The organism is Chitinophaga sp. CC14 (assembly GCF_048957795.1).
In the GTDB taxonomy this organism is placed as follows: Bacteria; Bacteroidota; Bacteroidia; order Chitinophagales; family Chitinophagaceae; genus Chitinophaga; species Chitinophaga ginsengisegetis.
The window spans coordinates 1,441,784-1,557,126 of sequence record NZ_JARBFY010000003.1 but is presented as its reverse complement, the minus strand read 5'-3'; the positions used below and the strand labels follow the sequence as shown (position 1 = coordinate 1,557,126).

General features: G+C 47.2%; 104 protein-coding genes and 1 pseudogene (2 of these 105 running past the window's edge). 23 read left to right on the top strand and 82 right to left on the bottom strand.

The window, feature by feature from the left end:
* The 7 genes from PV783_RS16390 to PV783_RS16360 all read right to left on the bottom strand — a co-directional run.
* Positions 1-437: the 5' portion of a FecR family protein gene (locus tag PV783_RS16390; RefSeq protein ID WP_420988783.1), read on the bottom strand. Its footprint begins 679 nt before the window's first position; the window shows 437 of its 1,116 coding nt (coding positions 1-437); it begins with the start codon at positions 435-437; its stop codon lies beyond the left edge, outside the window.
* A gap of 55 nt (positions 438-492) precedes the next feature.
* Complete coding sequence (locus PV783_RS16385; RefSeq protein WP_420988782.1) at positions 493-2,769, bottom strand: Gldg family protein; 2,277 nt, start codon at positions 2,767-2,769, stop codon at positions 493-495.
* A 7-nt stretch (positions 2,770-2,776) separates the two neighbouring features.
* Positions 2,777-3,703, bottom strand: coding sequence for an ABC transporter ATP-binding protein (locus tag PV783_RS16380; protein WP_420988781.1), 927 nt, complete (start codon positions 3,701-3,703; stop codon positions 2,777-2,779).
* A gap of 107 nt (positions 3,704-3,810) precedes the next feature.
* The gene (locus PV783_RS16375) at positions 3,811-4,395 is read right to left on the bottom strand and encodes an RNA polymerase sigma factor (RefSeq protein WP_111578602.1); all 585 of its coding nucleotides are present in this window, start codon (positions 4,393-4,395) and stop codon (positions 3,811-3,813) included.
* A gap of 137 nt (positions 4,396-4,532) precedes the next feature.
* Complete coding sequence (locus PV783_RS16370) at positions 4,533-5,432, bottom strand: alpha/beta fold hydrolase (protein WP_420988780.1); 900 nt, start codon at positions 5,430-5,432, stop codon at positions 4,533-4,535.
* A 38-nt stretch (positions 5,433-5,470) separates the two neighbouring features.
* The gene (locus tag PV783_RS16365) at positions 5,471-6,163 is read right to left on the bottom strand and encodes an alpha/beta hydrolase (RefSeq protein ID WP_420988779.1); all 693 of its coding nucleotides are present in this window, start codon (positions 6,161-6,163) and stop codon (positions 5,471-5,473) included.
* 44 nt (positions 6,164-6,207) lie between these two features.
* Positions 6,208-7,206: an alpha/beta hydrolase gene (locus PV783_RS16360; RefSeq protein WP_420988778.1), complete on the bottom strand. Its 999-nt coding sequence runs from the start codon at positions 7,204-7,206 to the stop codon at positions 6,208-6,210.
* Positions 7,207-7,369: 163 nt separating this feature from the next.
* Between PV783_RS16360 and PV783_RS16355 the strand changes: the two genes are divergently transcribed.
* Positions 7,370-9,049, top strand: a complete 1,680-nt coding sequence (locus tag PV783_RS16355; protein WP_420988777.1) for a sigma-54-dependent Fis family transcriptional regulator — start codon at positions 7,370-7,372, stop codon at positions 9,047-9,049.
* Between the two features lie 2 nt (positions 9,050-9,051).
* Here PV783_RS16355 and PV783_RS16350 read toward each other — a convergent pair whose 3' ends face one another.
* The 13 genes from PV783_RS16350 to PV783_RS16290 form a co-directional block, all read right to left on the bottom strand.
* Entirely contained in the window at positions 9,052-9,669 is a 618-nt protein-coding gene (locus tag PV783_RS16350; protein ID WP_111578606.1) for a TMEM175 family protein, read from the bottom strand.
* A gap of 23 nt (positions 9,670-9,692) precedes the next feature.
* Positions 9,693-11,057, bottom strand: coding sequence for a sigma-54-dependent transcriptional regulator (locus PV783_RS16345; protein WP_420988776.1), 1,365 nt, complete (start codon positions 11,055-11,057; stop codon positions 9,693-9,695).
* Positions 11,054-13,333, bottom strand: a complete 2,280-nt coding sequence (locus PV783_RS16340) for a histidine kinase dimerization/phosphoacceptor domain -containing protein (RefSeq protein ID WP_420988775.1) — start codon at positions 13,331-13,333, stop codon at positions 11,054-11,056. The genes PV783_RS16345 and PV783_RS16340 overlap by 4 nt, the downstream gene beginning before the upstream one ends.
* Positions 13,330-14,025: a YoaK family protein gene (locus PV783_RS16335; protein ID WP_420988774.1), complete on the bottom strand. Its 696-nt coding sequence runs from the start codon at positions 14,023-14,025 to the stop codon at positions 13,330-13,332. The genes PV783_RS16340 and PV783_RS16335 overlap by 4 nt, the downstream gene beginning before the upstream one ends.
* A 44-nt stretch (positions 14,026-14,069) precedes the next feature.
* Complete coding sequence (locus PV783_RS16330) at positions 14,070-14,543, bottom strand: Dps family protein (protein ID WP_079467883.1); 474 nt, start codon at positions 14,541-14,543, stop codon at positions 14,070-14,072.
* A 5-nt stretch (positions 14,544-14,548) separates the two neighbouring features.
* Entirely contained in the window at positions 14,549-14,983 is a 435-nt protein-coding gene (locus PV783_RS16325) for a DoxX family protein (protein WP_420988773.1), read from the bottom strand.
* 10 nt (positions 14,984-14,993) lie between these two features.
* Positions 14,994-16,874 (bottom strand): amidohydrolase, encoded by a 1,881-nt coding sequence (locus PV783_RS16320; RefSeq protein ID WP_420988772.1) that lies wholly within the window; start codon positions 16,872-16,874, stop codon positions 14,994-14,996.
* A gap of 11 nt (positions 16,875-16,885) precedes the next feature.
* Positions 16,886-17,650: a M17 family peptidase N-terminal domain-containing protein gene (locus tag PV783_RS16315; protein ID WP_420988771.1), complete on the bottom strand. Its 765-nt coding sequence runs from the start codon at positions 17,648-17,650 to the stop codon at positions 16,886-16,888.
* A 20-nt stretch (positions 17,651-17,670) separates the two neighbouring features.
* The gene (locus PV783_RS16310; RefSeq protein WP_420988770.1) at positions 17,671-19,020 is read right to left on the bottom strand and encodes an alginate export family protein; all 1,350 of its coding nucleotides are present in this window, start codon (positions 19,018-19,020) and stop codon (positions 17,671-17,673) included.
* 67 nt (positions 19,021-19,087) lie between these two features.
* Positions 19,088-19,720 (bottom strand): hydrolase, encoded by a 633-nt coding sequence (locus PV783_RS16305; RefSeq protein ID WP_079467887.1) that lies wholly within the window; start codon positions 19,718-19,720, stop codon positions 19,088-19,090.
* A gap of 136 nt (positions 19,721-19,856) precedes the next feature.
* Positions 19,857-20,501 (bottom strand): hypothetical protein, encoded by a 645-nt coding sequence (locus PV783_RS16300; RefSeq protein WP_420988769.1) that lies wholly within the window; start codon positions 20,499-20,501, stop codon positions 19,857-19,859.
* A 76-nt stretch (positions 20,502-20,577) separates the two neighbouring features.
* A complete protein-coding gene (locus tag PV783_RS16295; protein WP_420988768.1) occupies positions 20,578-21,291 on the bottom strand; it encodes a LytR/AlgR family response regulator transcription factor in 714 nt (237 codons plus the stop codon).
* Between the two features lie 9 nt (positions 21,292-21,300).
* A complete protein-coding gene (locus PV783_RS16290; protein WP_420988767.1) occupies positions 21,301-22,368 on the bottom strand; it encodes a sensor histidine kinase in 1,068 nt (355 codons plus the stop codon).
* A gap of 225 nt (positions 22,369-22,593) precedes the next feature.
* Between PV783_RS16290 and PV783_RS16285 the strand changes: the two genes are divergently transcribed.
* Positions 22,594-23,040, top strand: coding sequence for a hypothetical protein (locus tag PV783_RS16285; protein WP_420988766.1), 447 nt, complete (start codon positions 22,594-22,596; stop codon positions 23,038-23,040).
* Between the two features lie 56 nt (positions 23,041-23,096).
* Here the strand turns inward: PV783_RS16285 and PV783_RS16280 are convergent, their stop codons facing one another.
* The 8 genes from PV783_RS16280 to PV783_RS16245 all read right to left on the bottom strand — a co-directional run bounded on the left by PV783_RS16280 (position 23,097) and on the right by PV783_RS16245 (position 36,114).
* On the bottom strand, positions 23,097-24,428 hold the full coding sequence (locus PV783_RS16280) for a MutS-related protein (RefSeq protein ID WP_420988765.1): 1,332 nt from the start codon (positions 24,426-24,428) through the stop codon (positions 23,097-23,099).
* Complete coding sequence (locus PV783_RS16275; protein ID WP_420988764.1) at positions 24,425-25,774, bottom strand: MutS-related protein; 1,350 nt, start codon at positions 25,772-25,774, stop codon at positions 24,425-24,427. Before PV783_RS16275 ends, PV783_RS16280 begins: the two co-directional genes overlap by 4 nt.
* A 26-nt stretch (positions 25,775-25,800) precedes the next feature.
* Positions 25,801-28,101, bottom strand: a complete 2,301-nt coding sequence (locus tag PV783_RS16270) for a Gldg family protein (protein ID WP_420988763.1) — start codon at positions 28,099-28,101, stop codon at positions 25,801-25,803.
* Between the two features lie 7 nt (positions 28,102-28,108).
* Positions 28,109-29,041, bottom strand: a complete 933-nt coding sequence (locus PV783_RS16265; protein ID WP_079467894.1) for an ABC transporter ATP-binding protein — start codon at positions 29,039-29,041, stop codon at positions 28,109-28,111.
* Positions 29,042-29,075: 34 nt separating this feature from the next.
* Entirely contained in the window at positions 29,076-30,458 is a 1,383-nt protein-coding gene (locus tag PV783_RS16260; protein WP_420988761.1) for a RagB/SusD family nutrient uptake outer membrane protein, read from the bottom strand.
* Between the two features lie 18 nt (positions 30,459-30,476).
* Complete coding sequence (locus tag PV783_RS16255) at positions 30,477-34,013, bottom strand: SusC/RagA family TonB-linked outer membrane protein (protein WP_420988760.1); 3,537 nt, start codon at positions 34,011-34,013, stop codon at positions 30,477-30,479.
* Between the two features lie 211 nt (positions 34,014-34,224).
* A complete protein-coding gene (locus PV783_RS16250; RefSeq protein ID WP_420988759.1) occupies positions 34,225-35,442 on the bottom strand; it encodes a FecR domain-containing protein in 1,218 nt (405 codons plus the stop codon).
* Positions 35,443-35,508: 66 nt separating this feature from the next.
* Positions 35,509-36,114, bottom strand: coding sequence for an RNA polymerase sigma factor (locus PV783_RS16245; RefSeq protein ID WP_420988758.1), 606 nt, complete (start codon positions 36,112-36,114; stop codon positions 35,509-35,511).
* A gap of 721 nt (positions 36,115-36,835) precedes the next feature.
* On the opposite strand from PV783_RS16245, the gene PV783_RS16240 reads away from it, so the two are divergent.
* Complete coding sequence (locus PV783_RS16240; protein WP_420988757.1) at positions 36,836-37,786, top strand: hypothetical protein; 951 nt, start codon at positions 36,836-36,838, stop codon at positions 37,784-37,786.
* Between the two features lie 125 nt (positions 37,787-37,911).
* On the opposite strand, the gene PV783_RS16235 is transcribed toward PV783_RS16240, so the two are convergent.
* From PV783_RS16235 to agaR, 9 genes are all read right to left on the bottom strand, one after another.
* A complete protein-coding gene (locus PV783_RS16235) occupies positions 37,912-39,009 on the bottom strand; it encodes an amidohydrolase family protein (protein WP_420988756.1) in 1,098 nt (365 codons plus the stop codon).
* Positions 39,010-39,028: 19 nt separating this feature from the next.
* Positions 39,029-39,844, bottom strand: a complete 816-nt coding sequence (locus tag PV783_RS16230; protein ID WP_420988755.1) for a glycoside hydrolase family 16 protein — start codon at positions 39,842-39,844, stop codon at positions 39,029-39,031.
* Positions 39,845-39,876: 32 nt separating this feature from the next.
* Complete coding sequence (locus tag PV783_RS16225) at positions 39,877-40,593, bottom strand: carbohydrate-binding family 9-like protein (protein ID WP_420988754.1); 717 nt, start codon at positions 40,591-40,593, stop codon at positions 39,877-39,879.
* Between the two features lie 2 nt (positions 40,594-40,595).
* Positions 40,596-42,053 (bottom strand): RagB/SusD family nutrient uptake outer membrane protein, encoded by a 1,458-nt coding sequence (locus PV783_RS16220; RefSeq protein WP_420988753.1) that lies wholly within the window; start codon positions 42,051-42,053, stop codon positions 40,596-40,598.
* A gap of 10 nt (positions 42,054-42,063) precedes the next feature.
* Positions 42,064-45,132: a SusC/RagA family TonB-linked outer membrane protein gene (locus PV783_RS16215; protein WP_420988752.1), complete on the bottom strand. Its 3,069-nt coding sequence runs from the start codon at positions 45,130-45,132 to the stop codon at positions 42,064-42,066.
* A 50-nt stretch (positions 45,133-45,182) separates the two neighbouring features.
* Positions 45,183-46,271, bottom strand: a complete 1,089-nt coding sequence (locus tag PV783_RS16210) for an amidohydrolase family protein (protein ID WP_420988751.1) — start codon at positions 46,269-46,271, stop codon at positions 45,183-45,185.
* A 152-nt stretch (positions 46,272-46,423) separates the two neighbouring features.
* Positions 46,424-47,812, bottom strand: coding sequence for a hypothetical protein (locus PV783_RS16205; RefSeq protein ID WP_420988750.1), 1,389 nt, complete (start codon positions 47,810-47,812; stop codon positions 46,424-46,426).
* 126 nt (positions 47,813-47,938) lie between these two features.
* Positions 47,939-48,802, bottom strand: a complete 864-nt coding sequence (locus PV783_RS16200; protein WP_420988749.1) for an EamA family transporter — start codon at positions 48,800-48,802, stop codon at positions 47,939-47,941.
* A gap of 234 nt (positions 48,803-49,036) precedes the next feature.
* Entirely contained in the window at positions 49,037-49,819 is a 783-nt protein-coding gene (gene agaR / locus PV783_RS16195; protein WP_420988748.1) for a transcriptional repressor AgaR, read from the bottom strand.
* Positions 49,820-49,990: 171 nt separating this feature from the next.
* On the opposite strand from agaR, the gene PV783_RS16190 reads away from it, so the two are divergent.
* Genes PV783_RS16190 through PV783_RS16180 form a run of 3 tightly spaced genes read left to right on the top strand, consistent with a single transcriptional unit; the run spans position 49,991 to position 52,930 of the window.
* Entirely contained in the window at positions 49,991-51,157 is a 1,167-nt protein-coding gene (locus PV783_RS16190) for an SIS domain-containing protein (RefSeq protein ID WP_420988747.1), read from the top strand.
* Positions 51,158-51,170: 13 nt separating this feature from the next.
* A complete protein-coding gene (locus PV783_RS16185) occupies positions 51,171-52,124 on the top strand; it encodes a carbohydrate kinase family protein (protein WP_420988746.1) in 954 nt (317 codons plus the stop codon).
* Positions 52,121-52,930 (top strand): class II fructose-bisphosphate aldolase, encoded by an 810-nt coding sequence (locus PV783_RS16180; protein WP_420988745.1) that lies wholly within the window; start codon positions 52,121-52,123, stop codon positions 52,928-52,930. Before PV783_RS16185 ends, PV783_RS16180 begins: the two co-directional genes overlap by 4 nt.
* 46 nt (positions 52,931-52,976) lie before the next feature.
* Here PV783_RS16180 and PV783_RS16175 read toward each other — a convergent pair whose 3' ends face one another.
* Together PV783_RS16175 and PV783_RS16170 are read right to left on the bottom strand one after the other, a co-directional pair.
* Positions 52,977-53,120, bottom strand: a complete 144-nt coding sequence (locus PV783_RS16175; RefSeq protein ID WP_420988744.1) for a hypothetical protein — start codon at positions 53,118-53,120, stop codon at positions 52,977-52,979.
* An 11-nt stretch (positions 53,121-53,131) separates the two neighbouring features.
* Entirely contained in the window at positions 53,132-53,275 is a 144-nt protein-coding gene (locus PV783_RS16170) for a hypothetical protein (RefSeq protein ID WP_420988743.1), read from the bottom strand.
* 196 nt (positions 53,276-53,471) lie between these two features.
* Between PV783_RS16170 and PV783_RS16165 the strand changes: the two genes are divergently transcribed.
* The 4 genes from PV783_RS16165 to PV783_RS16150 all read left to right on the top strand — a co-directional run bounded on the left by PV783_RS16165 (position 53,472) and on the right by PV783_RS16150 (position 59,882).
* Entirely contained in the window at positions 53,472-54,032 is a 561-nt protein-coding gene (locus PV783_RS16165) for an RNA polymerase sigma factor (protein WP_420988742.1), read from the top strand.
* Positions 54,033-54,120: 88 nt separating this feature from the next.
* Positions 54,121-55,167: a FecR family protein gene (locus PV783_RS16160; RefSeq protein WP_420988741.1), complete on the top strand. Its 1,047-nt coding sequence runs from the start codon at positions 54,121-54,123 to the stop codon at positions 55,165-55,167.
* 126 nt (positions 55,168-55,293) lie between these two features.
* Positions 55,294-58,485, top strand: coding sequence for a SusC/RagA family TonB-linked outer membrane protein (locus PV783_RS16155; protein WP_420988740.1), 3,192 nt, complete (start codon positions 55,294-55,296; stop codon positions 58,483-58,485).
* Between the two features lie 11 nt (positions 58,486-58,496).
* Complete coding sequence (locus tag PV783_RS16150; protein WP_420988739.1) at positions 58,497-59,882, top strand: RagB/SusD family nutrient uptake outer membrane protein; 1,386 nt, start codon at positions 58,497-58,499, stop codon at positions 59,880-59,882.
* A 285-nt stretch (positions 59,883-60,167) separates the two neighbouring features.
* On the opposite strand, the gene PV783_RS16145 is transcribed toward PV783_RS16150, so the two are convergent.
* The 3 genes from PV783_RS16145 to PV783_RS16135 all read right to left on the bottom strand — a co-directional run bounded on the left by PV783_RS16145 (position 60,168) and on the right by PV783_RS16135 (position 62,625).
* A complete protein-coding gene (locus PV783_RS16145) occupies positions 60,168-61,133 on the bottom strand; it encodes a pectinesterase family protein (RefSeq protein ID WP_420988738.1) in 966 nt (321 codons plus the stop codon).
* 138 nt (positions 61,134-61,271) lie between these two features.
* Positions 61,272-62,435, bottom strand: a complete 1,164-nt coding sequence (gene uxuA, locus PV783_RS16140) for a mannonate dehydratase (protein ID WP_420988737.1) — start codon at positions 62,433-62,435, stop codon at positions 61,272-61,274.
* Positions 62,422-62,625 carry a hypothetical protein gene (locus PV783_RS16135; RefSeq protein WP_420988736.1) on the bottom strand — a complete coding sequence of 68 codons (204 nt, stop codon included), beginning with the start codon at positions 62,623-62,625 and terminating at the stop codon, positions 62,422-62,424. Before PV783_RS16135 ends, uxuA begins: the two co-directional genes overlap by 14 nt.
* Positions 62,626-62,777: 152 nt before the next feature.
* Between PV783_RS16135 and PV783_RS16130 the strand changes: the two genes are divergently transcribed.
* The 5 genes and pseudogenes from PV783_RS16130 (at position 62,778) to PV783_RS16110 (ending at position 68,996) form a co-directional block, all read left to right on the top strand.
* Positions 62,778-63,818, top strand: a complete 1,041-nt coding sequence (locus tag PV783_RS16130) for a LacI family DNA-binding transcriptional regulator (protein ID WP_420988735.1) — start codon at positions 62,778-62,780, stop codon at positions 63,816-63,818.
* A 168-nt stretch (positions 63,819-63,986) separates the two neighbouring features.
* The gene (locus tag PV783_RS16125; protein ID WP_420988734.1) at positions 63,987-66,137 is read left to right on the top strand and encodes an alpha-glucuronidase family glycosyl hydrolase; all 2,151 of its coding nucleotides are present in this window, start codon (positions 63,987-63,989) and stop codon (positions 66,135-66,137) included.
* A gap of 28 nt (positions 66,138-66,165) precedes the next feature.
* On the top strand, positions 66,166-66,915 hold the full coding sequence (locus PV783_RS16120) for an SDR family NAD(P)-dependent oxidoreductase (RefSeq protein WP_420988733.1): 750 nt from the start codon (positions 66,166-66,168) through the stop codon (positions 66,913-66,915).
* 32 nt (positions 66,916-66,947) lie between these two features.
* Positions 66,948-67,037 (top strand): annotated as a pseudogene (locus tag PV783_RS16115) (hypothetical protein); the annotation flags it as partial.
* Between the two features lie 39 nt (positions 67,038-67,076).
* A complete protein-coding gene (locus tag PV783_RS16110; RefSeq protein ID WP_420988732.1) occupies positions 67,077-68,996 on the top strand; it encodes a sialate O-acetylesterase in 1,920 nt (639 codons plus the stop codon).
* A 9-nt stretch (positions 68,997-69,005) separates the two neighbouring features.
* On the opposite strand, the gene PV783_RS16105 is transcribed toward PV783_RS16110, so the two are convergent.
* The 11 genes from PV783_RS16105 to PV783_RS16055 all read right to left on the bottom strand — a co-directional run bounded on the left by PV783_RS16105 (position 69,006) and on the right by PV783_RS16055 (position 77,532).
* Complete coding sequence (locus PV783_RS16105; RefSeq protein WP_420988731.1) at positions 69,006-69,749, bottom strand: hypothetical protein; 744 nt, start codon at positions 69,747-69,749, stop codon at positions 69,006-69,008.
* A 5-nt stretch (positions 69,750-69,754) separates the two neighbouring features.
* On the bottom strand, positions 69,755-70,771 hold the full coding sequence (locus PV783_RS16100) for a bestrophin family protein (RefSeq protein ID WP_420988730.1): 1,017 nt from the start codon (positions 70,769-70,771) through the stop codon (positions 69,755-69,757).
* Positions 70,749-71,438, bottom strand: coding sequence for a potassium channel family protein (locus tag PV783_RS16095; protein WP_336386006.1), 690 nt, complete (start codon positions 71,436-71,438; stop codon positions 70,749-70,751). Before PV783_RS16095 ends, PV783_RS16100 begins: the two co-directional genes overlap by 23 nt.
* A 120-nt stretch (positions 71,439-71,558) precedes the next feature.
* Positions 71,559-71,972, bottom strand: a complete 414-nt coding sequence (locus PV783_RS16090; protein WP_420988729.1) for an arsenate reductase ArsC — start codon at positions 71,970-71,972, stop codon at positions 71,559-71,561.
* A 16-nt stretch (positions 71,973-71,988) separates the two neighbouring features.
* On the bottom strand, positions 71,989-72,516 hold the full coding sequence (locus tag PV783_RS16085) for a DUF6428 family protein (protein WP_420988728.1): 528 nt from the start codon (positions 72,514-72,516) through the stop codon (positions 71,989-71,991).
* A gap of 11 nt (positions 72,517-72,527) precedes the next feature.
* Positions 72,528-73,622, bottom strand: coding sequence for an ACR3 family arsenite efflux transporter (gene arsB, locus PV783_RS16080; RefSeq protein ID WP_420988727.1), 1,095 nt, complete (start codon positions 73,620-73,622; stop codon positions 72,528-72,530).
* Between the two features lie 24 nt (positions 73,623-73,646).
* The gene (locus tag PV783_RS16075; RefSeq protein ID WP_420988726.1) at positions 73,647-74,180 is read right to left on the bottom strand and encodes a GNAT family N-acetyltransferase; all 534 of its coding nucleotides are present in this window, start codon (positions 74,178-74,180) and stop codon (positions 73,647-73,649) included.
* 45 nt (positions 74,181-74,225) lie between these two features.
* Positions 74,226-74,555, bottom strand: a complete 330-nt coding sequence (locus PV783_RS16070; RefSeq protein WP_079467915.1) for an ArsR/SmtB family transcription factor — start codon at positions 74,553-74,555, stop codon at positions 74,226-74,228.
* A 126-nt stretch (positions 74,556-74,681) separates the two neighbouring features.
* On the bottom strand, positions 74,682-75,707 hold the full coding sequence (locus PV783_RS16065; protein ID WP_420988725.1) for an ABC transporter permease: 1,026 nt from the start codon (positions 75,705-75,707) through the stop codon (positions 74,682-74,684).
* Positions 75,649-76,668 (bottom strand): ABC transporter ATP-binding protein, encoded by a 1,020-nt coding sequence (locus PV783_RS16060; RefSeq protein WP_420988724.1) that lies wholly within the window; start codon positions 76,666-76,668, stop codon positions 75,649-75,651. The genes PV783_RS16065 and PV783_RS16060 overlap by 59 nt, the downstream gene beginning before the upstream one ends.
* Before the next feature lie 6 nt (positions 76,669-76,674).
* On the bottom strand, positions 76,675-77,532 hold the full coding sequence (locus tag PV783_RS16055) for an NEW3 domain-containing protein (protein ID WP_143313476.1): 858 nt from the start codon (positions 77,530-77,532) through the stop codon (positions 76,675-76,677).
* Positions 77,533-77,745: 213 nt separating this feature from the next.
* Between PV783_RS16055 and PV783_RS16050 the strand changes: the two genes are divergently transcribed.
* Entirely contained in the window at positions 77,746-78,414 is a 669-nt protein-coding gene (locus PV783_RS16050) for a 4'-phosphopantetheinyl transferase family protein (RefSeq protein ID WP_420988723.1), read from the top strand.
* 153 nt (positions 78,415-78,567) lie between these two features.
* A complete protein-coding gene (locus PV783_RS16045; protein ID WP_420988722.1) occupies positions 78,568-78,939 on the top strand; it encodes a response regulator in 372 nt (123 codons plus the stop codon).
* Between the two features lie 57 nt (positions 78,940-78,996).
* Here the strand turns inward: PV783_RS16045 and PV783_RS16040 are convergent, their stop codons facing one another.
* From PV783_RS16040 to PV783_RS16010, 7 genes are all read right to left on the bottom strand, one after another.
* Entirely contained in the window at positions 78,997-79,152 is a 156-nt protein-coding gene (locus PV783_RS16040; RefSeq protein ID WP_420988721.1) for a hypothetical protein, read from the bottom strand.
* A 234-nt stretch (positions 79,153-79,386) separates the two neighbouring features.
* The gene (locus PV783_RS16035; protein ID WP_420988720.1) at positions 79,387-80,160 is read right to left on the bottom strand and encodes a hypothetical protein; all 774 of its coding nucleotides are present in this window, start codon (positions 80,158-80,160) and stop codon (positions 79,387-79,389) included.
* Positions 80,161-80,230: 70 nt separating this feature from the next.
* Positions 80,231-80,746 carry a hypothetical protein gene (locus PV783_RS16030; protein ID WP_420988719.1) on the bottom strand — a complete coding sequence of 172 codons (516 nt, stop codon included), beginning with the start codon at positions 80,744-80,746 and terminating at the stop codon, positions 80,231-80,233.
* A 268-nt stretch (positions 80,747-81,014) separates the two neighbouring features.
* Complete coding sequence (locus PV783_RS16025) at positions 81,015-81,542, bottom strand: GNAT family N-acetyltransferase (RefSeq protein WP_420988718.1); 528 nt, start codon at positions 81,540-81,542, stop codon at positions 81,015-81,017.
* On the bottom strand, positions 81,539-82,069 hold the full coding sequence (locus PV783_RS16020; protein ID WP_420988717.1) for a GNAT family N-acetyltransferase: 531 nt from the start codon (positions 82,067-82,069) through the stop codon (positions 81,539-81,541). The genes PV783_RS16025 and PV783_RS16020 overlap by 4 nt, the downstream gene beginning before the upstream one ends.
* Positions 82,070-82,166: 97 nt before the next feature.
* Positions 82,167-83,594: a hypothetical protein gene (locus tag PV783_RS16015; RefSeq protein WP_420988716.1), complete on the bottom strand. Its 1,428-nt coding sequence runs from the start codon at positions 83,592-83,594 to the stop codon at positions 82,167-82,169.
* Between the two features lie 167 nt (positions 83,595-83,761).
* Positions 83,762-86,155 carry a TonB-dependent siderophore receptor gene (locus tag PV783_RS16010; protein WP_420988715.1) on the bottom strand — a complete coding sequence of 798 codons (2,394 nt, stop codon included), beginning with the start codon at positions 86,153-86,155 and terminating at the stop codon, positions 83,762-83,764.
* Positions 86,156-86,444: 289 nt separating this feature from the next.
* Here PV783_RS16010 and PV783_RS16005 point away from each other — a divergent pair, with 289 nt between their 5' ends.
* Together PV783_RS16005 and PV783_RS16000 are read left to right on the top strand one after the other, a co-directional pair.
* Positions 86,445-87,119, top strand: coding sequence for a response regulator transcription factor (locus tag PV783_RS16005; RefSeq protein ID WP_111578649.1), 675 nt, complete (start codon positions 86,445-86,447; stop codon positions 87,117-87,119).
* Between the two features lie 35 nt (positions 87,120-87,154).
* The gene (locus PV783_RS16000) at positions 87,155-88,438 is read left to right on the top strand and encodes a sensor histidine kinase (RefSeq protein WP_420988714.1); all 1,284 of its coding nucleotides are present in this window, start codon (positions 87,155-87,157) and stop codon (positions 88,436-88,438) included.
* Positions 88,439-88,449: 11 nt separating this feature from the next.
* On the opposite strand, the gene PV783_RS15995 is transcribed toward PV783_RS16000, so the two are convergent.
* The 4 genes from PV783_RS15995 to PV783_RS15980 all read right to left on the bottom strand — a co-directional run bounded on the left by PV783_RS15995 (position 88,450) and on the right by PV783_RS15980 (position 91,731).
* Complete coding sequence (locus tag PV783_RS15995) at positions 88,450-89,376, bottom strand: transporter (protein WP_420988713.1); 927 nt, start codon at positions 89,374-89,376, stop codon at positions 88,450-88,452.
* Between the two features lie 12 nt (positions 89,377-89,388).
* Positions 89,389-90,429, bottom strand: coding sequence for a cytochrome-c peroxidase (locus PV783_RS15990; RefSeq protein WP_420988712.1), 1,041 nt, complete (start codon positions 90,427-90,429; stop codon positions 89,389-89,391).
* A gap of 11 nt (positions 90,430-90,440) precedes the next feature.
* Positions 90,441-91,259, bottom strand: a complete 819-nt coding sequence (locus tag PV783_RS15985; protein ID WP_420988711.1) for an MbnP family protein — start codon at positions 91,257-91,259, stop codon at positions 90,441-90,443.
* A gap of 76 nt (positions 91,260-91,335) precedes the next feature.
* Complete coding sequence (locus tag PV783_RS15980) at positions 91,336-91,731, bottom strand: hypothetical protein (protein ID WP_420988710.1); 396 nt, start codon at positions 91,729-91,731, stop codon at positions 91,336-91,338.
* A 165-nt stretch (positions 91,732-91,896) separates the two neighbouring features.
* Between PV783_RS15980 and PV783_RS15975 the strand changes: the two genes are divergently transcribed.
* Positions 91,897-92,370 carry an RDD family protein gene (locus PV783_RS15975; RefSeq protein WP_079467934.1) on the top strand — a complete coding sequence of 158 codons (474 nt, stop codon included), beginning with the start codon at positions 91,897-91,899 and terminating at the stop codon, positions 92,368-92,370.
* A 73-nt stretch (positions 92,371-92,443) separates the two neighbouring features.
* Here the strand turns inward: PV783_RS15975 and PV783_RS15970 are convergent, their stop codons facing one another.
* The 18 genes from PV783_RS15970 to PV783_RS15885 all read right to left on the bottom strand — a co-directional run bounded on the left by PV783_RS15970 (position 92,444) and on the right by PV783_RS15885 (position 112,249).
* Positions 92,444-93,577, bottom strand: coding sequence for a formylglycine-generating enzyme family protein (locus PV783_RS15970; protein WP_420988709.1), 1,134 nt, complete (start codon positions 93,575-93,577; stop codon positions 92,444-92,446).
* Between the two features lie 37 nt (positions 93,578-93,614).
* Complete coding sequence (locus PV783_RS15965; RefSeq protein WP_420988708.1) at positions 93,615-94,592, bottom strand: HAD family hydrolase; 978 nt, start codon at positions 94,590-94,592, stop codon at positions 93,615-93,617.
* Between the two features lie 31 nt (positions 94,593-94,623).
* On the bottom strand, positions 94,624-95,184 hold the full coding sequence (locus tag PV783_RS15960; protein ID WP_420988707.1) for a DUF4136 domain-containing protein: 561 nt from the start codon (positions 95,182-95,184) through the stop codon (positions 94,624-94,626).
* A gap of 31 nt (positions 95,185-95,215) precedes the next feature.
* On the bottom strand, positions 95,216-96,028 hold the full coding sequence (locus PV783_RS15955) for a hypothetical protein (protein ID WP_420988706.1): 813 nt from the start codon (positions 96,026-96,028) through the stop codon (positions 95,216-95,218).
* A 17-nt stretch (positions 96,029-96,045) separates the two neighbouring features.
* Positions 96,046-97,104, bottom strand: coding sequence for a DUF481 domain-containing protein (locus PV783_RS15950; RefSeq protein WP_420988705.1), 1,059 nt, complete (start codon positions 97,102-97,104; stop codon positions 96,046-96,048).
* The gene (locus tag PV783_RS15945) at positions 97,101-98,120 is read right to left on the bottom strand and encodes a hypothetical protein (RefSeq protein ID WP_420988704.1); all 1,020 of its coding nucleotides are present in this window, start codon (positions 98,118-98,120) and stop codon (positions 97,101-97,103) included. The genes PV783_RS15950 and PV783_RS15945 overlap by 4 nt, the downstream gene beginning before the upstream one ends.
* A gap of 336 nt (positions 98,121-98,456) precedes the next feature.
* Positions 98,457-99,797, bottom strand: a complete 1,341-nt coding sequence (locus PV783_RS15940) for a BatD family protein (RefSeq protein WP_420988703.1) — start codon at positions 99,795-99,797, stop codon at positions 98,457-98,459.
* Positions 99,791-101,518, bottom strand: coding sequence for a VWA domain-containing protein (locus tag PV783_RS15935; protein WP_420988702.1), 1,728 nt, complete (start codon positions 101,516-101,518; stop codon positions 99,791-99,793). Before PV783_RS15935 ends, PV783_RS15940 begins: the two co-directional genes overlap by 7 nt.
* The gene (locus PV783_RS15930) at positions 101,511-102,503 is read right to left on the bottom strand and encodes a VWA domain-containing protein (RefSeq protein WP_420988701.1); all 993 of its coding nucleotides are present in this window, start codon (positions 102,501-102,503) and stop codon (positions 101,511-101,513) included. Before PV783_RS15930 ends, PV783_RS15935 begins: the two co-directional genes overlap by 8 nt.
* Positions 102,481-102,981, bottom strand: coding sequence for a DUF4381 domain-containing protein (locus PV783_RS15925; RefSeq protein WP_420988700.1), 501 nt, complete (start codon positions 102,979-102,981; stop codon positions 102,481-102,483). Before PV783_RS15925 ends, PV783_RS15930 begins: the two co-directional genes overlap by 23 nt.
* Before the next feature lie 6 nt (positions 102,982-102,987).
* Complete coding sequence (locus PV783_RS15920; RefSeq protein ID WP_420988699.1) at positions 102,988-103,938, bottom strand: DUF58 domain-containing protein; 951 nt, start codon at positions 103,936-103,938, stop codon at positions 102,988-102,990.
* Complete coding sequence (locus tag PV783_RS15915) at positions 103,938-104,897, bottom strand: AAA family ATPase (protein ID WP_420988698.1); 960 nt, start codon at positions 104,895-104,897, stop codon at positions 103,938-103,940. The genes PV783_RS15920 and PV783_RS15915 overlap by 1 nt, the downstream gene beginning before the upstream one ends.
* A gap of 70 nt (positions 104,898-104,967) precedes the next feature.
* The gene (locus tag PV783_RS15910; protein ID WP_420988697.1) at positions 104,968-106,521 is read right to left on the bottom strand and encodes an arylsulfatase; all 1,554 of its coding nucleotides are present in this window, start codon (positions 106,519-106,521) and stop codon (positions 104,968-104,970) included.
* Positions 106,522-106,705: 184 nt separating this feature from the next.
* Positions 106,706-107,560, bottom strand: coding sequence for a hypothetical protein (locus tag PV783_RS15905; protein WP_420988696.1), 855 nt, complete (start codon positions 107,558-107,560; stop codon positions 106,706-106,708).
* A gap of 5 nt (positions 107,561-107,565) precedes the next feature.
* A complete protein-coding gene (locus tag PV783_RS15900) occupies positions 107,566-108,279 on the bottom strand; it encodes an outer membrane beta-barrel protein (protein ID WP_420988695.1) in 714 nt (237 codons plus the stop codon).
* A gap of 17 nt (positions 108,280-108,296) precedes the next feature.
* On the bottom strand, positions 108,297-109,493 hold the full coding sequence (locus tag PV783_RS15895) for a BamA/TamA family outer membrane protein (protein WP_420988694.1): 1,197 nt from the start codon (positions 109,491-109,493) through the stop codon (positions 108,297-108,299).
* 55 nt (positions 109,494-109,548) lie between these two features.
* Positions 109,549-110,082, bottom strand: coding sequence for a hypothetical protein (locus PV783_RS15890; protein ID WP_420988693.1), 534 nt, complete (start codon positions 110,080-110,082; stop codon positions 109,549-109,551).
* Between the two features lie 16 nt (positions 110,083-110,098).
* On the bottom strand, positions 110,099-112,249 hold the full coding sequence (locus tag PV783_RS15885) for a hypothetical protein (RefSeq protein ID WP_420988692.1): 2,151 nt from the start codon (positions 112,247-112,249) through the stop codon (positions 110,099-110,101).
* Positions 112,250-113,163: 914 nt separating this feature from the next.
* On the opposite strand from PV783_RS15885, the gene PV783_RS15880 reads away from it, so the two are divergent.
* The 3 genes from PV783_RS15880 to PV783_RS15870 form a co-directional block, all read left to right on the top strand.
* On the top strand, positions 113,164-113,790 hold the full coding sequence (locus PV783_RS15880; protein WP_420988691.1) for a DUF4136 domain-containing protein: 627 nt from the start codon (positions 113,164-113,166) through the stop codon (positions 113,788-113,790).
* 21 nt (positions 113,791-113,811) lie between these two features.
* A complete protein-coding gene (locus PV783_RS15875) occupies positions 113,812-114,426 on the top strand; it encodes an outer membrane beta-barrel protein (protein WP_420988690.1) in 615 nt (204 codons plus the stop codon).
* A gap of 805 nt (positions 114,427-115,231) precedes the next feature.
* On the top strand, positions 115,232-115,343 hold the beginning of the coding sequence (locus tag PV783_RS15870; RefSeq protein WP_420988689.1) for a SphA family protein. Its footprint extends 857 nt past the window's final position; 112 of the gene's 969 nt are visible here — the first part of the coding sequence; its start codon is at positions 115,232-115,234; the stop codon falls past the right edge of the window.

The window sequence follows — 115,343 nt, the reverse complement described above, 5'->3', positions numbered from 1 at the left end:
CCGTTCACCGCAATACCCGTTCTGGAAGAATCCAGCACCATCATGCCACTGCCGGCGATAGATAACGTTGCTTTGTTGGTGCCCGGAGGGATGTCTTTTTTACTCTCCGCCAGCTGGCCAACAGAAATTGCCGGCGATTGCGCAGGCCGGTAAAGAAAATAAGCGCCGATACCAATCACTAATGCAGCAACAGCTGCCGCAGCCACCAGGTTGCGCCGCCGGCCTGACAGGCGTTTCACAGGCCGGTATTCATTTTCCAGCCGTTCCCATACCTGGTCAACGGAGGCAAGCCGCGCTATCATATCAGGCGCCGCGGCGCCTTCCTCCTGATAGGTTAAGTACCATGATTCCAACAACGCCAATTCCTCCGGGGTGGCTTTTCCAAGCCTGTAATGCTCCAGCATGGTCCGGATTTGTTGTTCGGTTAGTTCGCTCATAACTTGCGTATATTATGTAAGACAATCAACATCCCCACAGGAGGTATATCTTTTTTTATTTTCTTTTTCTGCTGATCAAAAGCCCCGCAGCACCCGCTATCATCAATGCCGGCACTCCCCATAGCACAGCTGACCGGTAAGCCGACAATTCCTTTCTGCTGGTTAAAATGGCATCATCCTGCGGCGCCGGGCGACTTACCCTTACAGGAAACAGGCCATTGCTGAACCATCTAAAGATGCCACTAATAAATGAGAAATTGTAAGCTTGCGGAATAGCATGATCACTCATAAAATCAGCATCCCCGCTGATGAAGATCTTTTGCTCTTTGCCGGCCACTTTACGTTTGAGCAGAACGATTAACGGTTTGCTCCCTTTCTGATCGCCCTGTTCAGGCTGATAGGACACCGAAGACGAGGAAGGATCAAATCCATTCTTCTTATTCCAGCCCAGGGCGCTGCTTTGCAGCACTGTGTCGGCGGTGAAGTCGCTCCCCGTTAGCTCCAGCATAGCCGCAGAAGGCATTGCCACCGTGGCATTCATGTACATCAGCTGATCCAGGTATTCGTTATTTTCCGCAGCAATGCGGCCCTGGATAAGATCTGCAGGCGCATTTTTATCGGGGTTCACCATCATCCCAGGTGATAGCTGAACACCAAACCGGCTCAAAAAAGGATTGATCACCTCACGATGCGAAGGTTCTGCTGTAATCAGCATATCGCCTCCTGCATCTACATAACCGCGTATCCTGGCCGCAGCCTGGCTGCTGAATGGTTTGGCCGGATCTGCCAGTATCAGCAGGGTTGTGCCGGGAGGCACATCTGCCGCATCCAGGTCCACGCCTACCACATCAAAGCCCTGGTTGATCAGCGACTTCCTCGTTTTCCGGGCGCTGCTGAACAAATCATAACTCCTGTCTCCTTTTACACGGATACTACGTTCATCATCTCCCTCTATAAAAACTATTTTCTGATGTGGCACAACCAGCTTTTTTATAGCGGCGGTAATCTCCGCTTCCTCCGGGAACTGGTTCTGTTCATTATACAGCCGGAGAAAGCTCGTATGGCCCTGGTAGCTGAGCTGGCGGACAAAAGTATTTTCCTCCGGCGCCAGGTCGATGATCTGATGAATCTGATCAGGAGTTAAAAATTTGTCAAGATCCACTTCAAGATTATCCGCTACTTTTTCGGCCACCTGCCTGGTATTCAAACCGGTAATATTTCCCTGGTAAATCATATTGGGATTATTGGCAAGATCAGTAGCATCATAATAATACACATAGTTCATTTTGATACCGGGTATAAACCTGCGGAAATCCTCAAAGCGCGACAGGTCCGTATTTCGTGATACCGGTAGCCCCGCGTATACATGCTGGTCCAGGAGATTTACATAAGTAGTGATCACCAGGGGGCCTTCAATTTGTTTGGCAACAGCCTGACTGGCCGGAGTGAGCGTCTGGGATTTTTGCGCGGTAACATCCCGGTACAGGATAGCGGCGGGTCTTGCACTTAAATATCCTGCCAGCAACACAAATGCTATGAGCGCCACATACCTGCCAGCCTGTATGGCAAAGGGTTTGGACTCGCGGCTGGCTTTAAACCGCAAAATGGTGAGGCCCAGGAAAAGTAAAATAATCAGCAGGTAATAAATGACATCACGAGAGGTGATCAATCCGTTCAACATACTTTCTGTTCGTCCTGATAACGACAGGAAATAGGTAAGATCTCTTACAAAATCAATACTCTGACCAACCGTTCCAATATACTTCAGGGCCGCAAACACAGCAAGGGTACTGATGGCGGCAACCACCTGGTAACCCGTAAGGCTCGACATGAACAGACCGATAGCCGCATAGGTGGCCGTTAACAGGAATAAAGACAATAACCCTGCGCCTATCAAACCGGTATCAGCATCTTTAATCACCCACACACCAATCAGGCAGTAAATGCCCAGGATAGCCATCAGCATCAGCGCGTAATAGATCATGGCCAGGTATTTACCCAAAATGATTTCGCTGATCTTTACCGGGGACGAGAGTAATAACTTGATGGACCCGCTGCTGATTTCACGGCTTATCAGTCCCATCGTAAGCAACGGGATATATAAATAAAGATTTTGCAGCACTTTGTCGAACAGCCCGTTGGTAGCGGGAAAGAGGAGCTGCGTTAAATTATCCGCTTTCTCTCCCATCATAAACAATTCCTGGAAGCTGCCCAGCATTCCAAAAAAGCCCATCCCGGATTGTACCATAAAAATCACCAGCACCAGCCAGGCAACCGGGGAATAAAAAAGTATGCTAAGTTCCAGCTTAGCGATTTTAAATATTTTAATCATAACAGGTTCAGGAAGTTTTATTTGATAACTGTGCAAAAATTTCGTCCAGGCTGCTTTTCTCCAGCATAATTTCGGTAAGCTGCCAGTTATCATCAACGGCCAGTTGAATGATGGTAGAAGACACCAGGGAAGTTGTATCGAAATGCATCCGGAAACCGCCGTCATTTAAGGGCTCCACGGCGGTTATCCCGGGTATGGCAGCCATCCTTTCCATTGGCGGCGGATTGTGCATATAAACGCGCAGGGAGTTAGGTAAAATGTAATTATTAAAAGCCTTCATCGTATCTGCAAATACCATTCTTCCTCCTTCAATCATGCGTACATCATCACACGTGGCCTGCACTTCAGATAAAATATGAGACGAAAAAATAACAGCCCTTTCAGCGGCAATCTCTTTGATCAGCTTGCGTACTTCAAGGATCTGGTTAGGATCCAGCCCGTTTGTGGGCTCATCCAGCACTACTAGTTTGGGCCGGTGTATAATGCTTTGTGCGATCCCTACCCGCTGCCGGTAGCCGCCACTGAGGTTCTTAATAAGCCGGGTGCGGAAATGGGCAACACCGCATTTGTCCATAGCCGAGGCTACGGCGGTCTTTACCTGCCTTCGATCTATGTTGCGGAGGTAAGCGCAATACGTTAAGTATTCACCAACGGTTAAATCAAGGTGCAGCGGGGCGTTCTGAGGAAGGAAGCCTATTCTCATTTTAGCTTCTTCCGGATGTTTCCTGATATCGATGCCGTCTATCTGAACCGTACCTTCAGTTTGACTCAATACCCCGCACAGGATGTTCATAGTAGTGGATTTGCCGGCGCCATTGGAGCCAAGCAGGCCAAGTACGCCCAGCTGGCTGATTTCAAGATTAATATCCCGGATGGCCCAGTCCCGGCTGTATCTGTGAGACAGGTGTGATACTTTTACAATGCTGTTGTCCAATTTCTTACGATTAGCTTTTAAAAAGTGCTTTATATATCATAAGACAGGTTAGCAGACTATAAGTGGTATAGGCAGGTAAAAAATATTTTCAGGGAGGCCGTCAGCCACTAGTGCTTCAGCATCCAGAGCAGGTAAAGGTAAGGGAGGAAACCTATTTTTTTACGGAGATGTTTTAGCGCATTAGACATTTGTTTCTTCACGGTTTGCTCGGTAGTGCCCATGATTTCAGCGATCTGCTTATGGCTCAGGTGCTGTTTCCGGCTTAACTCAAACACTTCCCTTACTCTTGGCGGAAGTGCTGCAATTTCTTTCTCGATCACCTCCACCAGCATAGACTCGCGTACTTTATGATCAGTAATAGCGGTCCCGTTTTGGGAATAATCCCTGATAGAGTCAATATATTTTTGCTGGAGTTGCTTTCTCGCAAACAGGTTAAGGATATGATTCCTTACGCTGCTGTACAGGTAACCGGATAAGTTGCTCTCAATTTGTATGGCTTCTCTTTTTACCCAGAGATTAGAGAAAATCTCCTGGATCACGTCCTGCGCCTCCACATCGTTCCGGGTTTTGTTCCAGGCGTGGTGGTGCAGTATAAGTTTATACCTGTGATAAATTTCGGCAAAGGCATTCCTGTCTCCTTCCTTAAGTAATAAGACCAGATCAGGATCGGAATAATTGCTGTAATTAACCATATGCGTATAGACCAGTCCTGCAATTATAATAAATATATCGTAAACCCGGCCTGGTTTCCCGCAATAAAAGAACGGGTTAATATAACGGGGACCCTGCCAGATGGCCGTCCCCGTTACATTTCCTGAAAATACCCCTGCTATTGTTTGATAAATTTGATCAACTCAGCATTGGTCTTATCTTTTTCTTCCACAAACGCAGCATGGCCACTTTTCTCAAAAGGTACCAGTGTGGAGTTCTTTATACCTGCCTTCATCTGCTCTGCCAATGCGTAAGACACGATGCTGTCCTGCGTGGCATGTAAGATGAGGGTGGGTATCTTTATTTTTGGCAGATCTGACCGCAGATCCTCGTCCCTGAGTGCAATAAGCGCCTGCTCAGTGGCGTATGGAGAAGACTGCGCTTCAATGCCACCCAGCCAGTTGCCCAGGCCCGGTGTCAGCGAAGTTGGCGACAGCGTGAACTTTGCCGCTACCGCATCAAATAAGGCCGGGCGGTTATTGTTGTGTAACTCAATCCAGCTGGAAATCTGGTCTTTCGTAAACAACGGATAAGGATAGTCCGGTTTCTTCGTGTGGCAGGGAGCTGCCGCATCAAACAATACCAGTTTCTTCACATGTGCCGCATTGAATTTGGCCACATAGTGCAGTGATATCGCTCCACCCATTGAGTGCCCGCCGAGAATAGCATCTTTAATGTTTAGCTTATCGAGTACGGTTTTGATATCCGTTGCAAACTGATCATAGTTATACTTGCCATAAGGCTTATCGGACAAACCAAATCCCCGCAAAGTAATGCCAATAACCCGGTAGCCAGCCTTCACCAGGGCGTGATACTGGTATTCCCAGCAGGCGTCGCTTAAAGGATATCCGTGAATAAGCACAACCGGCGTTCCCTCTCCAAGATCGGTAACATGCAATCTTACATTGGGCTCCACTTCAATATATTCAGCCCTGGCCGCAGGCTTATTCTGACCGGAACTAACGGTAACCACCAGCGAAAACGCGAGGGAAATAACTACTGAGAAAATTAATTTCATGATTTTTTTTTGAATTACCAGAGATGATTTCGAGGGATTTAGCGGAGAATAGAAGCCGCTATAATAACGTCAGCCACTTCTTCCGGATGGGTCATGAACAGCGTGTGACCGCCTTTCATTTCCACCACCTTGCTGCCTGCTCTTTCATACATAGTTCTTTCCAGAACCGGGTTGATCGTTCCATCGTCGGTTGGAAGAATAGCATAGGAAGGTTTGCTTTTCCATGCTGCGGCAGTTACTTTATCAACGAAAGCCGTTACGGTTAAAGGAATCTGCGAATCATACATGAAGTCAGATTTTTCCTTGCTTTGCCCAGTAGCAAATGTTTGGTTAAACTTGTCCTTATCCAGGTACACCAGCCCTTTTTCATCGGGAGGAAGAATACCATTCACTTCGAGGATAGGAGCCGACTGAACAAGCGCCAATGTTGATTCATCCACATCAGGAACAAAAGCAGCCACGTACACCAGGCTCACCACTTTGGGATGTACTCCCGCTTCGGTGATCACCGTACCGCCCCAGGAGTGACCTACCAGCACGGTGGGTCCATCCTGCCGGTCCAGGGCTACGTTGGTAGCCTGTACATCGTCTTTCAGGGTAGAGGTAGGATTTTGTACGAGGGTAACATTATATCCTTTTGATTTCAGGATGTTGTAAGCGGCTTCCCAGCCGGAAGCATCTGCAAAGGCGCCATGAACAATAACGATATTTTTTACAGAAGAAGCACTCATGTTATGATGTTATAAAGATGATTGAATGGATAAAAGGCAACCCGTTACTTCAGCCCCAGGTATTTTTTGAGTTCTGCTGCGGCCTGAACAAAAAGTGATTTTGTTTGGGGAGTGTTAGCCAAAGCATTCAATAGTCCGAAATCATGGATCATTCCATTGTATCGAACGGTGGTTACCACTACACCGGCTTCATCAAGTTTGCGGCCATATGCCTCGCCGCCATCGCGGAGCACATCTGCTTCAGCCACCTGTATTAAAGCAGGAGGAAGTCCCTTTAACTGATCGATGGTAGCGTTGAGCGGAGATGCGTACACCTGTTCACGCTCCGCCTGATCGGTAGTGTACTGATTGTACATCCATTTCATTAAAGGCGTGGTGAGGAAGCGGTCCTGTCCAAATCGTTTATAGGTATCATGCTCAAAGCCGGCATCAACAATTGGCCAGAACAGTACCTGTACACGGATTTCGGGTCCTTTGTTTTCTTTGGCTTTGATGGCTGTTACAGCGGCCATATTGCCCCCCACGCTGTTGCCCACAACAGCCAGGCGGCTACCATCCACTCCAATTTCAGCTCCATGCTCCGCCACCCATTTGGTAGCTGCATAAATTTCATTAACGGCCTGGGGATAGCGCGCTTCAGGCGAAGGCGTGTAATTCACAAAAACGCCTGCTGCCCCGGATAATACAACCAGGTCTCTCACCATTCTTTTATGCGTAGGATAATCGCCCAGTACCCAGCCGCCGCCATGAATGAAGATAAAAACAGGGAGTTGCTCTTTGCTTCCCGCCGGTTTTACGATATTTAATTTGATCGAAAAACCACCGGCACTGATGGTTTGCTCGCTTTCTTCAATACCGGAATAGTCAACATCCACAGATGCCTGCGCATTGACTAACACCTGGCGGGCATCTTTTACAGAAAGGGTTTCCAATCCCGGCGCTCCCGGTACATTCAACACACTTAAAAAAGCTTTGGTGTCTTTTGAAATGGCCGGATCATTTTCTACGGCAGGTACCTGCAGTGTAGGTTCTTTTGTATTCATAGTTTCTGATTTGTTTTGCTCAGGCAAGTCAAACCGTGTGCCCACCTCCAACTAACTAAAAATCAAAAACTTATGAAATTATTTAATTTCAGAAAATACGACATGTCGTAATATTATGATACCGCTTCCTTGTCCGGCTCTATGAAATTCAGTAATTTCGGTCATGCAGAAAACCAATCACACTGGTCCAACAGGTATAGACGAAGGCAATCATGCGGACAAAAATGCCATCTTTGAAAATCAACTCATTCAAAAAGAAAATGAACAGGTAAGCTTGCTCTGCGTGGCAGGCAGAATCGCTGCTGTGCGCAGCCGCGCCGACCTCTGGAACATTATCAATAACGAAATACTGGATCTGTTTGGCAGCCAGTATTACACCTTATGCTTATTGTCTGAAGATGCAGACACGCACTATCCTTTTTTACATAGCCGCGATAAAAGACTGGAGAATGATAAGGTGGACAGTCCCATCATTCACCGCCAGCATCCTGTGAATGACGGGGTTTTCGACATCGCGCTATCGGCCGGGCAACCAGTGATCTTTCAACTTGCTGAACTCACCAAACAAAAAGATATCGCTCCCTATGTTCACTATTGGTTCAAACTCGGCATCAAAGAAATGATGCTGGTTAAAATCACAAATGCCAACCAGGACAGGGGCGTGCTATTTCTTTATTCAAACAAAGCAGGTGCATTTTCTCCGGAAAAATTCAACCTGCTTTCCGGTGTGGCAGATCTTTTGGGAACAGGTATGTGCAATGTGCTGGCAAATGAAAAAATAGAACAACAGATCGAAGAAATAAACCGGTACCGGCAACAGCTGGAAGAAGAAAAGGCTTACCTGATAGAAGAACAATCAGGCAACCGCTTTTCAGGTTTCATCGGTCATTCCCAGGAAATTCAGAAAACCTTTCGCCTGATTTCACAGGTAGCTCCTTCAGATGCTACCGTACTTTTACTCGGGGAAACCGGTACCGGCAAGGAACTGGTTGCCCGCGCCATACATGAGGCATCTCCCCGCCGGGGAAAGCTCATGATCAAAGTAAATTGCGCTGCCCTGCCCGCAAACCTGATCGAAAGTGAATTATTCGGACATGAGAAAGGAAGTTTTACCGGCGCAGCCGACCGTCGTATCGGGAAGTTTGAACTGGCCAATAACAGCACCTTGTTTCTTGATGAAATAGGAGAACTGCCGCCGGAACTCCAGGTGAAATTATTAAGGGCGTTGCAGGAAAAAGAAATAGAGCGTGTCGGCGGTGGAAAAACGATTAGTGTGAATGTAAGGATCATCGCAGCAACAAACAGAAACCTGGAAAAGGAAGTGTCGCAAAACCGCTTCCGGAGCGACTTATACTACAGACTAAATGTATTCCCTATTACCTTACCTCCTTTGCGGAAACGTAAAGAAGATATTCCCGCACTCACCTCCTATTTTATAGAACGCTTCGCCAGGAATTCCGGGAAAAAAATTTCGGGCATCTCTCAAAAAGCGATGGCAAAATTAATTTCCTATGCCTGGCCGGGTAATATCCGTGAACTCGAACACCTGATAGAACGTGCGGTACTACTGACTAATAAAAGCATCATTAAAATGATCCAACTGCCGGAACAAATTGGTGTTGATGGCGGCTCAAACGACAAGGCCTTTCAGATCCGGCCACTGGAAGAAATAGAACGGGAGTATATCCTGAAGGTGCTTAAAGTATGCAGGGGAAGGATTTCAGGCCCCAATGGCGCTGCTACAAAATTAAAGATGCCGGCTACCACCCTGATTTCAAAAATGCAGCGATTAGGGATCAAAAAAGAACATTTCGTTACCGGGAAAGATGATGAAGATGCCTGAGGCTATTTACTTTTAAGATCAAGTTTACCGGAAGTATAAGCCCAGTAAATCCATAAGGCAACACATAGAAATAAAGCGGCAGTGGGTGCCACAAAGGAAAGAATAAAAGCCAGCGTATGCACAGGAATGCCGTACAGGTAATTTCTTTTTATGCGCTTAATACCTTCATCGGTTATTTCGGGTCTTAGTAGCTGCCGGTCCTGGCTCGCAATCCACCAAAGCAGGTTAAACGCCAGGTTAATGCATACGAATAAAGCGGTGTAGATGGCCACTGCAACATGAGCCGATGCCGTATGATAATAACTGGAAAGTAATGCTGTAGGATAGGAAACGCAGGTGGCAAGGAATAAGATAAGCCCGTTGGCAAACATCAGCGGGGTATTACGCCGGTAGATCTGTTTGAAGATTTTGTGATGATTGACCCACATAATAAAAATACTGAAAAAAGACAGGCAGAAAGCCAGGAAAGAAGGCCATTGCGCCACCAGCTTTTTCAGAAGCGAATTTCCTCCCCCCGTTTCTTCCATCAATGGTACATGCAGTTCCAATACCAGTAAAGTGATGGCAATGGCGAAAACCCCATCACTGAAAGCTTCTATCCTCGTTGTTTCTTTTTCCATGTTGCAGGATTCAAAAAGTAATGCTATTTGTAACCGGATTCAATTCCATGTTTCTTCATTTTGGAATATACTGTCTGAGCAGGTAAGCCAAGTATTTCAGCAGCACCATTAGCGCCAGAAACCCGGCCCTTGCACAGCTTTAACGCATTCATGATATGGTTTCGCTCCATCTGTTCCATTGTTTCAAAAGAGGTGGAGCCGGTATTTTTTTCGAGATGTACCGGCAGATCAAAATCGGTGATCTCGTTGCTCATGGTCAAAATAACCTGCCGTTCAATGATATGTTCAAGTTCCCTGATGTTGCCCGGCCAGCGGTATTCCATCAGCGATTGCATGGCTTCCTTACTGATTTCAGGTACCGGTTTACCTAACGTTAGCGCAAACTTTTTGAGAAAATAGGCAGCCAGCGGAGGAATGTCTTCCGTCCTTTCACGTAAAGGCGGCAGCTCTATAGGGAAAACATTCAGCCGGTAATAGAGGTCCAGCCGGAATCTTCCTTCGGCCACTTCCTTTTCAAGATTACGGTTTGTTGCCGCAATTACCCGCACATCAACCGGTACGGGCATATCGCCGCCGAGGCGCGGCACTTCCCTTTCCTGTAATACGCGCAGCAGTTTCACCTGTGCATCCAAAGGTAATTCGCCGATTTCATCCAGGAAGATAGTACCTCCGTTTGCCTGTTCAAACTTACCAATCCGTTTCTGATTAGCGCCGGTAAAGGCTCCCCGCTCATGGCCAAATAGCTCCGACTCCAAAAGAGACAATGGCAACGCCGCACAATTCACCGTTACCAGGGGTTTATTTTTCCGGTTGGAAGCCCTGTGAACAGCCTGCGCAAACCTTTCCTTCCCTGTTCCGCTTTCTCCCAGCAGCAATACGGAGCTGTTACTGCGTGCCACAGCCCGGATCTTTTCAAGGGCTTTTTTCAATGCTGGGCCCTTGCCAATAATATCCGGGAAATTATTTTCATTATCGCTTACAACAGCCTGGTTGTTTTGAACAGCACTATGTTCTGCGCTGTAACGGTACCGGGCAATGTCCAGCATCACCAGCAGGTCACGCTCGCGGAATGGCTTCACCAGGAATCCATATGGCTGTGTTGTTTTCGCGGCTTCCAGCGTAGCCTGGTTTGTATTTGCAGAGATAAATAAAAATGGTTTTTTCTGCAGAAACAATTCTTTGGCCAGTTCAATCCCTGACACAGGTGTTTTCAACGTAATATCGAGCAGCACCCAATCGGGATCTTTAAGCGCAATCAGCTCCCGGGCCTGTTCAACCGAAGATGCAATGCCACACATGGTATAACCGGCTTTGGCCAGCATAATACGCAGATCGTTGGCAACGATAAACTCGTCTTCCACGATCAATATTTTTTCCTTTAAACTCATCCTGCGGACGTTTTAACTGTTATGGTACTAAAGGTCCTGCATTGAAAGAATAACCTGATATTTACTCCCCTGCCGGCGGCAGAGGATATGTTGAAGCTACCATCGAGCTGGCCGGAAAGTCCGTGCATCAGGCTCATTCCCAACGACTGTGTATGTTGCGGGTCCTGTTCCTGCGAAAAGCCGATGCCATCATCTGAAATCATCAGCAGGCAACCCGCTTCGCCTGTACTTTTCAGTGAAACACGAATGTTGCCCCGGTGATCTGCCGGAAACGCATATTTGATTGAATTGCTCACGGCCTCATTGATGATCAGCCCAATGGGCACTGCCTGAACGGCATCGAGTAACAATGGGTCTGTTTCTGTGGTGAAGGAAATCCTGTCTGTTTTCTCAAACGATTCTTTCATGTATCCGATCAATTCCCCGATGTACCATTTCATATCAATCTTCCCCAGATTATCAACCTGGTAAAGCCGCTGATGAATCAGCGACATGGCGTACATGCGGTGCTGACTGTTGCGGATGGCGGTTATTGCGTCTACGTTATCAAGGTATTCAGATTGTGTATTGAGCAGGCTGATCACAATCTGCAGATTATTTTTAACGCGGTGATGTACTTCTTTCAACAGCCATTCCTTTTCTTCCACCACTTTTTTCAATACTTCATTCTGATCGTTTATTTCCTTTTGTTTGCCTTCCAGTTCCAGGTTGGATCGTTTCTTCAGCCTGTAGCGGTTATACATTAACGCGGAGAAAAGCACCAGCATGGCAACGCCCGCGGCGAAAGCATTCCGGGATACTTTTTCGTTCTGCAGCAATACTTCCTGCAGCTCACTTTTCTGCGTAAGAAATTCTATATTTTTATCTTTCTGCCTGGTTTCAAACTGCAATTGCAGCATTGCCAGTTGCTTGGCCTGGGCAACACTGGTCAGGGAATCGGAAAGCACCTTATATTGCCTGAAATGGCTGATAGCTGAAGAAAGATTGCCCATCGCAGAATCCGTTCTGTACAACAGGTACTCGCCTTCTACCTGCCGTACCAGCGCCAATGGTACACTGTTGTTATAGTGGGTATAAGTCCTGAGATAGGGAATAGTTTCGGTAAAGCGGCCAACAGCCTGCAGATAATAAACAATTGCCAGGCGCAAAAGCTGGCTGTTCCGGTCGGGTACCTGGTAGTGCTGATAGGCGCTTACCAGTTTTCTGAAGTGATGGTCCGCTTTGTCGAACTCCATGAGTGCCACATAGTCCTTCATGTAGATCATTGGTTCCAGCATCCGTTCCTTTTCATTGGCAAGCAGCCCGTATTGCGCACTGACAAACAATGTGTCAAGGCTTCTTCTGTACATGCCCTTATTGCGGCAGGCATCTGCAATATTGATAAGCATGTTTTTGATAGTCGGCGTATCCCGGTTGCTCCGGGCCAGCACCAGGGCTTTATTGAAATAATCAATTGCCTGATCATAATATTTGATGCTGTAATAATTCAGACCAACACGGTTATATACGGTAGACATCAGTGGCCCTGTATCCTTCAGCTTCTCCCCGGCTTCTACCGCCAGCAAATTATACTGGAGTGATTGGGCGAAATTGTTTAGCTCATGATGAGTTTCCCCTATAAGCGAATAAATTCCCTGTAAGCGCGGAAAACCCGTTTGCCGGTAAACGGCCAAAGCTCCGGTTAACACCTCCAGCGACTGTGTAAACTGTCCGTTCAGCTGTAACAGCTCTCCTACAAATTCATTGAGTTTTGCTGCAGAAAGACTGTCGCCCAGGCTTTGATAAATACCTATGCCCTGCCTGTATAAGCTGATTTTTGTTGGAAGATCTTCTGTTGAATTGGAATAGGTACCTCCTAATTCCAGTATCGCCTGTGCCTTCAACGCGGGCGTTCCGTAAGCGCTTAAAAGACGGACCGCTTCTTCACTTACCTTTCTCCCCTCCGCCGCACGTCCGGATTCCCGGTAGGCTTTTGCCAGTAGTAGTTTACTGAGCCCAAGTCCCACCGGGTATTTTAGTTCATTACTTAATGTTTCCATTTGACCGGCGATATGAAAAGCCATTTTCATATCGGAATCCAGTGATTCCGGTCTGTCCAGGAACGACTCTCCCCTCTTCATCCATGCTGTGATGGTAGATGTATCTCCTTTACTGCCCTGCACCAACCGGCCTATTCTTTCGGGGCCGGCTGATTGTGCACCCGCCATTACCGGTAGTATCACTGCCAGTCCGATGGCTATCCATATCCATATTTTTCCCGGAACACCTTTCCTCATTGCTCAAATTTACGCGCCGTCGCTTCTCCCTGCAAATAACAAACAACAATTGCCACGCCCGGCAGCAGAATGGCACTGAGGCCCAGCCATTTAGCCATGATGGCGCCTATCACACAACCGGCTAAAAATCCACCGATGGTAAACACCTGGCCCTGGAAATCCTTCCATGCCAATGCATCGCCACTCCGGCCTTTCCTGATCAGGCTTCCCAGATCCAGTGATGCCTGGGTAACATTCCCGGTCATCATAGTGGTTGGTCCGTGTGTTTCTTTCGCAAATAATTTTCCAAAAGCGTTTTGCAACCCCATCGCGGCCACGGTAGTCATTACAATTGAATAGGTCATTACTTTTTCTTCCCCTCCCGTTAACATGGGCAGCAAGATAGCGCCAATTCCGCAAATCACCAGTATAATGCCCTCTGCGAGGAGTATTTTGTACTTTCTCTGCGTTTTCTCAACCACCCAGCCACCGGCCATTACAGCGAGTACAAACACGGGGAACGTTACTAATTTGATCCACGAATCCATGTTATCACCCCCTGCAGCAATCTGCGCAGCAAACACAATAAAATTGCCGGTTACGTGTGCGGAAAAAATACTATCCCCCGATACAAAGGTGGCTGTATCACAAAAGCCCGCTACCCATGCGAGTAAAAATGTTACCCAGTTGATATTGTGTGTAGCTTCTGTCATGTTTTAATTTTGTGATGTTTAAATCCTTTTTGATCAGCAGCCGCCTACTCAAGGTGCGCTCTGAGCATCCAGGCCATTTTTTCATGCTTTTCCATTAACCCGGTGATGTAGTCACTGGTTCCTGCATCATGAAATGCGGTTACATACCCGTCTATATTCTCCCGCAGGTGGATCAATATACTTTCATGATCCGCCAGCAGTTCTTTGATATGCCCGGTCGCATCATTTTTTTCTCTCGACTGCTCCGTAAGGTGTGTCAGACTTAAAAATTCCTTCAGGGTGGCCGGTGGGAAATGGCCTAAAGACCGGATCCTTTCTGCCACATCATCCACAATTTCTTCCATCTGCCCGTACTGGGATTCAAAAAACAGGTGCTTACTGTGAAAATCCGGTCCTGTTACACACCAGTGCGCTTTGAGCGTTTTGGTATAGAGAACGAATTCATCTGCCATAATTTTTCCCAGTGAATGGGCTACGCCGGAAAGGTGTTCCGGTTTAATGCCAATGCGTGTGATCATTTTTTTTAATTAAATAGTTGAAGCAATAAAAAGTTATCCAAAGAATAAGTACCGGCGCCCAGCGCCAGTAAAAAAAGTAAAGAGAGTGTGTACATATAGGGTACATCGCGCACTTCCAGGTTATCATGCCGGTGTACCACAAAGTAACCGATGGCGGTAACCCCAATTGTTGGCAGGATCACCAACCGGGTGCCAATGCCGAGCATCAACAGGAAAGGCACCACCGTATCTGAAAATGTGGCCACCAATGCGTTGAGCTTTTCCGGTAAGTGGAGCGGGTTAGGCACATGCTCTTTTTGCCCGTTCACTACGCGAAACTTTTTCATGCCGTGTACCCTGAACAGCTCCAGCGCCAGCAGGCAGCGAAACACCAGTATGGCGGCATTATTCCAGGTGCTGCCCAGGTCGGAGTAAAGAATGGATATGATAATATCGTTCATAGTATGCGCGTTAAAATGCAAAACAGGAGCAACCAAACGCGCCCCAGAATGCGGTGTAATTATTAACCGGGATGTTGCTTTTACGGGCAATATCATGATGATGACCATGAACATCACAACTGCCTTTACAACTGTGTATCCCGGCAGCCGCCACTGTTTCAGCACCTGATGCTTTCGCAACAATGGCTGCATCTTTATAGTAACCCGGGTAGTTTTTTACGGGCGACCAATCAGGCAAAACTGGTATCGTTGGCGGAGCATGCGTGGCGAAATCATCTTTGGCGTATACAATCTTTCCGCCAACAACGGTAAGGATAGACTCAATGGATTTAATCTCTTCATCAGCTACTTCAAAAAAGTCGCTGTCCAATACAGCCAGGTCGGCAAACTGTCCCACCGTGATACTGCCTTTCTTTTGCTGCTCCCCTGAAAACCATGCGCTCCCCTTTGTATACAGTTCCAGCGCGGTTTCCCGGCTCAGTTTATTGGCGTCGCCATACAGTTGCAGTCCGCCCAGGGTTTTACCCGCTGTGAGCCAATACAAGGCTACCCAGGGGTTATAGCTGCTCACCCGCGTGGCATCCGTGCCTGCACCTACCGGTACGCCTGCCTGAAGCATTTGTTTCACAGGTGGGGTATGTGCAGCTGCGGCGGCTCCATAACGATCCGTAAAGTATTCGCCCTGGAAAGCCATCCGGCTCTGAATGGCAATGCCGCCGCCAAGCTCCCTTACCCGTTCGATGTTGCGCTCATCAATGGTTTCAGCATGATCGAAGATCCAGGGGAGCCCATCGAAAGGAATCTCACGGTTGATCTTCTCAAATACATTTAAAAACCGGGTGATGCTTTCGTTATACGTGGCGTGCAAACGGAAAGGCCAGCGTTTTTCAACCAGCAACCTCACTACCCGTTCCAGCTCCTCTTCCATCGTATCAGCCAGCTCCGGCCGCGGCTGAAGAAAATCTTCAAAGTCGGCGGCAGAAAACACCAGCATTTCACCGGCGCCGTTATGACGGTACATGTCGTCACCCTGGTGAAGGGTTACGGAGTTGGTCCAGTTTTCAAAATCTTCGCGTTCCTGTTTGGGCCTTTGTGTGAACAGGTTGTAGGCAATACGAACGGTCAGTTGCTTTTTCTCATTCAGGTCACTGATGACTTTATAGTCGTCGGGGAAATTCTGAAAGCCGCCACCAGCATCTATCACGCTGGTGATACCAAAGCGGTTTAACTCGGTCATGAAGTGCCTTGTGGAATTTACCTGGTGTTCGTACGACAGCCGCGGTCCTTTGGCGAGTGTGGAATACAGGATCAGGGCATTGGGTGTTGCTATCAGCAGCCCGGTGGGGTTGCCTTTCGCATCTTTCTCCAACCTGCTTCCCGGCGGCGCCGGCGTATCTTTTGTAAATCCAACTGCGCGCAGCGCTGCACGGTTTAACAATGCCCTGTCGTACAGGTGCATGATAAACACCGGTGTATCCGGCGCTATGTCATTGATCTCATCCAGGGTGGGCATTCTTTTTTCCGCGAACTGAAATTCAGTCCATCCTCCTACCACTCTTACCCATTGCGGTGACGGCGTTAGCGCAACCTGTACTTTCAGCATCCGCAGCGCATCTGCCAGGGAAGGAACACCATCCCATCTTAATTCAAGATTATAGTTTAGTCCGCCCCGGATTAAATGAATATGTGAATCATTTAATCCCGGGATCACCCTTTTGTTTTCCAGGTTAATCAGCACAGTATCCTGGTCCTGGAACCCGTTCAGCACTGTAGCGTCATCTCCAACAGCTATGAATTTACCTTCTTTAATAGCCACTGCTGTTGCTGCAGGCTGGTGCCGGTCTACGGTATGGACCTTACCGTTATAAAGAATTAAATCGGCTTTTTTCATCGTCGTCTGTTTTAGTTATGAAATGAAGCAATGGCTTCTTTGATTCCTTCGCCGGCTGTGACGAAAAATGCGGGGCCTGCAAGCAGTATTACTTTGGTTATTTTTTTCGGGGCCGCTAAATTATTTTTATGGAGATAAAGCTGCGTTCTGTATGCTTCAATGATGCCTTTAGTAACATTACCGGCAACCAGGGCGGTGGGAGAATCGATGCCGCCATCTTTGATGTCGCTGGCAAAAGCAAAACTGCTTACACCCAGGTTCAGTGCTTCACGCGTGGCTACACTTGCCACCGAGGTCATAAGGTCCGGCGTAAAATTATTGCGGTTGCCCATACCGATCAGTAATAACCGGGGCGCTTTCAGCGCGCCTTTGGCGGGGGTAATCAATATGGTTTCCAGCGCATGCCCGGCAAACTTCCCGGTTTTGCGCAGTTCCGTAATTTGTCCGTGCAGGGCCTCGTCGAGGTGCACCATGCCATTCAGCGCTGCCGGCAATGCAGGCGGATTAAAAATATCTCCTTCCGTATATTCAAATACACAGGCCACCTGCAAAGGAGATTCGGCGGCTGAGGGGCCCTGTACCAGCCCTTCAATGGCGATGCCGTCTACTTTCCCCCAGATCTTTGAAGTGCCCACCGGCGTCGTTTTCACGGTGGCATCTGCGGTTACAGCCTGTTGGGCATACCCGGCAGTTCCCAGCAGCAACATAAACAGTACCGGCAACAGGCTCCTTACTTTTATGGCCCGCAAAACACGATTGTTCTTATAGTTTCTCATGATGAATAGTTTTTTTCCTGTTAAAATTTGAACGCAACCCTGGTGTTAATGAATAAACCGTCCTTATGATCTTTGATCAGATCATCTATAAAAGCGCCTGTCTTAAAATATTGTACACCGGCATTCAGTGAGATAAACCTGTTCAGCGTGTATACTGCACTTGCCAGGTAAGCGGTGCCGATATATCTTTTTTTAGAAGATGAACCTGCGAGGTTAAAATTGCCGCTGGGGCGATATACGCCATCCTGCAGGGAGTAACGCCAGTTGAACACCACATCTGCCTGCAACACCAGCCGGGAGCCCGGATTCACCGTGGCGTAAGGATGGATATCAATGAGATTTACGGGTCCTATCTGCGGACTAAATCCAAAATATCCGCCTTTGGGATACAGCGGGTTAAAGGTTCCCAGTTTGCCATCTCCTTTGTTGTTGTCGCCGGAGATGTAGTCATTGCGCAAATTGATTGTTGGCCTGGCTTTTAGAGATTCAAACATATAACCGATATCTGCGGATGCGGTCCAGGCGTTGATATCGGCAGTGCCAAACTTCCCGAACTGCCAGGCCGCCTCAAAGTTGTAAATGAAGCCGCCGCCGTATTTCCAAAGCCTGGTGCCCAGTGTATGTCTTACTTCCTTTGCAGCTCCTTCTTCAAAAACTGCGAGATCCCGCCGGATGCCCAGGTAATAAATATCGAGGTTACCTGCCCGGGGGAAAATGCGTTTGGCATATAGTCCCCACAGGTTCACCTGTTTGCTGGTCTTGTTGTCGAATGCGCCAGTGTTCACCGTGTCGGCGGCCATTGCGAATGCGTCTGCGGTAAAACCGGCGGCAGCATACATCAGTTTAAGACCATCAAAGTAAAGCCGCAGGTTGGGCCCTTCACGGACAGAGATCAGCCGCCCGCTTCCGTAGTCCAGCTCCTGGCGGCCGGCGCGGACAGTGAGACTTTTGGTATTCTGTTTATACAGCTGCGCATCGATAAAGAGGTTCTGGATATTCAGGTGATCTTCATCAATAGGCCTCGGACCGTTTTTACGACCTCCTTCCCAGGCGCTTCGCAGCTGCGTGAACACCCGGATCTTTTCTCCAAAGTGAACATCGGCATGAAGGTCGTAGCGCTGCAATAAGAAATTGTTATGGCCTGTTCCCAGCCGTCCCCAATCTTCATTATGAAAATCAACATATTCCAATCTCGCTGATCCGCCAAAAGAAACGTACACGTTACGTTTAGCAGAGAGTGAGGTATACTTTATGTTATGATAAAAAGTAGAAGCAGAATCACGCAGGTAAGCATAATTCTCATCAAAACGCATCAGTTTAAACGATTGCGCATAACCTGCATGGCCGATCAGCAAGAGCATGATCAGCATCGCTGACTTTTGCAATAAATAGAAATTGGAAACTCGCAAAGCTGGGAAAGGATTTTACAGAGATGAATTAGTGTTTGAGCATGTGGTGGGCATAATGAATGCCGATGCCGTAGGAGCCACCATACTTTTTCATCAGATCAGTAACTGCTACATAAGTTTCCTGTCTTGCCCAATCCCTTTGTAATTCCAGCAGGTATTGAATGGAGGTAATAGGTTTAACACCAGCATGCACCATGCGTTGTACGGACCGCTCATGCGCTTCGGGGCTAACATCGCCACAGGCATCGGTAATAACATACACCGTGTAACCTTCTTCTATAGCCGACAGTGCAGGACCTACGATACAAACGCCTGTCCAAAGGCCCGCAAGTACCAGTTTCTTTTTCCCGGTGCCGGTAATGGCTTTATACGCGGCTTCATCTTCCCAGGTATTCATAGATGTACGGTCAATATATCCTGAAGTAGCCTGTGGGTAAAATTCTTCTATCTCAGGAAATACCGGGCCTGAAAAACTCTCTTCGGCCACTGTTGTTACAATCGTAGGAATATTAAAGATTTTGGAAGCGCCTGCAACAATAGCGGTGTTGGTTCGCAGTTCGCTGAGCGGAATGCTTTTGGTAGCAAAAGCCATCTGGCCTTCAAAATCAATTAATACTAATGCGTGGTTTTCCGGAGATAATAGATTGGGAGATGGTTTCATAAATTAAATAGTTTTGCGCCCGGTAAGACAACAAAGATGCCACCTCGCAAATAACTCATAATCAATATTATAAGCACAGCTATTTAATAAAAAATATACGACATATCGTAAATTTATGATCGTACATAAATACAGGTTACCGGTTGCCGGAGAGCAGCGCCGGTTTTTTATAATAGCAATAAAACATAAACCCGATGGCCACCAAAGTGCCAAGTACGGAAGGAAGAAACTGGCTGTATGGCTGATATTGGGGAAAGACAGTTCCCGTAAAGGCAGACAGGATGCCACTAAAGGCACTCATCATTTTAAGAATGTGTTCGTACAGCCACAAATTTCCATAGCGATGAGCAGGGATGAGATAGCGGATAAAATCGTAGGATATGACCATCAGCAGGTATCCCACTGTGCTGTAAATAATCACCGGCGACCAGATCATGCCTATTGATCTGAAATAATAAATAAAATAGCCCACCGTCATTAGTGTAACCACTGCAACTCCTGCGTCCAGTATTTTAAACTGATTGGATTTTGCTTTCAGCACCCGGTAACCGGAGAAAGCAACATATGCACTCAACATTGTAATAACGAGTAAAAAAGTATTTCTTCCAAATACTAACACGCCAATCAGGCCGGTGATAATTACAAGGGTCAGTAATACAAGAAACCAGCGCCCACTCCGGGTATGCCATTTACCGCCTTTCTTTGTCAGTATAGCAGTTAACCCCAGCAACAGGGCAGCACTACCTGCAACAATATGTGTGATGATATTTACCTGATGCATAGGGATAAAAGGGATTATGAACTAAATATAAAGAAAAACCCCGCTTCTTTTTAGTCTTATTTTGAAGTATAAGGTATCACCGGGTATTCAATATCTTCTCCAAATCATCCTTAAAGTTTCTCCCGATAGGAACCTGGTGCCCGTTCAGCACAATGCGGTTCCTTTCGAGACGCACGATCTTCTGAACAGATACAATGAAGGATTTATGCACCCGGATAAAACGGCGCTGCGGGAAAATATTGAGCATCGCTTTAATAGAACCTTTCAGCAGGATCTTTCCTGCATGCGTATAAATGATGGCATAATCCTTTAAGCCCTGGATATGCGTAACGTCGTTAAACTCCAGCTTTATACGTTGTACGCCACTTTTAACAAAAATAAAATCAGTGTTACCACCAGTGGGAATATCTTCAATATTTGTACTCTGTGACTTCAACGCCAGGAACTCCCTGATCTTTGTAATGGCCTGATGGAAACGGTTAAAAGACACCGGTTTTAATAAGAAGTCAATGACTCCAAGTTCATATCCTTCAAAAGCATAATTGCGGTAGGCGGTAGTAAAAACAGTGAGCGGTGGATTTGATAAGGCTTTGAGGAATTCAATGCCGGTCATTTCAGGCATCTCAATGTCCAGTAACAATACATCAGCGGAGTGATTTTCCAGGTGACGCAATGCCTCGCCCGCGTTAGTGAACAGGAACACGGAAGCCACGTCGTCCAGCCTTTTCAGGTGGCCGTCCAGTACTTCCAGCGCAAGCGGCTCATCATCTACAATAACAAACTTCAGCATGATGTTCTATTATAATTCAACTACCAGTTTGGCCTGAAAAGTATGCTTTCTATCTTCCAACTCAAACTGATACCTGCCCGGATAAAGCAGTTCCAGTCGCTTTCGTAAATTATCAAGTCCTATCCCACCTTTACTTTTACGGCCCCCTGAAAGCGGTTTGGAGTTTTCTATAATAACTGTTAATACTTTCTCCTTCAGTACAATGTCTGCCTTCAACCAACTATTCTCCACCTGTTTGCTAACCCCGTGTTTGAATGCGTTTTCCACCAAAGGCAATAACAGCAACGGCGCAATTTCATGTCCATTCAGTTCGCCGTTAATATTTAATACGATGGTGGCATCGGCATTAAATCTCAGCCGCTCCAGTTCCATGTAATTGTTGAGATACGTAATTTCTTTCTCTAACAATACCTTTGTATCGGTACTGTCGTACAACATATACTCCATCATCTCTGACAACTTCAATACCACATCCGGCGCCAGCGCTGATTGCTTTAGCGTTAGCGCATACAGGTTGTTTAATGCATTAAATAAGAAATGCGGATTTACCTGGGCACGGAGAAAATTCACTTCTGCATGCAGTTTCTCTACGGTAATTTTCTGAATGAGGAGTTGTTGCCCGTACCAGTCCATACTTAATTTAAGCGCCAGCATTAAACCGATATACCACAACGTGCTGAAAAAATTGTACGACAGCGATTCCATTAAATCACTGTTGCGCATCGGGCCTATTACGTAACCATACAGGTAATAATCAAACAGGCTTTGGGCGATCAGGTAAACTATCACAGAAACAATAACCGACGTAAAATAGGCAACATAGCGTTTCTTTAACAGGTATCGCGGTAAGAAGTAGTGCAGGTTAAGATAAGCGATTACCATGAGCAGCAATATTCTCACCGTTACACAGGCTGCAAAATACGGCATGCTGGCTTTGTAGATGAGATACCTTTTCTCATAGATGAAGAACCCGGTAACCAGGATCCAATAAGCACTATGTGCCAGGGCATACTTTAGTGAAACGCTGCGTTTCGAAAACGGCAGCGTTATCTGTTTATCCAGCAACTCCATTTTCATATATCATTCATCATAAAAGAAACTAAAAGCGTTAATCCTACAAAATAATATCGACAAACGGCGTAAATAGTAGAGGAAGATAATAATAAAATCGGGGACGTTCATCATAACGCCCGTTCATCTACTATTTTGTTTACTGGTCTACTATTTTTCTGCGCCCCTTCCTTTTCTCTTAATATTGTTACCAGAGATCCGTTAAACATCTTTCACCTAAAACTTTATATTATGAAACGTACAACATTTATCCGGCTATTTACGCTGATGGCGTTAGCCTTTACTGTATTCAGTTTCACCACAAAGGTAGGACTGGATAGTTACGAGATTTATCTCAACAACAAACTCATCCTGAAACAATCAGTGAACCAGCCGCTGAGTTTAAGAGTACTACAACTAAGTCAGGCAAGTTCCGGCGATCAGCTGCGTATCAATTATAAGCATTGCGCTTCACCCGTAACGGGTACAGACAGGAGTATTGTATTGAAAGATGAGAAAGGAAATACACTGAAGAAATGGACTTTTGCCAATGCCACCGGGTCTGATGTAAGTATGACGATACCAGTGAAAGAATTGTTGCAGCTGGAAAAGAGCAATGCAGATCATAATCTAAGTCTTCATTACGCCGCACGGGAGCTTCCAAAAGGAGAAACGCTGGCATTTCTTCATCTTAAATAAAAGGAATAAAAAAGCCTTACAGTTTTTACTGCAAGGCTTTCTTCTTTTTAATATCTTCAATCCCGCTTACGGATCAGTTCTATTAACCCTTCATTCTCAATAATGATCATTCCATGCCGATCTGCCGTGATGCCTTCTTTCAGCTGATAAGTATACCTGGGCACATTGCCTTCCATCACTGTTGGCAGGTATAAAAACCGGAAGCTGCCTCCCCGCTCTTTTAACGCCTCTCCTACTTCAATAATGTGAGAGGAGATAATAAAAAAGCAATGTTTATTCTCTGAAAAAGCAGCCGTAATGGCTAGTGTGGCGTCAAAGGCATCCTTTACATTCGTGCCTTTAAATAACTCATCGAATATCACCACCAGGTCTTTTGACTCGCCTACCTGCTCCGCTACACTTTTCACCCGTAATACTTCCGCATAAAAGTGACTATAGCCATGCTCCAGGCTGTCGGGTACATTAATAGTAGAGAAAAGACCGTCTTTTACAGAAAATTCCATTTCTGTTGCCGGTACCGGAAACCCCATGTGCGACAGGTAAACGGCAATGCCAAACGACTTCATAAATGTAGACTTCCCCGCCATATTCGCACCGGTAAGAAAAGCAACATTGGACCCCGGATCAAATGAAATATTGTTAGATACCGCATGTTCCACTGACGGATGGAACAAACCACTGATATTGAGTATATTTTTATGTTTTGGTAAAGCCTTCGCGTAACAAAAATGCTTTGTCCGCGCAACAGTGGATACAGCTATATATACATCAAACTGATAGATAATATCTATCAGGGTCTTCATCTCCCCGAGGCATCCTGTTCTCAGCTGGTAATCATATTTTATCAGCTTCAGCAACGATAGCTGCTTCACATCAGTTTCTTCCCTGAGCCATTGCAACCGCCTGTCATTAAAGATCTGCCGGACTTTTTCGAAGTGTTCCTGAACAGGGCTGTAGGCGCCCTGTTGCTCCAGTTTGTAAACGAAATCCCTGAAAGCAGTTAACAAGGCAATAGTGTTACCCAAGCCTGCCACAAGCAGGTCATAGCCAGTATCGCGTATCACCATTTTAAGCAACTTCCTGGACACTATATTCCACGCGGCCGCCGGCATATTGGTGGCCGCTCCGGTGGTAAGATAATTTTCTACAACATGGAATGCTTCACCACTGAACGGAAAGGCAACCGGGTTCCGGTCAAAGTACTGAAAGATGCTACTGCGTTCATTGATGGCAACAGGATCTGTCAGTGGATGCCGGAACATATCATCCAGCAATTTCCTGCCACCATTGGTTATAACGCCATCGAATATACGATATATGGATTTGTTGTTGTACCTGCCGGGAATATTCAGATCATCAAGCGTCTGTTTGTCTGCGAGAAAACTCATGCGTCCTTGTTTTTATCTTTTTTTTTGCTGATGATATCCAGGATACCTTCGTTATTGATAATAAGCATCCCATGCCTGTCGGTGGTGATACCGGCAGCTAACCTGTACGTATAAACGGGTTTGTTATTTTCCATTTTTGTAGGAAGAAAAGTAAAATGGATGTTCCTGCATCGTTCTCTCAGCACTTCTCCTGCCTCTGTTATATGCGTTGAAATCACAAAAACACAATTCTCTCTTTCTGCAAAAGCAGCGGTAACTGCCACGGTGCCTTCATAAGCATCTTTTACGTTGGTGCCTCTGAAAAGTTCATCAAAGATGAGAAACAGGTTCTTTGCTTTGGATAGCTCCCTGGCGATCTTTTTTATCCGCAATACTTCCGTATAAAAATGGCTGCTGCCGGAAGAAAGATCATCCGGTAAATTAATGGTCGTATAAATGCCATCCCTCACGGCAAACTCCATTTTCTCGGCGGCAACGGGAAAACCCATATGCGCCAGGAACATAGCGATACCTAAGGATTTCATAAAGGTAGATTTGCCCGCCATATTGGCGCCGGTTAAAAAAACAACGTTGTTCTCCGGTGTAATGTGTATGGTATTGGATACCGCGTTTGCTACCTGCGGATGGTAAACGCCCTCCAACCGTATATGATGGCTCCCTGCATCTAAGGCAACAGGGAATACCAGCTTCCTTTCCGTAGCCACCCTGGCTACGGTAATATACACGTCTAAATGATAGATCAGGGATAACATTTTGCTCAGCTCTTTGCTGAGCCGGAACCTGAGCAGCTGGTCATATTCCACTACTTTGGCATAAGCCAGCTTACTTCCTGCGGGTTCCTGCAATACCTGCTCCAATGCAGGGTCCTGCAGGAGCTTTTTCATTTCCGCCATATCCGCCCCATAAGGGTTATCGGCGGGCAACGTTGCCATATAAACGAAAAAGCCCTGCAGCATATGCAGCATCTCTATCACCGACCGGATCCCGTCGCTGACCGCTTTAAAGTTATTATCCGCCGCGATCAGGTTGTTGAATTTCCTCGCCAGCGTATTCCCTTCCGGCGATAAACGGGTCCGGTCGTCCTGTATAGCCAGGTAGCCTTCTATTACATCAAACAAACCGCTGCTGAAAGGGAAACCGGCATTAACAGACTGAAAAAACCTGATCTTCCCGCTCCGGTTATTGATGGCAGCCTTCTCCGCAAGCGGGTACCTGAACATATTTTCCAGCACCGCTGCGCCTCCACGCGTACTGGTATGATTAAAAACAGTGTAGATAGAATCAGCGCCTGGTTTCCCCAGTATATTAAGATCAGTAAGGGTTTGCTTATCTGTATTAAAAATCATCTTATAAAAAGTTTAAACAATCCCTGCTATTTTCTTTTCCGTCTGATAAGCAATATGGCTCCAAATGCAAGCAGGATACCGGGCAGCACCCACAGGTAAATGATCCGCAGGAATTTCACCTGCCCCTTTGTTAACAGCACCGCTGTATCTTCCGGTTTAGGACGGGTGCTATCGATCGGGAATTCGCCGTAACTCAGCCAGCTGAATAAGGCGGTGTTAAAAACAAAATTTGCATTCCTTAAATTAAAACGCTGCAATTCCGCGTTGCCCATAAAGTCGGCATCACCCGTTACGATAATACGCTGCTCCTTATTATTGACCTTACGGGTCAGGGAAAGCGCTGTGGCAAAGGATTTGCGTACATCTCCATTTTCCGGCGAAAAAACAACTTCCGCGGAATCTGTCACGAGGTTATCTTTTTTCAGCCAGCAGTTTTTCTCGCTCGTTATCAGCAATGGTTTGATGGTGAATACGCCAGTATCGGCATAAGCGAGGGCTGTTGCCCGTGGCATGGTAGCCATTGCGCTATCGTGGTGACTGTGGGCCAACGCAGGATAAAACGACGAGACGGTTTCGGTGAGATAAGGGGTAATCAGCTCCGGTTGCAGATCTTTACTGGTTTGCACCAATATACCATCCATCAACTGCACGCCCAGGTGTTGGAGAAATGGATTCAGGATCGCTTGTTTGCCAGGCTCTCCGGCCACCAGCAAATTCCCTCCCCTGTTTACATATTGCTTCAGTTTTTCAATACTGGCGGCAGTCATGGCCACCTTCGGATCTGCCAGTACCAGGGCTGAAATATCAGCAGGAATATCCTGTGAATCCAGGGATAGCGTATCTACATCAAATCCCTGGTTCAGGAGTGAATTACGAAAAGTAGTGAGGTTAGTGAGTACTTTGTACTCCCTGTCTCCCAGCTTATTTATACTCCGCTCCAGGTGCCCGGTCAGGAAAATTATTTTGGGCATCTTCGCCTGCAGCAACCGCTTGAATGCTGCTGATACTTCTGTTTCACTCGGCCACTGCATGTTGTCGTCAAACACCCGCAGGAAAGTAGTTCTGCCTTTGTACTTCAGCTGCATCACGTACCGGTTCAATTCTGGTTTCAGGTCAATCATCTTGCGTATTTCAGCGGGCGTTTTGAACTGGTCCATCGTAAGATCCTTACTGTCTGCATACTGTTTGGCTATCTGTTCCAATGTTTTATCCTTGTAGTACCGCAACATACCAGGGCTTTCAAAGGCCGTATCATAATATAAAACCGTTTTAAGTTCAATGTTGTGTTTGAACCGGGTATATGGTTCCCAACGGGCCAGGTTCCGGTTGTAGGAGTCGGGGCGGCCCAGATCCCAGTAACGGCCCAGCAGGTTATTATATGCGGTAACCTCCAGGGGGGCATCTCCCAGCTCTTTTATAATTTTCTGTGCATTGGGCGTCAGCGTTCTTTCTTTTGCGCGGGTGGCGTCATAATAGCCCACCAGTGAAGGAATAGAACTGAAATAGCCTATAACCAATGTGGATACTATCACAAAAGTGTATCGCCCTGCTTTTACAAGCGCCGGTTTGGATTCCATGCCGGCTTTCAGCTTATAAATACTAAGCCCGAGAAAAAGGTACACGATGGCCACAAAATAGATGACATCCTTTGACGTAATAAGTCCTACCAGCATGTTTCCTGTGCGGCCGGAAATAGACAGGAAATAGGTCAGCGTCCGCACAAATGCAATATCCTGCCAGAGCGTGCCAACATAAGATAGCAACCCTATCATTACAAAAGTGCATACCGCAGCTACTACCTGGTAAGTGGTGAGGCACGACATAAACAACCCGATGGCCGAGTAGGCGCAAAGCAACAGGTACAGTCCCAGCATAGCACTGATCAGCATACCGGAATCGGGCGACTTGATCTGGAACATACCGGAAACAACAAAAACAGTAAAAATCATCACCAGCAATCCGCTATAGATCATCATGGCCAGGAATTTCCCGAACACAATTTCCCTTACGCGGATAGGCGATGTATACAACAACTTAATTGTTCCGCTGCTGGTTTCACGGCTTATCAATCCCATCGTGAGCAGTGGAATATATAAATATAAATTCCGCAGCACGCCACCTAATACGCCCCGGTTACTGAGGAAAACATATTCTGTTACGCTGCCGAAAAACTTTCCGCCTGCATCCTGCTCTCTTGCTATTCCCTCTAAAGCATCCAGGTAGGTTACTCCGCATTGGATGAGGAATACAATCATTAAAAACCATGCAATAGGTGAGTAAAACAGGGTGCGTAACTCTGTTTTGGCTATTCTTAATATCGTCTTCATTAATAGGTTATTGTTTTGATGATGGATGGGATAACTGCTTAAATATTTCGTCAAGCGCACTTTTATCAAGGCTGATCTCCCGCAGTCTCCAGCCATTATGTACCGATGCTGCAACGATCCTTTCTGTAATGTCCTGTTCCCCGTTGAAGTAAATGCGCAGCTGCCGTTCGGTAAGAAACTCTACCTGGGTAACGCCGTTAATTTTTAGCAGCTCTGCTTCCACCGGCGGATTCTCCAGGTGTACGAGCACACTGTGTGGCTCTACGTAGTTGTTAAAGGTGTCCATTGTATCGGAGAAAACGATTTTCCCGTTTTCGATCATCCTGATTTCTTTACATAGTATCTGTACTTCCGACAGGATGTGAGAAGAAAAAATCACGGCTCTGTCGCGCGCAATCTCTTTGATCAGCGACCGTACCTCTATGATCTGGTTGGGGTCCAACCCGTTGGTGGGCTCGTCCAGCACTACCAGTTTAGGCCGGTGTACAATGGCCTGTGCAATGCCTACGCGCTGCCGGTAACCTCCTGAGAGGTTCCGGATCAGTCGTTTGCTGAAATGATCCACCCCGCAGCGCTCTTTGGCTTCCTTTACGGCGGATTTCATTTTATCCTTTGGCAGATGCCGCAGGCCGGCGCAATACCTGAGGTATTCGTCTACCGTAAGATCCATGTAAAGCGGCGGCTGTTGCGGCAGAAAGCCGATATCTCTTTTAGCCTGCTGCGGATCTTCTTTCATATTAACACCGTTGATGTACACATCGCCTTCGGTCTGGTTCAATGCGCCGCATACAATATTCATGGTAGTAGATTTTCCTGCGCCGTTTGAGCCCAGTAACCCTACAATACCTGTTGGGCCGATCTCCATATTGATATCGCGGATGGCCCAGGAAGTACTGTACCGGTGGGACAACTTCTCAATTCTCAGAATACTTGATTCCATTTATTTTATAATTTTTTTTTTGCAGATGTACAGTCTATGGATTTTGTTCCATTTCCGGATTCTGGGCGATGAGTATATTGGCCAGCGGAAACACATAACCAGTACTATTGGGTTCCAATGTATAGGTGGCTCCATCAAACGACCTGGTAACAGTTTTAGCGAATTGCGGATCTTTGTTCAGCCGGCGTTGATCAAACCAACGCAGCCCGCTGCCAAAAAATTCGCGGCGGCGTTCATCCACTACCAGTTGCAGAGCTTCTGCAGCAGTGGCAGCAGTGAGGCCGGCATAATCCGCGGGCAGGAAACGCAGCTTGCGGAGGGTGTTCAGCATATTCACGGCGTCGTCTTTTTTACCTGCACGGGCGAGGCATTCCGCTTTAATCAGCCAGGTTTCATTGACAGAGAGACCCGCTGCCGGCTTATCAGGCGAGCCTGAATATTTTTCACGCGACCAGAAACCCAGCCCGGTAAATGAAGGGTAAAACGAAGCACCTTGCTTTACAAAAAGTTGATAGCGCAAATCTTTTGTTCCAAGTAAATCGAGTATCGCCTGACTTAACTGCGGGGCACTAAACGTTTGACGGGGAACTTTGCGCAACAGGATCTGTTTATCGTCAAACTGCGAAGGAAAAATGTAACTGCTTCCGGCCACCGCTACGTTATAGTCGTACAGCGTGCTGGATAAAGCCAGTGTACTGTCGGCAAAAGCAGCAGCATTGGTAAAGTCGCGCATGTTAAGATATACTTTGGATAACAGCGCATAAGCCGCCGCCTTGTTGGGTCTGAAATTAATATCCTGTTGGAGCGGCAGGATCGGAATCGCAGCCGTGATATCTTTCAGCACCTGTGCATACACCTGTTTCACCGATGCTCTTTTTAAATCCACGAAAAGGGCTGCCTTTAGTAAAACGGGCACTCCCGGATCTGTTTCTGCGGTGGCTGCATCATATTGTTTGCCATACAGGTTAACCAGGTTAAAATAATTAAAGGCCCGGTGTAACAGCGCTTCGCCGAGGAGCGTTTGTTTTAATAACATATCTCCCCCTTTACTGTCCATTACTCCATCAATCACAATGTTATAGGTATACATGGTAGCATACAGCGTATTCCAGTCATAGTCCTGCGCAAGATCCGTATAAACCGGTTTACGCCAGGTATAAATAGCCTTTTGAGTATTATTGGCTTTAATATTATTCTGGATCTCCGGTGCGATGAAATCCACATCATCACAACTCACCAGCGGAGCCGATCCAAACGCCGCTTCCTGCTGATCCCGGTTATTCAGTAAAAAACGGTAATCTTCTGTATATACCAGCACACGCTGCCCCTGTATGGGCACATCTTCCACATATTTACGGCAGGAAATCATGCCGGCACTTAACAATAAAAACGCAATAATTATTTTATAGTGACGCATACTTTTCGGTTTAATGAATTAGAAACTCAGTGCAACTCTGAAAGAATAATTGGTTAATGGAGGAAGCTGGTAGTTATTCCCTGTTTTGTACAGGTAATCGGGATCCAGCTTTTCCTTATTGGCCGCCCAGATCATACCCAGGTTGCGGGCCACTGCAGAAACGGTCATGCTCTTCATTGCTACCTTTCCGAGCAAAGCGGCAGGGATGTTATAAGACAACATCACCTGTTGCAATTTGATATTGCTGCGGCTTCTTACCAGCAGGTCCGATTCTATATACCGGTTAACGCTCGCATAAAAATTGGTATTGGCGCCAAATATCAGCCCGGGAACATTGGTAGAAGCCTCATCGCCCGGCTTTCTCCAACGATTCGCCAGATCACCGGTTCTTCCTACAAAAACATTATTACTATAGCCTACGTCCTGGATAGACGGCTTCAGGAAAACACCGCCGAAAGCGCACTGGAATTGCACGTTCAGGTCGAAGCCTTTGTATTGTACCGAGTGACTGAAACTTCCAAACCAAGGAGAAGTGGTCCGTCCGGAGTAAACACGGACGTTTTCATATGGCGACTCCATTACAGAATACTTCTTGGAACGGTCATTGCCGTTATAGATCTGCGACTGGCCGGTATTATCCAGTCCTGCCCAGGCGTAGGTAAACAGGTAATCCGTGGGGTAACCTGAGTACAACATCTCCGGTGCAAAATAAGTAGTAGGTTTTTCGAAGCGTGGATCTTTGATGATGTTCGTATTGTAAGACATATTGATAGTAGCCGTCCACCTCCAGTTTCTACTCAACACAGGCACTACATTGATGCCCAGGTCTACCCCATGTCCTTCCAGGTTGGCCGTATTAAATAAAGTAGACGTAAAACCATAAGTACCGTTAATAGGCATCTGCCAGATGATATCTGTAGTATGTTTTTTATAATATTCTGCAGAACCAAATACCCGGTTTTTAAAGAAGGAAAAATCAAGACCCCAGTTAATCATCCTGGTTTTTTCCCATCCCAGGTTTTCCATTGCAGGATTGGCAATCACACCGTAGGGATAGTTGGTGTAATAATCTGCTCCCAGCAAACTGATAGTGGTAACCGGCGCATAGCCCTGCGGTGCATTCCCGCTGAAGCCATAGGTGAAGCGTGCTGCCAGCTGATCTATCCATCTGATATTACTGAACCATTCTTCCTTGCCAATATTCCACTTCAGGCCACCTGACCACAATGGGATGGCTCTTTTACGCCGTTCAACCCCCAGCAGATTATAATCGTCAAAGCGCGCACTTCCTGAAATGATATATTTATTATCAAACGTGTAAGAGCCATTCGCATAGTACGACAGCGACCGGGTGGTTTTTTCTGTGACTGGCCTGGAAGTGGCGCCGATAGACTGCGTTATGCCATAGATATCTTTAAATCCAACAAAAGGATTCACGCCACGGAAAGTATTGATGGACTTATCATAACCATAACGCAGTTCCCCGCTGCCTTTATTATAGGATTCCCTGATCTCGTTACCTATCACTAAATTCAGTTGGTGCCTGTCGTTCCAGTTCTTATTTACATTGATCTGTCCGCGCAGGTTATAACTTTTCCCCAGGCCACTGCCAAGATCCAGTCTTCCGCCCGGAGGCACGCCATACACGCGGGCGCCGGTAGGACTCAGACTGGTTCCCTTATTCACCAGTATTCTGGCGTCGTAGCTATCTGGTTCCCAGTACTGCTCATATTCCGTAAACATTCTGCCCACATTACCCGAAACGCCCACTCCCAGCCAGGAAGTGATGTTGCCATTTACGGCCACATTCAATGCCAGACTATTGGCGGTATTACGGGTATTGGAATACTGCAGTTCTTCGATAGGAGAATAACCAAACGGAAGATATCCTTTACTTTCAAGATACCTGGCGGTTGATGGAATAGTAAGCAGATCGTAACGGATGTTATTACCCGCTGCATCTTTGAGCATATCATAAGGCCGCATACCACCGGATACCGTGCTCATTGCCGTTACAGCAGCATTATTTATTTTATCCCTGGTATTTCCAAAAGTCAGGTCGGTACTTACGGTAACACGCCCGTTCAATAAACTGGAGGTATTGCCTGCTCTCAGGGAATATCCCTTGTTCATATTACTTTTATAAACACGGTCTTCTTTATAAAAATAACCGGACAAAAAGTAAGAGCTGTTTACTCCCCCGCCGGAAATGGAAAGATTATATTGTTGCGTGGTGGGCGACTGGATCATGTACTTCTCCATCTGCGAACGGTTATCCGTAGCGCCCAACGCCGCCAGCTGTGCGTTCATTTCAGCTTCTGTTATTTCACCACGTTTTTGCTTGAAAAAGATCGCCTGCACCTGGCTGTTATTTTCCGGGTAATAGCTTCCCGGCGTACTGCGCGGAACCGGATCATTGTATCGTCCTTTCTCCAGCAGTTCTTTTTCCAGGTCGACATACTGTGATACCGACATCATTTCTCCATAACCAAGACTGGGTCTGCTACTGGTACCCATCGTGGTGGAGAAACTGAAAACCGGTTTGCTGTTACGCATGCCTTTCTTTGTAACCACTACAACTACGCCATTGGCTGCCTGGATACCCCAGATAGAGGCCGCTGCCGCATCTTTCAGAAAAGTGATCTGGTCGATGTCATCCGGGTTGAGCAGATCCAGTGCGCCATTGGCGATGGACACCTGCGAGGGGAATCCGTCTATTACGAGCAGTGGATCTAAACTTACTTTGGTGTATTGGCTTACAATAGTAGACAAACCGCGGATCCTCACCGACCCGTTACGGCTTTTGCCCGCGGTGGTTTTGGTAGAAATATCCACGCCGGGCACCATGCCCTGCAAACGCTCCAGGATACTCACTACCGGTACCTGCGCCAGCTGTTTCCCGGTAACCACACCGAACGACCCGGTAGCCCTTTCTTTCGGGAGCGCCTGATAGCCGGTATTCACTACTACCTGTACTTCCCCGAGTTTCCTGATTTCCGCAAAGAGCCGGAATGTGACCGTGCTTCGCCCCTCCAGCTTTAATTCTTTTCGCTGATAAGCAATATTAGTGGCTACCAACGTGGCATTCCGGGGTACATTTACAAAAGAAAAATCCCCCTGGATGTCTGTAACCGCCATCAGTTTTGTATTCCGCACGGCTACCGTTACATCCGGTACAGGAAGTCCTGCCGAATCCAGGATCTTACCTTTCAGCAAAGGGATCACGGTAGAATCTGAAAACGTGATATGCTCCTGCTGGATTGGTTTTTCAGCAAGAAAAATAGTTTTACTGTCGATAGAAAAAGTTAATGGCTGGTTTTTAAATACGTTTTCCAGGAACTCCTGTAAAGGAATTTCCCGGGCGTTAATGGTGATAGGGGTAGCGCGTTCCATTAACCGGTCGTTGCTGAATACCACGAAGCCGGTTTGTTTATAAACGGCTGCAAAGATCTTTTTCAAAGGAATATCCTTCCCGGAAATAGTGACCGCCTGTGATGAACTTTTTGCGGAAACATGCAGTAAGGACGCGAAGAGGAAGAAGGTAGTAATTCTCATAATCCGCAATATTTGTATGGGGACCGGCAATAGGAATCCCTTTCGATCTACATGAGCGATTTTTTGCATAAATTTGTTGTGGTTTGGTTGATAAAAAATTCGTTACACCGAAATTTTAGTTTAGCCGGCTACCTGCCGGAAGCGCTCCTACTGCTTCCGGCTTTTTGTTTTTCCGGCTAATCCTGTTTGACAATCTTTTTTATGATGATGATTATTGTGTGACTACCAGTCGTTTGCCCTCTTCAATATTTAAATGTACTCCTGTGCTGTTCAGACCTTTGATGAGGCCCGCCAGGCTTATATTCCTGCTGATTTTTCCATAAAATTTAATATCGGGTACAGTGCCCCTGTATACGATTTCTACATCGTACCACCGTGCAATCTGTTTCATGGCATACTTCAGGTCCATTCCGTCGAAATCGAAAAGACCGTTTTTCCAGGCCATGATTTTATCGATGTCTGCATTATCGATAACCCTGGGTGTTTCCGACAATTGCAGTTGTTGCCCGGGACGGAGTACTATGCCCTTGCGGGAGAGATCTGATGCGTGTTCTTTCAGCGATATCACTTTCACCGCGCCTTCCAGCAGGGTGGTATGCTGACTTTCTTCATTTGCGTAGGCATTTACGTTGAAATGGGTGCCCAGTACTTCAATACGGGCGTTGTTCAACACGGTTACCTGGAATGGTGTGCGGGCATCCGGCGCCACTTCAAAATATACTTCTCCGGTGATCTCCACATTCCGGTGCTTACCGTCAAATACCGTAGGATAGCGGATAGAGCTGGCGGCATTCAACCACACCTGCGTACCATCCGGTAAGGCTACCCGGAATTGGCGACCATTTGGGGTCGTAATTATATTATAGGCAATTTCATTGTTTTTGTTTCCGCCCCGGCCGTATACCAGCGCGCCATTATCGAGTACGATGGGAGCGCCATTCTGCGTGGCTACCACCCCATTAGCGAGGCTGTCCAGTGCAATGCTGGAACCGTCTGCTAATTTCAGTATAGCACCATTTTTACCGGGTGAGATATCAGTTACCGGTGCATTATTTGCAAAACCGGCGGGAGCCTGCCGTTGGGACTGGAACCAGTATAAGGCGCCGGCCATAAATATAATAGCCGCAGCTGCTGCTGCCCATTTCCATCGTTGCAGGAAAGGAACCCGGTGCTCCGGTGCTGGTTGTGTATGCGGTGAATGCCTGGCCAGAAAATGTTCCAGTGCTTCGTTTTCATTATACTGTGCAATCAGCTTTAGCGCCACCTGTTGAACGCCTGCGTCATTAATATCATCCCACAACTGCCGGCGCTGTTCATTGTCAGCGATCCACGCCTGTAACTCCGACGCCTCTTCCGGGGTCAGGTTTCCCTTTAGATGCTTGCTGAGAAGGCCCGCTATAAAAAGGGCATTTGATTTTGGTTCATCCATGTTGGCACTGCGCTTTCCATTAATACGACGTGATAACCTGGTAGTACCAAAGCAATCTGAAAAAAATTATGAATGGGCAGATATCAGCAGGAGAAGAACAAAAGCTTCCGGCGGGAGCCGGCGTTTTAACAACATCACGCCTCTCGATTTCTGGTTTTTTACGGTTTGTACAGACAGTCCCAGCTCACGGGCAATTTCATCGTTTTTCAGGCCATCGATATAACCCATGCGTATAATTTTACCGCATTGTTCCGGTAGCTGGTTGATTTCATGATGGAGTTCATTGAATACTTCCAGGCGAATCATTTCAAGATCTGCCGCGGTTTCCCACTCCGCCTGGGTTCCAAGAAATACGGCCTGCCGCTCTCTACTGTGGATAGAACCCTTGATGGTATCAAAGCAGGCATTGCGGGTAGATTTATACAAAAAATCCTTGAGGTGCCTGATATCTTCAAATACCTGGCGCCTGTTCCATAATTTTAAAAACACTTCATTTACCAGATCTTCCGGATCAGCAGATTCCCGGATAATCTTTTGTGCGAAAGCACACAAAACGGCATAGTACTCTCTGAAAACAACAGAAAACGCCGCTTCATCAGCAACAGCAAGCCGTTGCAGCAGTTCAGCTTCTCCGTATGGTTGGCTACGTTCAAACGATTTAATCAGCTCCATCCCCGCTTATATGATATACTTTAAAAAATGAATAATCATGAAGCCGGCAATCAATCCGTGCCTGCTTTTAATTAGGATTATTCATCATGAAAGGAACAACCGGATCATAACCGGCATTGTTGGTTGACGCTTAAAAATGGATTCCCTTTATTATGTTATAATGGTTGCCGCTATAAACTATCCATCTGCTTTATACTGCCACTGTTCCGGGATAAGCCGTAAAATACTATTTTACCGGCCAATTTCACAAATTATTGTCATTTCGACAAAAATAAATGGTACCGGTTATTCAGGCAATAGCATCCGGGAAAGTTCTGTATAAAGGAATATTACATTTTGTATTATTAGCAAAACTAATTAATTTTAAAGAACAGCTGATTCGTGCGTAGCGATAGTAAATAACAAATCCTAAGAACCCTGCATCCTTCACCGGCTGCATTATACAGTATGCTTACCACGCTGTAAAAATATCAACACTATATAACATTTACCGTTACCCGAAGGCCAGTTGTTTGCATTCATTTACTCAATCAATAACCACGGACGCCTAACCGGTTTCCACAGATTATCTTACAGGCGGCATTACCGCACAAGTGAATAGTTCCTGCTATGCAGGTAAACTACCATGCATATTTTTGTATCAGACAAACGGTCCGCATCCTGTGGCGGTAGTATACTTTTATGTCCTCAAATAACCATTTAAAACCGAAATACACAAACTATGGAAAGCCTGCAAACAATCCAAAGTAAAGAGATGGTGGAGATCCAATCCCAAGCCATTGCGTTAAACCATACCGGAAATTCAATCAAAATATTATCAAAGGAAGAGATCTTTAAACTGATAGATGTTCATGAACCTTATTATGCCCTGAAGGATGTAATTGTTTATGCCAGCAATTTTGCGACCGCCAGTATAGAAGTAGAACAACCTTTGGGAGATGAGATCTTCCCCATCGGTGCGGCGGAGGCATGCAGGCATCTTGCTATCCTGGGATCGGTATGCTGTGCATTGAGCAACCCCGTAAAACAAAAGCACTACTATCTTGCCCATCGCGGAACATATAAAAGGGCCATTGAAAAAACACATTACACGGGAAAGAAATTAGTGGCAACAGCAACCTGTACTTTTTTCAGCAAAAGAATGGCAAATATAAAAGCCTGTTTGCTTGATGAAGACAATCAACTTATCTGTGGAATAGAAAACAGTTTCCATGTAGTTCCTCATGCAATATTCGAACGGCTGTATTACAATTTTCATAAAGAAATACCGGATTTCGGATTAAAGAATCCGTATCATCAAAAGAAGCAGCTTTTTGATGTACAGTTTTCCGCCCTCTCAGCGTCTGCTTCATTAGGCAAAATACAGGATGATTATTGCGCAGGACACTTCCCTCACTTTCCCGCGATGCCGGTAGCCATCCTGATGAATACACTGCTGGACCTGGCTGCTGCCTATATTCATCACATCACTGACGATAAGTCATTAAAAATGTATGTCCGGGAAATGACTTTACTGGCAGACAACCTTGGGTTCTCAGGAGAAATAGTAACGTTGCATGTTAAACAGGAAGCTTATACCAATAACCGGTTTAAGCTGCGTTGTACCGCCACATCCACTGACAATAAAAGTGTAGGCGATGTTAATGTTATTATAGAAACTGCTGCAAAGTGACAGCTGGCCATAAATGTAAACCGATATCAGGATCAGGCCGTATCTTAAAAACATCCATATATAGCACCGGGATGGCAGTTGCCATCCCGGTACCCTATAGCGCCTCATTCATATAGTACGCAGACCTACTTCCCCCCTTTATATGACCCCAGTATTTTCGAAGCATTCCCGTTGTAAATCTTCTCCAGTACTTCATCCGGAAGGTATAACCCGTAAATCATCCAGCGCGCCTGCATATGATGACTCGGAGACGGATCTATATACTCGTCTTTTGTTTCCAGGAAACGATAGTAAATACGATAAGCTTCCGCATCACAGGGTGTGTCTGTGCCAAACAAAACCCTGTCCTGGTATTTGATCAGGAAATCGCGTGCAGTGTATGGTTGTCTTCCCAGCTCACTGATCCGCGCAGAAATCTCCACATATAAGTTCGGATATTTATCAAGCCAGCCGCCTACCCGCTCCAGTTCCTCCGGCAGGTTGCCCACATGCGCGCCGATAAAAATGGTTTTGGGATGACGCGCAACGATATGATCCCGCTGCGTAAGTATGGCCTCCTTGGAGGGAAACTGCGGCCCGTAAAAAGACCAGTCCGGGTGCGCGCCCAGCTCATCATACCGTTCATTGTAACGGTCTACGGGTGTAAAAAACGCTTTCGGATCAGATACGTGTATCAGTACCGGGATCCCCAGCTCCCCGCATTTTTCCCAGAAGGGATCGATGCGCGGATCATCTACCGGCACCAGCTTTCCGCTTTTGTCTTTTATGACGAGGCCCAGTTCCTTGGCAATCTTTACGCCGCGTATACCCAGCTTCACCGCTGCTTCCAGCTTCTTTCCTTCTTTTATACCAAAATCTGGTTCATCGATCCTGCTGAAATCGGGCCGGAAAAATACAAGGAACCTGTCTTTTGATACTGCCTGTGATGCCTTCAGGTGTTGCAGGTATTGATCGCCGGCTGAATAGGCATCCAGGCTCACGCATTTTATCACGCCGGCTTTATCCATCTCCGACAGGTAGTGCGCGGTGTTTTTTAATTCGCCCAGGTGGTTGTGGATGTCTATCACCGGGAGCTTCGGCTTCATCACTTTGGTTTCCTTTACCACCAGCTGGCTGCGTGGCTGCCAGTCCAGCAGTTTAAGATCCCCCTTTTGCGCAAACAGCGTCACAGGCAACAGCAGCAGATGAAAGGCCGCTAACAGGCGGCTGATATTTTTTTTCATGTTCGTTTTTCTTTTATCATCATTTGAGTTCGTATACCCGCACATAATCAATGAGGAAGTCTGCCGGGAAGATGGTCGGATCTATTCCCTGTTCACCGCCCCAGTCGCCGCCAATAGCCAGGTTCAGCAAAAGGTATTGGGGGATATGATAGGCCCACTTGCCTTCGGGTACATCTTTTTTGTAGTAAGAGAAATACTTCTGGTCGTCAAAGAAAAAATCGATCCGGTCGTTATACCACTCTACGGCATACACGTGAAAGTTCTCCCACGGCTTTTCCACGGTGATCTGTCCGCCACGGCTGCCACCTTCATAACCCGGATGGATGTTGGCGTGGATGCTGTTGGGATCATGTCCTACAAACTCCATGATATCAATTTCAGAATACACCTGGGACGAATCCCCGGGGCCCCAGGCCATGTTGTTACCCAATGTCCAGATGGCCGGCCACACGCCCCTGCCATGCGGCAGCTTGGCCCGCACTTCCACCCTGCCGGTGGTAAATTCAAAAATATCTTCTGTATTCAGACAGGCAGAAGTAAACTCTCCCCCACTGTCGGAGGTAACGAAGCTGGTGCCGCCCTTGATCAAACGCAACGGCTCTTCCTTGATCGCCCTGATGACCAGGTTCCCTCCTTCCACGTGCGCATTTTCATACCGGTTTTTGGTGTAATACTGTGCCTCACGGTGTCTTACAAAGCCTTCTTCATAACGCCACTTTTTAGGATCGGGATGCCCGGTATAATTAAATTCATCCGACCATACCAGCTTGCCTTTTTGTGCAAATACAATCACCGGCATTAAAAAAAGAATACCCGCTAATAATTGTTTCCTCATCTTGAATACTATTAAAAATTTAAAAATTGATTTTACTCGAATACCAGGTAACCAAATTTTTCTATCTCATGAAAACTCTTCCCTGTTTGTTGCCACGACCACTCCGCTTCTCCTTTGTCGTAGTCTACCCTGTACAGGTTTGCCTTCCAGGTAGTGCCCCTCCGGGGATGAATATTTTGTAGTGGCCGCAGGAGTTTAAAAGGAATAAAGAATTCCGCCGTCCAGCTTTTCACCGTGGCGCCACTTTTCTTTTCTCCACCCTGTATGGTGGTGGCGTGCTGCGTTTTCCTGTCTGCATCATAATGAAATGGCTGCCAGCGTACCAGGTCGCCCTGTTGATTGGATATTAAAATAGGCAGTTCATAGTTCAACGGAGAAATCTCGTATTCAAAATAAGCCGGCTGCAAAGTGTCCGGCCACAGGAATACTTCTGCCACGTCTTCTGTCCACAGGTCGAGGAAATCCGCCTGCATGGCAGCGCTGAGCCGCTGGTCCGCGCAATTAAAGAGGAAGTATATCCCGTTGGGTGAATACAATGCTTTTACTTTTGTAGATGCAGATTCGTTTCCACTACGTTGCGGCAATGTGATCCATGCCGCCTTGTTCCAACCGCGATGACTGCCATCACCGGTTACAGTAAAATCGCTGGTGGCAGCTACTTTCAGCACCGCAGCAGGTTGCTGCGCAGCCAGCGATGTGTAGCAACAGATCCCTGCAAGGACTAATACCCGTTTACAATATTGCAGCATGATCATGGATTCTGGGTGAGGTTAGGATTAAGGCCGGTTTCACGCTCGGGAATATAATTGATCACCTGCGGGTCTGTTGGCTGAATGGTTTGATCATATTGATTGCTGCCATGAAAACCGGGATAGGCGCGCACCATAGGACGGTTGTTGCGATACAGGTCATACGGCCGGTGCGCTTCAAACGCCAGCTCCAGGCGACGCTCTTCCAGCACTACATCCAGTACAGAGGCACGGCCTTTCAGATCGCCAACGGTGTACAACGCAGCGCCGGATAAACCAGCACGACGACGGATCAGGTTCACATCATCAATGGCCGCCTGTGCATTGCCCAGTTTGGCATTGGCTTCTGCCCGGATCAGGTACATTTCCGCCAAACGCAGGATCACCGGGGAACTCAGGTTAGCGACACCTTCCTGCCAGTTGTATTTGTTGATAAAATATACCGGCGTTTGATTGCGCAACTGCATGTTGCCATTGGCATCACGCTGTGGCTCTACAAAGCTGTGGCGCACATCTCCGGGATACTGGTCCAGCAGTTTTACAAAAGCAACAGAAGCATATACCTCTCCCCACCCGGTAGATTGTGTAACCGGATCATTGTAATACATAGATCCGATGGCATCTTTACCGCGGTCATCTGCCACGGTGTGCCTGATGGCAAAGATCGTCTCCGGGTTTTCTTCCGGTATTACGCGAAAGTATGTTTTATAAGGCTGGGTTTCCATCAGCCGATAACGGTTGGAGCTGATCACCTTATTGGCGTATAACAAAGCGTTGGCGTTGTCTTCCATGTACAGGTACACGCGCGACAATAAAGCTTCCGCTACTTCTTTGGATGCAAAGGCCGCGCTTTTATTTTCTTTCATCAACGTTGCTGCATGTTTGAGGTCGGCTATCACAAACGCATATACGTCTTTTACAGAACTCCTGGCAGGACGGTCATCTTTTGTATTGTCTTTAATCACCACACCCGGATTGTTACCTGCGCCCTGTGGATAAGGCCGGCCAAAAATACGTACCAGGTCGAAATGCGCCATCGCCCGCAGGTAGAGGTTTTCCCCCTTCAGCTGATCCAGCAGCGGGGATGTGCCGTCATTGATTCTTTCGATGATAGCATTGGCAGAATAGATCACTTTATAAGCGCCCTGCCAGAACTGTTCGGTATTCCCCATTCCCGGAAAATGAGTATAGGTATAGGTATAAAATACCTGGTCGCCGGTGGCGCCGCTTAACGCTACATCATCACCGGGATATTCTCCCAGCTGGTTGAGGTTTTTGGTATACATCCTGTCCACCAACCCCGAATAAGTACCATAGGTAGCGGTTTGCAGGTCTTCCGGCGTTTCCAGGGCCGCCTTATCTGATTTTCCGTTATAAGGCTCCAGGTCTTTGCTACAGCTGCCGGTCATAACCAGGATAGCGGCAGCGAGTGTATAATATTTAAAGAGATTCCTTTTCATAGCTGCTGTTTTAAAAAGTGACGTTAATACCAAACAGTATCTTCTTCGCCAGCGGATATTTTGTACTGTTCTGCTGGAAATTGTTACCGCTTTCTCCTGCCGGTTGCGAATATGGCCGTAGTCCCATTTCAGGGTCCATGCCGGAGAAACGGGTCAGCGTCCAGAGATTGTCGCCGCTGACAAACACCCGTGCATTGCTCACCTTTATCCGTTGCAGGAAAAATTCCGGTACATCGTACGAAAGCGTGATGTTGCGCAAACGCAGGTAGCTGCCATCTTCCAGGAACCGGGACGATTCCAGGTCAGAATTTTTATTACCGCCATACACTGCTTTGGGATCTGTAGCAATGTCTCCCTCTTTCTGCCACCTGTTATGATTTTCAGGCAGTACCCTTGAATTGGAAGTAGGCTCACTGCCATCATTTGTATTTTCTTCATATACCTGGTTGCCGCTTACAAAATTGAAGAAGGCGCTCAGGGTAAGTCCTTTCCAGGTAAAGCGGTTGTTGATACCACCGGTGAAATCCGGCGACGCGCTGCCTATGTATTGCAAGGTAGCATCGTCGTAGGAGTTGGTGGTGCTGATGGTTTGCTTACCGTTGGCATCTGTACTCACTACTTCCCACAACGGGTCGCCGTTCTTCGGGTCCACACCGGCCCATTTGCGCATATGCCAGCTGTAAAGATCACGTCCTTCGCTGATCCACTGGAGGGATGAGTAGGGAATATCCTCATGGTTGTTCAGCTTCAGCACTTTGTTCCTGTTGACAGACAGATTAAAACTGGTTTCCCACTTAAAGCGGGCGCCATTGATATTTTTGGTGTTCAGGTTAAACTCTATTCCCCTGTTACGTACAGAGCCTACGTTGCGGGTAACAAATGCATAGCCGCTGGTATAAGGAACCGGTACATCCAGTAATAAGGCACTGGTGGTTTTATCATACACATCAACGGTCAGGGCTATACGCTTTAACAGGTCTATGTCCAGCCCGATGTTGGCCGTCTTTGATTTTTCCCAGGTGAGATCAGGATTTTGTAATACAGATGGCACAGAACCCGGATTGGACGCATATTGTGAGGTGTATGCATAAATGCCCAGCGACTGGTAGTCACCGATTTCCGCATTACCGGTAATACCATAACTGGCCCTGATCTTCAGCTGATCTATAAACCGTTGCTCTTTCATAAACGATTCGTTACTCAGGATCCAGGAACCTCCTAATGTGTAAAAGCCCGCCGAACGATGGTTGGCGCCAAAGCGGGACGACGACTCATTGATATAAGCGCCGATGAGGTTATACTTTTCGCGGAAGGTATAATCTACCTGTATCAATCCTTTTGTAAACCGGTTCTCCGACTTACTGCCGGGGCCAAAGGGCGACTTCTGGATGTTGGCCGCTGCATCCATGATATGTAATCCTGCTGGAATCTTGTTGCCGTAAAGACTGTTGTTTTCAAAATAATTCTTCTCCCCTTCTGCTACTGCTATTGCACTCAGCGCGTGTTCTCCAAATGTGCGCTGGTAGCTGAGGCGGTTGGAAGTGATCAGCCTGTTTTCATAGCTGGAGTTGTTGTACATTTCCCCCAGTCCCCTGCCTGCTTTGGAACGCACATCATAATATAATTCGCTGCGCAGGTTGGAATAACTTACACGGTTATACGTAGAAAAAGTTAGATGTGGCGTGATATAATAATCCAGGTTAAGATCGGCATAAGTAGTCAGCTGTTTGCCTTTATCATAATTGAATTGCCACCCGTGGAGGAAGTTGTCGTGCTCACGGCCTATCCATCCTTCTTCTGTACCCATCTTTATGGATCCATCCGCGTTATACGGATTATCCCACGGTAAATTTATTTTAGACAATACCAGTGCACCGTAGTTCCCGGAGGCTTCATTTTCAAAATTGCGGGAAGCCGCGTTGATCCGGGTGCTCAGCTTCAGCTTTTCATTAATACGGTGTGTGATATTTGCCCGCAGGTTGTATACTTCATTGCTGGTATGTTTGATAATACCATCTTCTTTATAATAATTTCCGGAGACATAAAACTGTGTTTTTTCAGATCCTCCGGATACAGATAACAGGTGATTCTGGGTAAGGCCCGTGCGATAAGCAAGATCCATCCAGTCGGTATTCTGCGACAGCAGGCTGGAAGGCCGGTCCCTGGCAAAATCAGCAGGCGCAAAATAACTCTTCTGATAATCATACAGCTGCTGGCTGTTCATCAGCTTCATATTGCCCATGCTCATTTTATTGAAGCCAACGCTGGAATTAAGACTGATCTGCGTTTTACCGGCCTGGCCTGATTTAGTGGTGATGATGATCACACCATTGGATGCACGGGCGCCGTACAATCCTGCGGCGGCGGCATCTTTCAGGATAGTAACGGAAGCAATGTCGTTCGGGTTGGCAGTACCCCCAATGATACCGTCTACTACATATAATGGTCCGGAGCCGGCGGTGATAGAACTGGATCCGCGGATGGTAACGTTAGCGGCTACACTGGGATTACCGGAAGCGTTTTGCACTACTACCCCGGCTACCTTTCCTTGTAAAAGACTGGCTACATTATTGGAGGTTACATCATTCAGTTGTTTACCGGAAACCACGGCCACAGAGCTGGAAATCTGTGATAACCTTTTAGAGGTGTAACCGGTTACCACTACTTCGTTCAGGTTGGCGTTCTCTGCTTCCATCTTCACCGTTATTTTACTGCGGCCATTCACGGGCATCTCCTGTGATGCATAGCCCATTGCCTTAAAAACAAGGGAGCCCTTTGCAGGCGCTTTGATGTGATAATGCCCGGTAGCATCGCTGGCGGCGCCCGTTTTCAGGGAAGGAACGTAAACGGTAACGCCGGGAAAAGGATTTCCTTTTTCATCCGTGATCAGGCCGGATACAGGTATCAGCGTATCCTGCCTCACTCCTGCGTTGGCAGCAGCGTTGTTTCTCCCGCCTAAAAGGAGCAGTAACAGGATCAGGCACACATGACTATACAGGTATTTTCTTTTAGCGTCGTTGCGCTGTCTTTTGGTTGACGGCCCGCTTAACGGGCCCTTCTTCATACATTGGAAATACATACGCTTACGGTATTAGGTAGTCTGTAAATAGTTGATCGTTGGCTTATTCTTCATAGCTGCATTAACTTCAAAGCATTCAAACGGTAAATTTTTTCCAGTATCGCAGTGCTTAATCCCAGCCCGTATAATGGCCAGTGATAAGTAAAAATTTCATGTTCATAAAAATGATCGTCGGTTGTTTCCATGATCCGGAAGGCAGTGCGGTAAAACTTAGTGGCATACTCCATATCCATTTTAGGATCATAGCCCAGGTCGGTGCCGAATAGCAGCCGGTCCTGGTATTTTTCATAAAACGCTTTGGCAAAGCGCGGGATGGTAGCGGTTTCTGCAAACCTTGCGGCATTATCCACGTACAGGTTGGGATAGCGGTCCAGCATTTTGCCCACTATGCTGAGATCATAGGTGCAGTTAGCAAAATGACAGGCAATGAAAATGGTGCCGGGGTTTTCCCTCACCACGTTTTCAAAGGTCTTTATCAGTGTGGGATGGTCCAGGAGTCCAGGCTGAGTATGGTCTATGCGCCACTCGTAGGCATTCATTAACCCGTCGTTGGTGGCATCCATCGGCAGGTACATCCACATAGGATCTGCAATGTGTATGTTCACCGGCATATGCAGTTCCCCGCATTTTTCAAACAGTGGTTTCATGCGCGGATCATCGAGGTGCAGGCCGTATCCGGCTACGGGGCGGGAATAAAATTCACCGAGTCCTTTGTCGCCCAGCTCCCCTACACCTTTTGCCCCCATGCGGTGGCAACGTTCCAGTTCCGCTACTGCATGATCTATCCAGCCACTGCCCGGCTGATCATAACCCGTGTAGTCGAAGCCACACCACAGGTCGAAGCGGTTGGCGTAGTCCGCATATTGCCGGGTAACGGCATCAAAACCGGCACCGGTTTCAAATGTAAGAACAATACTTTTTTCAATGTTGGCATCGTCCATGCGGGCCACCCATTTGCTCACATCCAGCTCCGGCTGCCATGCATGGGTATGGATATCTATTACCGGGAAAGCGGCTTTTACGATGGCTGTTTCCGGCGTTCTAAATATCGACTCCGGCCGGTAGTCCTGTAACCTGATATGTTCCGGTGATGACGAAACATTTCCTAATGGTTTTGGTTTTACTTTGTCGAGATCCATAATCATCTGTTTTTAAAATGTCAGTATATTTTTCAGCAGGATATAGCAAATATTTTAGTCATGGTATTGGATGATAGGCCGAAACTCAGTCCAGATAGGGAATACCCGGAATTTCCGGATATTCCCTGGTGATCTGTTTTTTCATATATGCGTTACGGTAGTGTAACATATTTTACCTGGTATGGATTCAGATTTACTGCCAGTGTATTATTGATCTTGGTTTTCTGCAATGCTGCTGTTTTGTTGATCAGCATTATTTTTGTTTGTGAAGACATGACCATCACACTTGTGGCGGATACCGTAGTGGTATATAATTTAGTACCTGCCGGGAAATAAGTGTTAAAGTCTTTGTACAGAAAATAGTTATTAAACGGCTTACCGCCATTTGGCACCAGGGTACTGCTGAAGAAGTTGCTTACATTTCCTTCTCCTTCCTGTTGTTCCGGCGACCAGCGCAGCGATACGGCATCGCCGCCCAGTGCGTGGTATACCAGCATGCATCCCAGGGCAGCCGGCTGTTTGGTGGTATCGGTGTTTAATCCCACATAATCTTCCGACCACCATACGGGCAGGTTTGTTTGGGCATGAATCCAGGTACTTACATCTTTAAACTTTTTGGTGGATGCAATGATGTCGGTGGCATCCTGGTCGTTGGCATCGATCCCTCCATCGATGCAAAGGAAATCACCGCCATGTTTGTGTTGCAGCCAATAGGTAACTACATCCAGGCAGCGCTGGTCCAGCGTGCCATAGGTAGCAGGGTCTGAAATACCGCTGCTGGCACCGGATGGCGGATTTTGCCAGGAGTCGATGCCGATGTATGGGCCGCCGATGATGGCATCCGGGCGCACGGCCTTAACCGAATCGTACACCAGGTTGTAGAGGCGGGTATAGCGTTCATAGTCCCAACGGTTGTGGCCGGGCAATGTATCCCACATGTCTTTCAATTCATTCCATACCTGGAAATATTTTACGGAGGTGTACCGTTTTGCAGTTTCCGCGCAGAGGTGCGCGAAATCTTTTTCGTGTGAAAACAGTGGCGCCCATTCTATCTTATCCCAGTCGGTATCTTCATCATATTTTCCGGCGTACCAGGTAGTATCCGTCATCCATGTAGGAGCGGTGGCGAAGGTGATCACCGGTGTCGACAGCATGGTGGTGGTCATCAGGCTTACGCGCTCATCCAGGGAAGTCCAGTCGTATATACCGGGTCGCGGCTCTGGATTACCGGCGCCAAAACCGAATATATGCTGGTTGTGATAAACAACGGCTCCTTTCAGCAAATTGGTTCCCCTGGTGATGGAGGGGCCGTCCCCCCAGGAGTCCAGGTTGTTTTTCATGTAGGTCACTCCGAGTTTGAGTGAAGTGGTCATCAGCTGGGCATTCTTATCTACCGTAATTCTTACGGTATCTGCCAGCAATCCTTCTTTTGTGAGCGAGGCATCCGGGTTCAGTAATTTTGGATCAACTTTACATGATCCGGCAAAGAGGGCTATCATAGCCGGGGCGATAAGGAATTTTTTCCATGTTAGCGTGGTCATTATGTGAGGTTTTTCAGTGCTTTTATTTTTTATGCACTGCAGGTGAACAATAAATAAAATCAATACTCCGTATAGTCGCGGGCGTTATAAGCACCCGGACAGCTATGTTTCTAATCGTATTTATTTTTATTCCGACAGGATGAAGATCGCCACCGCTGCCAGCAGCAGGCCTGCTGTCAGCACCGCATCCGGCACTACACCATAGATAATGAGGGAAAGAATGACTGTGATGACGGATGATAAGCTGGTGAGTGGTATTACAATGATCGCTTTGCCGTAGCGGAGTGCGTATACCAGCATCAGTGCACCGATGGCATTTAACAGGTGAATGGGCACAGCCAGCCCAACTCCTTTCCATCCCCAGTTTATGGTGCGGGAGAAGTCTGTCATACCGATGGCCGCGGGCACCAGCAGTACAGACGAAACCGTCATATAGAAAAAGATACTTTCTGCTTTCATACGGTTATTGGCAAATTTCATCACGAAGCCCTGGGTGGCCCACATCACAAACACGAGCATGGCCATGATCAGCCAGGTGTATCCCTGCACCTGTTTATTTTGCCCTGGCTGAAAGGCCAGGAAAAATGCGGCCAGCAGCGCCACTCCGATACCCAGCCATTGCCTGCGGGAGCAGGTTTCCCCGAGGAACGCCACCGATAACAGGATGGTGAGCAACGGGAACAGCGCGATAAGCGGAAATAAGATGTATGCCGGTCCTATCCGCAATGCCTGGAAAAGGATCAGTTGCCCGCCTGCACCGAGCAGGCCCACCATAGCCCCCAGGAAAATATCCCGTGGCGTGTGTTCCAGTTTCCAGTCCACTATCCGCAGTGCGACGATCGCGCAAGGCAGCATCGTGAGCGTCCATACAATATATCCCAGCGTTGCCGGGAAACCGGCCTTTTCAGGTATCTCTATAAAAGCCCCCCATACTCCTACAAATACAGTATTGATAGCGGTATATAAAAGCCAAAGCCGGGATTTGTGCATATGGAATATTTATCGTTTCAAGGTCGCCCGACCTTCGAAACCTTGTTTTTCATTCTAAAACAAAGTAAATATAAGTTTTTTAAATAGAAAACAAGCAATAAATATTTTTTTAGAAAGATTTTGAAGAAGAATAACAAAGGAAACGAAGGAAGAACACCTATAAAAATACAAAGCAGCAAAAATGGCCATCACTGACCATCTTTGCTGCTTACAGCTTTACCCGGGGAATGAATGTTATGCGATGATCACCTTTACGTCCAGGTCTTCCAGCCGCTTCTTATCTTCTGTGGTAATACCGGCGTCGGTAACTACGGTGTGGATCTTATTGACAGGACAAATAAACGCAAGGCTCTTTTTATTAAACTTGCTGGAATCCGCCAGCACAATCACTTCGTTGGCTATTTCTATCATAATTTCGTTCAGATAGGCTTCTTCCATATTAGGCGTATAAATACCATTGCGGGTATCAAAGCCATCTACCCCAAGAAAAACCTTATCTACATGAAAACTGCGCAGGTTCTTTTCTGCCAGCGGGCCTACGAGCGACATAGAATTTTGCCGCAGGTACCCACCCGGGATGATTACGTTTATATTAGGATAGCCGGATAACATGTTCACAATGTTCATGGCATTGGTGATTACATTCAGGCTTTTGAAAGACTGCATATGCTTGACCATCTCCGCGGTAGTGGTACCGGAGTCGATGATCATGGTATCGTTTTCATTAATGAGGGCTGCCGCACTTTTGCCGATGGCCACTTTCTCTACATAATGGATTTTGTTTTTTTCACTGATCCGCTGATCCACCCCTACATTGTTTTCCAGCTTGATAGCCCCGCCCCTGGCCCGAAGCAGCATGTTCTTCTGCTCCAGCTGATCCAGGTCGTTCCGGATGGTTACCTCACTCACATTAAATTCCTTGCTTAGTTCACTGATGATCACCTGGCCGTTTTTATACAGCTTCTGCAGTATTTCTTTCCTCCGGTTTACAGTTGATCCGTTTTGGCTCTCTTCCATTTGCAGTTATTTATTTTGAGATTTTACTATTACAAGCCAGCTAAGTTACAGATTATTATGCAATCTCTTTCAAACGAAATTTAAAACAAGATTACCGAAATAATAAAAAGGTTTTGAAAGTAATATACCTTTTGATATATTTGTATTGTATTACTCACTTATATCTTAACTATGCAATCAGTACTTGAACTGGAACCTTCCGCATTGCAAGAAAAAGGAGCCTTTCATACCGCCCGGGAAATTGCGCAGCAGCCTCATATATGGGAAAAGATTATGAACGGGCTCACCGGCGATGCAGCAGCATTATTGGCATTCCTGGAAGAAGCTTATCATACAGTGGACAACATTATCCTCACCGGTGCAGGTACGAGTGCTTTTATTGGTCTTTCGCTAACGGGCAGCTTCTTCCGGCATACCGGCGTTATCACCAGGGCCATCCCCACCACCGACCTGGTAGCGCATCCGCATGATTACTTTCATGCCGACAGGATACCGCTGATCATTTCCTTTGCGCGCTCCGGCAACAGCCCGGAAAGCTGCGCGGCGCTGGAACTGGCAGACAACATCTCCAGGCGCTGCTACCACCTGATCATCACCTGCAACCACAGCGGCCAGCTGGCAGGCTGGCAAAGCAAGCACGCACAACATATGATCCTGCTGCCACCGGAATGTAATGATAAAAGTCTTGCTATGACCAGCAGCTACACCGGCATGCTGCTCACCGGCGCCCTGATCACCCGGCTGCACAATATCCCCGCTATGCGGCAACAGGTGGAAGTACTATGCGCCTATGGCAATCAACTCTTGTCGCGCTACACCACCTTGCTCCGCACCATTGCCGGCGAAAAATTTACCCGGGCGGTGTTCCTGGGCGACGGCGCCTTTTACGGTACCGCTACAGAAGCGCACCTCAAACTACAGGAGCTCAGCGGCGGCAAAGTCATCTGCAAAAGCGACAGCTTCCTCGGTTTCCGGCACGGCCCCAAAGCCATCATCGATGAAAGCACCCTGATCGTATATATATTTTCCAACAACAGCTACGTTTTAAACTATGAAAAAGACCTGGTCGTTTCGATGAAGCAGGGCAACAAGGCACTCATGGAAATCGGCATCCTGCCCGCCAACGGTGAAGTACCTGAACTGGATGCCATCCTGCTCACCGGCGATCAGCAGCTGCTGCTGGAGGAAGACCTCTTATGTGTATGCAGTATATTACCGCTGCAACTGCTGGCCTTTTATACGTCTTTGTCGCTCGGCCTTCAACCAGACAATCCTTCCGTTAACGGCGCCATCACCCGCGTAGTAGAAGGAGTTGCCATCTATCCGCTCAATGCCTGATAAAAACATCGTTATGAACAACACAACGTTTGATGTACTGGTGGTCGGGGAACTGAATGTAGACCTGATACTCAACAAGCTTAATACGCTGCCCGCACTGGGAAAGGAGATACTGGCAAAAGACATGACCTTTGCCCTGGGCAGCAGCGCCGCCATCTTTGCCTGTAATCTCAGTACACTTGGCGCTGCCGTTACCTTTGCCGGGAAAATAGGCAACGACTTCTTCGGTCATAAAGTACTGTCGGAATTATCATCCAAGGGAGTGGATACTTCCGGTATCGTATACAGCCGGACCGCCGGAACCGGCATCAGCATTGCCTTTAGCCATGAGCAGGAAAGAGCCATGATCACTTATCCCGGGGCTATGGAAGAACTGGACATTGCAGACATTACCGATGCGATGCTCACAAGCGCCAGGCACCTGCATGTAAGCTCCATCTTTTTGCAGCCTGCCCTGAAACCGGATCTATGCCGGCTTTTTGCCCGTGCAAAAGAGCTGGGCCTCACCACCTCTCTTGATCCGCAGTGGGATCCTGCAGAACAATGGGATATAGATCTGCCTGCCCTGTTGCCTTATGTAGATATCTTTCTGCCCAATATCGCCGAGCTATGCGCCTTCACCGGCGGCACCAGCGTTTCCACCTGCCTGCAAATGATCAGCGCCTATGCCAATATTGTAGCCGTTAAGCATGGGGAAGCAGGCGCCTATATCTGGGATGGACAGTTACTCTTCCATCAGCCTTCTTTTACACAAACAGATATCGCAGATTGTATCGGGGCGGGCGATAGCTTTAATGCAGGCTTTATCAGTCAGTATATCCGTAAACGTTCGTTGCAGCAATGCGCCGAATACGCCGCCCTGGCGGGTGCTGTAAACACTACCGCACCCGGTGGTACTACGGCCTTTCATAGTCTTGATACCTTCCACGCTATCGCCATTCAAAAATTTAATTACCTACCGGCATGAACCTGAAACAACAATTACAGCAATGCTCACAGTCAGGCTCCGCCTTGCTGGCCGTGAATTTTTATAATTTCGAAACACTGAAAGGATTGCTGATGGCCGCCAAAGCAGCCAACTGCAGTCTGATATTACAACTATCAGAAAGCACCCTGCAATACCTGGGCATCAACTCCGCGGTTAATATGGCCAGGGTGGCGCTTCGTCAGTACGGCGTAACAGGATGGGTACATCTTGATCACGGAAGCAACATCCATACAATCCGTGAATGCCTGGATGCCGGCTTCGACTCCGTGATGATTGACGCCAGTGAAAGATCTTTTGAAGAAAATATTCGTACTACCACCGCCGTTGTAAGGGTCGCCGCCGGCTATGATGTTAATGTAGAAGCAGAACTGGGATATATCGCCAAACTGGGACAGGAACAAACAGCCTCCTTCACCAGCCCGGAACAGGCACGGCACTTTGTAGAAGAAACCGGTGTAAACGCCCTGGCCATCGCCATTGGTACCGCGCATGGCTTCTACAAATCACCTCCTCATTTGCAGATCGATCTGCTAAAACAGATCCATGCCGCCACGCCCGCCGCCCTTGTATTACACGGCTGCTCCGGCGTTCCGGACGACCAGCTAAAAGAAGCGGTTAAAAACGGTATTACCAAAGTGAACCTGGCTACGGAAACAAAAAACATTTTCATGAAAACACTGCAGCAACAGTTGCTGGACAGCCAGGATATAGACCTGCGCAGGGTTTTCCCCAAAGCCATCGATGCTGTAACGGAACTGATATCGCGGAAGCTGAGTGTAATATAACAAGAGGAGATATATGGAAGCTGAGTACGATACGCCATGTAACGTGCTAACGCTCCATTATCTCCTTTAAGTTTTGCAGATCCTTTGTTACCGCTGCTGCATCTTCATTAAACTCACTGTCTGTTTTACCCGGCATCCTGAACAATGTAAAAGTAAATTCACAGCCGTTGTTGTTAGCAATAGCCCGCATCGGGTTGTTTACTATTTCGCCATTGGGAAATGTAACTTCGTGATCAATTTTACCGGATAAGTCATAGCCGTTTTATTTACCGGTTGTTTGGATGAGTTGTTACAGGCGGCCAACAATAAACAACCCAACATTACAATGGCTGTTATCTTTTTCATATTACGTCAGTTTGATAGTTTACGCCATCCGATCTATGTAATGTGTTCAGATGATACTCCAAATGTAATTGCGAATATTCACTCCCGGTTTGTAAAAATACGACAAGATTTTCAGCAGCCGGTTGCGCGAAAGAACCGGATTTAACGTTGGAGTAACATTGTCCTGCTACTTTCGATAAAATAAATAATCACCGCTTTGACTTCCTTTTTGAATCCAGTAGACGTGATGGCATTTGATAGCATCTATCATCAGTATCACCATGCAGTTTTTAAGAACATCTGCCGGTTGGTTGACCGGCATGATATTGCGGAAGACATCCTGCAGGAAGTATTTCTCAGCTTCTGGGACAGTCGCCACCAGCTGGACCTTACACAGGGAGCCGGCAACTGGTTATTTACAGTTAGCTATAATAAATCATTACAGTATTTAAAGAAGCTGGCCCTCGAAAAATCAAAACTGTCTGTATATCCCGCCATCCGGGATACAATGGAAGAGGATAGTCCGGGCCTCCGGGAAAGCCGGCTGACGCTGATCGACGAGGCGATCGAAAATCTTTCTCCCCGTAAAAAGAAAGTGTTCCAGCTATGCCGTCTGGAAGGTAAAACCGCTAATGAGGCCGCCCGTATTCTCGGCATTTCACATCATACCGTAAAAGAATATCTCCAGTCCTCTTCTGAGTCCATCCGCTCTTACATTGCCTCCAACCAGCCTACCGTACCGGTTTTGGGGGCGATCTTCCTTACTATTTACCTGTAACAGGAACGCCTGTTTTTTTGTTAACAATTCCGTAACCTATACCTATCCCCTCTTTTTCCCCTCTTCTTACTTTTTATACCTGAAAGATATGAAACAGATTATTGCGCTGATACAGAAAATAAAAGACGGAAAGGCTACCGCGTCCGACGTGGTGCTCCTGGAAACAATGCTGGAGCAGGAAGAAGACGCAGTGCTGCGGCAGTCGCTGCGGGAAGCCTTTGACCGCGCAGTGATCACCGGCGAGCAAACACTGACGCCTGAAAAAACTGCTTCTATATTAATGCAGCTCCATAACAGGATGGAAGCGCAGGAAGCACAAATACATCGTTTGCCAATACGGAGCTGGCACAGCAGGTTACTGCCATATGCCGCAGCTGTTGCCGGATTGATATTGCTGGCGGGCCTCGTTGCCATGTATTACAGCAACCTGCAGAAAAAAGGACCGGGCAATATCGCTGTGGTGCAGCAGCATGTGAAGTTCATCCGCAATACTACCCTCAAAACAGTGACCATCACTTTGCCGGAGGGTTCCCTGGTAACAATGGAACCGGGCGCCGCTTTGTTGTATGCAGATAGCGCTGTACGCAATATCACGCTGCAGGGTAAGGCTGTTTTTAATGTGAATGCAAACAGGGATAATCCGTTTACAGTATCTGCCGGCAATACTGTTACGATGGCATTGGGAACCTTGTTTACGGTAGATGCGCAGCATCCGCAGATGGTAACTGTAAAACTGGAAACGGGTAAAGTGCTGGTACGTACAAAAGATGGCACTACTAAAGAAGACATCTATTTGCAACCTGGCGAGGAACTTCATTTCGACAGCGCCCTGCATCAGTATTCAGTAGCGAAAGCAGCGGCCGGTGCAGCACGTTCTGCCAAAGGAAATGCTGACACAAAACATGCGGTACTGATGGCATTCAATAATGCGCCACTGGACAGTGTACTCGGTAAACTTGAAACTGCTTTTGGCATCAACATCCGTTATGAGCAAAGCGATGTTGATGGCGCTTATTTCACCGGCCAGATATTGAAAACAGATTCATTACAGAATATCCTGGAAGTTATTTGTCAGCTAAACAACCTGGAACTTACACCGGGAGAGGGAAATATGTCAATCAGGAAGATCAGATAACATCATTCATCTACAGCTATATAATGCATTAACACCTGCAGCATGTGCACGTGCCAGGCTATCTATTTTTAAACTTTAACTAACACCTGTCAAAAAATGATCAGACTTTTAAAAAGGTACCTCTGTGTGCTTTTAGTGTTCAGCTGTGTACTGCATGCCCATGCGCAGGACACAGACATCGCCGTAACTATTAAAGGTAGTGTTATGAGTGAAGGTGGCGAACCACTGCCTGGCGTGTCTGTAATGGTTAAACAGCGTAATGGCAGCGATAAGATAAACACCACCACAGATGAAAAAGGGGTTTTCAGGTTACAGGGAATGAAAACCGGCGCCCTGTATGATTTTACGTTTAGTTTTATTGGTTATGAAAACAACCTGTTAAACGGGTTCCAGGTAAAAGACGGGAACAGCAACCTGTTGCTGATCCGTATGAAAGAGGCCAGCAAAGGACTGAATGAACTGGTGGTAGTGGGTTATGGTACACGTACAAAAAAAGAGCTGACAGGCTCCGTGTCTTCGCTCCGTTCGTCTGACCTGAAACAGCAGGCAGTTACCTCTTTTGACCAGGCGCTGGCCGGTAAAATGGCCGGTATCCAGGTGATGCAAACCAATGGCGCACCCGGCGGGAATGTTTCTATCCGCGTGCGTGGCGTAGGCTCTATCAGCGCCGGCAATAATCCGTTGTTTGTTATAGATGGCCTGCCTATTACCAACGATACCCGCAGCGCTTCCCCCGGTGTAAATAATTATCAGCAGCCCTTTAATCCGCTGGCATCTATCAATGTGAATGATATTGCGTCCATCGATGTGCTGAAAGATGCCGCATCTGCCGCCATTTACGGTTCCAGGGGATCCAACGGCGTGGTACTGATCCGTACCAAAAAAGGAGAAGCCGGTAAAATGACTGTCAACTACGACGGCAGTTATGGCCTGCAGGAAGTAAACAAGCATGTAGATGTACTGGACGCATATGATTATGCAAAGCTCGTGTATGAAGGCCATAACAACGCTTACCTGGATGCTGTGCCTACCGGCAAACCAACAGATCCAAACAGTGTAAGACCACAAAATCCCTCTACCCGGATTCCGCCACAGATACTTCCTTACCTGGAAGGTAAACCCGGGCTCACCAATACCGACTGGCAAAAAGAAATTTTCAGGCAGGCGCCTATGCAAAGTCATACGGTTAGCGTATCCGGCGGCAACGAAGATCTTTCCTACTATTTCTCCGCCAACTACTTTAACCAGGATGGTATCGTGATCAACAACAACTACAAGCGCTATTCCAGCCGCTTCCGTGTTGATGGCGGCTCCGGTAAATTCCACTTTGGTGTGAACATGACGCCTTCCTATACGGATAACCGTTTGGTGAATGCAGAAGGCCCCTGGTTTGCGCCTAATTCCGGCGTAATTGCACTGGCGCTGGGCTATGCTCCTATTTTCCCGGTGCGCAACCCCGATGGTACCTTTGCGGACTCTGTGAATGTATGGGGATACGGACAAACCAACCAGCTGAATCCCGTAGCGGTAGCTTCCCTGGTGAAAGACCGGATCAAGAATTTCCGTTTAACGGCGAATGCCTATATGGAATATGAATTCATTAAAAATCTGAAATACCGCATTGTTGCAGGCACAGACCTGAACAGCTTCCGCAGGGATTATTACCGGCCGTCCAACTTACCGCTTCCTTCCGGTACGCTGCCGTCTGTAGCAACAGGCTTCTCCAACACGGATATGTACACCAACTGGCTTACCGAGCATACGCTTACCTACAATAAAACTTTTGGTAAACATAAATTAGATGTACTGACCGGGTTTACGGTGCAGAAAGAAAACCAGGAACACAATACCCTTACTGCCAACAACTTTCCCACGGACATCGTTACTACCCTGAACGCGGGACAGGTAAATGCAGGCGGTTCCAGCCTGGAACAATGGAGCCTCAACTCCTGGCTGGGCAGGGCACAATACAGCTACGCCAACAAATATTACCTGACTGCCTCTATCAGGCGCGACGGATCTTCCCGTTTCGGTATCAACCGCAAGTGGGCATCCTTCCCTGCGGTATCAGGCGCATGGCAGGTTTCCAACGAACCATTTTTCCGCAGCGTAAAACAAATCAGTTCTTTAAAGATCAGGAGCAGCTATGGTCTTACCGGTAACTTCCAGATCCCGAACTATGGATCGCTGGCACAAATGAGTAATGCAAACAGTAACTACATCCTGGGGAACCAGACGCTGGTAAACGGCGTGTCTGTAACCAGTCCGGCTAACCCCAACCTCACCTGGGAAAGTATGGCCAGCTTTGACCTCGGACTGGAAATAGGTTTGTTTAACGAGATGTTGAACTTTACGGTTGACTACTATAATGCGAAAACCACCAAGCTGCTGCTCAACCTGCCTGTTCCCGGCGCATCCGGCTTTAGTACCTATCTGCAGAATATCGGCGCAGTAAACAATAAAGGGCTGGAAATATCACTGTCTTATAATAAAAAGATCGGGAAAGACTGGCAACTGGAAGGAAATGCCAACATTGCCTTTAACACCAATAAGGTAACCAGGTTAGGTTCTTCAGGCGCTCCTATCATTGCCACAGGCGGCACCGGCAATACTTACTTCATTACTAAAATTGGTGAAACCATCGGTTCTTACTATCTCTACGTGGCAGATGGTATTTACAAGGATCAGCGCGACCTGGATACTTCCGCTAAAACCAGCAATCCTACACACGTGGGCGATCTGAAATTTAAGGATATCAACGGCGATGGTAAGATTGATGCCAACGACAGGGCTATTGTGGGCAGTTTCCAGCCGAAATACATTTTTGGGTTCAGCAATACGGTGCGTTATAAGAATGTAGATCTGAGTATTTCTATCCAGGGCAGCCAGGGTAACAAGATCCTTAATCTCTTCAGACGTTATATCGCCAATGTTGAGGGTAATTTCAATAACCTCAGCGAGGTAAAAGATCATTATGTTTCGCCGGAAGATCCGGGGAATGGTAAAGTAAACCGCGCCAACAGGCTGGCTACAGGCGGTAACGGTATCACTTCATCCTGGCATGTGGAAGACGGATCGTATGTACGGATCAGGAACATTGCGCTTGGCTATAACTTCCCCACCGCTATGCTGGGCAGGGCAGGCATTTCATCTGCAAGGATCTATGGCGCCGTTCAAAATCCGTTCACCTTCTCCAAATATTCTTTATTTAATCCAGAGATCAGCAACCGTACGGAAAACGCGCTTACAGCCGGAGAGGACTATGGTTCCTACCCGCTGGCACGTACTTACATGATTGGTCTTAACGTCACTTTTTAATGCAGCAAACCATGAAAAAATATAAACTTTATCTTCCGGTACTGGTATTAATTTTTGCCTCCTGTAATAAAGAGTTCCTGGATCTCAACCCCGTGTCTACCATAGCACCCGGCCAATTCTTTAAAACCGCCGGCGATGCGGTAACTGCGGTAAATGGCTGTTATGCTTCACTTGCGCAGAGCAGTCAATACGGCGCCACCTTTGAAATACTGATGGAGGCACGCGCGGACAATTTTACAGACCAGGACCCTTCTTCCAATGCCGGTCAAAACTACCAGATCAACCGCTATTCGGATAATCCTGGCAATACCAACTTTTACAATGCATGGGTAGGCGTATATAACGGCATCTTCCGGTGCAACACGCTGCTGGCTGCTATTGATGGCATCAGCATGGATGAAACATTGAAAAACCGTATTAAGGGAGAAGCGCGTTTTATCAGGGCACTGGATTATTTTAACCTGGTAAGGTTGTGGGGAGCAGTACCGTTGCTGACTACTACCACAGATCCGGTTAACGCCGTAAACCTTAAACGCGATGATGTAGCATCCATCTACAAACAGGTAGAAGAAGATCTTACTTTCGCCGCCGCCAACTTACCTGCAACATACGCTGCTACAGAGTCAGGGCGTGTTACAAGCGGCGCAGCAAAAGGATTACTGGGCAAGGTATATCTCTACCAGAAAAAATATGCCGCTGCTCAAACCGTGCTGCAGGATGTAATAAACAGTAACGTATTTACGCTGCTGCCCAAAGTAGCGGATGTATTCAGCACCAACAATAAGTACAATGCGGAAATACTGTTCGCCGTACGCTATGCAAAAGGTGTAGCCGGCCAGGATCATGGCTTCTGGTACGCCAATTCACAAACGATCACAGTAGATACCACACTGCTGAAAGCCTATGACGACGCAGATCTGCGCAAACCGCTGTCGGAATCCGTTAAGCCAACCGGCAATGCCAATATGATGCCGCGTAAGTTCGTGGACGAACCCATTAACGGAAACGCTGGCAACGACTTCCCGGTATTACGCTTTGCAGATGTGCTGCTGATGCAGGCAGAGATCCTCAATGAGCAGGGATACGGCGCCGCGGGCAATGCGTTTACTTACCTGAATATGATACGTACCCGCGCTGGTCTCCCGCAGCTAACGGCTACCAACCTGCCGGACCAGGCCAGCTTCCGGAATGAAATATACCGGCAACGCCGCCTGGAGCTGTCATTTGAATGCGACCGCTGGTTTGACCTGCTACGTACCAACCGCGCCGTTTCCGAAATACTGGCTAATAAAAAGGTGAGTCTGCCGGCCTTCCGTCTCATTTACCCCATACCACAGCAGGAAATAGATATCATGAATAACAAAGCTACTTTCCCACAGAACCCGGGATATGATTGATAAAGCAGAAGAGTCTTTATAAGCGGCACCGGTTATTTCCTGGAGAAGTAACCGGTGTCGTATTTTTTAGCACCGGTTTACCTGAAAACTTTTTGTAAGAAGGCGCTGGAGTAGTCCATCGTTTTATCAAACCACGGGTCGAAAAACCAGAACGGGGTGCGGCGTATCCGGCAGCTCATGGGCTTATTTCAGGTAACCGCTTCCAGGAATACTGCGAAAAAGCGTGTACAGCCACTCCCATACCTACAGTCAATAGAACGCCTATCTTTCGTATATTCATACCAGTTATTTTTCGTTGTAAACGGGATTCCATCCACCTAATATTTTTACCGGCGTATATTCTTTTGCCTGTTTGCCGCTCAGCTGTTTGCTCCACGGCACCCTTCCTGTAACAACAGCCCCTTCTCCCCTGTTATCGTATTCTGCGTAAAAAGCAGTTTGTTCATTCTCTGTTTTATCCCAGTTGTGCCAGCCGGCCGGCAGGATATGCTTTCCCAATTCGCAACGGATGAAAACGGTACGGGCATAGGCGCGCCAAGGTCTGCCGAGGTATACCTTACCTGCTTCTTTGTTTGCGGTGATGTTACATTCCAGGAACACATATCCATATGCCTGCTCTTTTGTGGTAGCAGCAGCAGTGATATAGGAATCCGAAAGACTCCGGATAGTACAATGATGGAACAAGGCTGTAGCCGGACCAAAAATGAAATCGGTAGTCCCTTCAATGAGGCAATTCTCATAATACTGGCAGCTGTTGCTGTTGGCCGTTAGCAGCGTATCCTGGTTGCCAAGCAGGTTACAGTTGCGGATCACGAAATGATCGCCGTCTACATGCAGGGCAACGGCCTGGCCTACACGTCCTGCCGTATTCCGTATAGTCAGGTTTTCTATTGTCACGTCGTTGCCTTGTACCCATACGGTGTAGGAGTTGAAAGTGCTGAGCTTCTTATCTCCCACTATCTTACCGGAATAATCATCGTTGGTAATAATAGTACTATCACGACTTTCGCCAATGAAGGTGATATTCGTTACCCATGAAGGGATCACCAGTTTTTCAGGATATATCCCATTCTTAACAGTAATGGTAAGTGGTACGGGAGAATAGGCCCTTACGGCATTCACCGCTTCCTGGATGGTTGCATAATCCCCGCTGCCATCTTTAGCCACTGTTAAGCGTGAGGGGTATGTTTGTTGTGCCATTGCGCCTGTGGCGAAGAGGATAACGAGTAAGAGGTAAAATAGTTGCTTCATGATAATGCTGATATGGAATTCTGGTCTCCGTTAGCAGAATCAAGCTACAGAAATATACATGCAAAAAAGTATTTTTTTACGCAATCGTTGCCGGAACGCCGTGGCATAGCATTACAGGAAATGCACTGCAGCTTTATCCTATAACACGCTGGCAAGACCAATTTGCAGCCCGCGGAGTTCAGCAAGTCCCTTCAGCCGCCCTATGCAGGAATAGCCCGGATAAGTGGTTTTAGCCAAATCATCCAGCATCTGGTGACCATGATCCGGCCGTACCGGCAGGGAAACATTCCGTTGTTTCATCAGTAACAGTAACGCACGTACGATAGCCACCATATCTGCATCTCCATCTAAATGATCTGCCTCAAAAAAGTTCCCGGATGCATCGCGCCGGGTGTTGCGCAGGTGAAGAAAATGAATGTGCGCACCCAATCGCTGAATGATGCCGGTAAGATCGTTACCAGGCCGTACACCCAGAGAACCGGTACAGTAACACAGTCCGTTTGCCGGCGAAGGAACGGCGTTCACGATTGCAAACAAGTCGGATTCTGAACTGACAACACGGGGCAATCCCAACACCGCATAAGGCGGATCATCAGGGTGTATAGCCATTTTCAGGCCCAGTTGTTCCGCCACGGGCACCACTTCTTTCAAAAAATAAAATAAGTGCTCCCTTAATGTTGAAGCATCTATCTCTTTATATGTTTCCAGTGCCGTCAGAATTTCTTCCGGCGTAAAGCGACCAGTGCTGCCTGGCAGCCCCAGCAGCGCGTTCCGGAATACTTCGTTTTTTTGTTCGTCCGTATGTGTATGCAGCCATTTTTCTGCTGCTTCAATTTCAGCTGTACTATAGTCTTTTTCTGCATGCGGTCTTTTTAGCATGAAGAGATCAAACGCTACAAAGGCGGCGCGTTCATAATAGAGTGCCTTACTGCCGTCGGGCATGGTGTGACTAATATCCGTGCGGACCCAATCCAGCACCGGCATGAAGTTATACGTAATCACCTTTATGCCGCAGGCGGCGAGGTGTTGCAAACTCTTCTTATAATTTTCTATATGCGCGGGGTAATTACCACTGCGCCGTTTTATATCCTCGCTTACGGGCAGGCTCTCTACTACCGTCCAGCTCATGCCTTCGGCTTCTATGAGGGACTTCCGTTGTTGAATTTCTGCTACCGGCCAAACATCTCCCACCGGGATATGATGCAGCGCGGTAACCACACCTGCACAACCGGATTGGCGGATGTCCTTTAAACTAACAATATCATGCGGCCCAAACCAGCGCATGGTTTCATGCATTAACATAAATGTTATTTTTTTCTGAAGATGCTTTGAATACTATGGCATCTTTAATACGATCTGCGCCAGGAAAAGAAGGCTGTAAAAAAGCCATGGTCAATATCCGGCTGATGGACAGCCTGACAATGCCCCGCGTCAGAGGCACCGTAAAAAGATGAGCGCTACCGGATTTTGGTTGATCAATAAGTTGTTTCATAACGGGCTTTTTACGTAAAAAAAATGGATTGCTGGCTGATGGGTCAGGGCTCGTCCAGTGAAACGAATATAAGAAAAAATCAGATTTACGTAACCGATTGCATTTTTTTATTCAGAAAAAGTTCATTTCCTTTGAGAAACAGCTGTACTAAAATGCCAGAAGACCGGGAAGCCACGATATACGACATAGCCAAATACCTGAATGTTTCGGCCGCCACGGTGAGCAGGGGGTTGAAAAACAACCCTATGATCAGCAAAAACACCCGGAAAAAGATTGTGGAGGCTGCAAAAACGCTTGGTTATCAATCCAATACATTTGCCAGCAGTTTAAGGAGCAGGCATACCCATACACTGGGCGTGCTGGTGCCGCGGCTGAACAGTCACTTTATGTCGTCCGCCCTGGCCGGCATGGAAAATGCCGCCAACCGGCATGGTTACAACCTGATTATTGCGCAATCGCTCGAAGATGTAGAGAAGGAAAAGCGCAACGCGGCCACCATGTTTAATAAAAGAGTAGACGGACTCCTCATCTCCCTGTCGTCCAACGCGCAGGACATTAACCACCTGGAACCTTTCTTTAAACGGAAAATACCCGTAGTATTCTTCGACCGCGTGTTTCCCCATGAGGAAAGCACTTCGGTTGGCATCAATAACCACGAGGCGGCCTATAATATTACCAAACACCTGATAGGGCAAGGCTGCAAACGGATCATGCACCTGGGAGGAAATTTACTGCGGAATGTGTACCAGGAAAGGCTTAACGGCTACAAGAAAGCGCTGCAGGACCATCACCTGCCCTTTTCCAAAAAGCTTTACTTATCCAGCACGCTTTCCGAGCAGGCCGGTACAGATGCCGCCAGGTATATCCTGGACTTAGCTCCCGGTGAGCGCCCGGATGCCGTATTTTCCGCCAACGACACGGCCGCCGTGTACTGCATGCTGGCGCTTAAAGCCGCGGGCCTGCGCATTCCGGAGGATATTGCCTTTGCCGGTTTTAACAATGACCCCATCAGCAGGGTGATTGAGCCCAATCTTACTACGATGGACTATTCCGGCAACAGTATAGGCGATACCGCCGCTACCTATTTAATCAATCATCTTAAAGGGATCAGCAACCTGTATACCACCGATGCCATTACGCTCCGTGCGGAAATGGTGATCAGGGCTTCTTCCCTGAAAAAATTACCGGAATAGGTTTTTTTTTGTGATATTTACGCAACCGATTGCGAAAATAATGCGTAAAATGAGGCATTTCGCCACCTTTCGGAACCCGGCACTAAAGAATTATTCCACGATTATGATACCTTGTTCCGGCATCATTGTCAGAAAGACACTAATTCAATAAAATAGTTTGTTGTCTGTATGAAAAAACACACGTTATTGATTTTATGCCTCTGCTGCATCCTGATAGCAAAAGGAGAAAACGGTTATGATCTCTGGCTGAGATATAAACCTGTAGGAAATAAAACACTTCTGCAATCCTACCGCGAAAATATTACTACGATCATTACCAGCGGATCATCTGCAACGATGGATATTGTAAAGAATGAACTATCAACAGGCTTGCAGGGTTTGCTTCAAACAACCATAGATCACAGCACCGCTGTTAACCGCCACGGCGCCATCATTGCAGGCACTCCCCGCTCCTCCCCGCTGATCAGCAACGCCGGGATAGCCATACCACTGCAACAAGCCGGTGAAGAAGGATTTGTTATTCTTTCTAAAATACTCAACGGCAAACGGTGTATCCTCATCAGCGGTAACACAGAAAAAGGTGTGCTGTATGGTACCTTCCATTTTCTGCGGCTCCTGCAAACGGAGCAATCCATTCAACAGCTAAATATTATTTCCGCGCCAAAGATCCGCCTCCGGATGCTGGATCACTGGGATAACCCCGACAGAACCGTAGAAAGAGGCTACGCCGGCTTTTCTATCTGGAACTGGCATACGCTGCCCGGTTATATTGATCAGCGTTATATCGACTATGCGAGGGCGAATGCATCTATAGGCATCAACGGCACGGTAGTAACCAATGTAAATGCAAACGCTGTTGTGCTCACCCAACCCTACCTGGAAAAAGTAAAAGCACTGGCGGATATGCTGCGGCCCTACGGGATCAAAATCTATCTCACCGCAAGGTTCAGCGCTCCTATGGAAATAGGCGGACTAAAAACCGCGGACCCGCTGGACGCATCCGTACAGCACTGGTGGCAGGAAAAAATAAAAGAAATATATACCTATGTGCCTGACTTCGGCGGCTTCCTGGTAAAAGCCAATAGTGAAGGACAGCCCGGCCCGCAGGACTATAAACGCACACATGCCGATGGCGCCAATATGCTCGCAGATGCCATTGCTCCTTTTAACGGCATAGTGATATGGCGGGCATTTGTTTACAGCAACGAGAACCCGCTGGACCGCCATAAGCAAGCCTACGACGACTTTGTTCCCCTTGATGGTACATTCAGACCGAACGTATTGGTACAGGTGAAAAACGGGGCCATTGACTTCATGCCAAGAGAACCCTTTCACCCGTTGTTTGGCGCCATGCCTAAAACACCCCTGATGATGGAGTTCCAGGTAACGCAGGAATACCTCGGTCAGGGTACAAGCCTTGTATTCCTCGCGCCGTTGTTTAAAGAAACGCTGGAAAGCGATACATACAGCAAAGGCAAAGGCAGCACCGTAGCAAAAGTAATCGATGGAAGTTTGGATCATCATCCTTTAACCGGCATGGCCGGCGTGGCTAATATTGGCAACGACATCAACTGGTGCGGTCATCCATTTGCGCAGGCAAACTGGTATGCGCTTGGCCGCCTTGCGTGGGACCACACTATTTCCAGCGAACAGATCGCGGATGAGTGGCTGCGGATGACGTATTCCAACAACCCCCGGTTTCTGAAAACCGCCTCCCGGCTAATGCTGGAAAGCCGCGATATCATTGTACAATATTCCAACCCAATAGGGCTGCATCATATCATGGGTACCAGTCACCACTACGGCCCCGCACCCTGGGTAAATAACCAGCAACGCCCTGAATGGAATCCGGTTTATTATCACAAAGCCGACAGCTCCGGCATCGGCTTTAACCGCACAGCAACCGGCAGTAATGCGCTGGCGCAATACCAGCCGGCTGCAAGAGAACAATGGGAAAACATGCAGACCTGTGATGAAAAATACCTGCTGTGGTTTCATCATGTGCCCTGGAATTTCCGGATGAAAAGCGGGAAGAGCTTATGGGAAGAATTATGCTATCAATATTACACAGGCACTGAACGCGCAGGAAAGATGCAGGATACCTGGAAAAGCTTACAGCCCTTTGTAGATAAACAAAGATTTGAACAGGTAAACATGCTGCTGAAAATTCAGTATACAGAAGCCATCTGGTGGAGAAATGCATGTATCTTGTATTTCCAGACTTTCAGCAGAATGCCTATTCCGGCATCATACGAACAACCAGGCAAAACATTGGAGTACTATAAAAGTCTGCGGTTCCCTTTTGCACCGGGTATTTAGCCACAGCATATTAAACCAACGAAGGAAGATGACAGCAACAAAAAGAAAATTAGCTATTGTAACAGGCGGCGGTTCAGGCATTGGCCTGGCCATCGCTGAAAAGTTTGTGGAGCAGGGAATTGAGGTGGTGATTGCCGGAAGAAACCAGGAAAGGCTGGATGCGGCCCAACAAAAGCTGGGAGCGCTGTGTCATGCGATGGCGTGTGACGTAACCGATCTTGCCGCCATCCCCGGTTTTGTACAGGGAGTAATTGACCGCTACGGTCCTGTAGATATACTGGTGAACAACGCCGGCGCCAATATGAAAAAAGATTTTACGGAAGTAACAGATGAAGATTTTCAACAGATAATCCTTACCAATCTTACGGCCGTTTTTGCGATGAGCCGTGAAGTGGTAAAGAACATGCTGCAGCAACAGGCGGGTTGCATCATTAATATCAGCTCTATGGCCGCGCAGTATGGCATCCCAAAAGTGATTGCCTATTCCGCCAGCAAATCTGCTATTGACGGGATGACCCGGGCGATGGCCGTGGAGCTGTCGCCCAAAGGTATACGCGTAAATGCCATTGCCCCGGGGTTTATTTATTCCGATATGACCGCAAAGGCATTGGACAGCGACCCGGAAAGAAAAGCAAAGGTATTTGGCAGAACACCGATGGGAACAATGGGGCAACCTGCCGACATCGGCGAGGCGGCCTGGTTCCTTGCCAGTGATGCGGCCAAATTTGTTACGGGCGTAGTATTGCCTGTAGATGGCGGAAACAGTATTGGTTTTTAGCAACCCTTCACCGATGAAAAGGAGATTTCACCATCCATACTTATTGCTCTCCAACATTGAATTTCCACGGCCTGGAAAACGGCTTGCAGTATGCGATATCCGTTGACGATGAAGCGCCGCAAATGATCAGCATCTCCCTCTTCTTTTATAAAGTTCCTGATATGAAAAAATTAATACTCCTCCAGTTATTCCTTCTCGCTGTATTCAGCGGGTCCGCACAGTTGAAGTTGCCCCGGCTTATCCGCGACAGTATGATCCTTCAAAGGGATGAAAAAATAAAATTGTGGGGATGGGCCACCGGCAATGAAAAGGTGCAGATCCGTTTCAATGGTAAAACATACCAGACCAAAGCGGATGCAGGCGGTAACTGGGCGGTGCATTTACCACCTACCAAAGCCGGCGGCCCGTACAACATGGAGATTACTGCGGGTAACAAAATTACCCTGCATGATATTTTGTTTGGAGATGTATGGTTTTGCAGCGGGCAGTCGAACATGGTGCATCAATTGAATATTCACGACGTCACCTATGCCGGCGAAATTGCCGCCGCGAATTACCCGGAGATCCGGCAGTTCCTGGTACCCGGAGGTACCAGCTTATCCGGTCCTCAGTCCGACCTGCCTGGCGGTTCCTGGAAACCTGCTATCGGGGAAGATGTCAGGCCGTTTTCAGCGGTAGCTTATTTCTTTGCAAAAAAACTCTACGAAAAATATAAAGTACCGATAGGCATCATTAATGCCAGCGTGGGCGGCACGCCAATTGAAGCATGGATGAGCGAAGAAGGTTTGAAAGCTTTCCCGGCGCCAACTGCAACGATCCAAAAAAATAAAGACACCGCTTATCTCAATAGCTTCAAACGAGCCCCGGCAAACACCATCAAACCTCCGGCAGACGCAGGATTGACAGGCACCTACAAATGGTACGATGCCGCCTATATCCCCAAAGGATGGCGCAGGATCAATATTCCCGGTTACTGGGAAGACCAGGGCATCAAAGACCTGAATGGTGTGGTGTGGTACCGCAGGGAAATAGAGATCCCCGCTGCGATGGCCGGCAAACCCGCCAAAGTGTTCCTCGGGCGGATCGTAGATGCAGATGAACTTTACATCAACGGTCAACAGGTAGGGCGCACTACTTACCTGTATCCGCAACGCAGGTACCAGGTGCCTGCAGAGCTGCTGAAAGCAGGTAAAAACCTGTTTGTGGTAAGGGTTACCAATAACAGCGGCAAAGGCGGTTTTGTACCGGATAAACCTTACTGTATTTTTTCAGGCACAGATACCATTGATTTAAAAGGCGACTGGCACTATAAAGTGGGCGCGGCTTTCCCGCCATTGCCCCGCGAAAGCTTTACCGCGGGCATCAACCTTCAAAATCAACCGGCGGCGTTGTATAACGCGATGGTGTTTCCGGAACTCAATTATACCATAAAAGGATTTTGCTGGTACCAGGGCGAGAGCAATGCCGGTGAACCCAAACAGTACGCAAAGCTGTTACCGGCCCTGATCAGCGACTGGAGAGCTAAATGGAACCAGGGGCCACTCCCCTTTCTCTATGTACAGCTGCCGGGGTTTATGGATTATACCTATTTGCCAACTGAAAGCAGCTGGGCCATGTTCAGGGAATCGCAATTCAAAGCGTTGTCTGTTCCCAATACGGGAATGGCGGTAGCCATTGACCTCGGCGAGTGGAACGACATTCATCCGGATAATAAAAAAGAAGCAGGCGAACGCCTGGCCCTTGCTGCTATGAAAGTAGCTTATAAAGAAAATATTACTTCCAGCGGTCCGCTTTATCAATCATCTGTAGTGGAAGGGAATAAAATCGTTGTCAGCTTCACCGATGCTGGCAGTGGATTGATCACCAATGATGGCGAGATGCCCGCCACCTTTGAGATTGCGGGCGCTGATAAGAAATTTGTATGCGCCAGTGCGAAAGTAGAAGGGAACAAAGTGATAGTGTGGAGCGATGAAATCAGTGTACCCAGGTACGTTCGTTATGCGTGGTCCGACAACCCGGTGAACCCTAATTTGTATAACCGGGAGTTGCTGCCCGCATCACCCTTCAGAACGGATGAGTAAGGGCGGGGATTATTCGTAGTATTCTTTCAGCAGGCTTTTTCTTTCTTTTGTTTCAAGGTTGATGTAATCAAATCTTTTGTATTGACAGAAGGACCCCATCTCCTTGTCGCCATTGATAAAGATAGCGCCTGCCAGCATCACGTATTTACATGGATAGCTCGTTTCTTTCACCAGCACTTCCATGCGCCGGTCTATGGCTTCGTACATTACTTCCGTGGCCTCAAATACCTGGTTCTTTGCAGAGGTGATGCGGTATTTGTTATGCAGGAAAATCTGTTCAATGGTGTTCATCTGGAAATCCAGGGAACTGATATTACCATCGATGATTTCGTTGTTTAACAGTTTATTCAGCGCTCCTTTGGCCGCGCCGCAGCAGGCGGAGTTGCCGGATTGCCCGATACGGCTGATTTCACCAATGGTGCCATCTTTGGTGATGCCGATGTGCGGCGCATAGAAGATGATGACGGCGCCGTTTTCCGGTACATGGTGGGCAAATGCATTCATTCCTGTGATGCCTGCAAAAGGAAAGCCATTCAATCCGCCGAGGTGAAAGGGCCCAAGCATTTCGTATGCCCGTGGGGGATATTGTATAGCATTCACATCATCGCAACACATACTATCGGCATGCATCAGCTGATGCGGTTTTAAGTCCAGGTGTTTTTCGATGGTATCCAGTAAACGGTTAACCGTATCAATGGAAGTCAGCGCCCGGGGATACCATTTTCTCACGGTAGTAAGATGCTCGTTACTCATGTTTATTACATTAAGATGTTGTTAATAGCAGTGATGGGTGCGGGTAAATCTTTCTGGCCTAATATTTCTCTTACATCTATTTCAATATTCCGGCTGATCTGTGTAATGGGGACGTCGTTGGCATTTCCTTCAAAAGGATTTTCTGTGCTTTCTCCTATCTGTTCCAATACCAGGAATACCCAGCCAATCAATATACTGAAGGGGATGGTGAGCCAGATGATACCATCTCCAAACTTCTCTCCCAGCTTGGAAAACTCACCGATAAAACCTAAAGGCAACAGGGCACAAAAGGCAAAGGTAAAATAGAGGTTGATGCTGGAAAACTGCCGCGGATAGGGGAAGTTTTTGATGCGTTCTGCTTTACCCTGGTTGTCGTATAAGTCCTTCAGCTGATTTTCCAGCGCTACATAATTATAATCCGAAATATTGGCGGCTTCATTCAAACTTCTTAATTGTGCGGATTGAAGGGCAATGAGCTGGGTAGCCCTGTTTTTGGCAGATAGTATCTGCTGCCGCTCTTCTTCCGGTAAAAACGCTTTCAGTTCTTCTTCCAAACTACTTTCCCATTCGGGTACTTTATAGTATTTCAGGTATGCACGGTTGTAACTTCTTGTTTTTACATTCTCCCAGCTTTTTATTTCCCGTAACTGGAAACGAAGTGCTGTAAGCCATGCAAAATGGCGATAGATGATTTGCTGGTGTAATGCGGCTTCCTGGTTTTTATCGGCTACTCTTATAAAATCCCTGACCATAATGCCAAATGCGCGGCTGCTGTTTATGATAGCGCCGTAGATTTGCCGGGCTTCCCAGGTACGGTTATAGGTTTGTGTATTTCTGAATCCGGAGATGAAGGCTGCGGCGGTACCCAGCAATGCCACCGGTACCCAGGGAATAGCGAGCCATTTCCAGTTAAAAAAATAAAACAACAGCGTAGGAACCAGGCTTAAAACCAGCATGGTGTAAATCTTCGTTTGCGTCCACGGAATGAAATGTTGTAATCTATAACGGCTTGCTGTGTTCATCTGTGCTGTTTTTTGAAGAAAATTTACTGATGATGATTCCTACCAGTACCACGGTATAAAACTGTCCGGCAATACCAAAAACGGAGGTGATCAGCTTTGTGTAATGCGCACTGGGTGTGATGTCGCCAAAACCTATACTGGTTAATGTAATACTGCTGAAATATACCAGGTCCACGTAGGTGGCAGCGGGGTTTGACATATCAATGCCCTTGAACGAAGCCGGGTTCTGATACAGGAAATACTGCAACAGGAAAGTAGATATTTCAATCAGCAACAGGTAACCGCAGGCGGAAGCAGAAATGATATCGGCATTGATGTAGCCCGGCCTGATCAGGAATCCTACTATCTGCCAGAAGATAAAAATAAAGAATACCACATAGGCTACATTGAGAAAAAGGAAATAGCCGGGATAGCGACCCCAAAAACGCAGGCCGATGGGTAAGGCCAGTACAAGCAGGAACAGGGCGTTCCGGGTGACGTTTTTCCATTCGCCTTTTCCAATAAAAACACCCACGCTTGCCAGGCCCAGGATAAGCATATTGATTGGCCAGATTACTTCTGTGTAAAAAGGCAGATCTTTTAAAAAGATCCCGATAAACAAATGCTGCATCAGGGCAATGAGCAACACTTCATATTTATATTGCTGTAAGAATTGTTTTACGATCATCAGCGTGATGCTTGTCTAATGTCCGGATGGCGGCTGTTCACTTGCTACTGATGATAAATATAAATTAAAAATCAAAGTCCCCCAACTTATTTAACAGCCGGGGGAATTGAAGAAGAGATATTACAGGTACTGCTCTACAAAACCTTTTGTATAATCCTTGATTATTTGGCGCACGCTTCTGAACTCAGACATGATCTGGTCTTCGCTGCCGGTAGCTTTGGCCGGATCAGGAAAGTTTTCATGCAGCTTGATGGCAGAGGACGGGAAGAACGGGCATCTTTCTTTTGCATTATCACATACGGTGATCACGTAATCGAAATCGATGCCCTTGTATTCATTGATGTTATTGGAAGTATGTGTGGAGATATCAATTCCATCTTCCGCCATAGTGGCTATTGCGCGGGGATTTACGCCATGCGTTTCCACGCCTGCGCTGTAGATCTCCGCTTTATCTCCTGCGAAATATTTCAGGTAGCCTTCTGCTATCTGGCTGCGGCAACTGTTGCCGGTGCAAAGCACTAATACTTTTTTCATGGGTACATTTTATAAATTAGCAGCAACCGCCTCCTGGTGTGCAGGATTGGCCGGCTTCCATTGTTACCGGTATTTCCAGCGTTTTTGTTTTTGGTGATCCGCAGGTGGCGCCACGATCCGTTGCTTTGCATTGGGTGGCATCCGGCTGCAGGTTTACGACCAGGTTCTCTCCTTCCAGCAGCAATTCTTTCGGATACATCTGGCGGGTATCAAATGCAGCGTTGCCAAATTCAATCTTTACGATGGCTTTAGGATTCAGATCGAGGTTACGTTCCACGAGATCCACTATTTTCAGGGCTTTGTTTACTGCCATTGCGCGGTCTGTTTGTGCTTCTTCCGGTTCCCATAACTGCACGATGATCTCTGTCCAGGCATTTACCTTACCGCCGCAATCAACAGAAGTAATGGGCGCCTGTTTAATTTCGGTAATATGGTAAGAAGGAGCTACCAGTTTGTTGGCTGCATATTGAAACTGCAGGATTTGTTCCGGATGTTGTTGCAACTGGTCCTTAAAACTTTGCCAGGTCATTTTTGAATTACTCATGGTATAAAAATTTAAGTAGTTGTTGATATTGTATTAACAGGCGCTTCTACTCCGCCGCCATACCAGCGTTTACGGAGCCAGAAGGCAACATTTACGAGGGCAATGAGCGCCGGCACTTCCACCAGCGGTCCGATTACACCTACAAAGGCTTGCCCGGAGTTGATGCCAAATACGCCGATGGCTACTGCGATGGCCAGTTCAAAATTGTTGCCGGCAGCGGTGAAGGCAATGGAAGCATTTTTAGCATAATCTGCACCGGCGGCTTTTCCTAATGCAAAGCTCACCAGGAACATGATGGCAAAATAGATCATCAGCGGGATGGCTATTCGTACCACGTCCATCGGGATTTGTACGATGAGTTCTCCTTTCAGGCTGAACATAACGATGATGGTAAACAGCAAGGCAATCAGGGTAATGGGCGATATGAACGGAATGAATTTTTCCTGGAACCATGCTTCGCCTTTTAACGCGATCAGGCCGTACCTGCTGATAACGCCTGCGGCGAATGGAATGCCGAGATAGATGCCAACGCTTTTTGCAATTTCACCGATGGAAACGGCTACTGTTATGCCTTTCATACCAAAAACCGTTGGCAGCCAGGTAATAAATACATATGCATAAACGCTGTAGAGCAGCACCTGGAAAATACTGTTGAGCGCTACCAGTCCGGCTGCATACTCCCGGCTCCCATCTGCCAGTTCGTTCCAAACGATCACCATGGCGATACACCGGGCAAGACCGATCAGGATAAGTCCGGTCATATATTCCGGGTATCCGTGCAGGAACAAAACCGCGAGGCCAAACATCAGCACCGGGCCAATCACCCAGTTGAGCAACAGCGACAGGGATAGTACCTTTGTATTGCGGAACACCTTGTTCATTTTATCGTACTTCACTTTTGCCAGGGGCGGGTACATCATCAGTATTAATCCTATTGCCAGCGGAATGTTGGTGGTGCCGGTTGAAAAGGAGTTGATGAAGCCGGATGAAGAAGGAAAGAAATATCCTATGCCCACGCCAATGGCCATTGCCAGGAAGATCCATAAGGTGAGATACCTGTCTAAAAAGCCCAGTTTTTTACGTTGTGCCGGATTGCAGTTTTGCATGTCAATAAGAAATAAGTTCGTTTGTTAAATACCGGTTTTGGTGCTTCGTTTTTCCAGCAGCAGGGTATCGCGCCACCAGTCGCCCATTTTGCCGATCTTTTCCCGCCGGCCTACCAGGCGGAAACCATTTGCTTCGTGAATCTTTATGCTGGCGGTATTTTCCGGGAAGATGCCTGCCTGCAATGTCCAGATGCCATTCTCTTCACTTACTTCCACCAGCTTTTTCAGCAGGGCTTTCCCAACACCTTTGCCTCCTGCATTTAAAGCAACGTATACACTTACTTCGGCTACGCCTGCGTAAACGCACCTGCCGGAAACCGGTGTAAGCGCCGCCCATCCAATCACCTGGCTGCCTTCCATTGCAACGAGGCGGCACTTGGAAAGATGGGATTTATCCCACTCTTCCCAGGTGGGGGCTGCAGTCTGGAAGGTGGCGTTACCAGTGGATATTCCTTCCTGGTAAATAGCGAGTACGCTTGCTGCATGATCGGCTGTCATCGGGTAAATGGTCATAGCTATTTGTGCATTGATTTTTACGAAACGGTTGTTTACAGGCAACTCATTGTATCATTGCAATATTGCGATATATATAAGCAAATTTTTTTAGCAGCAGGATTTCAGTTCCGCCACTTCTTTGAAAAAGGCGCCAAATATTTCACGATACTGGTTCCATACTTTTGGATTGATACAATAGCATACACTGGCTCCTTCAATGGTTCCCTGGATCAATCCTGCAGTTTTCAGCTCCTTCAGATGCTGGGAGGTGGTAGCCTGTGCGAGGCCAAGTTCCTCTACCAGGTCGCCGCACACGCAGGCGTTCTTTTTCACGAGGTATTGCAAAATGGCTATCCTGGCGGGATGCGCCAGTGCTTTAGCCATGTTGGCAACGTCATTCTGCTGTTTGGTGAATAAATCCGATTTGGTAGCTCCCATAATATTATCTCATTAGCACATCGCAATATTACGATTACTTTCTGATTCTCCAAAAAAAGTTGCTGTCTTAAAAAAAATAAGTAAAGGGCTATCTCTCAAAAATAGAGCGGTAGCCCTTTACTGTACTCAGGTACGTATTTCCCTTCGCATAAAAAGATAGTAGGAAAGCGCAAAGCACACCACGGTGGCGGCAATCAAACCACTTACCTGCGGCCATACCACCAGCAGGCTTTCCCGCACGGAAAGCGGCGAAGGAATGGCGCCGGCCATCTGCTCCATCGTGAGAGGCCCCAGGCTGCGGACGGAAGGCATCAGCAACGTGGTGGTGGCATCGGTATACAGCTGGCTTGGTATAAAGCGCAGGAAGGTTAAAATAATCCTGTTGTAGGCCAGCAACTGATCCTGGCTCAGCACATCGGGATCGGGCAGGAATGCTTTTACGATGATATTCAGCAACACCTGGTAAAAGACCGTAAAGAACAGCCAGATGGCGATGGCCGTTAACGCGGAAGTAGCCGTTTGCCGGAACTTTACCGACAACAGGATGGAAAGGTTAAGCCAGAACGATACATAGATAACACTTAACACCACAAAACATAAAATACGCATCACTTCCGAAGGTTCTATCCTTACCCCGGTAATAATGAGGCCGCCGCCGATCATCAGTAAGTTCAGCGACAGGAAAAGGGTGCTGACAACAATCAGCGAGGCCACAAATTTTGCGTTGATCACCGAATCGCGGTAAACCGGTTGCGCCATCAGCCGGATGAGGGTACCGTTGGATTGCTCGGAGTTAATGGCATCGAAGCCAAGACTGATACCCAGCAACGGTCCCAGGAAACCAATAAATACGTGGAAAGGAGGAAGTGTGCCATCCGTTGTGGTGAGTAGCTTCAGGTATAAAAACAACCTGTCGGGATCGCCTGCATTTGCCACCGCCTTGCTGATGTTGGTCATAGACACATACATGGAGCCCAGGAAAGTAAGCAGTATCAGCAAAGCTAAAATAATAAACCGCCAGCTGCGTACCTGGTCGGCTACTTCCTTGCGCACCATCACAGAAAATGGATTGGGTGCGTTGCTTTGTTTTTTCTCAACGCTTTTTGAACCTGCCGAAAAAAGACCGTTGAAATAAGCCACCTGACTTTTCATTGGATGTATTTTCCTTTAAATTATTTTCAAAATATTGTTGATAGATTTCATCAAGGCCATAACTTTTCTGCTGTACACCGGTAACATCAAAACCTTTGCTTACAAAGAAACGTACAATGCCGGGCGTAATATCTTCCTGGCCGGAGATCTCCACTACTGCCCCATCGACGGTTACTTTACTCACCGCCTGCATTTGCAGGAGATCCTTTTCCAATGCGCCGGTATCGCCCACCGGTGTTTTTACGGTTACCTGCACCACATAGGGCGCTGCCTGGAATAAGTTGGCCGCCAGCGTTTCAATATTGCCTTCTGCCAGTAGCCGGCCACCAACGAAGATGCCTACACGATTACACACCTGTTGCACCTGGTGGAGATGGTGGGACGACAGCAATATGGTGAGGCCCTGACGTTCGTTTAATTGCCTGATGAGTTCCAGGAAATCCCTCACGCCGGTAGGATCAATACCCAGCGTGGGTTCGTCGAGGATAATCACTTCGGGCTGTTTGATCAGTACTTCCGCCAGGCCGAGCCGCTGTTTCATACCGCGGGAGAAGACGCCTGTTTTTTTATGTATGGCTGCACCGAGGCCCACTTCCTCCAGCATATTCCGCGCAACGTCTGCCACTGTTGTTTCAGGAATACCATTGAGCCGCCCTATGTAGGTAAGGTTTTCCAATGCGGTTAATTCATTGTAAAAACCGACGCTGTCCGGCATATAGCCAACTTTGCGTTTTACCGGGATAGGATTCCGGGAGGCATTGATGCCGCAGATACGCGCCTCTCCGGCCGAGGGTTCTGTGAGGCCGAGGAGCATTAATATGGTGGTTGACTTGCCCGCACCATTGGGTCCGAGCAGCCCGAATATTTCGCCTTTCCCGATGGACAGATGCAGGTTGTCCACGGCTTTTAAAGAGCCGTAGTATTTAGTCAGCCCATTCATTTCAATAATTGGATGTTCCATAAGCTGCTATCTCCTGCCATATTTACGGATAAGGTAATAAACGGCGCCAAGCGCAGCTACTATCACCAGTATGCCCAGCCATCCTGTGAGTGCAGATGTTTTTACCGTCATGCGGAAAGCTGCCGTAGAAGAGGCATTCGGGTTTTTAACAGAGAAGTTTGTAACATAGTCACCTGCCAGCGTTTTATCGGGTACGCTCAGTGTGGCGATCACCTCTGCATCTTTTCCGGGTTCCAGGCGGGTAATAGTGGAAGGAACAAAAGCGGCTTCCCATTGCGGGGGCGCCTGCCCGGAGAGGTCGAGATTATCGAGCGTAATAGTGCCCGTATTCTTCACCAGCAGGTGAATCTCTTTCCGGTTTCCTTCCGTTACTTCGTCGCTGAGCCGCCCGGATGGTGTGGTGAGTGTAACCGTGTAGGTGCCCTTCACTACTGCCTCGAGGTTTAACCGGGCAGAATCTGTTCCGGTAACAGCCAGCACCGGGATATTGTATTTACCGGGTTTTGTTTCTATAGCAGGATTAATTTCCAGGGAGATGTCCTGGGTCTTTTCTGAATCGATATTCAGTGATGTTACCTGTACGCCTTCCACTTTGAAGGAGGAACTCCATCCCGGGGGCAGGCTTGCAGAAAGTTGATAGACACGGGATGCAGCAGCTCCGTTATGAAGCCTGGTGTTGTAGGTAAACGTGGTGTTGGTGGCAGCTTCCATGTTGATGAGCCTTGCCGTAAAAGGTGGTGACGAGTGATTGTTTACCTGGGCAGATCCCTGTTTACTGCATAACATGGATACAAGAAGAAAACAAAAGAGAGAATGCGGATTCAGCTTAATCCGCCTGCGATGGTGGTTGTTCCGTGCTGACATTGCTAACATTAGATTAATAAATAATAATTATATTCTGATGAAATAATAGCTATTTACTTCTCCATACAGCTGTGGAGAATAATGATCCGATGTTTCTAAACGGCGGCCAATTTAACAAGAAATATTAAATGCAATTGCAAAAAAAATGTGAAAATTCCGGGGTAGATTGCGGGTGCTGCACCTGCAGGCCTTCTTTTTAAACCTGATAAAAAAATGCCGAAGACCCACGTCTCTGTTTATTACAGCTGTTATGATACCCCCTTGCCTGCAGACACTTTCAGCCGGCTGGTGTCCGTGCTGCCTGAAGATGCAAGGCCCGGTATATACAGGTACAGACGTTGGGAAGATGCGCATGCCGCTTTGCTGGGAAAGCATTTGTTACTATACGCATTCCGGCGCCTGCACCTTGACTATACACTTTCCGATATCGGGTACACTTCTTATAAACGCCCGTTTATTAAAGGGGCGCCCGATTTCAATATTTCCCATTCCGGTAATATTGCGGTATGTGCCATTGCCGGCAAAGGATACGTGGGTATTGATATTGAAAAGCCCGTTCCACTGCATATTGAAGATTTCCGCCAGCAGTTTGCCCCGGAAGAATGGGACGCCATCCGTAATGATCCGGCGGCGCCTGGAATATTCTACCGGTACTGGACCCGGAAAGAGGCAGTATTAAAAGCTGCCGGCACGGGTTTGAATGAAGCGCTGCATGAGTTGAATACCATGGAGGATACCGTTTCCTATCATCAGCACACCTGGCAACTGAAGCCGGTAACCATCATGCCCGGCTATATATGTCACCTGGCATCGAACGAAATGGATACCGTTATTAATACCCATGCCGTGAGTATCAGTGAACTGGTATCGATGTACGTATAACACCCCGGTGTGTAGCGTATCATCTCCATAAAACACTTAAAGACATTCCTTTATCATCATCCTTAAATAATTGATATTCAAGCGCCAAGGGAACAGGCCGCTTTTTTTGGTGCGGTATTGGTTTCCACACCTGCACATCAAATCGTTATTACTATGACCAGGAAAATCCTCATCACAGAAAGCGAAGTTGATATAAAACTGCTTTTATCATCATTGCTTAAAAAGCATTACCAGATATCCTTTGTGAATGATGCAAAGCTATTATTGGAAGGAGCATTTGAGAAACCAGACCTGTTTATTTTAAACAGTCAGCTACCGGACCATAATATACTGGAAGTATGCAGACGCCTGAAATCAGATATTAACACCAAAGAAATACCGATACTGATCATTTCCGCATCAGAAGATATTGACTCCCTTATGGAAGCATGTCCGGGCGATGATTTTATCAGGAAACCATTTTCAGCGTCTGAATTACTGGCGAAGGTGCACAGTGCTATTAATACAAATATTACCAGCAAATAATTGAGCTGTTTTGTATGAGCTATAAAGCTAACGAACCATTAGCTTTATAGCTCTTTTTTATGCGCTGATCTTTCCGGCGGGGCTTTCCTTTGCACCCATTATCAGCAGCCAGAAACAGGTTCCTATTTCAGCAATACTGCCAATTGAAGATAACTCCTGTATTGGAATAACCGGGGATATACGGGGAGATGGCGGTACAATAGCAGTAGGCATAGCTTTAACGTGTCTTCAAGGTGGACTTGATCAGGAGTTGTGTTTTAGATAAGATGCTTTCGATAAAACGGTAAAAAGGAGACTTAAAATGTAGTTTCCGGGGAGAATTTATGCAGATATAGCGCATCCAATTATGGAGAACCGGGTGATTTGGCACTTATGCGCATAACGGTTCACGAAGAAAGATACTTCGTTGTCAAAAAAAATCATTTTCAATCAGGAGAAAAAGCTGGCTCACTCCCGCTGCCGTTGAACCTCCGGGTGTTGGGGGCGGGGAATACCTTTGTGTGTTTCCGGCTGAAGAGACAATAGCTTTTTTACATCCGGAACGTTGTTTTTCTTCAAACGCTTTTGTTTGGTGGAAGCCGGCGGCAACACTGCCATTATATCCGCGGCGAAGAAACGGCGGTTTGCTGTTGCATCTGTTCCTTTAAAGCTTCTTACCTGTAAGATGATGAGCAGTGTTCCTTTTCCGGGAGTAGCAGTATCCAGCTCCATGCCGCTGAAAGGCTGGTTTAAGTCGATAGTGGCTGTTGTGCTGCTACGGCCTGTGATCCGGCGCTCTTTGAAACTAATGCGTACTGCCGTAACCGTGAGTTCCAGGTGGGAGAAGTTTTCCTGCAACGGTAACGTTTGCGCCGGTATGCGCACCACTCCCCGTTGTGACACCACCGGCTGCTGACAGAAGAACTGCTCTGTACCGGTATGGCGGTTTATGCGGAACCCTTCTATGCCGCGGAGCGATTCGCTGTTTGTTTGGATCAGCGCTTTGTTCAGGCGGTTAACGAGTGAACCGTCGTGGTGAATATGCAACTCCGGGACGATGGCCCGCCGGATCAGTTTTCCTTTCCTGCTGGCGACGCCAAAATTCCTTGAAGCCTGCCGGGTAGCGGCGGTTTGCCTTACTGCTTCCGGAATGGTGCGAACGAAGTAATTTCCGTTTCTCCGGTATCCGATGATATTGCCCAGCTTACCGGTAAAGCGGAGCAACCCGATTTGTTTTGCCATAGGGGTTAACTTTTGTTTTTAAAATGATGAAATAAACAACAACAATGGATGCGGGAGGAATGCAGGAAAATTAGTCTTTCCTGCCATGTCCTTTCCCGTTATTACCCTTGTTGCCTTTGTCTTTATAGCCTTTATTACCTTTTCCTTCTTTGTATTTACCATTCTTTGGGTGTCCTTTTACCACGTAATATTTTTCATCGTTGCTGTAACGAATGATCTGCTGTTTGCCATAGTTACCTTTATACTTTCCGTATTTGCTGCGGTACACATCCGGATGAAGGTATGGCTTAGGTTCATTGACCACCACTTTATACCCCCTGTTTAAATCGTAATGGTAGCTGGCGGGTAATGATGGCGCAAAGATCCATCGTCCGCCGTTGAGGTATATAAAGCGTCGTTCAGGCACATAATAATAGGCATCCACATCGGGCAGATAGTAGTATTCTGCATAATCGTAACCTACAGGGCCCCACAAAGGCTGGTTGCCGATGTTAACGTTTACATTTACCCTTACCTGCGCATAGCTGTTATTTCCGAAGAACAAACCAGCTATGGCCAAACAAGTGACTATTAATATCTTTTTCATGACCTTGTTATTTATAACCGGGTAGGTTCAAATGGAGTGCCAATTTGCAGAACCCGCTATTCACAGGCGGTTTTTACGGATGAAGCGGCTATCGCCGGAAGCGTTTTTTGTTTACAAATTCTTTGAAGAAGTGGTCTCTGAAGGCGTTGCCAATAGGGATTTCGTGTTTGCCGGTATATACGGTATTATTATCGGATGAAGCTATATGATTAACATTAACAATATATGACTTACTGTTTTCTTTTATCAGGTATTTTTTAAATTCACTTCATCTCCAATTCTCTTTACTGATTTCATACACAAAATTTAACCTGGGTGCTTCTCCGAAATAAGTCACCTCTTCCTCCGCAATTTTTTCTGCACCAATACGGCCAATGGCAATTTGTGAACGGATGTTGTTTGCGCCGATATGGAAATAAACCTTTGATACGAACTGAAAAACATAATCCAGCATGATCGCTTTTACTGATGGGTTAATCCCCTTTCCCCAACATGAGGTAGCGTAAAACGTATAACCTATAAATAAGCTGTTATCCTGTTCATCATAGTTATAAATCCGTGTACTTCCTATAATGTTCCCGGTGGCTTTGTCCACTATTTTAAATGCTCCTTTGCTTTGCATTGCCCCATCAAAGAATACCTGGAATACTTCTCTTTTCCAACGATCCTGATTAGGATGCTGCCGCCATATTTCCGGGTCCGATGCTACAGCATATAAAGCTTCAAAATCTTTTTCTTCCAACGGGTAAAGGATTACTTTGTCGTTTTCAAGTATGGGCTGTGTATTGAAAATCATTTGTCGGAATTTAGAATTTTTTTCATCATGATATCTGTCTGCTCATCATCTCCCAGTTTGAAAATATGCTTATCAAACTCCACGAAGCCATTTTTCGTGTAGAAATTAATTGCTCTTTGATTTTCTTCCCAAACACCTAACCAAACATAGTGCGCATTTATCTGCGTGGCAATTTGCATTGCCTTTTCATAAAGTAATTGTCCGACTTTTTTACCATGAAACGCCTGTAACACATAAATCCGTTCAATTTCAAGCGCTTTATCATCCTGTAGTTCTGTTTGTGATTGTCCTGCATTCAGTTTCAAATACCCGATTACGTTACTATCAAATATGGCAAAATAAAAGGAGGAGCCTTCATTATTCAATTCGGCAGTCAGTTTTTCTGCGGTAAAACCTTCTTCCAAATATTTAGTCATATTTTCTTCGGTGTTTCCTGCCGAAAATGTTTCGTAAAAAGTTCGCCGGCCTATTTCCTGTAATGCCGCAATATCGTTCAGCGTTACTTTTTTGATTACTATATCTCCCATATACCTGTTCATTTTGGCATCAAAATTACTTTTAAATTGGATTACACTTGTAGTCCAGTTTAAATAAAATGGGTAGTCCAGTTTTAGCGCAGCTTTTTTACAGGTTATGAATAAAGGCGATCATCAAAGCGGCGGTCATTCGTGTAGCCGGCACCGTACCAATGGTACCAGTCAGCAGGTTAGACTCTTTCGGATCATCGAAGTTAATAGGCTGCTGGTAGTTGCCGGTATGGCCATAGCCTAATAAGATGCCTGTGCGGAGATTGTATTGGCGTCTTTTGATGTTTACGCCCAGCTGGCAATAGTAGTTATCCCAGGTAGATGTATTGGGTGAAAATCCATCGGTATCTTTTCTATCCGCATAATTGAAATCGGTTCTGAAGGAACAATAGCCCGTTAATTGCGGTTTCAGCTGGTAACTAACGCCAACGGACATATTAAAAACAGCTTTTCTGCCTTCCCGCATTTCCAGTAATGCGATGGTAGATGAATTATTACTCCCGGTATCGGGTCTTTCAAAAATTTCAGGGCGCGGGGTAAGGATATTATAATCTTTTATTTTGAGGAAGTATTCTGCTGCCATATACACCTGGCCTTTGTGATAGTCGTATGCATAGCCCAACGCCACGCTGGCGGGCGTTTTATAGTTTGTTTTGAGGCCTGTTTGCCGGGTGCTTGCCAGCAGGTTAATGGCTTCCTGATCCAGGAAACGGACATTTGCGATAGCGTTATTGCTCAGTAAAGTTCCTCTTCCGCGCAGGTGAATAAGGGGGGAAGATAGTAATAGTCCGAAATGATGTTTCGTTACTTCATAGCTGAAACCCATTTTTAATTTCAAGCCAATGTGATGATAATCCACCTGGTAGGCGCCTTCGTTACTGGCCAGCGGCATGGTGCTGGAGGTATTGTCGCCCACCAGCGCACGTGCGGTGAAGTTTTCGCTGTAGTGCTGGGAGCGGGATTGTCCTTCTGCCATAAAGCCAATTGCCCATCGGTTGGAAAGTTTAAATCCCGAGCTGATAAGGGCAGATGTTTCCCGGGTAACGTTCTGAAAATTATACTGGCCGATATAATATTCCAACGCAGGGTTGCCATTGCCGCCTACCACATTGAGCTTTGTATCCTGTTGCTGGGATACATTGTAATTCAGCACAGAAGTGTGGATAAGCGCATAGCCGACGTAAATGGGTTTCCTGCGGCCCACTGATACGATGCCGGATAACATCTGCGGTACACTGGAGGTAATACGTGAATGCAGGTTTTTCCCGGTACCGGCGCCATTCTTAATCTTGATGGATTCTACCTGGTACACTGTTCCTGAAATAGAGGCAGTCTTCTTTTTGGTAAGCGCCTGCAATGCGGGATTATAAAAAAGGACGCCGCTGTCCTTGTTGTTAGCGATAACCGCACCGGGCGCAAAAAAGCCACCGGGGCCATAGTTGCCGGACCAATAATTGGCATCCTGGGCAAACAACAATTGGCTTATGCATAAAAAAAGAATAGACGTGAGTATTACTCTGATCATTATGTTGCACTTAATGGGTGAATAAGACGGTTTGACTTAGGTTGAGCTACAAAAGATATTTTACTGAACAATTAAAGGGGGAAATTGTTTAGGGGTGGTTTTTCTTCATAAAAAAGGGGCTCTCTCTTAACGAGAAAGCCCCTTTTTAGTATATATAATTTATTACACTAGAATTTGTAAGACACCGTTCCGGTAAACTGGGTAGGCGGTATTGGGTTGATGCTATAGTTTTCGTGTACGTAGTAGCTGTAAGTATTGGTAACGTTGGATACTTTACCCATTACTGCGAAACGTTTGAAAGCATATCCCGCGCTCAGGTCGAGGGTAGAGAAGCCGGGAACAGAAATCAGGCGGTTGTATTTTTGTGTTTGATTAATGGTATTGTTCCAGCCTGCATAGCGCTGACCGAGGTAGTAATAACCAACGCCCACTTTCAGTCCTTTCAGTTTTGTTTCCTGTAAAGTATAGAATGCACTTGCATTGGCGGTATGGTTCGGGTTACCTACCAGGCGTTCTCCTGCTATGGAGCTGCCGGTAAGACCAGGTGTTTTTTCGATCGTCATGCTGTTGTAGCTATAGCCTGCCACGAGATCCAGACCTGCTACAGGATGACCTGCGATATCCAGTTCCACGCCCTGGCTGAGGGTTTCACCGATCAGGGTTTTTACGTTGGTGTTGCTGTTAACTGTTCCATCGCTCTTAAACGCCGCCATTTGTGCGTAGTTATTATTCCGGATGCGGTAGCCTGTAACGTTAACGGACAAACGACCTTTCAGAATATCGTTTTTCACGCCCAGCTCGTACTGTTCAATGATGGATGGTTCCAGGTTTGCACCATAGATATCCTGACCACTGTTAGGGGTAAACGAAGTGGAGTAGCTTGCAAATACAGCGGTAGAAGCGATAGGCTTATACACCAGGCCGAAGCGGGGTGAAAATGCGTGATCGTATTTAGATTTACCGGAGGTTTTACCGCCTTTGAAGTCGTAGGTAACCGGAGCTTCTGTTTGAAGATAAGAGAAACGCACACCCGCCAGTACTTTGATCTTTTCAGAGATGCTGATCAGATCCTGTACATAAGCGCCTAACCTGTTAACCGGTGCATTGAGAATCGTTTTCAGCGTATCTACCGGCATATCGGTACGGCGTGGGAACTTATTGGGTTCGTATACATTGATGATGTCATAGATCCCGGTGGTTTTGTTGATAGATGGCACGGTGTATCCATAAGTGCCTGTGAGGTACCTGTCGGCATCCACACCGGCGAGGACAGTATGCTCTATAGCGCCGGTTCTTACTTTACCGGTTAAATCCACCTGTGCGGCGTAGTAATCTTCATTGGTGCCATTTCTTCCCAGCGGGCGTGCCCAGGTGCTGTCGCCTTTCGCCTGGATCCTTTCTATGGAATAATAGTCCCTGTAATATTTAGAGTAAGCAATGTTGCCGGTGATTGCCCAGTTATCGTTCAGTTTATGTTTGATGTTGGCGGATGCGGTGGTTTGTTGCGTGTGTGCATATTGCCACGGCGCGCCATAGAAAGTATTGCGTGATGTTTTGATCAATGCTGTATCGCCGATGGAACCGGTACCGAAGTCCGGTGTGAAGTCGTGTTTCAGGTAATCTGCCTGCACCACTAATTCTGTGCGGTCGCTCAGTTTGAACAACAGGGAGGGATTTACATAGTAGCGTTTGGAGTGTACCTGATCACGGTAGCTGTCGGCGGTTTCGAACGTGCCATTTACGCGGTAGGCTACTTTGGACGACAAGGGACCGTATATGTCAAAGGCGGGTTTCAGTAATCCGTAGCTGCCGGCACGGAGATTTACTTCCCCACCGAAATTGAACTTGGGTTGTTTCGTTACCATGTTCATAACAGCGCCGGGAGATACGTTGCCATACAGGATGGCGGCGCTGCCTTTCAGTACTTCTACCCTTTCGAGGGAGCTCATTTCGGGCATAGCGCCGGAGTTAACGCGGGCGCCGTTCTTGAAGGTATTGGTGCTGGAAAATCCGTAGCCACGGGCGTTGAATGTTTCCTGTGTACCGGCTCTCATGGAGGCCATGTATACGCCGTTGATGTTTTTTACCACATCGCTGAGGCGTTGCGCCTGTTGGTTTTCCAATACTTCATGACCGATGATTGCCACGCTTTGCGGCAGGTCCATCACCGGCACCGGTAGTTTCCCGATGCTTACCGGTCTTTTATTAATCGTTCTTGTTTTAGTACCATCTACCACTACCTCGTTTAACTGGCTGGCGGTAGCTTCCAGTGCTATGTTTACGGCGGTTACTTCATCTGCGCCAATGGTTACGGATTGGTGCAGTGTTTTAGCACCGGTGTAAGAGATAACCAGTGTATAGTTACCGGGCTTTACATTTTTCAATGTAAACTGACCCGCTTCATCTGTCAGCGTACCCTTTTTTGTATCTTTCAATCCAATTGTTACAAATGCTGCAGGCTGCCCGTCGGCGGAGCTGATTTTTCCTTTAATGACACCGGTTTGTGCCAGTACAGTAAGGTTGATTAAAATGAAGCCGAGAATAAGGTATAAATGTTTCAACGAGATTAATTTTGTGCAAAGAAAAATCAATCCTATCGATTAGCTCAGACGGATCGGGAAAAGTTCCATTCCCCATTGTGTACCGTGATTTGTTCCTATAACCGCGGTGATCCAGCCGTTATTCATCTCCTGAAAGCTAAATGAAAACACAACATAATTCATAAACAACTATTACACAGTCAATTAAGAATTATAAAGAAAGACAAACGAGATGACTACCCCACATTAAACCCTTGCTGGCAGCAGATAAATTCAGAATTTATTCAGAATTGAAGTATAATTTAGTGCCATGAAATTACTGATTATAGAAGACGAGATACAGCTGGCACAAAGCATTATCTCTTATTTGTCAGGCGAAAATTATGTATGTGAATATGCCGGTACCTATCAACAGGCATTGGCAAAAATAGAAATGTTTGAATATGAATGTATCCTGCTGGACCTGATGTTACCCGGTGGCGATGGTATCAGGTTGCTGGAAGAAATAAAGAAAAGGGATAAAGAAGAAGGCATTATTATCATTTCTGCGAAAGACTCCTATGAAGATAAAATACAGGGATTACAAACCGGGGCAGATGATTACCTGGCCAAACCCTTTCATTTACCGGAACTATCGGCCAGGATCTTTTCCATCATCAGAAGAAGAAAATTCAATAACAGCAATATTATCCGGCAAAATGAACTCACCATTAACCTGTTGTCGAAAACAGTGCTCATCAATAATGCGCCGGTAATTCTCACCAAAAAAGAATTTGATCTCTTACTCTATTTCATCGGCAACAAAAATAAGGTCATCTCTAAAAATGCACTGGCAGAACACCTGTCGGGCGACATTGCCGGGATGCTTGATGATCACAACTTCATTTACGCCCACATCAAAAACCTGAAAAAGAAACTGGGCGAGGCCGGGTGCGGTCATTACCTGAAAACTATTTACGGCACCGGTTACAGGTGGGAAGTATAGTTTATCTTAGCAGCCTTAAAGCATCCTGTAAGGCTATGAATAAGTTGCTTAATAAATCGATGAGGTCATTTGTGCTATACGCCGGAATTGTGCTGGCATGCAGCATTCCCGCCTATTACGCCATTATAGATTTCATATGGGCACATGAATTAAAAGAACATAACCGCATTGTAAGCGCTACCACGCGGCAAAACTTACAGGCCCTTTCTCTTACTGATAAAGAACTCTCCGAAACTGTGGCACTCTGGAATAAACTGCAGCCGGAAACACAATTACAACCTGTTGCCGCACTACGGCCAGACTCCACGTATAACATCTACCGGAAAAATAAATACATCCCCGCCAAGGGCTGGGACAGGTTCCAGGGGCTGGTTACCTATTTTACGATCAACGGAAAAGTATTCCGGCTTACGCAGGAAGTTAATATGGAAGAATCGCATGAAACCATCATTGCCATTGCAGGCGTAGCATTCCTTTTCTTCCTGATCCTGCTGGGTGGTCTTATTTTTATCAACAAACGGACATCGGAAAAACTGTGGCGTCCTTTTTACAGCAGCCTGCAAAAGATCCAGTCGTTTGACCTGCACAGGCAGTACGCCATTGAATTTGAAAAAACCGGGATTGAAGAATTTGAGACGCTCAATCATCATCTTGAAAAACTCATTGCAGGTAATATTGCAGTGTATAAACAACAAAAGGAGTTTACCCAAAACGCCTCACATGAATTGCAAACACCGCTGTCTATTGTGAAGTTTAAGCTGGACCTGCTGCACCAGAGCAAACCGATTACCGACGAACAATCTGCACTCATTGATGAAGCACATCAGTCGTTGTCGAAAGTAACGCGGATCAATAAAAACCTGCTATTGCTGGCGAAAATTGAGAACAGCCAGTTTTCCGGGAAAGAAGCCATCAATTTATCTGCGTTGCTGGAAAAACATATTTCGTTGCTGGATGATTTCCTGGAAGACAAGCAACTGCAGGTAATAAAACATATTGCACCGGACGTGGTGTTATCCGGCAATAAAACACTGACAGAGATCCTGCTCACCAACCTGATCATGAATACGGTGCGGCACAGTCAGCCGAAAGATACGGTTACCATTACGCTAAAGACACACCTGCTGGAGATATCCAATACAGGCGCCATGCCGCTGGAGGAGAAAATGCTTTTCCGGCGTTTCGGCACTTCCTCCCCCAATACAACCGGCACCGGTTTGGGGCTGGCTATTGTGCGCCAGATTTGCCAGTTGCATGGCTGGCAGGAAAGCTATCGTTTTGAAAATGGCTTTCACCTGTTTAGCATTGCATGGGCATAACAATATGCGGACTAAAACAGATAAGTAACGTGTACCATTACACGATTTCCGGCTTTAATCCTGCTGTCGGCCAGCTGCTGTGAAATAACGGGTTGAAAATTACCTCCCACGGAAACAACGCCCATAGTGGCTTCCAGCCCCACGGTGGCCAATAGCGAGTGCCCGCCGGAAATATCCACTGTATACTTTTTTGCTTCTGTATCCTTTTCCGCTGTTTCGTACAGTATGCCTGCATTGGGCGCCAGCGTTACTTTTTCCGCTGCTCTTATTTTATAATAACCCAGTATGTTTGCCGTGAATTTATTTCCATACTGGTAGTCGTATTTATTAGCGGTGTTAATCTTGTAGCTTACATTGGCATTTACGCCGAAGTCCATTAGCCGCACATCGTACATGGCATTTAAAGTGAAGTCGGTGCTGGCGGTGCCCAGCTGGAAATTATTGGGTGTGTCTTCATTTTCCTTATGCTCTGTGGGCTCATATTTCCCGGTGGGTACTTTTATCCCCCCTCCTATCCATAACGATTGTACCAACAGCTTACCGTTGCCGGTGGTGTATTGTTTATCCAGCAACTGGTAGTAGCCCACCACTGCTATATCGCCGATACCGGATTTACGCAGGGTAGCGCCCTGGTTTTCGCGGCTGTTGAAATTAACCGGTATGAAGCCCAGCACGCGGAAGCGTTTGCCGATGTTCCACCCTCCCCAGAGCTCCGCTGTTTGGTAGGTTTCGTTGGTAGTAAGATAGGAAGTTGTACCGCCAGGACCCAGGTGGGAACGCAGTGTTTTATACTGGTACCGCACACCGATGAACTTCTTTTTAAAATCCGGCAGCAGGCCGATATAGTAGCTTCCTACGCCACAGCCGCAGATATCACAGGCCCTGGCTTCATAGATGCCGGTGATGATACCCATCAGCAACAGTAGTATTTTTTTCATTCGTTACATATTTTATTGAGATTCTTCTGAGAAGCGTTTGTCTTTAACAAAAACCCGGTCGTTCAGTGTGTTGAGGAATACCAGCAGTAATTGCTGTTCTGCTGCACTGAGCGGGATGCCGGGCTTCGTGTTCATTTTCAGCAACGGATCAAGCGTTGGATCGTCCTGTACTTCCGATGCGTAGTGATTTAATACGCCCTGCAGCGTATAAAAGCGGCCATCGTGCATATAAGGGGCGGTATAAGCGAGGTTACGCAAACTGGGCACTTTGAACTTATACCGGTCGGCAGGGTTCAGCGTGATCGGGTACCGGCCTTCATCGTTGTTGGGACCGGCGCCGATACCATTATTCCGGAAGGAATGATCGGTGAACAGCGGCTCCTGGTGGCAGCTGCTGCATTTCTGTTGAAACAAGGCATAGCCTTGCTTTTCCGCCGGTGTGAAGGTGGCCTGTTTACGGGATACACTGTCGTATTTCGACTGATCGCTGACCACCATTACCATAAATTGCGAGAGTGCTTTCATCATCCGGGCAGTGGTGATTTCTTCTGTGCCGAATACTTTTTTAAACAGCGCCGGGTAAGGCGATGTTTGACGTAGTTTATTCAGCACGTTACCCACCGTTTCATCCATTTCCACGAAGTTGGTGATGGGCGCTACCGGTTGCAGGTCAAGGTCAAAAACACCGCCATCCCACATGAAGGCGGTATTCCACGCCAGGTTCATGATGGGCGGGGAATTGCGGCTACCCAGCCGGTCGTCGATACCATGACTTACATCATGTCCGTGATGGGTGAAGGCCGCGGTTTGGATATGACAGCTGCCGCATGAAATGGTATTATTACGGGAGAGCCGTGGTTCGTAGAACAGCTTGCGCCCCAGTTCAAAGCCTTCTTTGGTGACGGGGTTGCTGCCCAATTTATACACCGGCGAGGGGAATCCTGCGGGCTGTTGAAAACCGGTAAAGGCATCCATCTCTTCTTTTAATTCGTTGCTTTTACTGCATGCCGGTAAAAGGAGTATCAGAAAGATACTCCATCTTAGTTTAGTCATGACCGTTAGTTTTAGTTCTCCGTATGATCGTGGTGGAACATGTGGGTATAGTTATCTGCAATCTTTGCGCTGAAGTCGCCAAACATCACCGTGGGATTGGTTAAAATGCTGACGGTAGTAGCGCCGTTGAACATTTTCAGGATGTCTACCATGAGATGGATGTTTGCTTCCCTGCCCCGCCGCACTTTTGCTGTGCCGCCGGCGCCGAGGTTGATGGTAATGGTCCTGTTATTGTTTAAGGTAGGCGCGCTGTATCCGCCGAAGCCGCCGATGTGGTAGCGGAATTTATGTTGACCGCTGGGATCTGTTGGCGCGGCATCTGAAAGCCCTTCCATTTTAAAGAAGATGTATCCCATATTCCAGCCCCAGTACATGCCGTCGTCCATTCCGGCGGAAGGGTCCAGCACGCCGGTGCGCTTACTCACGTCCATTACGCTGCTCAGGCTGTCTACCCCCAGGATGAAACTCAGGGACGTGTATTCTCCTTCCGGTACGCGCACCTTTACAAACTGTGACGCTGCTTCTGATTCTGATACGAGGAAATAGCTGCTGTCTTTGGGAACAATATATTCCTGTCCGCCTGCATTTCTCACTTTAATATTGGTGATGAAATATTTCAGGCGATCCACTGTAAAGGTCTCTCCTGCTGCGTTGATATAAGAGCCCGTATTGAGCTGGAGGTTTTTATCGCCGGCGATGTTATCAAACTGAATGGATAACGTGGCTTTCACGGTTTCATCTGCTACTGGCGTGGTGTCGTCTTTTTTGCAGGCGGATATGCCGCTGCTGATCACCAGGATGGTGAGTATAATTTGCGGGATACGATACATGTTAAATGGTGTTATGAAGAAATAATTATGAATGGTTCGGGCAATAGATGGCCCTGCCTGTAAGGAATACAGGGCTTTAAAGCATATGCGAAACTCCCGCGATGGGTGGGCGGAAAACGGCTGATGGCTGGTCAACGGGAACGCCTATATTAAAACACAGTGGATAGTTTGTGCGCAGAGCAGTGAATGCGGGTTTTAAAATATTATTATCAGGGAGATGGGCATAGAATATTTCGCTCCTGTTATCAGTTTTACTCCAGGGGCTTTCGTGTTCTTTCCTGTCTTCTTCGCGGAGTTGTTTGGTAAGGTGGCATTTACCGTTACAATGCAGTTGTGGTTGATTGCGGTTAACGCATAAATTTTTTGCGATGTACTCCTGGTTTACATAAAACCCAAGCAATACCACATAACGGCCTGATAGCTGGCAAAGCCAGATCAGCATTAAAAGTACCGTTATCATTTGTTTCCGCATTCCTTACGTGGGTTAAATTCCCGGCAAAGTTATTTCATTCATAAATGTTTGCCTGAAAATGAACGGGACAATCATTTAGATAAAGAGACTTTTTAAATAAAACGTCTTCCGGAGAAATAAAATCAGATTATTATTTCATATTTTACTGTCAAATCCTTTTAACCTATGGAATTACAAACACAAGAATCCATATTCACCGATGAAACATCGCTTGAGATGGCTGGTCATGGCCGGCGTCTTGCTAATTATGTCATAGACCTGATTAGCTTTTATATTGTCCTGATAGCTGTAACGGTACCTATTACTATTGTATACCCGGACCTGCTGGACTATGCAGATTCACCTGGCGGAAACTTACTGGACCGGTTGTTCGCCATGCTGGCATATGGTATCTATATGGGTGTGGTGGAAGCGGTATTCAAGGGAAAGTCGCTCGGCAAACTTATCACCGGCACCCGTGCAGTAAACGAAGATGGTACGGAGATATCGGCTAAAACTGCTTTCCTGAGGGGATTGAGCCGTGCGGTTCCATTCAATGCCTTCAGTGCATTTGGCGCCTGGTGTCATCCGTGGCACGACCGGTGGACAGATACGTATGTGGTTGATGTGAAGAAATCGATTTTACCGTTGGGGAAATAATTTTCGCGCTTATACCAAGAAAAGCCAGCAACGGGTATCCCTGTTGCTGGCTTTTTTATAGCCGTTTTTGTGATCATTTATTTTGCACCAGTATTGTTTTCGCGTTGTCGTTTCCTTTGTCTTTCACGCAGCGAAAGCCGATATGAGAAGCGCCGGAATCAAAGGAGGTACCTCTTCTGGCACTGGGGCGGTAGTTTACGCAATAGTCGTTGGCACATAAAAAGGAGCCGCCTTTGGTGACTCTTTTGATAGCGTACTGGTCTTCCGGATCATAAGTACCGGCGGGCCCCTGCGGATCTACCTGTACAGCGCGGACATTCATTTTTTTATAGTAAGAGGCATCGTACCAGTCGGCAGTCCACTCCCACACATTACCGGTCATATCAAACAGTCCGTAGGCATTGGCCGGGAAACTGGCTACCGGGGCGGTTCCTGCAAATCCATCTTCTCCCGAATTCTTATCCGGAAAATGGCCCTGGTAGGTATTAGCCATATAATGTTCACCGGGTTTAAAATCATTTCCCCAGGCGTAGCGTTTCTCCGCCTGTCCGCCTCTCGCGGCGTATTCCCATTCTGCTTCTGTGGGCAGGCGTTTGCCGGCCCATTTTGCATAGGCGTTGGCATCTTCCCAGGCAATTTGCACTACAGGGTGTTTCCAGCGGCCATCAAGATTACTGCCGGGGCCTTCGGGATGTTTCCAATCGGCGCCGGCCACCCATTTCCACCAGTTGGAAATATTATCGGTGCTTACCGGGTGACCGGGGGCAATGAACACCATTGCACCGGGTACCAGCAGGTCATCGTCCGGCTTAGGTGTGCCGGGGGGTAATTGTTTCCGTATGTCTTCCCACACAGGTTTGCGTTCTGCTACAGTTATGTATTTGGTCGCATCTGTAAACGCTTTAAAGTCTTCGTTGGTGACTTCCGTTTTATCTATCCAGAAGCCATCTACCTTAACAGGATGTGCGGGTCTTTCCTGATCATAAGCATCTTTTTCATCGGTGCCCATCATAAACTGTCCGCCGGGAACCCAAACCATGTTTGCGGGATCTTTTTTACCTGCTTTATCCGCAGCAGCGGCATACCTGGAAGGAACAGCGCAGCAGACCGCCTTCCCCACTTCGCCCGCTGCCTGCTGTTCCGGCTGTTGCTGGTTGCAGGAAATAACTACCAACAATAACGGCAAATACGTGCTTCTAATCATCATTTTAAATCTCTTTAACAGATAACAAAAAAGACAATACTCACTTGTTAAAAACTGTTTTCCAGTCGTTCTTTACACTGATTACCTGCCAGTGATATTGAGTCGCCATGCCCAGTGATTTATTACTCTTTTCTTCATATTTAAATTCGCGGGTGGCATCATCATGATTCACCAGCAGTTGAAGAGAAGGATAAGTATTTCCCTGGGAGAAACGCAGCATATATACATCGCCTTCCCCACCTTCGTTACCACATGCCAGGATAGGTCTTTTTCCTATATGGTACTGGATATTAACGGGCTTCGCCTGTTTGTCGTTGAGAGTATTAATACCGGACATGCGGTAAATATCATTCACACCGGCACTGTCCACATACCGGTATTTGAACTCCGTTCCTATTACCTGTTCCGGCGGAATGCCGTACCAGGGCCTGCTGATAGCGCGCATCAGCTCAACGGTGCCGCCAGAGCAGATGAATGTTTTAAACCCGTTCATGCGCAGATAAGCCAACAGCTCCAGCTGGGGTTGGTATAATACCTGCGACAACGGCACATTGAGCGAAGGATGTTTCACGGTTTCAAAAAAGAGTTTTGCTTCCGCAGCAAATTCTTTTTGTGTTAAGCCGGTATGCGTAACATCAATCAGTTCTATCAGTCCTTTTTCCCCGGCTTTGGCAAACCAGGCTTTATCATTTTCCAGCACTGCTTTAAACGGTTCTTTGTTTTTCAGGGACGGATTGGCCTGCACCATGCGATGAACGCGGAATACGGCGAAGAGCCCTTGTATAATTGGTTTTTCTGCCCATAGCGTGCCGTCGTTGTCGAAGGTGGCGATGCGGTCTTCTACCGGTACAAATTGTGCTGTTCCTTCCGTGGTTACCGTTTTTACAAAACTGATGATGGATTGTTTTACTGCACCATCGTTCCAGGAGGGCAACGGGTCCTCCTGGGCCGACAGATGGAGGGAAAAGAATAATGCGACAGATAAACACCACCATGCTTTCATGCGGGTTGTCACCATAACTGTTAATTTATTGCTGCATAAATTGCTTTTACATTTTTGCCGGGAAGCTGGCCATGATTTTTGTCATAGCAGCAGGGATCTTTGTATCCGGATCCTTGATGGGTCCATCGATCTGGCTGTTGCCTACGCCCTGCCAAAGTAATTGTTTTTTCTCCCGGTCTATTACATCAATGATCACGGAGCCGTCAATATATTTATCCACAGAAAAGGTGGTATTGCTGGAAGCCATACCCATTCCGCCACCCCAGTAGTAAGGTCTGTAGAAACCGCCGTAACCGTAGTAGTCGGTATTGGCTGTTACACTCTGACCCTGTTTGGCCACGGTGATTGGATTCACGAGCAGGTCTGCACTTGTAGTATCAGACTGGGTATAGCCTTTGGCTACCATAGCGGCCACCACGCCACTGTTGATACGATCCCTGTTTAGTTCGCTGACCGGGCTTTTCTGACCGGCGGGATTATACAGGGCGAAAGTTTTGTACCCGGCAAAGCTGGCCTGTTTGTTCACGTCGGATGTTACTTTCAACGTGGGTCCGCAGGCGGCCAGCATCAATAGTGCAATGGCAGAATAGAGAAGTGCTTTTTTCATGACATTCAGTTTATGTGAGGTTGTAAAAGAATTATTTCACTTTTTTTGCCCACTGCAGGTTCATTCCAAAAAACACCTGGTAGGCGGGCTGGCCGGTCCCTTCGCTGTATACCGTAAGTTGTGGCTCAATAAAAACGTTCACCATCATATTGTTTGCCTTGAACACTTTACCAACGCCCAACCCGAAAGGAATGAGGGTACGTTGGTTTTCAAAATCAAACGTCCAGGTAGCGCCGGCACTCCGTGCATATAATCCTACTGCGATATTGAAAGTAAGCGTTGGCTGAAACGCCAGCACGCTCACGTCTGCGCGGTCTTCCTGTCCTGCAAACGAATGCTGGTAGGTAATCAAGGTACCCAATACATGTCCGCCGGGAATATGATGTATGGCTACAAACGCGCCGCCCGCCTGCCATTTGCCGGTGCCGAGGTAATCGTTGCTGCCGGTGGGGAAAACTATCATGGGCCCCACTGCCAGATCGGTGGAGGCGCCGTTTTTGGAAAAACGGATTGCATCAAAGATCTGGATATCACCCAGACCGGAATTATAGCCCATCTTATTGTCTGCCGGCAGGGTGGTAAACGGAATAGTGGCACGGATGATTTGTCGCCCGGCTACCATTACTCCCCGCAGGTTCATGGTATTGGATACTTCCGTAGTGCCCCGCTGGTGCATGGTGATAAAGTCGTGAAAACTGATCTGGTTCAGCTCCGCCAGGGGGTTATTGGATTTTGCAATTTCCTCCTGCGACAGGGCTCCACCGTGAGGTGGCGCCTGTTGTGCCTGGAGTAAAGCGGATATTAGCAGCATACTGCATACAACCAGTAGTTTATTACATTTCATTTGAACTGAATTAAGTATTACCATGAATATCCGATGCTGAACACTGTTCCAAAATCCACTTTCTGAGCACTTACATCCGGTGGTTTGCTATCGTAATCGAAATAAAACTGCACGTTCAGGTTCAGGTGCGTTACAATTTTCCAATACAGTGTAATGCTCTGATCTACACGCCAGCGGCCTTTCTGCGATAAGCTAAAGAACAATGAATTGGTTGCCTGTAATGTGAGATAGGGCGTGCCCAGCTCATACAGGTAATAATTCACAAACAGTGGAATTTCAGCAGAGAGTGCGCGGTTTGTATCTGTACTGTCTGTGCTGTATTCCTTCTGAATAGAAAATCCTGTAGCGGCTCTTAAATCATTCTTCCTGCTTTTAATGAGTATGGGCCCTGCTCCTTCCGCCAGCTGCATACGTGCGCTCAAACCTAACTCTGTGCTGCGCTGAAACTGAACAGAGGATACTGCAAACCATTTCTTCCAGAACTCGATATATGCCTGTACGGCCAGATCTGCCTTTTCTATTCCTTTAAACTCGTTGTCGATCGTATACATCAGATCTCCCGATGTAAGGAACAACCAATTCTTTGTGCTATATGTCATATTATGGCTCTCATTCACACGGCCTATATTACTGGAACGGGAGTACGAAAAACCAAGACTGGCAGAACCATCCAGCCGTTTCCAGAAATTATCATCCATGTTTTCTATATTATCCAGGTCTTCAATAAACAGTTCTGTGGTATCTTTCTCCTGTATGATCTTTACCCATCCGGGGCCACGACCGGGTTCCAGGATGCCCAGGTACCTGATGTTCGCCACACTTTCTATCCGGTATAACTTCCTGCGCGCTGTAATTGATTTTATATTTCTCAGTTTAATAGTTACCAGGTCTTCCAGTTTATCGGGGTCCAGGGAGAGCTCTCCCCGCTGGATCTGTTTTACTTTTCCGCTGATCTGGTCGCCATCCATAAACTCAATCACATCGCTTTCCTCCGGGTGTAACGTCTGCGCATATACTAAAACAGGCATCATGAAACAACCGGCCGCCAATAACAGTATGGTGCATATCCATTTCACCAGCGCCACCTGTAGTTTCCTGATAACAAAAGCGATTTTCGTCCACCGAGGAAGCCGGCTTCTGTTCTAACCTGCCATCTTTTATTAAACTGGTACTGCGCGCCTATAACCATGCTCCAGTTAGATACCGGATTTTTCTTCAGCGAGTAATTAATAGTGATATCATCAGGAAGATTATTCATTTTATTCAATACGGCTTCGGCTATACGTTTCACCACTACCTGTTGCGGGCGGGGTAATGCCTGGTACCATTGTTCTGTTTCGTCGATGATCTTCTGCGCCTGGACCGGGTCCATAGCGGGTTTGAGATCTGCCAGATCAATAGAGCCGCTGGTGCCTGTATTCACAAAAAAACCGGTAGCGCCTACCCATGCTGCAAACGACTTTCCCGGTTTCTCTCTGAACTGGAAATTATATCCTACCCTCGGAGTTACCATGAACGTCTTTACTACATCATCCAGCTTGTCCAAATGTGTCCAGGTGTAATTAACATCGGTAATGGTGATGATACCATGATAACCGCCTGCCAGTGTGGTACCGAGGCCCATTGTATATCCCTTGAAATCCGCTTCACTGGAAAACTGGAAAGGTGCGTTGATATTTACGTTCGTTTTTGCCTGTACCAATCCTATAATACCATAAAGGTCCACGAAAGGCAGTACCCAGAGATCCAGGCGGGTAGTAACGCTTTGCATATGGGCCTTTACATCGCCAAATTTTATAAAGTCGAGTGGTACCGGTTCCATGTCGTTAAAGCCCACTTTCAGGTCGGTGATATTTACTTCCTGTTGTCCGCCCATTAGGTTGAGCATGGCTCCTACCGGATATTGAATGCTAAAGCCTTTTTCTACCATCTTGCTACCCAGTATCGGGAAGCGGTAGGGATAACCGGCCCGGCGGAGACTATCTTTATAGTGCTTTTCCTTGTCACCTATTTTCATACCGGCTCCTGCCTGGGCCATTGCCGTGGCTTCCAGCAGTAGCAATGAAAATGATATGAGTGTATATTTCCACATGGCTGGTATGAATTAAAGTGAATGGCAGGGAGAGAACTCCCTGCCGGCTACATAGGTTTTGCCAACTATTGTATCCGTTAATCTTATTCTTATGACGATAGAAAATTTTTGCATGGACATCCTGGCGTTTGTGGCATGACAGGTCATGCCGGTTCGGCAAATAGTTACACTAAAAGGAATTAATGTCAGGATGATGCTTGCTTGCTATGCTCAGGATACACGGGTGTGATAACCGGTTTAACAAAGGATTGTTGCTGCGTGGAAGGGAGTATATCTCCCTTGTCTGAATATTAACATCTCATAAAAGGAAAAAGTTCTGATATAAAAAATAATACTTCAACTTTCTGTCCATTGCCGGTTACCGGGCTGTATAAAATTATCTTTCTGCTGTTTCTTTACACGCTTCTTCTTGCTGCGATAACTGCGGAAGCAGTGTTTCAGTTGCGTGATGGTGATATTATTACCGGGTTTATCACCATATACTCCCGCCTCATAGCTGGCAAGATCCTGCAATGTGCCTGTTTCCTGTTGCCTGCGGAGCGTAACCGCTACCGCAGGCGACTGACCGTTTTTCCGCCACCGGTCCCACCATTGATAGAGCGCGGCTGTTCCCGGATTCTTCATAAACTTCCGGAACCAGTAGCTCTCACTTTGGCGGTATTGCTGCAGGAGGTATTTTACTTTTTTTGTGAGATAGCGGCCGGATCTATACAACAGCCACATCAGCAACAATACCGTTGCTGCATATAAACAAGCCTTATACCAGATCATGCCTGCTATTATGAGCGGGCCTTTCCTGGCCGGTTCTAAAGGCGTACTGGCCTTATCCAGGCTATCCTTCAGCGTGGTGAGCATTCCCAGCTGCGGATTATCTGCCACCTGTAACTTTACGGCTGGCAAGGTACGTGTATACAACCGGGCGGCGTATGGATTCCACCAGGAAATTTTTTCCGGCGGCAGTTCAAACGTGCCTGCTTTGGTGAGCAGCCAGGTGGACGACTGCACCCGTTCGCCATTGGCGGTATAGTCGTTACGCGTATCCTTCAGCGTTATCTTACCCGGGTAAACTTCCGCCCACGATACTTTGCCGGGGGGCTGTGCGGGAATAAACTGCGGCAGGGTGCCGCTGGCGTTGGTGGTCACGGTTCTTTCAATCACATCTCCTACTTTGAGTGCGCCCAATGGCTTGCTCCAATGGTCTGACAGTGTCACATCACTGGCTACCAGCCATTCTTCATCTGCCGGAAAATTCTTAGGTATGGGCTTCACCACAAAAGATACCGGTGTGGTGTGCAAGGTGACCTTGCTGCTGACGGCGCTGCCTTCCGGCGGCGTGGCTACTGTAATGGTAATGGATGGTACGCTGAACATGCCTTCCTTATAAGGAAAAACAATATAATAGAACTCTATACCTGAATAATCGGTGCCGTGATCTGTGAATCTGCCGGCCTGCGATTGGGTGAACGGCACCACAAAAGCGCCAGGGATCTGTATATTGTTGAACTCCGGTGGCTGCGTGTACCAGGTAGCTGTGAGCACGGTATAGGTAACCTTAAACGGCTGTTGAATGTATACATCATTCCTGTCCAGCGCTACTTTGGCAAAGCATTTCAGCTGGGCATGCAGCAGGTTGCTGCAACAGAGTATATACATCACCGTTATACAATACTTTACCATCGTTGCGTTCCTGGTTTTACCTGTTGATAATCCCGTTTGCGTTGCAATTCAAATCTTTTATGCAGAAATTCACCGGGGTCGGCAGGTGGCCGGCGGAGAATAATGTTCTTCATGGTGTTGTTGTTGTTGCTGGTATCCTTACCGGCTTCTCCCGACTGGCCTTCCTGTGCCTGGTGGATATTGGATTTCACTTCATCGGTCATCCGGTCGCCGGTTTCGGGCATGTCTTTTACTTTTGTGTCGGCGGAGAGACCCGGGTCTCCTGGTTTTAGTTTGCGTTCTTTGAGGGGGCCATTCTTTTTATCTTCCTTCACTTTTTTATCCGGCTGATCCAGTTTCACGATGGAATCCACCTGCATCTTTTGTTTGCTTACTTTGCTGATACTGTTGCCTGCTTTACCTTTCAGGGCAGGGTCCAGTGATACGGCGTCTGTAAAGGCGTTCATCGCTTCATCATAGCGACCCAGTTTTGCGAGTGCCAGTCCGCGGTTATACTGCCCGGCAGCAGAACTATCCAGGGCATATAATGCCGCAGCTGCTTCATAGTCGCCCGCCTTATAAGCCGCGGCGGCTTTATGCGTAAGATCGGAGAACCGTTCCGATGCCTGTGCATAGGCTTTCTCTTTATATAACACCTGTCCCTGGTAATCCTTTGTGTACCACCAGTCGGCTTCGCGGCTGTTTACGCTGCAACTGGTTAACAATAGGCTTAAAGGAAGGAAGCACCATTGAATAGTCCAGCCCTTTCTGAACCACAGCAGCACCAGCAATCCTACCGGGATGATAACGAGGTATCCCATATCATCCCAGGCTTTTTCATCAGTCCGGGTATCTTTTTCAAAAATGAGATGTTCACGTATACGTTTAGCAATACTGCCTGCATCAGTGGTGTCAAGCGTTAAGCGGTTCACCCGGATACCGGGACTGGCAGCGAGTGATTGCAATACACCTTCATCCTGCCGCGAGATAGCTTGCGGAAACCCCGGCACCTTAGCGCCGGCCGGCGACGACATCAGTAATATTTCGAGGTGATGAATGGAGCTGTTTACATAGTTGGTAAACAGTGCTGCATCGGCAGCACTTACTTCATCGGTGAGGAGCAGTACATTGCTGGGCGCCAGCACAGGATTCATGAGCGTATCGATGTACTTCATGAGCAGGGGCGTATTGTTACCCGGCACCGGCATTTCGTTGGTACGGAGTGCGCCTGCCTGTAGTTTTATCAAACTATAATCCGTTGTAAAAGGCATTACCAGATGCGGAGTGCCTGCATAAGCTATCATGCCCGCCTTTGCGCCGGGGTGTGCATCCAGGAAATCGCAGAGTTTGAGCTTTGCCCTTTCCAGCCGGCTGGGTGGAATATCTGTAGCATCCATAGATGCTGAAAGGTCCATTGCCACCAGCACTACCGCCTGTACCTTTTGCCCAGGGATCACGGTGCGGTGCCATGCCGGTCCTGCAATACCGATGATAGCCAGGGTTATTCCCAACGCAAAAAAGAAGAGCGGCCACCACATGGCGCGACTGCTGCCCGGTGAAAAAAGATATGGACGCAATACCGGTGAAATAAGTTGTTTCCACTGCTGTGGTTCGCGGTTTCCGATGATGAGGATGAGAATAATAAGCAGCAGTGGAATAAACAGGTAGAGTACTGCAGGTCGCAGGAAATGGAACTGCTGCCAGTTGATGGGCCAGTGAATAGGTTCAAGCATATCACGCATAAGGCAGCCATTTACGGGTGAGGTGATAACTGCCTGCCATAAACTGGAATACCAGTGCAAGTATAACGCCGGCGGCCAATGGATAGTAATACAGCAGGGTAACCGGTTCGTAGCTTTCTTCCTGGTATTCTACCGGGGTGAGCGCATCCAGTGCTTTATATACGCCGCTGAGTCCTTTTTCATCCAGTGCGTTGAAGTATCTGCCACCGGTGGTGTGCGCAATGGCTTCCAGGGTGTGTTCATCGAGGTCGTATCCGCCGCTGCCGGAGGCTTTCCCGATGCCTAACGTGTAGATGGTAATGGAATCTTTACCAGCCATGCCGGCGGCATCTACGGGCAGCAGATCGGTACCGGTATCTACCCCGTCGGTGATCAGCAGCATTACTTTTTGTTTCAGTGTATCCTGTTTCAGTATTTTTACACTGTATGCGATGGCATCGCCGATGTTGGTCATTTGTCCGGCCATACCTACCTCTGTTTGATCGAGCAGCCAGTTGATCATAGGCAGATCGGTGGTAAGCGGCGCCTGGATATATGCGTTGCTGCCAAATACTACCAGCGCCATCTGGTCACTTTTTCTTTGTGCGATAAATTCTTTCATGAGTGATTTCACGGCCTCCCAGCGGGTCGTGCGCTTACCATTTACCACCCAATCGGTTTGTGCCATGCTGAAAGAAATATCCGCGGCGATTAAAAAGCTGCGTACTGTTTTAGGACGTTTGCCGGGTTTACTTACATAACGGGGAGAAGAAGCCGCTGCCAGCAGGCAAATCCAGCAACCTATCAATACCATGTACATCCAGGTATTTTTACGGGTGATCCAGGCTGCTTTCCGTGGCCTGGCGCCGGAAATGGCCACCGCACGTTGAAAGAACGGGGCAATCAGGGCCGTACGCCGCCGGCGCAGCGGCGGCAGCAGTGCAAATACCAACAGTGGTAGTGGTAATAGCAGCCATACCCATTTATAGGCGATTTCCAGGTGCATGTTTATGATAACGTATCCAGTTTTGGGTTTTTGAAATAAAGCGATTGGTGTCCGCGGTGTTCACAGCCTTTGGATCGCTGTATAATGTATCAGTGAGCAGCTGGCCGTCTTCCGCAGAAAACTCTTTCCTGCGGAGGTTCTGCCGGTTCAGGAAAGTGATCCATTCATGTCCGCGCAGACCGGCTACTTTTTCACGTCCGTATATTTTCATGGCAATGCGTTTCATCAGCATATCCGCCTCGTACAATTGCTGCATACATTCCTGTTGGGCATGAAGGGCCATCATGCGTTTACCCAGCCACAGCAGGGCATCGCGGCGATACCTGTTGCGGTACCGGTACCTGGCAAACCTGTATGCGCCGAGCAATAGCAGCAGTACAAGCACTACGCCTGTAATATACCATCCCGGTGTATGAAAACTGAACGGCACCGGCGCCGGTTCTATCAGTTCTCCGAATTGTTGTAAAGGTTGTTGCATAGCATATCAGTTATTGGTTTTTCCAAAAAAGTGCATGATCTGGCTGGTTACCGGTAAGGCGGTATCTATAAATATTACGGGTATACGATAATTCCTGAATCTTTCTGTGAGTGTGGCTTTCATGGTTTCAAAATTTTGCGTATAGCTGTTACCGTTGTGTTTACTTTCATTATTCCATAATAACTGTTTGTTACCGTCGGTGAGTACCAGCCGGCCTGTGGGGAGCTGTGCATCCAGCGGGTCTGTAAGGTGTACCAGCATTACGTCGTTGTGCGCGGCAATATGTTGAAGGTGACGGATGGTATCATCATCTATCTCAGAAAAATCGCTGATCACGGTTACTACATAATCGTGTGTAACCAGCGTACCGGTCCTGTGCAGGATTTCATTGAGCACAGGCGTATGTGGCCGGACTGTTGTGCGCAGCGGCAGTTGCGCATTCATTTCTGCAATACAGGTAAGTAAATATTGTACATGTGATTTACTTCTGGCAGATGGAATATATTCATTGCCATCTTCATTAAAAACGATGCCCCCTACCCTGTCGCCGCGGCGAACGGTATAAAATGCGCTGAGGGCAGCTACCTGTGCGGCTACCACGGATTTCATACGTTCCTGTGATCCAAAAAAGAGGGTGCTGGTCTGGTCCACTACAATGAAGGTGGGCCGTTCTTTTTCCTCATTGAATACTTTGGAATGCGTAACGCCTGTGCGAGCGGTTACGCGCCAGTCGATATTCCGGATATCATCACCGGGAACGTATATACGTACTTCTTCAAAATCCAGTCCTCTTCCTCTTAATTTAGACGCATGCCGTCCTGCCAGGATGGTATATACCGGATGTTGTGGCAGTAACGGAATGTCCTGCACATAATATTCAAAGCGCATCATTTCATCGAGGGTAATGACTACTCCCGGAGGATACGCGCCGGCGATATGTTTTTTCTTTTCCTGCATTATGGAACGGCTACTACTTTTAACAGTTCGTCAATTACCTTATCGGCGTTCATACGGGCTACGTTGGCTTCGTAGCTGAGAATGATACGGTGCCGGAGTACATCGTGCACAATAAACCGGATGTCGTCGGGCGTAACATAATCGCGGCCATTGAGCCAGGCTACTGCGCGGGCGCAGCGGTCGAGGCCAATGCTGGCCCTGGGGCTGGCGCCGTAGTTAAGCCATTTGGCCAAGCCATCGTTCAGTTTTTCCGGGTAGCGGGTACCGTTTACCAGGTCCGCGATATAGTTAGCGGCGGCATCGGATACTTTTACCCCGTTGATTTCTTTGCGGGCGTTGAAGATCACCTGTTGCGGAATGGCAGCTGCAGCGGCTTCCTTCCCTTTTGATTCTTCGCGTACCAGTTTCACGATACTGATCTCACTTTCCTGGTCGGGGTACGTGATGTTGATCTTGATCACAAAGCGGTCCAGTTGCGCTTCCGGCAGCGGGTAGGTCCCTTCCTGTTCGATGGGGTTCTGGGTAGCGAGCACCATAAACAGTGGTTCCATTTTATGGGTTTTGCCGGCCACGGATACCTGCCGTTCTTCCATTGCTTCCAGCAGGGCCGACTGTACTTTTGCAGGTGCGCGGTTTATTTCATCTGCCAGCACGAGGTTGCTGAAAATGGGTCCGGGCTGGAAAATAAATTTCCCGGCGGCTTCCGGCTGATAGATCTCGGTACCGGTAACATCCGCCGGCAGCAGATCCGGGGTGAACTGGATGCGGCTTAGTTTACTGTCGAGGTGCTTTGCCAGGCTTTTCACTGCGCGTGTTTTCGCCAGGCCGGGCAGTCCTTCCAGCAATACATTACCATCGGTGAGTAAGCCGATGAGGATTTTATCTATTACGTCAGGTTGACCAATAACATCGTCGCCTATACGCTTTCTGAGTTCTTTTACCTGTTCTAATGTAGTCATTGTAAGAAGTGATTAAAGAGGTTGCTCCGGTAATGGAACAACCTCTTTTTGACATTAACGAACAACACACCTATTTTCTAATGCCTTCTTTTAACGCATTGGTAAATTCCTCTACATTGAAACTGGCTGGCTTTTGCCGTGGAGGGAATTGTTTGTAGGTAGCCAGGTAAGCGCCTACCTCTTCTGCCGAAGGCAAAATAACAAACGCGTGGTCCATAAACCATTTCTCATAATATGCGCTCGCATGATCGTGTGCATATTCAAACGGATCTGACCGGAGATCTTCCAGCAGAGGGGCCCGCAGTTTATCCATTGGCTCTCTCCACACTGCCATTCCTTTAGCATTCTGGACCATATAATTAAATTTCCAGCGGTCTCTCCTGTAAGCCATCAGATCCCCGTCGTCACTGAAATAAAAGAACTGGTGACGCGGGCCTTCCTTTACCTGGCCGGTGAGATAAGGTAACATGTTGTAACCATCCAGGTGCACTTTAAAGTTTTTGCTGCCTGCCTGGAATCCGTTCAGCACCTTAGCAGGCAGATTAGCGTCTCCCCCTGCTGCGGCTACCAGGGTAGGAAGCCAGTCTTCCGCAGAAAAAATATCATTATAGGTGGTACCGGGTTTAATATGACCGGGCCAGCGAATCACACATGGAACCCGGAAGGCGCCTTCCCAGTTCATGTCTTTCTCACCTTTGAACGGAGAAGCTCCTCCATCAGGCCATTCGCATTTCATGGCGCCATTATCTGTAGAATAAATAACGATGGTATTTTCAGTAAGTCCGTTATCATCCAGGAACTTCAGCAGCTCTCCTACCATATCATCATGTTCTACCATTCCATCTGCCTGCAATCCCAAACCTGTACGGCCTTTTGAGCCTGGCTTCAGATGTGTGTTGATATGCATACGGGTAGAGTTAAACCATACAAAGAATGGTTTGGATGCGTCTTTTTGCCGCTTCATAAAATCAGTGGCAGCCGCATAAAATTCCTGATCCACGGTTTCCATTCTTTTAATGGTTAATGGGCCGGTATCTTCAATCTTTCCATCTGCGGTTGATTTTATTACACCGCGCGGGCCATATCTTTTTTTGAAAGCAGGATCTTTGGGGTAATCTTCATGTTCTGGTTCTTCTTCCGCGTTGAGGTGATAGAGGTTCCCAAAAAACTCATCGAATCCGTGTGCAGTGGGCAGATACTGGTCCCGGTCGCCCAGGTGATTCTTGCCGAATTGTCCTGTGGCATAACCAAGTGGCTTTAAAAACTCTGCGATTGTCGGATCTTCTTTGTGGAGTCCGATGGTAGATCCGGGCAGGCCCACCTTAGTTAACCCCGTGCGGAAAGGACATTGGCCGGTAATAAACGCAGCCCTGCCTGCGGTACAGCTCTGCTGACCGTAGTAATCCGTAAACATAGCGCCTTCACTGGCAATACGGTCGATGTTGGGCGTTTTAAAACCCATCATACCACGGTTCCAGCAGCTGAGGTTCCATAGCCCGATATCATCCCCGAAGATGACAAGGATATTTGGTTTCTTCTGCGCGGATGCTTCCTGGAACGGGAGCGCCGGTGAGAATAGGGCCACACAAACAAGTAGCCGGTTAAAGATTGGGAAGCGTTTCATATAAACCATTGTTTAAGTACACAAAATCTCCGTCGCACAGGATAAACAGGTTTACCCATAGCATGGAATAAAAAGCTGAGATGATGCAATTTGGTTTATACTTAAGAAGGGAATCTTTGTGTTATAAACACCGGATCTTTTCTTTTGTTTATTTTTTTTTGAATTGATCCGGTGTAAGCTTTAATTACCAGGGTTTATTTCCGAACGACCAGGTAGCAGACATGGAAGGCCCGTTGAAACCCCATACCAGGTGCCCTACAAGATTTTTCTTTGTAGCGTCTACTTTAAAATTAAAACCGGTGTACCCGGCGGTAACGCTGAGGCGTTGCACTACACGGTACATTACCTGCACGTTTGCTGCGATGATGCGGCCGTCGATATTATCGATGTTCAGTGAGAAGTAGCTTACTTCACCGGTTACAGCCCATCGCGGTGCAAAGGCGTAGCCACCCCATATACCAATGTCGGGCAGTGGCGCTGTGAAGCCATAGCTATCGCTGGCCGCGAAGCCGGCACTGTTTGCATAACCTGCCAGTCCTACGTCTACCTTAATGATGTGTGCGCCTATCATGATCCCTGCTTCCGCCTTTGGTTTGCTGAGCAATGCATAGCCATAGGAGAAACGGTAAATGTCTGTATTAAAAAAGCTCGTCACGCCTGCATCAACCGGGTAAGTATGATCACCAAACGTTACGTCGCGGTCGAGCACATGTGCGGAATTGCGCTGGATGCGGTAATAGCCCAGGTCAAAACGTGACCGCCGTCCGGCGCGCCATTGGAAGTCGCCCAGAAACGTATAGCTGGCGGTGTTATATCCCAATGTATTTTCAAAACTGATTTCCGTACCGCGGGTACCGGCAGTATTGCCTACACTGATGCTGGTGTGATTAAACGGTATAAAGAAGCCTGCCGAAATGCGAAAGCGGTCCACATACCACGGAGGCGTGGCTTTGTGTTTATGATGCGTATCGTCAGCAGCCTGTGCAAAAACGGTCATCTCACCAATTAATAATAAAAACAGGAGGATCATTGTTTTCATAAGAATTATTTTTTGCCTGATTTACTCCCACCGCCAATGGGTATTCCTACGGCGAGTAATGCCTGCCGGTTATACGCGCTCATGTCGGTGTTCTTATAAATATTCACGAAACCAAAGTTGAATTGTGCGTTCAGCCGTAACCCCCTGCCTTTCATTAATACGTACTGTATATCGAAGGTGGCGCCTACATCGGCCAGATGCGTATAGTCTTTACTGTTATACCGGTACGACAGCTCACCCTGGTCCATTGATTTCTGATAGATGTCCCTTGCGTTTGTTCTTGCGCCGAGATGTGGACCTATGGCTAATCCGAAGGAGGGACTGAATTTATAGCGTATCAATGGCGCCACGGTAATGTAAGTAATGTTGCGGTCTATTTCCGTTCCAACCAGTTGCGGATCATCGGGGGTAATAAATGTATTTTCATACCGGATGTCTTTTGCTCCTTTAGGTGATTTCATCACGATGTCCATTACGCCCTGCCATTTATCATTAAAATCATAACTGGTGTAGGCGCCAATAGCAAAGCCGATGCGGGGGCGTTGCCCGGTAGCGTTTTCCAGCCAGCTGGAAGAAGCGCCGAGTATAATGCCCAGCTTCAGGCGGTCGTTCGTGATCTTTTTTCCAAACAGCAATGCGATCAGTGCCTGACCGTTTAATGTCTGACACGCCATTAATAACAGGAATACTACGAGGCTGTATTTTTTTAAATAAGACATATAAAAAATTTAAGCGGTCATTTCAGCCATGCGCTGCCGAACTGTATGTAGAAACCCCATTGTTCGGGGCCTCTGGCAATATCTGCACCCATGTATAAACCAAACTTGCGGGCCAGCAGGTACCTGAAACCGGTACCATAACTATAATCCCAGGAGGCCGATCCGAAATCCGGATAATCGTCAAACGCTTTACCTACACCGGTAAAGAATACGGCGCTCCAGCGCCTCACGATGTTCCACCGCTGCTCTGTTTCTATGAGCATGTTTACATCTCCCTGGTAACGTCCTTTCGGAATACCTCTTAAATCGATGGATGGTTTGTAATAAAAGGGAATATCTCCCAGCACCTGCTGCATATCTGCCCGGAGGCCGCATACCCATTTCTTTTTATGGCCAATGGGGATGTAGTGATAGGCGTATACTTCGAGGTTGGTATAATCGAAATCACTTCCGAAAATATGATTGGAAAAATTGGCGCCTACGTGTAGCTTGGTGCCTTTGCCGGGTGTAAACTCATTATCTCTTTTATCATATTCCACCAGTATGCCTGCAATGCTGCTGATATTATCCATTTCCTTTGGTTTAAATAATGAATCCGGCAGGACGGATTTTTCCAGCTTAGCGGTGGTTTTGGTAAAGATGTACCGGATGCCTGCATGCCAGTTGGAGAAGCCGAGTTGTTTCTGCACCTGCAGGAAAACGGGGATCATTTTAAGGTTCACGCCAAACTCTGTTTCTCCTTTTACGGGGAGTGTTTTGTAGAAGTCGATGTTCATATCGAGATAGGCCGCAAATACTTTATAGCGCACTCCCCAGGGGATGATGGTACCGCTTCTGCCGGCGCCGCCGCCCCAGCTTTTGTTAGCGGTATAAAAACCAAATCCGCCGGTTACATCGGGCGGTATGGCGGCCATGTTCTTATGCTTTTTGTAACTGGCCGGCTGGTGTCTTTTTCTCAGGAGCACGGGGGCAATAGCGCCACCAATACCCACAGCAGGCTCTGTGATCAGGATGGGGATCGGGATAAACCCGTTTGCATCGATCATAAAGTCGCTGAAATCAATGGCATGATCCAGTGAATCGCGCAGGCTGATCTTTTTTTTGTGAGTTTCCCTGGAGAGGGAATCCTGTGCAGCTGATTGCAGGGAGATCCCTGCAATCAGCCAGAGGAAGATCAGCCATTTAATTTTTATTAAGGGAGATATGATATGCATGCCACTTCATTTTATCCGGATAGTGCCTGTTACCTGTTGTAATGCTGTGCTCCCGCTAATTGCGGGTAAGGTTTTTTATATGTTGCACAGTCCCTGCCTTGTCTGATTCCAGTTCTTTGATAAAGGGCAGTTGTTGCTGGATGTATACACGGGTGGATTGTTCTATATAATTATCGAGTTGAAAGAACTTGGCGGCACGGGTTGCGCCCAGCACCTTATTCATTTTCCGGAAGTAGCGCATTTGCAGGCGGCCAAATTCGAGGTCGTTGTTGATCAGCTGTTTGGTGAGACTATTCAGTTTTGCGTTGTCGAGCGATGTGAATTCTTCGTTGTACATCTTCAGCAGGGCAATTCTTTCTGACAACAAGGGACTTTTTTCTGTTTCATATTCCAGGAAGGCTTCTTCAAAAGCCCTTTCTTCCAGCGGGGAAATCTTCAGGTTACCGGCCAGCAGGGAGAGTTTGTTTTTCCCGAAGATGGTGGTTACGAGGTCGTCTTCCACTATGCTATTACTTACTATGGCAGCGGTTTGGGCAGTAACGTTGTACGTGATGCTCATCATCAGCAACCAGGAAATCAATGTTCTCATATACTACGTTTTAGAGTTAATGTCTTCTTTGAAATCCGCCGGAGCGGAAGTTGCCCTGCGGGCGTTGGAACGATTGCCGGAAGTTTTCGTTGTGCTGCCAGCCCCGTTGTCTCTGCTGAAACTGTTGTTCCATCTGTTGCCGGCTTGCACCGTCTGAAGCGGGACGCCATTGATTGCCTTCCCGTTGCTGCCAGCTGCCGGAATTGTTTCTTTGAAATACGTTCCCGTTGTGGTCGGCCTGGATATTGGGCCGCTGGATAGCGCCGGATAAGTTATTATTCCTTGCACGGGACACCGCTCCCTGCGTAGCGCCGGATAAATTGCCCTGCGTAGCGCGGGAGATGCGGCCCTGCGTGGCGCCGGAGAGATTCCTGTCTCTCGTTATCACGTCTGTACGGTGATTATAAATATTGCCGGTGTGGTTATAAAAGTTATTGACGTGGATGTTGTTGATCACCACCGGTCCGCGGCCATATACATGCGGATAAGGATAAAAGAACGGAGGACGGTAAACAGGTGGTCCCCACCAGCCACCGCCGAAGTTGTAGCCGATACCAAAATGAAAGAAGCCTACACTTACACCGAAGCCGATGCTCCAGCCGGTCCAGGGATTATACGACATCCCGAATCCCCAGGTAACCGGTCGGGGATAATACATACTGCCGTACCACGGCGCATAGGCATAGCCTGTACCATATACCACTGTGGGGCCCATTACATAGCAACCCGTGTAACCGGGTGTGTAACCCATGTAGATTACGTCGGGCGTTACATCATACACGTACACATATTTTACATTGTACACCGGTGAGCCGGGAGGTATTTTATCCACGTCTGCGGGTCTGCTGGTGGCGGCGGTCCACGGACCGTTTGGCGTGTTGCCGGTAAACCATACGCCTTTGTCCACTACATAGTAGGCATTGCCTTCCTTCAAAACGGTGGAAGCCGTGTTAACAGCATATTCCAGCCCTGTATTTGACACTGCGGCGAACTTTGGCGCCCCATCATAGGTAACCGTAGTTGTGGCCTTTTTACGGTCTACTTTGGCTGTTTGCGGCACCTGTGCATCCATCACGGCTTCTTTTGCAGCGGGTGTTCCGGGAACGCTGGCCAGCACCACATCCTTTTTGGTGCCTTCCGGTATTCTGGCAAAGTCTTTCGGCAGGTTATCAGGCGCTACATAATCCCAGGGGCCCTGCAGGCTGCGCGACAGGTACCACCGGCCCGACAGCAACACATAATATTCCTGTGTGGAGATTTGCATAAAGATGTTATCAGGAGAATTGCTCATATAGAGCAGCGAGGTACCGGCAACAGGCGCAAAGTCGGGCGTACCATTGCTTTGAAGCAGTTCCGCGGGTACGGTGCTTACCACGATCTGCGGCAGCGAGTCCAGCGGGATCGGTGTTTCTTTGTTATCAGCCGTTATTTTCTTTCCTGCTTTTTGTATGGCGGATGGCGGGTTCTTTGCAAAGGCCCAGTAACCGGTAGGGTTAGATGAACTGAACCATCTCCCTCCTATAAACAAATAATAAGGGTGACCGCTTTTCTCCTGTACAACCAGGAAAGGCGTATTCACTACGCGCGACATTCCGAGACTTTTATCCGGTTGTGTTTTAGGTTCTCCATCAATAGTGACCAGCAATGAATTTTGTTCTTTGAAGATGATCTTCGGAGGATCATTCTTTAGTGCAGCACTGGCGGCGGCGGGATTATTTTCAGCGAGCTCGCTCAGCAACTCATCCAGTGTTACATGCAGATCGTGCTTTGGTAATTCCTGTTCCAGTAAACTTTTTAGTTCTAACACTTTTGTGGTATCTGCATTACCGGGAAACTTTACGCTTTCAACTTTCAGTTCCTGCATGGTAACAATGCGCGTATCCCTGTTTGTTTCCACTTTTGCATGCAGCCATACTGCCCCGAAAACCGGGTCTGCGCCTGATTTCTGAAAGGATATGGCTGCAATAGCAGACAGGTTATTATTACGGAACGATTGCGGTTGGGGTTGGTACACGCTAATGATACCCTGTGAAGTTGAGATATGATAAGGCCACTGTTGCGCTGTTGTGCAAAGCGAGAAGCTACTAAGGCAGAACATCCATAAAAATATGCGGTATAACATCATATGCTTTTGCTTTCGTTGGGTGATAAAGAAAAAAGCTGTCATGTCCGTGAAATGATTGAATCATTTGTATGAACATGCCGTAAGATGATGCATTGCTTATGCCTGGAAAAATCCGTGAAGAAGAAAAATAATGCAGCGTGTGAACACGCCGCACGTATACCTTTTAAATTCCACGTTACGAAAAAGAAGTATCTTCTAATATTCCTGTAATGCCCTGCCAGTCAACAATACAAGCTAATCATATACACGCGGAAAGGAATCATTACTGAAAATAAATGTTGCTGAATAAGAGAGATGAATTGCTGTGATGCGGAATGCTCAGGAGAAAAATAATCAGAGTGATAGCTGCAAGGTAATCGCTTCTTTTATATCTGCCAAAAAATAAAAATATTAAATATCAGCTGAACAATTATGCGGCGGGTGCTGTTTCCCTGTTATTCAAAACACTGAAATTATCTATAAAAAATAAAAATCAATATGTTTAAACATTTCTACGATCAGCAGTGTTAGAATAAAAACACTGTCACCGAAAGTACCATTAAAGACATTTATTAAAAGGCACTATCCAGATTACCGGGTTACAATTAACAATCAAAATGAACAACGGAACGAGACCAAAGCAATAAGTAGCATATCCCTAAGCATAGTTATGTAGCATCATCAAACATTGCCTTTTACGATGTAGCCGCAATGGCCATCTGTAGAACATGGCTTTTTATCTTCCAGGGTAAGATACGGCAGCGTATTGTTTATTCTTCCGGATAAAAAAATGATTGATGTATTCTTAACAACTCAAAGCATAACTATGAATGCAAATACCTTTACTTCTTCCATCCATCAAGGCCCATAACTGCTGTGGCATACCTGTATACACAACGATAGCAGGTATTCTACAATGGTAACGGATCAACAATATCCGAAGGGGTAGTTATTGTAATGACTCAAAAATAACCGCAATGAAAAAATTTAATCATCTCCTGTTGACAGCGCTGGTAATACTTGCTGCTTGTCGCAAAGAGCCGGATCTCTCGGAGCTTTCTGGCAACTTTGTTGTACAAACGGATAAGGATCCGGGTGTTCAGTTCAACACTTATAAAACGTTCTATATCTCAGATACCGTTGCTTATATCAGCAGTAATCCCAAAGATAGTATCCTGACAGACAATACCGCAAAATCGCTGGTAGCGCAGATCAGGAAGAACATGGAAGCAAGAGGTTATACTTATGTAGGCAGAAATGCGAAACCCGATCTGGGTATTAATACCGTAGCAGTGAAAGATGTAACCGTGGGTATTGTGTACCCTGGCTACTGGTGGGGCTATCCGGGTTACTGGGATCCCTGGGACTGGGGCTGGTACTATCCGTACTATTACCCCTGGGCCACCACCTACTCTGTTACTACCGGTAGTGTGATTGCAGAAATCATTGATGTGAAAAATGCGCAGGTAAACCAGAAGCTGGATGTTGCCTGGACGATGAACCTGAACGGCGCTTTGGGCAGTTCAGCATCTACCAACCTGCAACGTGCGCTGGATGGCATTGACCAGGCATTTGTTCAGTCGCCATACCTGAGTGCCCAATAGTTCACCATTAAAAAGAGAATTATGAAAAAGTATATCATACTGGGATTAGTGTTTACGCTGGGTATCGGGAGCAGCTTTGCCCAGGGCAGAATGAACAACCTGTTTGGGTTATCCTGGGAAATAGCGATACCCACCAACAACGACTTCCTTGATAAAACCAGTTTTGCCGGCGGCAAAGCAGAGTACCGGCATTTTCTGAAACAGGCACCGGTATCGTTTGGTATTGCGGTGAGCTGGAACTCCTTTGAGCAGTATATTCCCACGCAAACGATTACTTACAAGGATGGCAACTCCGCCATTACAACGGATATGGACCGGGTGATTTATACCGTACCTGTTATGGCCACTGCGCATTACTATTTTAATTATGGCAAAAAAGCGATGCCTTACATTGGACTGGGTATCGGTACGCAGTATGCAGAGCAAAACATTTATTATAACATATTTGAGGACACGCAAAACAACTGGGGGTTTGCGGTACGGCCTGAAATAGGTGTACTGATACGTCCTAACGGCGGCAACTGGGGCATTTTACTGGGAGCAGCTTATTCTTATGCTACCAACAAAAATGACCTCTTTCAAAACGACAATCTCAAGAGCTTCAATTTCAATATCGGATTATTCCTGAACAACTAAAAACATTCATAATGATACTTAAGAATTGATGATTGCTAATTTGTTTATGCTTAGGAACGGCTGTGTCTTGTCTAAGACGCAGCCTTTTTATTTGTAACTGATCTTCTTTAAATACCTATAAAAATAATGGCAGGGAAAAAATTCCCTGCCGTTTTTCATTCACTCAACCGTTATAAGTATTCAAGAGGTAAAATGTGATTTAAAAAAACATGCAGGGTGAGAACACCCCGCAATCTTCATCGCCTGTAGATTCCACGCTAGTGTACTATTGAGAAACCGTACAGGAATGAATCACGATGGCGGGTTGTAAAGAACTTGTATCGTGATGAGATATCATTTTATATATTGTTTAAATATTGACTGATGCTAAAAATGGGCAGAGTGTCGGCCCGGAGCCTGCACGATTTATACAACCCCACTACCATCCGTGATCTTCCGGACCGGCTCTGCCTGTATTGTTGATTAAGTATCTCAGGCGATGGGCAACTGTTACCCAGTTGCTAACCGGCCATCCGTTGCTTTGACATGCTTAGGCTACTTCGTGATGGCTGTATATAAAAAGACAAAGTATTTACTACAGTAAAGATGATTTGCCAGGAAAGGAATATGCCGAGGAAGGATTGTTGCAAGCTTGTCTTTCTATAACATCAAGATGCCCGAAAAAGTTATATAACTATATTCTTTTTTTATAAAAAAATTTATGGTGCTTTAAAAATATCTGTTTAATTTACAGGTAGAATTTTTCCTCCCAGGCATATACAAATCTCTCTCATCTCTTTTATTGCATTTTTTAAACTTCTGCAAGATGATGAACAAAGAGATTATGCGCATTCCTTTCCTTATTGCTTTACCGGTGCTGTTATGTATACTTACTGTGCATCCTGTATCCGCCCAGTTGAAAGGCGATCATTTATTGG

What these genes read in the sequence shown, in the direction of transcription:
- PV783_RS16130 (WP_420988735.1), top strand. Translation starts at nt 62,778, where the DNA reads ATGCCAGAAGACCGGGAAGCCACGATATACGACATAGCCAAATACCTG.
- PV783_RS16145 (WP_420988738.1), bottom strand. Translation starts at nt 61,133, where the DNA reads ATGAAGCAACTATTTTACCTCTTACTCGTTATCCTCTTCGCCACAGGC.
- uxuA (WP_420988737.1), bottom strand. Translation starts at nt 62,435, where the DNA reads ATGTTAATGCATGAAACCATGCGCTGGTTTGGGCCGCATGATATTGTT.
- PV783_RS15880 (WP_420988691.1), top strand. Translation starts at nt 113,164, where the DNA reads ATGAAAAAATTTAATCATCTCCTGTTGACAGCGCTGGTAATACTTGCT.
- PV783_RS16315 (WP_420988771.1), bottom strand. Translation starts at nt 17,650, where the DNA reads ATGAGAAACTATAAGAACAATCGTGTTTTGCGGGCCATAAAAGTAAGG.
- PV783_RS16125 (WP_420988734.1), top strand. Translation starts at nt 63,987, where the DNA reads ATGAAAAAACACACGTTATTGATTTTATGCCTCTGCTGCATCCTGATA.
- PV783_RS15980 (WP_420988710.1), bottom strand. Translation starts at nt 91,731, where the DNA reads ATGCGGAAACAAATGATAACGGTACTTTTAATGCTGATCTGGCTTTGC.
- PV783_RS16105 (WP_420988731.1), bottom strand. Translation starts at nt 69,749, where the DNA reads ATGAGTAACGAGCATCTTACTACCGTGAGAAAATGGTATCCCCGGGCG.
- PV783_RS16070 (WP_079467915.1), bottom strand. Translation starts at nt 74,555, where the DNA reads ATGGGAGCTACCAAATCGGATTTATTCACCAAACAGCAGAATGACGTT.
- PV783_RS15970 (WP_420988709.1), bottom strand. Translation starts at nt 93,577, where the DNA reads ATGATGATTAGAAGCACGTATTTGCCGTTATTGTTGGTAGTTATTTCC.
- PV783_RS16360 (WP_420988778.1), bottom strand. Translation starts at nt 7,206, where the DNA reads ATGAATACAAAAGAACCTACACTGCAGGTACCTGCCGTAGAAAATGAT.
- PV783_RS16355 (WP_420988777.1), top strand. Translation starts at nt 7,370, where the DNA reads ATGCAGAAAACCAATCACACTGGTCCAACAGGTATAGACGAAGGCAAT.
- PV783_RS16335 (WP_420988774.1), bottom strand. Translation starts at nt 14,025, where the DNA reads ATGACAGAAGCTACACACAATATCAACTGGGTAACATTTTTACTCGCA.
- PV783_RS16240 (WP_420988757.1), top strand. Translation starts at nt 36,836, where the DNA reads ATGGAAAGCCTGCAAACAATCCAAAGTAAAGAGATGGTGGAGATCCAA.
- PV783_RS16180 (WP_420988745.1), top strand. Translation starts at nt 52,121, where the DNA reads ATGAACCTGAAACAACAATTACAGCAATGCTCACAGTCAGGCTCCGCC.
- PV783_RS16190 (WP_420988747.1), top strand. Translation starts at nt 49,991, where the DNA reads ATGCAATCAGTACTTGAACTGGAACCTTCCGCATTGCAAGAAAAAGGA.
- PV783_RS16310 (WP_420988770.1), bottom strand. Translation starts at nt 19,020, where the DNA reads ATGCTGATCATGCTCTTGCTGATCGGCCATGCAGGTTATGCGCAATCG.
- PV783_RS15895 (WP_420988694.1), bottom strand. Translation starts at nt 109,493, where the DNA reads ATGCATATCATATCTCCCTTAATAAAAATTAAATGGCTGATCTTCCTC.
- PV783_RS15915 (WP_420988698.1), bottom strand. Translation starts at nt 104,897, where the DNA reads ATGACTACATTAGAACAGGTAAAAGAACTCAGAAAGCGTATAGGCGAC.
- PV783_RS16060 (WP_420988724.1), bottom strand. Translation starts at nt 76,668, where the DNA reads ATGGAACATCCAATTATTGAAATGAATGGGCTGACTAAATACTACGGC.
- PV783_RS16050 (WP_420988723.1), top strand. Translation starts at nt 77,746, where the DNA reads ATGCCGAAGACCCACGTCTCTGTTTATTACAGCTGTTATGATACCCCC.
- PV783_RS16040 (WP_420988721.1), bottom strand. Translation starts at nt 79,152, where the DNA reads ATGCCTACTGCTATTGTACCGCCATCTCCCCGTATATCCCCGGTTATT.
- PV783_RS16120 (WP_420988733.1), top strand. Translation starts at nt 66,166, where the DNA reads ATGACAGCAACAAAAAGAAAATTAGCTATTGTAACAGGCGGCGGTTCA.
- PV783_RS16110 (WP_420988732.1), top strand. Translation starts at nt 67,077, where the DNA reads ATGAAAAAATTAATACTCCTCCAGTTATTCCTTCTCGCTGTATTCAGC.
- PV783_RS16275 (WP_420988764.1), bottom strand. Translation starts at nt 25,774, where the DNA reads ATGATTTTTAATACAGATAAGCAAACCCTTACTGATCTTAATATACTG.
- PV783_RS16295 (WP_420988768.1), bottom strand. Translation starts at nt 21,291, where the DNA reads ATGCTGAAGTTTGTTATTGTAGATGATGAGCCGCTTGCGCTGGAAGTA.
- PV783_RS16185 (WP_420988746.1), top strand. Translation starts at nt 51,171, where the DNA reads ATGAACAACACAACGTTTGATGTACTGGTGGTCGGGGAACTGAATGTA.
- PV783_RS16150 (WP_420988739.1), top strand. Translation starts at nt 58,497, where the DNA reads ATGAAAAAATATAAACTTTATCTTCCGGTACTGGTATTAATTTTTGCC.
- PV783_RS16035 (WP_420988720.1), bottom strand. Translation starts at nt 80,160, where the DNA reads ATGGCAAAACAAATCGGGTTGCTCCGCTTTACCGGTAAGCTGGGCAAT.
- agaR (WP_420988748.1), bottom strand. Translation starts at nt 49,819, where the DNA reads ATGGAAGAGAGCCAAAACGGATCAACTGTAAACCGGAGGAAAGAAATA.
- PV783_RS16055 (WP_143313476.1), bottom strand. Translation starts at nt 77,532, where the DNA reads ATGTCAGCACGGAACAACCACCATCGCAGGCGGATTAAGCTGAATCCG.
- PV783_RS16095 (WP_336386006.1), bottom strand. Translation starts at nt 71,438, where the DNA reads ATGATCGTAAAACAATTCTTACAGCAATATAAATATGAAGTGTTGCTC.
- PV783_RS16065 (WP_420988725.1), bottom strand. Translation starts at nt 75,707, where the DNA reads ATGAAAAGTCAGGTGGCTTATTTCAACGGTCTTTTTTCGGCAGGTTCA.
- PV783_RS16350 (WP_111578606.1), bottom strand. Translation starts at nt 9,669, where the DNA reads ATGGAAAAAGAAACAACGAGGATAGAAGCTTTCAGTGATGGGGTTTTC.
- PV783_RS16365 (WP_420988779.1), bottom strand. Translation starts at nt 6,163, where the DNA reads ATGAGTGCTTCTTCTGTAAAAAATATCGTTATTGTTCATGGCGCCTTT.
- PV783_RS16345 (WP_420988776.1), bottom strand. Translation starts at nt 11,057, where the DNA reads ATGAGTTTAAAGGAAAAAATATTGATCGTGGAAGACGAGTTTATCGTT.
- PV783_RS15890 (WP_420988693.1), bottom strand. Translation starts at nt 110,082, where the DNA reads ATGAGAACATTGATTTCCTGGTTGCTGATGATGAGCATCACGTACAAC.
- PV783_RS15995 (WP_420988713.1), bottom strand. Translation starts at nt 89,376, where the DNA reads ATGAAAAAAATACTACTGTTGCTGATGGGTATCATCACCGGCATCTAT.
- PV783_RS16100 (WP_420988730.1), bottom strand. Translation starts at nt 70,771, where the DNA reads ATGAACACAGCAAGCCGTTATAGATTACAACATTTCATTCCGTGGACG.
- PV783_RS16375 (WP_111578602.1), bottom strand. Translation starts at nt 4,395, where the DNA reads ATGGTTAATTACAGCAATTATTCCGATCCTGATCTGGTCTTATTACTT.
- PV783_RS15935 (WP_420988702.1), bottom strand. Translation starts at nt 101,518, where the DNA reads ATGCGTGATATGCTTGAACCTATTCACTGGCCCATCAACTGGCAGCAG.
- PV783_RS16215 (WP_420988752.1), bottom strand. Translation starts at nt 45,132, where the DNA reads ATGTATTTCCAATGTATGAAGAAGGGCCCGTTAAGCGGGCCGTCAACC.
- PV783_RS15930 (WP_420988701.1), bottom strand. Translation starts at nt 102,503, where the DNA reads ATGCACCTGGAAATCGCCTATAAATGGGTATGGCTGCTATTACCACTA.
- PV783_RS15885 (WP_420988692.1), bottom strand. Translation starts at nt 112,249, where the DNA reads ATGACAGCTTTTTTCTTTATCACCCAACGAAAGCAAAAGCATATGATG.
- PV783_RS16340 (WP_420988775.1), bottom strand. Translation starts at nt 13,333, where the DNA reads ATGAGGAAAGGTGTTCCGGGAAAAATATGGATATGGATAGCCATCGGA.
- PV783_RS15985 (WP_420988711.1), bottom strand. Translation starts at nt 91,259, where the DNA reads ATGTATCGTATCCCGCAAATTATACTCACCATCCTGGTGATCAGCAGC.
- PV783_RS16305 (WP_079467887.1), bottom strand. Translation starts at nt 19,720, where the DNA reads ATGAAACCATCTCCCAATCTATTATCTCCGGAAAACCACGCATTAGTA.
- arsB (WP_420988727.1), bottom strand. Translation starts at nt 73,622, where the DNA reads ATGCAAAACTGCAATCCGGCACAACGTAAAAAACTGGGCTTTTTAGAC.
- PV783_RS15875 (WP_420988690.1), top strand. Translation starts at nt 113,812, where the DNA reads ATGAAAAAGTATATCATACTGGGATTAGTGTTTACGCTGGGTATCGGG.
- PV783_RS16385 (WP_420988782.1), bottom strand. Translation starts at nt 2,769, where the DNA reads ATGATTAAAATATTTAAAATCGCTAAGCTGGAACTTAGCATACTTTTT.
- PV783_RS15965 (WP_420988708.1), bottom strand. Translation starts at nt 94,592, where the DNA reads ATGGTGACAACCCGCATGAAAGCATGGTGGTGTTTATCTGTCGCATTA.
- PV783_RS16175 (WP_420988744.1), bottom strand. Translation starts at nt 53,120, where the DNA reads ATGCGGGCTATTGCTAACAACAACGGCTGTGAATTTACTTTTACATTG.
- PV783_RS16090 (WP_420988729.1), bottom strand. Translation starts at nt 71,972, where the DNA reads ATGAAAAAAGTATTAGTGCTTTGCACCGGCAACAGTTGCCGCAGCCAG.
- PV783_RS16270 (WP_420988763.1), bottom strand. Translation starts at nt 28,101, where the DNA reads ATGAAGACGATATTAAGAATAGCCAAAACAGAGTTACGCACCCTGTTT.
- PV783_RS15910 (WP_420988697.1), bottom strand. Translation starts at nt 106,521, where the DNA reads ATGAAACGCTTCCCAATCTTTAACCGGCTACTTGTTTGTGTGGCCCTA.
- PV783_RS16245 (WP_420988758.1), bottom strand. Translation starts at nt 36,114, where the DNA reads ATGGAGCTGATTAAATCGTTTGAACGTAGCCAACCATACGGAGAAGCT.
- PV783_RS15900 (WP_420988695.1), bottom strand. Translation starts at nt 108,279, where the DNA reads ATGTCTTATTTAAAAAAATACAGCCTCGTAGTATTCCTGTTATTAATG.
- PV783_RS16025 (WP_420988718.1), bottom strand. Translation starts at nt 81,542, where the DNA reads ATGATTTTCAATACACAGCCCATACTTGAAAACGACAAAGTAATCCTT.
- PV783_RS15945 (WP_420988704.1), bottom strand. Translation starts at nt 98,120, where the DNA reads ATGTGGAAATATACACTCATATCATTTTCATTGCTACTGCTGGAAGCC.
- PV783_RS16020 (WP_420988717.1), bottom strand. Translation starts at nt 82,069, where the DNA reads ATGGGAGATATAGTAATCAAAAAAGTAACGCTGAACGATATTGCGGCA.
- PV783_RS16260 (WP_420988761.1), bottom strand. Translation starts at nt 30,458, where the DNA reads ATGCGTCACTATAAAATAATTATTGCGTTTTTATTGTTAAGTGCCGGC.
- PV783_RS16030 (WP_420988719.1), bottom strand. Translation starts at nt 80,746, where the DNA reads ATGAAAAAGATATTAATAGTCACTTGTTTGGCCATAGCTGGTTTGTTC.
- PV783_RS16225 (WP_420988754.1), bottom strand. Translation starts at nt 40,593, where the DNA reads ATGCTGCAATATTGTAAACGGGTATTAGTCCTTGCAGGGATCTGTTGC.
- PV783_RS16330 (WP_079467883.1), bottom strand. Translation starts at nt 14,543, where the DNA reads ATGATCACACGCATTGGCATTAAACCGGAACACCTTTCCGGCGTAGCC.
- PV783_RS15960 (WP_420988707.1), bottom strand. Translation starts at nt 95,184, where the DNA reads ATGAAAAAAGCACTTCTCTATTCTGCCATTGCACTATTGATGCTGGCC.
- PV783_RS16205 (WP_420988750.1), bottom strand. Translation starts at nt 47,812, where the DNA reads ATGACCACGCTAACATGGAAAAAATTCCTTATCGCCCCGGCTATGATA.
- PV783_RS15925 (WP_420988700.1), bottom strand. Translation starts at nt 102,981, where the DNA reads ATGCAACAACCTTTACAACAATTCGGAGAACTGATAGAACCGGCGCCG.
- PV783_RS16230 (WP_420988755.1), bottom strand. Translation starts at nt 39,844, where the DNA reads ATGAGGAAACAATTATTAGCGGGTATTCTTTTTTTAATGCCGGTGATT.
- PV783_RS16290 (WP_420988767.1), bottom strand. Translation starts at nt 22,368, where the DNA reads ATGAAAATGGAGTTGCTGGATAAACAGATAACGCTGCCGTTTTCGAAA.
- PV783_RS16320 (WP_420988772.1), bottom strand. Translation starts at nt 16,874, where the DNA reads ATGAAAAAAGCCGATTTAATTCTTTATAACGGTAAGGTCCATACCGTA.
- PV783_RS16160 (WP_420988741.1), top strand. Translation starts at nt 54,121, where the DNA reads ATGAAACAGATTATTGCGCTGATACAGAAAATAAAAGACGGAAAGGCT.
- PV783_RS16370 (WP_420988780.1), bottom strand. Translation starts at nt 5,432, where the DNA reads ATGAAATTAATTTTCTCAGTAGTTATTTCCCTCGCGTTTTCGCTGGTG.
- PV783_RS16015 (WP_420988716.1), bottom strand. Translation starts at nt 83,594, where the DNA reads ATGATCAGAGTAATACTCACGTCTATTCTTTTTTTATGCATAAGCCAA.
- PV783_RS16285 (WP_420988766.1), top strand. Translation starts at nt 22,594, where the DNA reads ATGAAACGTACAACATTTATCCGGCTATTTACGCTGATGGCGTTAGCC.
- PV783_RS16085 (WP_420988728.1), bottom strand. Translation starts at nt 72,516, where the DNA reads ATGAGTAATTCAAAAATGACCTGGCAAAGTTTTAAGGACCAGTTGCAA.
- PV783_RS15990 (WP_420988712.1), bottom strand. Translation starts at nt 90,429, where the DNA reads ATGACTAAACTAAGATGGAGTATCTTTCTGATACTCCTTTTACCGGCA.
- PV783_RS16300 (WP_420988769.1), bottom strand. Translation starts at nt 20,501, where the DNA reads ATGCATCAGGTAAATATCATCACACATATTGTTGCAGGTAGTGCTGCC.
- PV783_RS16170 (WP_420988743.1), bottom strand. Translation starts at nt 53,275, where the DNA reads ATGAAAAAGATAACAGCCATTGTAATGTTGGGTTGTTTATTGTTGGCC.
- PV783_RS16255 (WP_420988760.1), bottom strand. Translation starts at nt 34,013, where the DNA reads ATGAGAATTACTACCTTCTTCCTCTTCGCGTCCTTACTGCATGTTTCC.
- PV783_RS16250 (WP_420988759.1), bottom strand. Translation starts at nt 35,442, where the DNA reads ATGGATGAACCAAAATCAAATGCCCTTTTTATAGCGGGCCTTCTCAGC.
- PV783_RS16280 (WP_420988765.1), bottom strand. Translation starts at nt 24,428, where the DNA reads ATGAGTTTTCTCGCAGACAAACAGACGCTTGATGATCTGAATATTCCC.
- PV783_RS16000 (WP_420988714.1), top strand. Translation starts at nt 87,155, where the DNA reads ATGAATAAGTTGCTTAATAAATCGATGAGGTCATTTGTGCTATACGCC.
- PV783_RS16220 (WP_420988753.1), bottom strand. Translation starts at nt 42,053, where the DNA reads ATGAAAAGGAATCTCTTTAAATATTATACACTCGCTGCCGCTATCCTG.
- PV783_RS16135 (WP_420988736.1), bottom strand. Translation starts at nt 62,625, where the DNA reads ATGAAACAACTTATTGATCAACCAAAATCCGGTAGCGCTCATCTTTTT.
- PV783_RS16045 (WP_420988722.1), top strand. Translation starts at nt 78,568, where the DNA reads ATGACCAGGAAAATCCTCATCACAGAAAGCGAAGTTGATATAAAACTG.
- PV783_RS15905 (WP_420988696.1), bottom strand. Translation starts at nt 107,560, where the DNA reads ATGAAAACAATGATCCTCCTGTTTTTATTATTAATTGGTGAGATGACC.
- PV783_RS16235 (WP_420988756.1), bottom strand. Translation starts at nt 39,009, where the DNA reads ATGAAAAAAAATATCAGCCGCCTGTTAGCGGCCTTTCATCTGCTGCTG.
- PV783_RS15955 (WP_420988706.1), bottom strand. Translation starts at nt 96,028, where the DNA reads ATGAAATGTAATAAACTACTGGTTGTATGCAGTATGCTGCTAATATCC.
- PV783_RS16325 (WP_420988773.1), bottom strand. Translation starts at nt 14,983, where the DNA reads ATGAACGATATTATCATATCCATTCTTTACTCCGACCTGGGCAGCACC.
- PV783_RS16210 (WP_420988751.1), bottom strand. Translation starts at nt 46,271, where the DNA reads ATGGATCTCGACAAAGTAAAACCAAAACCATTAGGAAATGTTTCGTCA.
- PV783_RS16200 (WP_420988749.1), bottom strand. Translation starts at nt 48,802, where the DNA reads ATGCACAAATCCCGGCTTTGGCTTTTATATACCGCTATCAATACTGTA.
- PV783_RS16005 (WP_111578649.1), top strand. Translation starts at nt 86,445, where the DNA reads ATGAAATTACTGATTATAGAAGACGAGATACAGCTGGCACAAAGCATT.
- PV783_RS15920 (WP_420988699.1), bottom strand. Translation starts at nt 103,938, where the DNA reads ATGCAGGAAAAGAAAAAACATATCGCCGGCGCGTATCCTCCGGGAGTA.
- PV783_RS15975 (WP_079467934.1), top strand. Translation starts at nt 91,897, where the DNA reads ATGGAATTACAAACACAAGAATCCATATTCACCGATGAAACATCGCTT.
- PV783_RS15940 (WP_420988703.1), bottom strand. Translation starts at nt 99,797, where the DNA reads ATGGTAAAGTATTGTATAACGGTGATGTATATACTCTGTTGCAGCAAC.
- PV783_RS16265 (WP_079467894.1), bottom strand. Translation starts at nt 29,041, where the DNA reads ATGGAATCAAGTATTCTGAGAATTGAGAAGTTGTCCCACCGGTACAGT.